The 115,343-nt window shown below is 60.7% G+C and carries 91 protein-coding genes (2 of these 91 running past the window's edge); 57 read left to right on the top strand and 34 right to left on the bottom strand.

The genetic code is table 11. The features are described 5' to 3' along the window. The 4 genes from SH292x_RS10575 to SH292x_RS10560 form a co-directional block, all read right to left on the bottom strand. Positions 1 to 95, bottom strand: partial view of a CpsD/CapB family tyrosine-protein kinase gene (locus SH292x_RS10575; RefSeq protein ID WP_442485578.1) — the beginning only. It extends 634 nt beyond the left edge of the window; the window shows 95 of its 729 coding nt (coding positions 1-95); it begins with the start codon at positions 93 to 95; its stop codon lies off the left edge, out of view. A gap of 60 nt (positions 96 to 155) precedes the next feature. Further along, positions 156 to 1,709, bottom strand: coding sequence for a GumC family protein (locus SH292x_RS10570; RefSeq protein WP_442485577.1), 1,554 nt, complete (start codon positions 1,707 to 1,709; stop codon positions 156 to 158). A gap of 57 nt (positions 1,710 to 1,766) precedes the next feature. Then, on the bottom strand, positions 1,767 to 3,137 hold the full coding sequence (locus tag SH292x_RS10565; RefSeq protein ID WP_442485576.1) for a glycosyltransferase family 4 protein: 1,371 nt from the start codon (positions 3,135 to 3,137) through the stop codon (positions 1,767 to 1,769). A 76-nt stretch (positions 3,138 to 3,213) separates the two neighbouring features. Then, positions 3,214 to 4,293 (bottom strand): sugar transferase, encoded by a 1,080-nt coding sequence (locus SH292x_RS10560; RefSeq protein ID WP_442485575.1) that lies wholly within the window; start codon positions 4,291 to 4,293, stop codon positions 3,214 to 3,216. 392 nt (positions 4,294 to 4,685) lie between these two features. On the opposite strand from SH292x_RS10560, the gene SH292x_RS10555 reads away from it, so the two are divergent. Together SH292x_RS10555 and SH292x_RS10550 are read left to right on the top strand one after the other, a co-directional pair. Further along, positions 4,686 to 5,549, top strand: a complete 864-nt coding sequence (locus tag SH292x_RS10555) for a GGDEF domain-containing protein (protein ID WP_442485574.1) — start codon at positions 4,686 to 4,688, stop codon at positions 5,547 to 5,549. Between the two features lie 41 nt (positions 5,550 to 5,590). Beyond that, the gene (locus SH292x_RS10550; RefSeq protein ID WP_442485573.1) at positions 5,591 to 6,316 is read left to right on the top strand and encodes a 3-keto-disaccharide hydrolase; all 726 of its coding nucleotides are present in this window, start codon (positions 5,591 to 5,593) and stop codon (positions 6,314 to 6,316) included. Positions 6,317 to 6,319: 3 nt separating this feature from the next. Here the strand turns inward: SH292x_RS10550 and SH292x_RS10545 are convergent, their stop codons facing one another. After that, positions 6,320 to 7,300 carry a glycoside hydrolase family 43 protein gene (locus tag SH292x_RS10545; protein WP_442485572.1) on the bottom strand — a complete coding sequence of 327 codons (981 nt, stop codon included), beginning with the start codon at positions 7,298 to 7,300 and terminating at the stop codon, positions 6,320 to 6,322. 314 nt (positions 7,301 to 7,614) lie between these two features. Between SH292x_RS10545 and SH292x_RS10540 the strand changes: the two genes are divergently transcribed. Beyond that, on the top strand, positions 7,615 to 8,838 hold the full coding sequence (locus SH292x_RS10540) for a substrate-binding domain-containing protein (protein WP_442485571.1): 1,224 nt from the start codon (positions 7,615 to 7,617) through the stop codon (positions 8,836 to 8,838). Here the strand turns inward: SH292x_RS10540 and SH292x_RS10535 are convergent. After that, positions 8,835 to 10,100 (bottom strand): aldose 1-epimerase family protein, encoded by a 1,266-nt coding sequence (locus tag SH292x_RS10535; protein ID WP_442485570.1) that lies wholly within the window; start codon positions 10,098 to 10,100, stop codon positions 8,835 to 8,837. The two genes, SH292x_RS10540 and SH292x_RS10535, sit on opposite strands and share 4 nt — an antisense overlap. A gap of 492 nt (positions 10,101 to 10,592) precedes the next feature. On the opposite strand from SH292x_RS10535, the gene SH292x_RS10530 reads away from it, so the two are divergent. Beyond that, positions 10,593 to 11,546, top strand: a complete 954-nt coding sequence (locus SH292x_RS10530) for a dockerin type I domain-containing protein (RefSeq protein ID WP_442485569.1) — start codon at positions 10,593 to 10,595, stop codon at positions 11,544 to 11,546. A 54-nt stretch (positions 11,547 to 11,600) separates the two neighbouring features. Here the strand turns inward: SH292x_RS10530 and SH292x_RS10525 are convergent, their stop codons facing one another. Next, positions 11,601 to 11,933 (bottom strand): HU family DNA-binding protein, encoded by a 333-nt coding sequence (locus SH292x_RS10525; RefSeq protein WP_442485568.1) that lies wholly within the window; start codon positions 11,931 to 11,933, stop codon positions 11,601 to 11,603. 666 nt (positions 11,934 to 12,599) lie between these two features. Between SH292x_RS10525 and SH292x_RS10520 the strand changes: the two genes are divergently transcribed. The 13 genes from SH292x_RS10520 (at position 12,600) to SH292x_RS10460 (ending at position 35,754) form a co-directional block, all read left to right on the top strand. Then, positions 12,600 to 17,303, top strand: a complete 4,704-nt coding sequence (locus SH292x_RS10520; RefSeq protein ID WP_442485567.1) for an outer membrane protein assembly factor BamB family protein — start codon at positions 12,600 to 12,602, stop codon at positions 17,301 to 17,303. 113 nt (positions 17,304 to 17,416) lie between these two features. Next, complete coding sequence (locus tag SH292x_RS10515) at positions 17,417 to 18,451, top strand: prenyltransferase/squalene oxidase repeat-containing protein (protein WP_442485566.1); 1,035 nt, start codon at positions 17,417 to 17,419, stop codon at positions 18,449 to 18,451. A 102-nt stretch (positions 18,452 to 18,553) separates the two neighbouring features. Continuing rightward, complete coding sequence (locus SH292x_RS10510) at positions 18,554 to 19,597, top strand: AAA family ATPase (RefSeq protein ID WP_442485565.1); 1,044 nt, start codon at positions 18,554 to 18,556, stop codon at positions 19,595 to 19,597. After that, a complete protein-coding gene (locus tag SH292x_RS10505) occupies positions 19,587 to 20,471 on the top strand; it encodes a DUF58 domain-containing protein (protein ID WP_442485564.1) in 885 nt (294 codons plus the stop codon). Before SH292x_RS10510 ends, SH292x_RS10505 begins: the two co-directional genes overlap by 11 nt. Positions 20,472 to 20,506: 35 nt before the next feature. Beyond that, entirely contained in the window at positions 20,507 to 22,720 is a 2,214-nt protein-coding gene (locus tag SH292x_RS10500) for a BatA domain-containing protein (RefSeq protein ID WP_442485563.1), read from the top strand. Positions 22,721 to 22,747: 27 nt separating this feature from the next. Beyond that, positions 22,748 to 25,240, top strand: coding sequence for a hypothetical protein (locus SH292x_RS10495; protein WP_442485562.1), 2,493 nt, complete (start codon positions 22,748 to 22,750; stop codon positions 25,238 to 25,240). A gap of 15 nt (positions 25,241 to 25,255) precedes the next feature. Then, complete coding sequence (locus SH292x_RS10490; protein ID WP_442485561.1) at positions 25,256 to 27,532, top strand: hypothetical protein; 2,277 nt, start codon at positions 25,256 to 25,258, stop codon at positions 27,530 to 27,532. 13 nt (positions 27,533 to 27,545) lie between these two features. Further along, the gene (locus tag SH292x_RS10485; RefSeq protein ID WP_442485560.1) at positions 27,546 to 29,243 is read left to right on the top strand and encodes a hypothetical protein; all 1,698 of its coding nucleotides are present in this window, start codon (positions 27,546 to 27,548) and stop codon (positions 29,241 to 29,243) included. Between the two features lie 113 nt (positions 29,244 to 29,356). Beyond that, a complete protein-coding gene (locus SH292x_RS10480; RefSeq protein ID WP_442485559.1) occupies positions 29,357 to 30,448 on the top strand; it encodes a hypothetical protein in 1,092 nt (363 codons plus the stop codon). A gap of 45 nt (positions 30,449 to 30,493) precedes the next feature. Continuing rightward, a complete protein-coding gene (locus tag SH292x_RS10475) occupies positions 30,494 to 31,777 on the top strand; it encodes an NPCBM/NEW2 domain-containing protein (RefSeq protein ID WP_442485558.1) in 1,284 nt (427 codons plus the stop codon). Beyond that, positions 31,774 to 33,600: a S1C family serine protease gene (locus SH292x_RS10470; RefSeq protein WP_442485557.1), complete on the top strand. Its 1,827-nt coding sequence runs from the start codon at positions 31,774 to 31,776 to the stop codon at positions 33,598 to 33,600. The genes SH292x_RS10475 and SH292x_RS10470 overlap by 4 nt, the downstream gene beginning before the upstream one ends. Continuing rightward, positions 33,593 to 34,621 (top strand): S1C family serine protease, encoded by a 1,029-nt coding sequence (locus SH292x_RS10465; RefSeq protein ID WP_442485556.1) that lies wholly within the window; start codon positions 33,593 to 33,595, stop codon positions 34,619 to 34,621. The genes SH292x_RS10470 and SH292x_RS10465 overlap by 8 nt, the downstream gene beginning before the upstream one ends. A gap of 26 nt (positions 34,622 to 34,647) precedes the next feature. Further along, on the top strand, positions 34,648 to 35,754 hold the full coding sequence (locus SH292x_RS10460) for a S1C family serine protease (RefSeq protein ID WP_442485555.1): 1,107 nt from the start codon (positions 34,648 to 34,650) through the stop codon (positions 35,752 to 35,754). 54 nt (positions 35,755 to 35,808) lie between these two features. Here SH292x_RS10460 and SH292x_RS10455 read toward each other — a convergent pair whose 3' ends face one another. Continuing rightward, positions 35,809 to 38,202 (bottom strand): sodium-translocating pyrophosphatase, encoded by a 2,394-nt coding sequence (locus SH292x_RS10455; protein WP_442485554.1) that lies wholly within the window; start codon positions 38,200 to 38,202, stop codon positions 35,809 to 35,811. Between the two features lie 433 nt (positions 38,203 to 38,635). Here SH292x_RS10455 and SH292x_RS10450 point away from each other — a divergent pair, with 433 nt between their 5' ends. Continuing rightward, positions 38,636 to 40,324 carry an FAD-dependent oxidoreductase gene (locus SH292x_RS10450; RefSeq protein WP_442485553.1) on the top strand — a complete coding sequence of 563 codons (1,689 nt, stop codon included), beginning with the start codon at positions 38,636 to 38,638 and terminating at the stop codon, positions 40,322 to 40,324. Here the strand turns inward: SH292x_RS10450 and SH292x_RS10445 are convergent, their stop codons facing one another. Beyond that, a complete protein-coding gene (locus SH292x_RS10445) occupies positions 40,325 to 40,789 on the bottom strand; it encodes a DinB family protein (RefSeq protein WP_442485552.1) in 465 nt (154 codons plus the stop codon). Between the two features lie 157 nt (positions 40,790 to 40,946). Here SH292x_RS10445 and SH292x_RS10440 point away from each other — a divergent pair, with 157 nt between their 5' ends. From SH292x_RS10440 to SH292x_RS10430, 3 genes are all read left to right on the top strand, one after another. Next, on the top strand, positions 40,947 to 42,377 hold the full coding sequence (locus tag SH292x_RS10440; protein ID WP_442485551.1) for a glycoside hydrolase family 27 protein: 1,431 nt from the start codon (positions 40,947 to 40,949) through the stop codon (positions 42,375 to 42,377). Between the two features lie 161 nt (positions 42,378 to 42,538). After that, entirely contained in the window at positions 42,539 to 44,278 is a 1,740-nt protein-coding gene (locus SH292x_RS10435) for a carbon starvation CstA family protein (RefSeq protein ID WP_442485550.1), read from the top strand. Between the two features lie 419 nt (positions 44,279 to 44,697). Next, complete coding sequence (locus SH292x_RS10430) at positions 44,698 to 45,132, top strand: Imm7 family immunity protein (protein WP_442485549.1); 435 nt, start codon at positions 44,698 to 44,700, stop codon at positions 45,130 to 45,132. Positions 45,133 to 45,349: 217 nt separating this feature from the next. Here the strand turns inward: SH292x_RS10430 and SH292x_RS10425 are convergent, their stop codons facing one another. Beyond that, complete coding sequence (locus tag SH292x_RS10425) at positions 45,350 to 46,801, bottom strand: hypothetical protein (protein WP_442485548.1); 1,452 nt, start codon at positions 46,799 to 46,801, stop codon at positions 45,350 to 45,352. A 1,157-nt stretch (positions 46,802 to 47,958) separates the two neighbouring features. Here SH292x_RS10425 and sucC point away from each other — a divergent pair. Together sucC and sucD are read left to right on the top strand one after the other, a co-directional pair. Beyond that, positions 47,959 to 49,149 carry an ADP-forming succinate--CoA ligase subunit beta gene (gene sucC, locus SH292x_RS10420; RefSeq protein ID WP_442485547.1) on the top strand — a complete coding sequence of 397 codons (1,191 nt, stop codon included), beginning with the start codon at positions 47,959 to 47,961 and terminating at the stop codon, positions 49,147 to 49,149. Positions 49,150 to 49,302: 153 nt separating this feature from the next. Continuing rightward, entirely contained in the window at positions 49,303 to 50,184 is an 882-nt protein-coding gene (gene sucD / locus SH292x_RS10415) for a succinate--CoA ligase subunit alpha (protein ID WP_442485546.1), read from the top strand. A gap of 23 nt (positions 50,185 to 50,207) precedes the next feature. Here sucD and SH292x_RS10410 read toward each other — a convergent pair whose 3' ends face one another. Further along, positions 50,208 to 52,508 carry a serine hydrolase gene (locus SH292x_RS10410; RefSeq protein ID WP_442485545.1) on the bottom strand — a complete coding sequence of 767 codons (2,301 nt, stop codon included), beginning with the start codon at positions 52,506 to 52,508 and terminating at the stop codon, positions 50,208 to 50,210. Between the two features lie 394 nt (positions 52,509 to 52,902). Here SH292x_RS10410 and SH292x_RS10405 point away from each other — a divergent pair, with 394 nt between their 5' ends. The 7 genes from SH292x_RS10405 to SH292x_RS10375 all read left to right on the top strand — a co-directional run bounded on the left by SH292x_RS10405 (position 52,903) and on the right by SH292x_RS10375 (position 60,440). Then, entirely contained in the window at positions 52,903 to 54,150 is a 1,248-nt protein-coding gene (locus tag SH292x_RS10405) for a DUF6268 family outer membrane beta-barrel protein (protein ID WP_442485544.1), read from the top strand. A 35-nt stretch (positions 54,151 to 54,185) separates the two neighbouring features. After that, positions 54,186 to 55,331 (top strand): DUF6268 family outer membrane beta-barrel protein, encoded by a 1,146-nt coding sequence (locus SH292x_RS10400; RefSeq protein ID WP_442485543.1) that lies wholly within the window; start codon positions 54,186 to 54,188, stop codon positions 55,329 to 55,331. A gap of 118 nt (positions 55,332 to 55,449) precedes the next feature. Continuing rightward, positions 55,450 to 56,682, top strand: coding sequence for an SAM-dependent methyltransferase (locus SH292x_RS10395; RefSeq protein WP_442485542.1), 1,233 nt, complete (start codon positions 55,450 to 55,452; stop codon positions 56,680 to 56,682). 20 nt (positions 56,683 to 56,702) lie between these two features. Continuing rightward, on the top strand, positions 56,703 to 58,055 hold the full coding sequence (locus SH292x_RS10390) for a hypothetical protein (protein WP_442485541.1): 1,353 nt from the start codon (positions 56,703 to 56,705) through the stop codon (positions 58,053 to 58,055). Next, positions 58,052 to 58,489, top strand: a complete 438-nt coding sequence (locus SH292x_RS10385; RefSeq protein WP_442485540.1) for a hypothetical protein — start codon at positions 58,052 to 58,054, stop codon at positions 58,487 to 58,489. Before SH292x_RS10390 ends, SH292x_RS10385 begins: the two co-directional genes overlap by 4 nt. Next, the gene (locus SH292x_RS10380; protein WP_442485539.1) at positions 58,490 to 59,176 is read left to right on the top strand and encodes a hypothetical protein; all 687 of its coding nucleotides are present in this window, start codon (positions 58,490 to 58,492) and stop codon (positions 59,174 to 59,176) included. A gap of 334 nt (positions 59,177 to 59,510) precedes the next feature. Beyond that, positions 59,511 to 60,440, top strand: a complete 930-nt coding sequence (locus SH292x_RS10375; protein ID WP_442485538.1) for a hypothetical protein — start codon at positions 59,511 to 59,513, stop codon at positions 60,438 to 60,440. 113 nt (positions 60,441 to 60,553) lie between these two features. Here the strand turns inward: SH292x_RS10375 and ispG are convergent, their stop codons facing one another. The 3 genes from ispG to SH292x_RS10360 form a co-directional block, all read right to left on the bottom strand. Beyond that, complete coding sequence (gene ispG, locus SH292x_RS10370; protein ID WP_442485537.1) at positions 60,554 to 61,702, bottom strand: (E)-4-hydroxy-3-methylbut-2-enyl-diphosphate synthase; 1,149 nt, start codon at positions 61,700 to 61,702, stop codon at positions 60,554 to 60,556. Between the two features lie 69 nt (positions 61,703 to 61,771). Next, positions 61,772 to 62,461 carry a YggS family pyridoxal phosphate-dependent enzyme gene (locus SH292x_RS10365; RefSeq protein ID WP_442485536.1) on the bottom strand — a complete coding sequence of 230 codons (690 nt, stop codon included), beginning with the start codon at positions 62,459 to 62,461 and terminating at the stop codon, positions 61,772 to 61,774. A gap of 23 nt (positions 62,462 to 62,484) precedes the next feature. Then, positions 62,485 to 64,326, bottom strand: a complete 1,842-nt coding sequence (locus SH292x_RS10360; RefSeq protein ID WP_442485535.1) for a hypothetical protein — start codon at positions 64,324 to 64,326, stop codon at positions 62,485 to 62,487. A gap of 185 nt (positions 64,327 to 64,511) precedes the next feature. Here SH292x_RS10360 and SH292x_RS10355 point away from each other — a divergent pair, with 185 nt between their 5' ends. Both SH292x_RS10355 and SH292x_RS10350 read left to right on the top strand, forming a co-directional pair. Continuing rightward, positions 64,512 to 65,519 carry a YdjY domain-containing protein gene (locus tag SH292x_RS10355; RefSeq protein WP_442485534.1) on the top strand — a complete coding sequence of 336 codons (1,008 nt, stop codon included), beginning with the start codon at positions 64,512 to 64,514 and terminating at the stop codon, positions 65,517 to 65,519. A gap of 72 nt (positions 65,520 to 65,591) precedes the next feature. After that, positions 65,592 to 66,845: a PQQ-binding-like beta-propeller repeat protein gene (locus SH292x_RS10350; protein WP_442485533.1), complete on the top strand. Its 1,254-nt coding sequence runs from the start codon at positions 65,592 to 65,594 to the stop codon at positions 66,843 to 66,845. Positions 66,846 to 66,941: 96 nt separating this feature from the next. Here the strand turns inward: SH292x_RS10350 and SH292x_RS10345 are convergent, their stop codons facing one another. After that, entirely contained in the window at positions 66,942 to 69,248 is a 2,307-nt protein-coding gene (locus SH292x_RS10345) for an ATP-dependent helicase (RefSeq protein WP_442485532.1), read from the bottom strand. 287 nt (positions 69,249 to 69,535) lie between these two features. Here SH292x_RS10345 and SH292x_RS10340 point away from each other — a divergent pair, with 287 nt between their 5' ends. Beyond that, a complete protein-coding gene (locus SH292x_RS10340) occupies positions 69,536 to 69,796 on the top strand; it encodes a DNA-directed RNA polymerase subunit alpha C-terminal domain-containing protein (RefSeq protein WP_442485531.1) in 261 nt (86 codons plus the stop codon). Positions 69,797 to 70,273: 477 nt separating this feature from the next. On the opposite strand, the gene SH292x_RS10335 is transcribed toward SH292x_RS10340, so the two are convergent. From SH292x_RS10335 to SH292x_RS10320, 4 genes are all read right to left on the bottom strand, one after another. Further along, entirely contained in the window at positions 70,274 to 71,230 is a 957-nt protein-coding gene (locus SH292x_RS10335) for a GNAT family N-acetyltransferase (protein WP_442485530.1), read from the bottom strand. Positions 71,231 to 71,271: 41 nt separating this feature from the next. Further along, on the bottom strand, positions 71,272 to 71,586 hold the full coding sequence (locus SH292x_RS10330; RefSeq protein ID WP_442485529.1) for a Rieske (2Fe-2S) protein: 315 nt from the start codon (positions 71,584 to 71,586) through the stop codon (positions 71,272 to 71,274). 185 nt (positions 71,587 to 71,771) lie between these two features. Continuing rightward, a complete protein-coding gene (locus SH292x_RS10325; protein ID WP_442485528.1) occupies positions 71,772 to 72,710 on the bottom strand; it encodes a lysophospholipid acyltransferase family protein in 939 nt (312 codons plus the stop codon). A gap of 125 nt (positions 72,711 to 72,835) precedes the next feature. Continuing rightward, positions 72,836 to 73,963 carry a Gfo/Idh/MocA family protein gene (locus SH292x_RS10320; RefSeq protein WP_442485527.1) on the bottom strand — a complete coding sequence of 376 codons (1,128 nt, stop codon included), beginning with the start codon at positions 73,961 to 73,963 and terminating at the stop codon, positions 72,836 to 72,838. Positions 73,964 to 74,141: 178 nt separating this feature from the next. Here SH292x_RS10320 and SH292x_RS10315 point away from each other — a divergent pair, with 178 nt between their 5' ends. The 3 genes from SH292x_RS10315 to SH292x_RS10305 all read left to right on the top strand — a co-directional run bounded on the left by SH292x_RS10315 (position 74,142) and on the right by SH292x_RS10305 (position 76,571). Beyond that, positions 74,142 to 74,642 (top strand): tRNA (cytidine(34)-2'-O)-methyltransferase, encoded by a 501-nt coding sequence (locus tag SH292x_RS10315; RefSeq protein WP_442485526.1) that lies wholly within the window; start codon positions 74,142 to 74,144, stop codon positions 74,640 to 74,642. 64 nt (positions 74,643 to 74,706) lie between these two features. Further along, entirely contained in the window at positions 74,707 to 75,585 is an 879-nt protein-coding gene (gene murB, locus SH292x_RS10310; RefSeq protein WP_442485525.1) for a UDP-N-acetylmuramate dehydrogenase, read from the top strand. A gap of 59 nt (positions 75,586 to 75,644) precedes the next feature. Then, positions 75,645 to 76,571 carry a cell division protein FtsQ/DivIB gene (locus SH292x_RS10305; protein ID WP_442485524.1) on the top strand — a complete coding sequence of 309 codons (927 nt, stop codon included), beginning with the start codon at positions 75,645 to 75,647 and terminating at the stop codon, positions 76,569 to 76,571. Here the strand turns inward: SH292x_RS10305 and SH292x_RS10300 are convergent. Both SH292x_RS10300 and SH292x_RS10295 read right to left on the bottom strand, forming a co-directional pair. Further along, entirely contained in the window at positions 76,568 to 76,801 is a 234-nt protein-coding gene (locus tag SH292x_RS10300; protein WP_442485523.1) for a carbon storage regulator, read from the bottom strand. The two genes, SH292x_RS10305 and SH292x_RS10300, sit on opposite strands and share 4 nt — an antisense overlap. Positions 76,802 to 77,015: 214 nt before the next feature. Continuing rightward, entirely contained in the window at positions 77,016 to 77,636 is a 621-nt protein-coding gene (locus SH292x_RS10295; protein ID WP_442485522.1) for an isochorismatase family protein, read from the bottom strand. 104 nt (positions 77,637 to 77,740) lie between these two features. On the opposite strand from SH292x_RS10295, the gene SH292x_RS10290 reads away from it, so the two are divergent. The 3 genes from SH292x_RS10290 (at position 77,741) to hslU (ending at position 79,915) form a co-directional block, all read left to right on the top strand. Further along, the gene (locus tag SH292x_RS10290) at positions 77,741 to 77,938 is read left to right on the top strand and encodes a hypothetical protein (RefSeq protein ID WP_442485521.1); all 198 of its coding nucleotides are present in this window, start codon (positions 77,741 to 77,743) and stop codon (positions 77,936 to 77,938) included. Between the two features lie 100 nt (positions 77,939 to 78,038). Continuing rightward, on the top strand, positions 78,039 to 78,581 hold the full coding sequence (gene hslV, locus SH292x_RS10285) for an ATP-dependent protease subunit HslV (protein ID WP_442485520.1): 543 nt from the start codon (positions 78,039 to 78,041) through the stop codon (positions 78,579 to 78,581). Continuing rightward, a complete protein-coding gene (gene hslU, locus SH292x_RS10280) occupies positions 78,569 to 79,915 on the top strand; it encodes an ATP-dependent protease ATPase subunit HslU (RefSeq protein ID WP_442485519.1) in 1,347 nt (448 codons plus the stop codon). The genes hslV and hslU overlap by 13 nt, the downstream gene beginning before the upstream one ends. Here hslU and tsaE read toward each other — a convergent pair. After that, positions 79,905 to 80,369: a tRNA (adenosine(37)-N6)-threonylcarbamoyltransferase complex ATPase subunit type 1 TsaE gene (gene tsaE / locus SH292x_RS10275; RefSeq protein ID WP_442485518.1), complete on the bottom strand. Its 465-nt coding sequence runs from the start codon at positions 80,367 to 80,369 to the stop codon at positions 79,905 to 79,907. The two genes, hslU and tsaE, sit on opposite strands and share 11 nt — an antisense overlap. Beyond that, the gene (locus tag SH292x_RS10270; RefSeq protein WP_442485517.1) at positions 80,366 to 80,947 is read right to left on the bottom strand and encodes a hypothetical protein; all 582 of its coding nucleotides are present in this window, start codon (positions 80,945 to 80,947) and stop codon (positions 80,366 to 80,368) included. Before SH292x_RS10270 ends, tsaE begins: the two co-directional genes overlap by 4 nt. Before the next feature lie 112 nt (positions 80,948 to 81,059). Here SH292x_RS10270 and SH292x_RS10265 point away from each other — a divergent pair, with 112 nt between their 5' ends. The 4 genes from SH292x_RS10265 (at position 81,060) to SH292x_RS10250 (ending at position 84,565) form a co-directional block, all read left to right on the top strand. Further along, positions 81,060 to 81,557 carry a peptide chain release factor family protein gene (locus SH292x_RS10265; RefSeq protein WP_442485516.1) on the top strand — a complete coding sequence of 166 codons (498 nt, stop codon included), beginning with the start codon at positions 81,060 to 81,062 and terminating at the stop codon, positions 81,555 to 81,557. 43 nt (positions 81,558 to 81,600) lie between these two features. After that, complete coding sequence (locus SH292x_RS10260; RefSeq protein ID WP_442485515.1) at positions 81,601 to 82,281, top strand: HAD family hydrolase; 681 nt, start codon at positions 81,601 to 81,603, stop codon at positions 82,279 to 82,281. 20 nt (positions 82,282 to 82,301) lie between these two features. Further along, positions 82,302 to 84,050 carry a DNA polymerase/3'-5' exonuclease PolX gene (gene polX, locus SH292x_RS10255; RefSeq protein ID WP_442485514.1) on the top strand — a complete coding sequence of 583 codons (1,749 nt, stop codon included), beginning with the start codon at positions 82,302 to 82,304 and terminating at the stop codon, positions 84,048 to 84,050. 107 nt (positions 84,051 to 84,157) lie between these two features. Next, positions 84,158 to 84,565, top strand: coding sequence for a hypothetical protein (locus SH292x_RS10250; protein WP_442485513.1), 408 nt, complete (start codon positions 84,158 to 84,160; stop codon positions 84,563 to 84,565). Positions 84,566 to 84,619: 54 nt separating this feature from the next. Here the strand turns inward: SH292x_RS10250 and SH292x_RS10245 are convergent, their stop codons facing one another. Then, positions 84,620 to 85,636, bottom strand: coding sequence for a PDZ domain-containing protein (locus SH292x_RS10245; protein WP_442485512.1), 1,017 nt, complete (start codon positions 85,634 to 85,636; stop codon positions 84,620 to 84,622). Positions 85,637 to 85,868: 232 nt separating this feature from the next. On the opposite strand from SH292x_RS10245, the gene SH292x_RS10240 reads away from it, so the two are divergent. The 3 genes from SH292x_RS10240 (at position 85,869) to SH292x_RS10230 (ending at position 89,067) form a co-directional block, all read left to right on the top strand. Then, a complete protein-coding gene (locus tag SH292x_RS10240; protein WP_442485511.1) occupies positions 85,869 to 86,453 on the top strand; it encodes a hypothetical protein in 585 nt (194 codons plus the stop codon). A 199-nt stretch (positions 86,454 to 86,652) separates the two neighbouring features. Then, complete coding sequence (locus SH292x_RS10235) at positions 86,653 to 88,038, top strand: trypsin-like peptidase domain-containing protein (RefSeq protein WP_442485510.1); 1,386 nt, start codon at positions 86,653 to 86,655, stop codon at positions 88,036 to 88,038. 111 nt (positions 88,039 to 88,149) lie between these two features. Next, positions 88,150 to 89,067, top strand: coding sequence for a thiamine-phosphate kinase (locus SH292x_RS10230; RefSeq protein ID WP_442485509.1), 918 nt, complete (start codon positions 88,150 to 88,152; stop codon positions 89,065 to 89,067). Positions 89,068 to 89,144: 77 nt separating this feature from the next. Here SH292x_RS10230 and hemB read toward each other — a convergent pair whose 3' ends face one another. Next, a complete protein-coding gene (hemB, locus tag SH292x_RS10225; protein ID WP_442485508.1) occupies positions 89,145 to 90,167 on the bottom strand; it encodes a porphobilinogen synthase in 1,023 nt (340 codons plus the stop codon). 127 nt (positions 90,168 to 90,294) lie between these two features. On the opposite strand from hemB, the gene SH292x_RS10220 reads away from it, so the two are divergent. Continuing rightward, entirely contained in the window at positions 90,295 to 90,717 is a 423-nt protein-coding gene (locus SH292x_RS10220; RefSeq protein ID WP_442485507.1) for a hypothetical protein, read from the top strand. 103 nt (positions 90,718 to 90,820) lie between these two features. Here SH292x_RS10220 and SH292x_RS10215 read toward each other — a convergent pair whose 3' ends face one another. Continuing rightward, positions 90,821 to 91,867 (bottom strand): serine/threonine-protein kinase, encoded by a 1,047-nt coding sequence (locus SH292x_RS10215; RefSeq protein ID WP_442485506.1) that lies wholly within the window; start codon positions 91,865 to 91,867, stop codon positions 90,821 to 90,823. 75 nt (positions 91,868 to 91,942) lie between these two features. Further along, entirely contained in the window at positions 91,943 to 93,652 is a 1,710-nt protein-coding gene (locus tag SH292x_RS10210) for an adenine deaminase (RefSeq protein WP_442485505.1), read from the bottom strand. A gap of 335 nt (positions 93,653 to 93,987) precedes the next feature. Here SH292x_RS10210 and SH292x_RS10205 point away from each other — a divergent pair, with 335 nt between their 5' ends. Both SH292x_RS10205 and SH292x_RS10200 read left to right on the top strand, forming a co-directional pair. Next, complete coding sequence (locus SH292x_RS10205) at positions 93,988 to 95,517, top strand: DUF6666 family protein (RefSeq protein ID WP_442485504.1); 1,530 nt, start codon at positions 93,988 to 93,990, stop codon at positions 95,515 to 95,517. A gap of 92 nt (positions 95,518 to 95,609) precedes the next feature. Continuing rightward, entirely contained in the window at positions 95,610 to 96,080 is a 471-nt protein-coding gene (locus SH292x_RS10200; protein ID WP_442485503.1) for a TraR/DksA C4-type zinc finger protein, read from the top strand. Positions 96,081 to 96,227: 147 nt separating this feature from the next. Here the strand turns inward: SH292x_RS10200 and SH292x_RS10195 are convergent, their stop codons facing one another. Next, complete coding sequence (locus tag SH292x_RS10195; protein ID WP_442485502.1) at positions 96,228 to 96,677, bottom strand: nucleoside deaminase; 450 nt, start codon at positions 96,675 to 96,677, stop codon at positions 96,228 to 96,230. Between the two features lie 96 nt (positions 96,678 to 96,773). Here SH292x_RS10195 and SH292x_RS10190 point away from each other — a divergent pair, with 96 nt between their 5' ends. Together SH292x_RS10190 and SH292x_RS10185 are read left to right on the top strand one after the other, a co-directional pair. Further along, complete coding sequence (locus tag SH292x_RS10190) at positions 96,774 to 97,745, top strand: DUF2608 domain-containing protein (protein WP_442485501.1); 972 nt, start codon at positions 96,774 to 96,776, stop codon at positions 97,743 to 97,745. 787 nt (positions 97,746 to 98,532) lie between these two features. Beyond that, entirely contained in the window at positions 98,533 to 98,742 is a 210-nt protein-coding gene (locus SH292x_RS10185; protein WP_442485500.1) for a type II toxin-antitoxin system RelE/ParE family toxin, read from the top strand. Between the two features lie 450 nt (positions 98,743 to 99,192). Here the strand turns inward: SH292x_RS10185 and SH292x_RS10180 are convergent, their stop codons facing one another. Beyond that, positions 99,193 to 100,251: a hypothetical protein gene (locus tag SH292x_RS10180; protein ID WP_442485499.1), complete on the bottom strand. Its 1,059-nt coding sequence runs from the start codon at positions 100,249 to 100,251 to the stop codon at positions 99,193 to 99,195. Positions 100,252 to 100,646: 395 nt separating this feature from the next. Continuing rightward, positions 100,647 to 102,710: a glycogen debranching protein GlgX gene (gene glgX, locus SH292x_RS10175; RefSeq protein ID WP_442485498.1), complete on the bottom strand. Its 2,064-nt coding sequence runs from the start codon at positions 102,708 to 102,710 to the stop codon at positions 100,647 to 100,649. A 271-nt stretch (positions 102,711 to 102,981) separates the two neighbouring features. Between glgX and SH292x_RS10170 the strand changes: the two genes are divergently transcribed. Next, on the top strand, positions 102,982 to 103,215 hold the full coding sequence (locus SH292x_RS10170; RefSeq protein WP_442485497.1) for a hypothetical protein: 234 nt from the start codon (positions 102,982 to 102,984) through the stop codon (positions 103,213 to 103,215). A gap of 122 nt (positions 103,216 to 103,337) precedes the next feature. Here SH292x_RS10170 and SH292x_RS10165 read toward each other — a convergent pair whose 3' ends face one another. From SH292x_RS10165 to SH292x_RS10155, 3 genes are all read right to left on the bottom strand, one after another. Next, positions 103,338 to 104,189, bottom strand: coding sequence for a dimethylarginine dimethylaminohydrolase family protein (locus tag SH292x_RS10165; protein WP_442485496.1), 852 nt, complete (start codon positions 104,187 to 104,189; stop codon positions 103,338 to 103,340). Between the two features lie 101 nt (positions 104,190 to 104,290). Next, complete coding sequence (locus tag SH292x_RS10160) at positions 104,291 to 104,890, bottom strand: imm11 family protein (protein WP_442485495.1); 600 nt, start codon at positions 104,888 to 104,890, stop codon at positions 104,291 to 104,293. Positions 104,891 to 104,977: 87 nt separating this feature from the next. Further along, positions 104,978 to 106,240 (bottom strand): ornithine cyclodeaminase, encoded by a 1,263-nt coding sequence (locus tag SH292x_RS10155; protein WP_442485494.1) that lies wholly within the window; start codon positions 106,238 to 106,240, stop codon positions 104,978 to 104,980. Between the two features lie 271 nt (positions 106,241 to 106,511). Here SH292x_RS10155 and SH292x_RS10150 point away from each other — a divergent pair, with 271 nt between their 5' ends. The 5 genes from SH292x_RS10150 (at position 106,512) to SH292x_RS10130 (ending at position 114,731) form a co-directional block, all read left to right on the top strand. Then, positions 106,512 to 107,663 (top strand): hypothetical protein, encoded by a 1,152-nt coding sequence (locus SH292x_RS10150; protein WP_442485493.1) that lies wholly within the window; start codon positions 106,512 to 106,514, stop codon positions 107,661 to 107,663. A 768-nt stretch (positions 107,664 to 108,431) separates the two neighbouring features. After that, a complete protein-coding gene (locus SH292x_RS10145) occupies positions 108,432 to 110,489 on the top strand; it encodes a PrkA family serine protein kinase (RefSeq protein WP_442485492.1) in 2,058 nt (685 codons plus the stop codon). Positions 110,490 to 110,888: 399 nt separating this feature from the next. After that, on the top strand, positions 110,889 to 112,004 hold the full coding sequence (locus SH292x_RS10140; protein WP_442485491.1) for a DUF444 family protein: 1,116 nt from the start codon (positions 110,889 to 110,891) through the stop codon (positions 112,002 to 112,004). A gap of 653 nt (positions 112,005 to 112,657) precedes the next feature. Then, positions 112,658 to 114,193 (top strand): SpoVR family protein, encoded by a 1,536-nt coding sequence (locus SH292x_RS10135; protein WP_442485490.1) that lies wholly within the window; start codon positions 112,658 to 112,660, stop codon positions 114,191 to 114,193. A gap of 64 nt (positions 114,194 to 114,257) precedes the next feature. Beyond that, the gene (locus SH292x_RS10130) at positions 114,258 to 114,731 is read left to right on the top strand and encodes a hypothetical protein (RefSeq protein WP_442485489.1); all 474 of its coding nucleotides are present in this window, start codon (positions 114,258 to 114,260) and stop codon (positions 114,729 to 114,731) included. An 8-nt stretch (positions 114,732 to 114,739) separates the two neighbouring features. Here the strand turns inward: SH292x_RS10130 and SH292x_RS10125 are convergent, their stop codons facing one another. After that, positions 114,740 to 115,343, bottom strand: the final stretch of a protein-coding gene (locus SH292x_RS10125; RefSeq protein WP_442485488.1) for a cryptochrome/photolyase family protein. 950 nt of this gene lie beyond the right edge of the window; 604 of the gene's 1,554 nt are visible here — the last part of the coding sequence; its start codon lies off the right edge, out of view; the stop codon is at positions 114,740 to 114,742.

Here is a 115,343-nt window from a genome sequence, read left to right as displayed (position 1 = left end):
CGACGTAAAGAGCGGCGCGCGGGGCTGAACTGCTCCAGCGACGCACGATCGTCGACACTCGTTACGGCCATCGACTGTTCGGTAGAGGTGGACATCAGGAGGATACTCTAGAAGGTAGCGGTAGTCGGAGTGTTCGTCTTGGTAGCGGCATCGAGTCAGGTCGCCAGGGCAGCGGTGGCACGCGACGACTCGCGAATCGTGGCGAGCACCGGCACACCGGTTAGCTCCGCCAGTTCGGTCTCGTTGTGCAAGCGGTTGTTGAGTCGCTCGCTGGCAACGACGACTGCCCCCGTACCCGCAGTGGCTAGGAACAACGAAGCGAGCAGCACCAATCCCTTGGACGGGCTCACCGGCTTTTCCAAGAGCAGTGGCTCCTGCGAAATGCTGATGTTTGAGATGCGCTGATCTTCGAGGGCTTGATCTATGCGAGCCTGCTCCAGATTCTCGGCGTATTGATAAAACTCACGCTCGCGTAGCGTCACTTCCCGCTCCAGCTCTTCAATGCGAAGTTCATTCGCATTGAGGGTCTTCAGGTCCTGGAGCACCAACTGCAGTTGAGCGTTGAGCGTTTCGAGCCGCGACTCGTGCCCCGCGATGGCAGTTTGCTGTTCGCGAAGCTCTAGCGACAACTGCTGGTGGATGGGATTGATGTCGTCGACGGTCTCCTGTCGCTGGCTCTGCTGCTGGTCCAACACCTTCTTGGCGTCTTCGAGCTGCCGGCTGACGGCAACCACGCGCGGATGTTCGTCGCTGTAGCGCGACGAGAGCTCGGCCTTCAGCACTTGCAGGGAGTAAAACTCTTGGTTCAGCAGGTCGGCGCCTTCGTTTGGCTTGGTGGTTCGCGAGGTGGCGACGCGTTCGGGCAAGTCGTCCAGTTGCTGACGAAGGTCAGCGGCACGGGCCTGGGCACCAGAAAGTGCTTGCTCGGTACCGAACTTCTCGCCCTCAATCGATTGCACCTGTTCTTCCAGCGTGCCACGCCGACCGGCGATCGACGCGATGCCCATTTCGTCCTTGGCCTCGCGGACCGCCAAGGTGGCGGCGTCGAGCTGTTGGCGGAGACTATCGCGCTGCTCTAAGAAGAACGCCTGCGAGCTCTGATTCCGATGAACGCGGGCGTGCTCTTCACGATAGACTTCAATCAACTCCGTGAGAATTGTCTGCGCCAGGTGCGGCGAATCGGCCTCGATCTCGACTTCGATCGCGGTCGAACCTCGCTCAGTCTCGACAACAAGCGAGTTCTCTAGCTCGATGATCGCCTCTTCTCGCTTCGTAATCGGATCGAGATCCTTGATGGCTCCAGCAAGTTGGCCGACGGTGGCGCCCATCAGTTGCCCGAATAGGCTCGGCTCGCTGGACGTTTCGTCGCCCTCGCCGAGCACCAATTCGGGGGTCAGGCGATCCACTGTCTTACCCAGAACGCCGCGGCTCGTCAGCACGTCGAGCGCAGATTTCACTTCGTCGTCACGACCGCTCTGCTGCAGGGCGATGGTCTTTCCGGTGGTTGCCGTGGGATCGATGCCCACCGACTCGCGCCCCACCTGCAGGAACATGATTGCTTCGGAGTGGTAGGTCCGCGGAAAGAACATAATCACCGTGACCGCCGCCGCGAGCGCGAAGAGCGGGATGAGGACCACCTTCCAACGATGGCGAAACACGGTTTCGACGATCGTGCGTGGCAGGCTATGGCTGGTGGAGTAGTGCGACATGGTTCGCTCGGAAGGGAGGACGCGTGAGCGGCAGGTGGGGGGTAGCGCCCGAATACGTTATCGGGTGGTGGAGGCGAGCAAATGGCTCGTCAACGACTCGACGGCGTGCTTCGTGGCAGGTTGGACAAGGGGAACGGTGTCGTGTGCAGGGACGGTGGCGAGAACGCGCTGGTACTCTTTCTCCATCCGGGCTGCGAGCACACTCCACTGAAATTGATTGGCTCGCTCTTGCGATGCCAAGCTCTTCTGGATCCATAACCCGGGATCCGACCCAAGGGTGACAATCGCAGCGGCCATGTCCTCGGCGACTTGGGCGGGCGAGCGGACGGCGATCTGCATTGCGGAGTCCGGCGACATGATATCGGCGGCCCCTTGATGGTCGAGTCCTATGATCGGCGTGCCAGCGGCGAGGGATTCTAAGAGCCCCGTCCCCGAAGTATCACGTAGGCTGGTGAACATGAACGCGTCGGCCCACGAGTAGTAGGGCAGGGTGTCGGCGTACTCAGGCCAACCAACCCAGCGAATGCGATCGGCCACTCCAAGCCGCTCGGCTTGACGACGCCAACCATCGTGACTTTGGCCAACGCCGAGTACCGTGAGTTCGTAATTGAAATCTTTGGGCAACTTGGCGATCGCCCGAGTAAGGAGCGGAAGGCCCTTCCAGGTGCGTTGACGTCCCGCCCACAACAACCGCATCGGTCGGTCGCCTGTTGGCGGCTCGCGCCGCTCGGCGAGCGGAGCGCCGATGCCCGTCTCGAGCATCACCTTCGCTTCGATGCCCAAATGCCGAGAGAGATCCCGCTGCGCGGCGTGGCTAGCGGCGAACACCGTAGTCGCCGAGCTGGCAGCGCGGCGAATGCGGCGGCTAATGTTCAGTTGCCACCAATTGACAACGGCCCGCGTGACTTCGCGCGTTCCGCCCATCAGATCGCACTGCGAAAGAAACCTCGCGGGCAGGTTGTGCGTGCCACCGATGGGACCCCAAACGAACGGAATCCCAAGCCGCCAGGTTTCGCCCGGTTCGCGGAAGCTGCAGAAGTTAATCTGGTGCACTAAGTGGAAATGGTGCTTGCGATGTAGTTGCCGCGCGACGCGAAGAGCTTGCCGCTGCCACAAACGGTAGCGTTGCCAAAACAGGTCGAACGTCTCGTCGCAAGCCGACCCCAACCAGCAGTTGGGCACCGCGACGAAGTGAATTCGGGACTGCGGCTGCTCGTCGGCAGCGTACTTCGTCAAAGTCTCAGACGGAGTGCGACCGCTGTGCAGCACCCACACTTGGTGATTCCGCGCGGCCTGCATCACCCGTTGCCAACCAACGCGCGACTCCATCGACTGATAGGGATCGCAGCAGTACGCCACCGCCAACAGCCTTCCCGATCGGGGAGCTGCTTTCGGAGCGTCTTGGTTGATAGTGAGAGAAGGCTGCATCAAGAACACTACGGAAATTCAGTATCGAGCTTGCATGGCACCGGCGGCCCAACGATGGTGCCGGAGGCTGCCGAGGCTAACGTGGTCCCTTGCCGAAGGCGATCGAAGGGACCGTCTGGGCAATCAGCACCAAGTCGTACCAAAGGGAGCGACGTCGGATGTACTGAAGATCCATTCTGATCCACTCGTCGAACGGCACAACATTTCGCCCACGAATTTGCCAAATGCACGTTAAACCCGGCATAACCTGCAAACGCCGTCGCTGCCAAGCGGCGCACTGGAGCGACTCGGCGGTGGGAAGGGGTCGAGGGCCAACCAGGGACATTTCGCCCTGCAAAACGTTCCATAGCTGGGGCAATTCGTCGATGCTGAGCTTTCTCAACCACCGTCCGACCCACGTGACGCGTGGGTCGTTGGCCAGCTTGAAGGCCGGGCCGTCTTGCTCGCTACGGTCCCGAAGCTCCCCTTGGAAATCGTGGGCCCCCACGCGCATGGTCCGCAATTTCAACATCATGAACCGCTTACCGCCTAGCCCTTCCCGCTCCTGCCAATAGAGCACGGGACCACGCGAAGTGCACTTAATAGCAAGCGCCGCGAGCAGCAGCGTGGGCATCGCCAAGAACAGACCAAACGATGCTCCCACAATATCGATCACCCTTTTGAGCGGGGACGATTTCAGCGCGAAAAACGCCTCGCTGGGGCTGGTAGTGGGAACACCGGAGCCCGAATCGCCGACGGGAGCGAGATCCGATTCATCTCCCTCGTGATTCGGATACAGCAAGACCTCGCAGCGGGGTCGATCGCTTCCCGGCACGTACGGCTCGCACAAATCGGCCGCAACTTTCCAGGCCCCCGACTCGGGTGTATCTGGTAACAGGATGCCGAACCGTCCGTCTTGCAATCGTCCGGCAGAGTCAGTAAGTCGCAGTCGCTCCTCAATGGACGAGGCAAATCGAGCACTCCCATCGCCAGCGGCTAACCGCGGCGGCAGATCGATGACGAGAACAGACAAGATCGACCCGTTGCGATCGACCCGCATCCGCTCGCAAAGCGCGGCCTGCTGAAACTCGTCGGGCGAAAGCAAAGTTCGCGCTGGTATACGGCTGGAGCTCGACATTCGCTTCGAGACACCATCTAGCCATGCAACCAAGCCCATAGTGGGAATCCTGTAAGCCTGTAGTCGAAAGATCGGATAGTCGGGAATGCTCAGGCGATTACGCTTCGGACATCCTCTCTGCGCACCGCATTCGCGAATGCACACCGGGTGGATGGCTGAGACTGTGGTAAACTGTAAGCAAGCGCACGGCGGGTGTTCGCCCTTAGGGACGAACGCAGTAGTTGGCGCCTGAAGAGCGGACTCGTCGGCAAGCGGCCTGGTAGGCAGGGCCCCCAATCAGGCCATTTGTGCTTGCTAGGATCGGCAGTCCGTTCGAGCCGATTATAATTCCTAGTAAAGATGTGTCGATTAGGCAGTTTAAGAAAAACGCACATATTCAAGACATCGGGGTCTTCTATCTGCCCCATCGCCGGTAAGGCACCCCCTCTTCCATGTATCTTCCGCTTCCCAACTCTACGGCATTTGCCCTCCTCGAAGGGGTGACCGACGCCTGCGCCGTGCTCCAACAGAAGGATGGCTTGTTGGTTTGGCAGAACTCGGCCTGGAGAGCCTGGGCAAGGTCGCTGGAGGAGCTCGAATCAGTCGCGAAAGGTACTCCGCAAACCTTTCTACAGAAACAACTTAGGGAGTTCGTGGAGCAGTCCGCGATGGTACCGTGCCGGAGGGTTTTCCGATGGCGGAGCGACGGTGCCGGCGCCTTCGAAACACCGCTACTGCTGCATCCCTACGAGGCCGATGGCCAGCAATTGGTTGCAGTCCTGGCATCGACGCCTCGCCCGCTTCTGAGTCTCGAAACGGATCGCGAACACCTCGTCCATCTCGACCCGCTGACGGGTTTGCCCGGTCGCGAGGCCATTGAAGCCCGCTTGCGGCAATTTACCCAGTCGCCGAGTTCCGCCCCTCCGTTTGCCCTGTTGTTCATTGATCTCGATGGGTTCAAGTCGGTGAACGATCGCTGGGGGCATACTGCGGGTGACCGCGTTCTGGCAGATGTTGCTTCCCGTCTCGCGGGAGCGCTCCGCGACCGCGACCTCATCGCCCGGTACGGCGGCGACGAGTTCGTTGCCCTGATCAACGAGATTGAGCGCCAAGACGAGCTCGACGCCGTGCTGGCTCGATTGCGGCACGCGGCGGAGCAGCCAGTGATTCACGACGGGAAATTGCTTCGGGTATCGGCCAGCATCGGTACGGCGCGCTCGACCGAGGGCTGGAGTTCGATCGCCGAGCTCATTAACACGGCCGACCGGCGCATGTATGCTGAGAAGCAACACGCGGCGAACGTCGCTGCGAGTTAATCGCTTCCCCGCACCATCCCGTGCCCCCGGTCGGAGTTCGCATGCGTCCTGTCAGCCTCTCATTGCCCTACCACGCGTGGTGCCTGGCGCTTTGCTTCTATGCCGTGGCTGCCCCCTCCGTCACCTTTGCTGAGGAGAAGGGATTCGTTCCCTTGTTCGACGGCAAGTCGTTCGATGGCTGGACATCCGCGCGAGGAAATCCGATCACGCGGGGATGGGAAGTGGAGGACGAGATGATCGTCTACACCGGGGGCGGCGGGTCCCTGTTTAGCGCAAAAGAGTATGGCGACTTCGAACTGCGTTTCGAATGGAAGCTCAGCAAGCGGGGCAATAGCGGCGTCAAATATCGCGTCGCGAAGTACAGCCCCGGCGTCTACGCAGACCCCGAGTGGCTCGGATATGAGTACCAAATCTGGGACGACGCCAACCGCGGTACTCCGGCCCACATGAACACGGCCTCGATCTACCTGCTGCAAGCCCCGGACGATCAAAAACCTATTAAACCCATTGGCGAATTCAACGAGTCGCGGATTGTGGCTGTCGGCTCGCGCATCGAGCACTGGCTAAACGGCGAAAAGGTACTTGAGGTCGACACGGACGATCCCATGTGGTGGGACCGCGTGGCTCAGACCAAGTTTGCTCCGGTGAAGAATGTGTTCCGCAATCCCAAGGGGCGTATCCAGTTGCAGGACCACGGCGACAAGGTCTGGTTTCGAAACCTTCGCATCCGCGAAATCGAGCCCGACAAAACCGCGGCGACACCGTAAAATCTAACGCTCAACGCGTTTCGAAAGCCGCTCGAACTCCGCCTTGCTAAGTGGCAGCACCGCGCCGTGTCGCACCGGGTGGAAGGGGAAGTTCATCGGTTCGCCTTCGACGAATTTTCCGGTGCGAAGGTCGTCGGTGTCGTACGGCTGATAGCCGCGACCTCGGGCGTAGTGGTCCAGCAGCAGCCGCCAGCGTGCGGGCTTGCCATCGCTCGCTGGCGCTACTTGGAAACAAGCCGGGCCTTCGTAGCCCGTCAGCTTCGATAACGAAAACCCTTCGATCTCCCGCCAGCCCTCCATTAACTGCGGACTGGTCTCCATCGTGATCGCCTTGTGCTTCTCGTCCTTGGTGAATCGATAGTAGGCATTGCCATCGTGAATGATCGTAGTGTCGATCACGGTGGTTGGCTTTTCGATGTAGACAAACGGCTCGCCGAACGACTTAAAGTCCTTGGTGTGAACTGCCCAGATGCGATGCTTGGCGAACTTATCCTCCGCCGTCTTCGACGCCCAGAACACCATATACTCGCCACGGTCAGCGTCCCACACCGCCTCGGGTGCCCACGCACAGCCGGCATCGTCGGGGGCCACTTTGACGAGCCGTGGCTCCGACCAGTTCACAAGATCCTCACTCTCCCAGATCAGAATCGACTGGCTGGCTTCCTCCTGCGCCCGTCGCCAGTCGTGATTGAGATGAATCGACAGGTCGGTCGCAATAACATAGACCTTGCTGCCATCCTGAGACCGGAGGAGGAACGGATCGCGAACGCCGCGCTCGCCGAGTTCGCTCACCAGGGTAGGTTCACCACCGTCGAGAGCCTGCCAATCCTGGCCATTCTCGCTTAGCAGGAAGTAAACCTGCTCGGTCATTGGCGAGCCTTCGCCGCGGAAGGTAGCAAACAAATAACCCGCCGGCGCCGAGCCGAGCGCGGGGGCCGAGAGACAGAGGACCAAGCCTAGCAGGAGTATTTTCATATTGGTCATAGTTGGTTAGCGGAGAGGTAGTTCCGTCACGGCAGGCGTTCCTATCCCAGTATATCCGTCACTCCCAAATAGCGTTTTGTGGAACGTGAAATGCCGAGAGTGATCGAAAATCGGAACTCGGCCCGCTGCTAGTGTCAACTTCTCGGAACCACGGGTTAAGATGCGAAATACCGCACGCAAGGCTGCGCGAATCCCGATCGTTTTCGCGCAACACTACTTTCTCCCGGCGTTTCTAGGACAGATCATTGGTTTTAATTGACTTCGTACCGCACTTACTACCCGCTCCGCCTTCCTCTAGCGACCCGGTTCGAACCATGATGGTTTCTGAGAGTTTACAGCGTTTAGCTGATTTACCCCGAGTAAATGGCAGCAAACAGATTGCTGTGCTCATTGAGTTCGACGACACCTGGGGGCGCAACGTCGTCGAGGCAATTGCGAAATTTGCGCACGATGCCGATTGGCAATTGCTGCTCGCTCCGCGTGATCAGGAGCGGCGGTTTCGCGTACCTCCGGGGTGGAAGGGCGACGGCGTGATCGCGAGCGTCCGAGATCCTTCGCTGAAAGACCACCTGCAAGCCGTTGGTTTGCCCACCGTCGACGTGGCGAACATGTACCCGAAGGAGAATTGGCTCGGCCGTGTTGCGACTAACGACTGCACCCGCGCGGCGATGGCCTTCGATCACTTCCGTACCCGTCAGCTGCAGCACTTCGCCATCTACTCACCAGCGATGAGTCGCTATCCGAGCGGCCGCTCCGAAGAGTTCCGTCGCACCGTCGAAGCAGCGGGCTACAAGTGCTCGACATTCCAATCAGCCCACGAGGACGAGTCGATTGTCGACCGCGAAGAAGTCGCCGCTTGGCTGTCGACGCTTCCGCGACCGGTTGGAATCTTTGCCTCGGACCCTTATCCGGCACGGCAACTCGCCGAGATTTGCGTTCGCTTTGGCTTCGACATCCCTGGCGGCATGGCAATTCTTTCGGGAGACGAGGACGAACTACTCTGCGGCGTACTGTCGCCGCGGATCTCCAGCATCGAGCTCGCCAGCCATCGCATCGGCTACGACGCCGCACGGATGCTGCACCAGATCATGACCACTGGCCAAGTTCCGAGCACGATCTCGCTACTCGACCCCCTCCGCGTGTGTGCTCGGCGCTCAACCGACCTTCTGGCGATTGACGACCCGCAGCTCCGAAACGTCGTCCAACTGATCTGGGATCGCGCCGCTGATGGCGTGCAAGTCACGGACTTGGTTCGTGCGGTGCCGATGTCGCGGCGCAAGCTGGAGCAACGCTTCCGCGAAGTCCTCGGCCGCACCCCAGCCGAGGAGATTCGCCGGGTGAAGCTCGAACGGGCACGACAAATGATCGTGACCACGACAACCAGCGTCGCCGCGATTGCCTTGTCGTGCGGCTTCTCAAGCGGACCCTACCTGACCCACGCCTTCCGCAAGCAGTTCGGCATCACACCGAGCGACCTGAGAGTGGGCCGGGAACCGGGCGCGGAAGTCGGCATGTCGGAACTCGTGAGCGCCAACTAGGCTTGAAGCTCTGACTTAAGGGATGTCGGCACTATTTTGCATTCGCAAGTTGCTTGAAGGTGTTCGATCTGTTCACGCACCTGAGCTACGGAGATGGCGCTGGGGTGCACCGTGAATCGAAGCGAGAATTCTCGCGACTCGCCTGGCATTAGCTTGGGCACTCGCCCCAACTGCCGCTCGACCTGCCGATTGTTGGGGTACCCTGTCCCGGGTTCGAGACCAACGACGTAACCATCAGCGCGGGCGACCGTGTTTTTCCAAATCGAAACGTAGGGGAGGCTGTCGGTTCGCCAACTGATGCTCGAACCAAGAGTTCCCTCGGCATTCTGCAGCAGTATCGCCGTGCGTCCTTGGCCATCGCCGACCGCTTCGGCCAGATACACTTGCTCGACAAAGTCGGCGTTGGGTGCTTCGCAGGTCTCCCAGCCTTTCAACGAGTTGGCGGCGTGGTCGGTCCAGGGCTGAAGATGCTTGAACGCGCCAACGACCTTTGCCCCTTGCTCGAGAATGGGATCGCCATAGTTGCAGTGGTAGATCAGCTGGAACTCCTGCGGTTTCGCCCCGACGTTGGTGATCACGTCTTTCACTTCTAACCACAGGCTGCCAGGTTCGGTCGAGATCTCGGTTTCCAGTCGCAGTTTCGCGCCGTGGTAGGAGTACTCGCACACGGTTCCGCGCAGCCGTAACGTATGGGGTGCCGTGTCGCCAACCGTAAACGTCACTCTCGAAGCGGGCGTGTTGCTGGTCTTACCGTGCAGCGTGCAATTGACTTTCGAAGTTCCTCCCGCGTCGGTTGTGAAGATGTCGACGCCCGGCTCGCCGGCGAACTCTAGGCCACATCGGCAGAGCCATTCTCCAAAGCCATCGAGCCAGCCAAGTCCGCCGCGGCTTTCGAGGTTCACAAAGCTGGGGTTCACCACTTCCTGGATTGGCGATTTCCAGCCAATGGGAAATGGCTCGTTGCCCTTCACCGCGAAGTACGTAATGCCCATACCGCGAGTTGGCGATACTCCGAACTGGATCGCGCCGTTATCGATGATGGCAAGCTGCGAACCCTGCTGCTTGCCGCCGTGAAGCGTAGTGAACTTCATCCACCAACCTGGGTCTTCAGCCTGCCCGAAGTCGTTGGACGACTTGTCGAACGTCGCCGATTCTACGTTCGTAGCGCTGTCGACAAGCGTAAACTCGGTGGCGTTGTGAATTGGCGCGCCGACCGCGGGCTCTAGGTGGGAGAGTTGCGTCAGATGGTGGAGATTGTTCATGGACGAGGCCGTTCACCATGCAGTGAGCGAAAGAGAAGGAGAAACCGTCGGGGCAGAGGACAGAATAGCCGTTTCCGATTGCCGTGGCGAGATGCGCGATCGCTGAGCAACCAAGTCAAAAACCGCGACCTCGCGGCTCTTCCCGCTTGGGTAAACCCTACTGATTCTAGGGAAATCCGCTCGCGAGAATCTTCGTCATTCGCGCAATAACCGCTTGCACTGCTGCTGGCAGCAACTCTAAAACGGACGTTAACTTGCAGGGCGGTACTAAATTGCTGTAATTGCCTGCGCAAGGTCCGAGATCGCCATTCCGACCATCGACCGGTCTCGCTACAGTTCGCCCCCAAATACCTTGTCTATGGCGCAACGGACGACTAGAGGAGAGCCTGTTCCGTGACATTAACCCCTTATCCGAGGCTAACAACGTACCTGCTCTATGGTGCCATGAGCTGGATCGGTCTATGGCCGTCGTTAAATGCAGCTTCTGCTCCGTTGCCTCTCGCACTCTACCACGCGGGGGATAATCCTGTCGCATGGTCACCGTCCATGTGGGCGTGGGACAATTCGTGGGGCGAGCGATGGGGCTCGGATCCGTATGCTTACAGCGTCACCGGAGCGGCCGGAGGTGGCGTTACGGCTTTACAAATTTCGGACCCGGTAACGAGCGGCGTCACGCCGTTCTATTACTTCACGCTGCCTGATGGTGAAGGTCTCAATCCGAATTACGTGAAGGCGCGTACAAACGGATGGTCGATGGAGACCCAGGCGCAGTACGTGAGCTCGACCGGCGGCGCCAACCAAGGACTGTCGGTTTTCTTCGATAATCGAGAATACTTGGTGCTTATGGACCGCGACGGCGCGGGCAACCTCCGTGGCTCGGTTCAAACTTCCCCCACCACGTACGCCAGCTACGTTCTTGCGCCCCCTGCGACAGCCAGCGATTATCACCACTACGAACTTCGCTACGATCCTGCGACGCAACTCGTGTCATTCCTGTTCGAAGGCTCCGTGAAGCACACTTGGCTAGGCATCGGAGGCAATCACGAGAATCGCTTTGCTTTCGGGTCCATCATCCCCAGTACGGGCGGGATCACCAACTTTCGCGAAACGAACACCTACATCCTCGCCCCCCCACCAACGCCGACGCAGCAAGGCGACTTCAATGGCGATGGTCTGGTGAACCTTGGCGACTACTCAATCTGGCGCGACTCGCTCGGCAGTACCACCCTGTTGAGTGCCGATGCGAATGGAAATGGCCGCGTCGATTCGCCCGACTACGCGGTGTGGAAGCAGAACTTTGGTGTGCGCCTCTCGGGAGGAGTTGCGGCGGCCACAGGAGAGTCAATACCCGAGCCAACGGCGCTTGCCCTCGTACTGCTTGCGGTAGGTGGACTGTATGCGCGTAAAAAAGGACCGGACTGCACCGATTGCAGTCCGGCCCTGTGAACGCTTGTGCGAGTTCGGTAGAAGCGCTACCGCCTTTAGAACTCGCGGGGTCGACTAACCGCCGACGATGTCCTTGAGACGCTTCAGCGGACGTACCTTCACCACGTTCTTGGCTGGCTTGGCGGCAACGTCCATGGTCTCGCCTGGCTTGAACGGATTGGGAACGTTCTTACGAGCTGGCTTGGCCGGCTTGTGCTGAACAACGACCTTGCAAATGCCGTGCAGCGTGAACGACTTCGGAGCACCGCGGCCGGTGAGGGCCTTCTCGATTTCCTCATTGAGGGCATCGAACACGGCGGCCACCTGACGCTTGGTCAGTTCGGTCTTCTCGGCAATGTTTGCAAACACTTCCGTCTTGGTAGGCGGCTTGGGAGCGGCTTTCGCCATGGGTCTTGTTCCTCCGAAAAAAGTCTGAAATACAGGGCTGGAAGGGTCGAGTAGGATCGTCCTCCGTTAACGAACGTGCTGATTAGAGCGCTCGCGTGGGAAAATTACAAGTGCGGAATGGGCCAAATACCTCGATAAAACTAGGTCTTTGTCGCACTCCCCGCCCGTATCACCCTCAATCCGAACACCCTCGAACAACGCGTCGTTGGAGGTTCATCCACCGTGACGACCTACCCATTGAACCCCTCCCACGAGGGGTGCGTGGACCGCTGCCTGTGCGGATACCTCGACTAGAGCCTAGGTCGTAAACTGCTGCGATCAAACGGCTTGGAGAAATGTCCAACGAAATTGACCACTACAATCAGCCCAATCAGAAGCACCGAAACCAGCCCGCCGGTCGAAGCGTTCGGCTGTACTACTTTTCCCGGATTTGAACGTCTCTTATCCGCGAAGCACCCTGAAATTGGCTTGCCGGGAAAGTAGGGTAGCGTTAAGCTCGCAACGGAAAATTCAAGAGAGCTTCGGGATTCGGCCCGCCCGCGATGCGATTGGAATCCGCGCCGCGAGCGAGCAAGGAAGTCGCCCAATCCTCCGTCCGTCGGTATGATGGAGCGAGGGGTGGCGATGGCCAACCTTCCACCAGTCAGGCGTGACGGGGAGTAAAGGATGATGACCCGCTGCCACCCCATTCGTCGTCATGGACGCGACCACGATCGCCCGCAGCACTTGAATCCTCCGAACTTATCCCTGCCCCCAGCATCTTTCTTGCTCCGCGCACACTCCATGAGTTGGGTGGCGATGGTCCTGGGGGCGCTGTTTGCTTTCTCTGCCGCTACACCCACACGGGCGCAGTTTGGGCTGGAAGTCCCTACGCCCGCAGAGGAAGAGGGTGAAGAAGGCGCAAGTGAATCCAGCGATCTGCACTCGCTCTACTATTCGGCTCACCTACCAACCGACCGCCGCTTGGCCCAGGACTTGGAGCAGGCGGACCAGCTTTTCCAGACAGGACGGTTTAGCGAGGGGCTGCCGCTGGTCGACCGAGTTCTAGCGGCTACCGAAGACACCTTCCAACTCGCCCACCAACGCGAGTCGAACTCCGTTGCCACGAGCCTCAAGCTCGAAGCTCGGCGGCTGCTTAAGAAACTTTCGCCGGCCGGAGTCGCCGCGCTCGAGCTCGACCAAGGCGTGAAGGCACGGCGTGCACTAGACGCTGCGACTGCCTCGGGATCGCTCCAAGCGATTGCAAACGTCGCCGAGCGCTACCCTGTGACCGAGGCCGCTTCAGAAGCATTGTTGCTTCTGGCGCAAGCGGAGCTCGATGGCGGCGATTACGCATCGGCCGCCGCGATCTACGAGGAACTGCGAACTTGGCCCAGGGCACAGGCGGACCATGGCGCGCTGCTCGCGGTGCGGCTAGTGATGTGCAACGCCGCAGTGGGAAACAGCCGAGAGTTTCAGCGAGCCTCCGAGCAACTCAAGAAGCTCACGTCTCCTTCGATGCGATCGGAAGTTCAGCGACTAATTGGGAGTAGCAGCATCCAGCAGTGGTTGACCTCAGCCGAACAAGAGTCGGGAGTGCCCACGGCATCGCTGCCTAGTGACGCGTGGTTGATGGAGGGCCGAACGGCATCTCGCAATCCCCAATATCCGAAAGGCGGCATGCCCCATGTTTGGCCAGCGTGGGACGCGCGGACCGTGAAAGACTATCAACTTGCGTCGAAGCTCGAGGCCCGCGTCGACTGGCAAAACCGTCATGGCGTGGCGTGGGGGTTGGTTTCGAGCCCCGTAGCCGTGGGCAACTACCTCATCGCGCGGACGCCCAGCAACTTGGTGGCCATCGACTTCGAGTCGGGTCGTCGCGTGTGGGAGACTCGCAACGAATCGCTCGCCGCGGACGATAACACGATCAGCCTGCCCTACGAACAGAGCAATCAACAAAATGCCGTCTCGCTCGATGCCGTCGAGCAACGGATGTGGGTGGACTCGGTTTACGGCGCACTAAGCAGCGATGGCGACCGCGTGTACGCCATTCGCAACTTGGACAGCGCCCAGATGCGAGCGAACGTCAACTTCCGCGTCCGTATCCTGGGCCAGATGGGTGAGGAAATCGAAGAGCCTGGCAACACACTCACCGCCTACGACCTGCGTACTGAAGGCAAGCGGCTTTGGGAGATCACCGGCGAGAGCAATCCGCAACTCGCCGGCTGCTTCTTTCTCGGAGCCCCCATCTCGGTCGACGGCTCGCTGTACGTCCTTGCCGAGTTCAGCAATGCGATCTATCTCGTGCAATTGAACCCGGAGACCGGGGCACTCGAATGGAAACAGCCACTCGCGAATCTTGAGCGGAGCGTGATGTTCGATGTTGGCCGTCGGCTTTCGGGCGCGACGCCCACCTACTCGAACGGCTTGATCTTTTGCCCCACGGGTGCGGGCAGCGTGGTTGCGGTCGATCCTACGAACCGATCGCTTGCCTGGGCATTTCGCTATGAGGTCGACGAATCGCTTGCCAGCCGGGCCAACTTGGGGGTGCAGTATGGTGGATTTGGTGCCTATCAGCCGGCACTCATGGATCGCTGGCAGCGGAATCGCGTGATCGCCGTCGGCTCGTCATTGCTCGTTACATCGCCTGAATGCGAGCAACTCTATTGCCTCGACGCGACGACCGGTGCCAAGCGGTGGTCGTACGATCGTGGCGATCACGACTACCTCGCCGGTGCCACAGACGACCAAGTAGTGTTGGTCGCGAGCCGACACCTTACATTGCTCAACCTTGAAACCGGTAAGCCCGTTGATGAGCAGTCGCAGATCGACCTGCCGGAAGGGACGACCGTCGCGGGTCTCGGCGTGCTCGCTGGCGATTCCTTGATGCTTCCCCTATCGGGCAATCGGATTGCGGCTGTGGACCTCGCCGAGGGTAAATTCCAACAGGTCGTTACGCTTCGCGAGGGACAGTCGGTTGGAAATCTGGTGTACCATCGCGGCGCACTCGTCTCGCAGTCGCCCACTTCGCTCACACGACTCGATGAACTTGCCACGCTCCAAGAGCGACTAGCCAAGCTCGAAGCCGCGGGTACCAAGACTGCTGAGTCGCTGCGGATCCAGGGCGAACTGGCCTGGGGCGATGGCGACCTTGATCGCGCCATTAAGCTATTGCTCGATGCCTACCGCCTATCACCCGACGACGCGATGGTGCGACTGCGGCTCAATACGGCGCTCGTGGCTGGTCTGCGTCAGGACTATGCTCGCTACCAGCCCCATGCCAACCTGCTCGCCGAGCTTGCGACCGACACGCCGCAGCGACTTGAGTTGTTCCGGTTCTACGTCGATGGCTCGATTTCCAATGATCGTCCACAAGACGCCTACAACTATTTGAAAGAGATATTCGCGCTGGATGGCGAACGCCTCGTAGCAGTCAATGCCGAACACGAAGCTCAGCCCGAACGGTGGTTCGCCGCGCGTCTCTCCCAGGTATGGCAGCAGGCCGATGCCGCGCTTCGCGAAAGCATCGCCGCCGATGTCGAGCGGATGCGATCGGAGATCATGAATAAACCTGGCCAGAGTGATCTGTCGCGACTCGTTCGCTACTTCGGCCGAATTCCAGCGGGAGAAGAAGCACGCTTGGCACTCGCGCAGCAGTGGGCACAGGCCGGCCGTCTGGCGGAAGCGGAACTTTTGTTGCTCCAATCCCTGGGCACTCGTGCCGATAAATCGACAACTCCCTCGTGGGAGGAGGTCGTGGCACTGCTCCCCGCGATTTCGACCGATGGCGAGCTCGAAGCGAGTCTCGCCGCCACGGCAACTTGGCCGGATGGCCGCGTCGAAACGGACCTCGACATGGACCGCGGGCCTTCCACCAGCCCCAACATGGGCAGCATGAACATGCGGATGCGGTCGCGGGGCAACTCGCGACTACTGCTCGAACCCCGTTACTGCGGCGTGCCATGGGCCGGCCCCTCCACGCTAACCCTGGCCTTCGGCGCGCCCAATCAGCTCGTCGGCTGGAACAGTCGAGGAGAAGTCACGCATGGCGTTCAGCTTCAATTTGCCGCGATGCAGAACGTCAATCCTAACCTCAACATGAAGTGCCTTCGCTTTGGCCACTTCGTCGTGCTCAGCATGGGTACACAGGTCGCAGTGGTTGACCTGCGTTCCGGGCAAACCGAGCGAGGCCCCATGCTGTGGGCGAGCACACCCGATTTCAACAACGGCAGTCAGCGCTTGCGTGCCGTACAGATTGGTGGTCGTACCGTCATTCAGGCCGTGACGAACAGCGGCGCCGAATCCGAAGGCCCCGCCGGCGAGTTGTGCGCCGCCGCACCACTGGGAGTTGTGCTTCGAACGGGCGACCTACTCAAGTGCTACGACCCTGTCGATGGCGACATCCTCTGGCAGCGTCGTGGCATGCCTGTTAGCGGCAACGCGTTTGGCGACGCCGATCATCTGTTCCTAATCGCCGACGGCGAGGCAGAAGGGGTCGTGCTGTCGATGCTCGATGGTTCGACCATCGGAAAATGGAGCAATCCTGAAGGCAAGATGTTGATGCAGTGTGGCCGAAATTTGGTCGTCACGCTGTTTCAAGCGGGCAAGCGAGTCATCCGCATCATCGATCCCCTTGATGGCAAAGTGCTAGTCGAACGCGGTTATGCCGGCCCGACAAAGTACACGACGCTCGCGCCATTGCTTGTCGCAGCCATGGAGCCCGATGGTAAGTTCGAAGTGCTCGACGCACAAACTGGCGAAGTACGTTTTGCTCAGCAGCTTCTTCCCGAGCAAGGCCTCGATAGCATCTACGTTTCGCAGTCCGATAACGCACTGATTCTGGCGACCAACACGCGCAGTGCCGCCCAACACAATACGTCGGGCCATCAAGCCCTCGACAACGCTCCGATCGTCACGGGACACGTCTACGCGCTCGACGCCGAAACTGGCGAGCCGCAGTGGAATCAACCGGCCACCGTCGCCGGGCAGGGCTTCTGGTTGTTGCAACCCACGGACTCGCCCGTCCTGGCGTTCGTCAGCCGCTTCGAAGACCGGCAAACCAATCGCCAAACGGGCTACATGCGGGTACTCTGTCTCGACAAACGCACCGGGCGGAGCTTGGTTCGCGAGGACCGGTTGCGGGATGTCGACAGCCTGCCTTGGGTCATGCGAATCGATCAGTCGGCGGTCCCGACGGTGACCCTGGACCTGCGTCACACCGAGATCACGATGCGATTCACCGACACGCCCCGCCCGCCGGAGCCCGTTTCCCTGGAGGAGGTCGAAGGGGTGACCAAGAGTGCCGGCGCCGGACTATTTGGTATATTTAGAAGGTTATCCAGTGGTTCGCTGCCTCCACCAGCCGCTCCGCCCTTGGACGTTGACGACTAAATTGGACGGCGGACTAGAATAGTAGATTAGAATCGAGTGGTGGCGGCCGCAGCGAAGTTTCCATCCTTGGCACCTTGTTTTCGCTCTCCTTTCGCACAATGGAGTGTCCCGCCATGTTCCGACGAATGCTTGCCTCGGTGCTCGCGTTGTCGCTTGCCTGCCCGCCGGCGCTGGCGCTTGAGCAAGACCCGGAGGTGGAACGCGTGGTCCGCGAAGGTCTCGACTGGCTCGCTTCGCGCCAGCAGCGCCTAGGCCACTGGACCGCGCAGGGGCGCTACCCGGCCGCGATGACATCGCTGTCGGGGCTCGCGATGCTTTGCGAGGGCTCCACAACCACCCAGGGGCGTTACGCCGAGAACATCAGCCGCGCGGTTGACTACTTAATTAGCCAGAGTCGGCCCAATGGGCTGATTGGCGACCCGCTGCGAGACGATCGCTATACCTACGGCCATGGGTTCGCGATGCTGTTCCTGTCACAGGTGCTGGGCGAAGAAGAAGATGCGCAGCGACGCGAGGAATTGATCAACGTCCTCACCAAAGCTGTCCGTTTCACCGGCCAAGCCCAGACCGACGCCGGAGGTTGGGGATACGTCAGTGCGAAGGATGGCAACGGCTTTGATGAAGGATCCACCACCATCACCCAGGTGCAAGGGCTGCGAAGTTGCCGCAACGCCGGGATTCCGGTCCCCAAAGAGGTGATCGATAAGGCGGTGAAGTACATTAAAGATTGCACGCTTCGCGACGGTGGCGTGCAGTACAGCAGCAAGGGGGGAGGTGGCCGGCCCGCCATCACCGCCGCGGCGGTCGCCTGCCTGTTCAATGCGGGGGAGTACGACGAAGAGTACGTGCCGCGCATGCTGAAGTACTGCGAGCAGCACCTGAGCGGCGGACGTCAAAACAATTACGGCCACTGGCACTACGCCCACTTTTACTACTCACAGGTTCAGTACCGCGAAGCGGGCGAGACATGGGATAGCTACCGCGATTCGACGTACGCCAAGATCGTTCGTGAAGCAAAACCTGTGACCCTGGAGAGTGGCAAAGGAGTGATGTGGGACCAGGGCTATATCGGCACCGTCTACACCACGGCTTTGAATTTGATCATTTTGCAACTCGACAACGCTACCCTTCCGATTTACCAGCGTTAAAGTACGGACATGGTGTTGTGCCACATGGTGTACAACCACGGCCCTTACGGGCCCCGCTCGCCTGAGTTTTGATTTCATTACCTATTGATAGTTGCTTTCACGATGCACGACGAACACCAAGCTTCTGCGGTCGATCGATTGAACGCCGCCGCCAATCGAATCCGCACCCAACTTTCGCACGTGATCGTTGGTCAGGGCGAAGTGATTGATCAGCTGCTGATCACCCTCTTCTGCCGGGGCCATTGCTTGCTCGAAGGTGTACCTGGGCTGGCGAAGACGTTGCTGATTAGCACGCTGGCCCGGTCGCTCAACTTGACCTTCAATCGAATTCAGTTCACGCCCGACTTGATGCCTGCTGACATTATCGGCACCGACATCATCGAAGAGAATCGCACCACCGGTCAGCGGGAAATGCGGTTCCTGGGCGGCCCCATCTTTGCTCATGTGATTCTGGCCGACGAAATCAATCGTACGCCGCCGAAGACACAAGCCGCGCTACTCGAAGCAATGCAGGAACGTCAGGTGTCGGTCGGCATGACGCGACATCAGATTGGCGACCCGTTCTTTGTGCTCGCCACGCAAAACCCCATTGAGCAAGAAGGAACCTATCCGCTGCCCGAGGCACAGCAAGATCGTTTCATGCTCAAGGTGCTAGTACGTTACCCGACGCTCGAAGACGAAGTCGAAATCGCTCGCCGCACGACTGGCGTCGAAGTTCCACAAGTCGAAACGGTCCTCGCGCCCGAAGAAGTGCTGGAGATTCAGCACTTAGTTCGCTTGGTGCCCGTCAGCGAGCATCTCATCCGCTACGCGGTGGCCCTCGTGCGATCGACTCGCATCGGCGAGCCCGAAGCCCATCCGTACGCCATCGAAAACCTGTCGTGGGGTGCCGGTCCGCGTGCCGTGCAGTTCCTGCTGATGGGTGCGAAGGCTCGCAGCCTGATGATGGGCCGGCCCCATGTGGCGCTCGAAGACATTCAGGCGCTCGCAGCGCCCGTGCTGCGTCACCGTTTACTCGTGAACTATACCGCCGAGAGCGAAGGCATTACGTCCGACGATGTGGTCCGCCGCTTGATCGAAACTTTACCCGCCCGCGAGGACCAACTGAGTGGTGACCCCCGCTTCCAAAAAGTCTTTGCTACCTGAGGTCGTCCGCCGCATTGGCCGGCTCGAACTTCGGGCTCGGTATATTGTGGAAGGCCTGCTCTCCGGCATGCATCGCAGCCCGTACTTCGGGCAGTCCGTTGAATTCCGCGAACACCGCGAGTACACGCGCGGTGATGACTTGCGCCACATCGATTGGAAGGTGTGGGGCAAGCAAGACCGTTTATACATCAAGCGGTACGAGGAAGACACCAACCTGCGGTGCACGCTGGTGGTCGACGGATCGAAGAGCATGCAATATGGCTCGGCCGACATGACCAAGCACGACTATGCCTCGACCGCCGCTGCGGCGTTCGCCTACCTGCTCTTGAAGCAGAGCGACTCGGTGGGGGTGACCGTTTTCGACGAGCAGATCCGCCATGAGATTCCTCTGCGGACGCAGCGAAACCACCTGACTCGAATCGCTCGAGCGCTTGAAGCCGTTCAGCCACGCGACAAAACGGACATCGGCGCGGTCCTTGCTCACGTAGCCAAGGCAAATCCGCGGAAGGGCATGATCGTTCTGGTGTCCGACCTGCTATGCGACACCGATCAATTGATACAGGGCCTCGCGACCCTACGGCGCATCGGTCACGACGTCGTCGTGCTGCACGTGATGGACGACGAAGAGCTTGATTTCACGTTCCGCGGCCCGGTCCGTTTTGAAGGGATGGAAGTCGAGCAAACCATCGACTGCAACCCGCGAGCGCTCCGCAAGGGGTATCTCGAAGCGGTCGAGCGATTCCTCACCCGCGTCCGCAAAGCATGTGCGGCCAACGCCGTTGACTACTCACTCATTCGCACCAGCGAGAGCCTCGATGCGGCGCTCATGGCGATCATCGCTCGGCGTACGCAGTTGCAGCGTTCCAAGATTTAACCCTTCCCACCCCCTCCGTTTTCAAGCCCTCCATCGTGTCGTTCCTGTTTCCCACCGTGTTCTGGATCGGATTGCCTCTAGTGGCATTGCCACTTGTGATTCATCTATTGAACCTCCGCCGGCAGAAGCGGGTACCGTGGGCAGCGATGCAGTTTCTGCTCGAAAGCCAAGAGCGGAGCAAAACGTGGATCAGCCTGCAGGAACTGTTACTCCTGCTACTGCGGACGGCAGCCATCGCGCTCTTGGTCGTGATGCTCGCCCGCCCTACCGCGCGAAGTGGTTGGATCGGACGATTGCTGAATCGGCCGGTGCACCACTTGGTGCTGCTCGACGACAGCTATTCGACCACCGATCGTTGGGCGGAGACTTCGGCTTGGAAAGAAAGCCTCGGTGCGGTGGCCGACATCACGCAGGCCGCCGCCGATCAATCGACAGCCAGCGTGGTGAGCGTGCTGCGGTTCAGCGAGGCAGACAACGACGCCGAAGACCCGCGGCCCGCTATTTTCCGCCAAGAACTAGACGACAAGTCCCGGCAGGAGTTTCTGTCGCGCATCGAAACGGCTCAACCGTCCGACACAGCCAGCCAGTTGCTCCCCGCGCTTCGCTCGGCGATTGAACTCGCCAACTTGCAGCCTCCAGAGCAGGACTTAGTAATTCACGTTGTCTCCGACTTTCGCCAGCGCAACATTGACGAGATCGACGCCATCCAGCAAGCGGTCGACTCCCTGAAGCAACAGGCGACCGAGCTGCAATTCGTTCGCACCGTAAGGCAGCCACATGACAACCTCGCTCTGGTCGACCTCGCCCCCGAGTCCGGCGTGCGGGCGGCGGGCGTGGAGATGTGGATGAGGCTGGCCGTGGAAAACTATGGAACCTCGACCGCCCGCGACGTGGTGGTCGAACTCGAACAAGATGGCAGCCCACTGGTCGCTGTGCCGGTGGGCGATGTGCCTGCTGGCGAGACGGTAACTCGGCGATTTCGCGCGACGTTTGTCGGTGCGGGGCCTCACTGGATCGCCGGCACGATCGACGCCGATGCCGTGGATGTCGACAACCGCCGCGTGTTTGCGACCGAAGTTCCCGAAGCACAGAGAGTGCTACTGGTGGATGGGTCGCCCGAGAAGTGGGAGTCGTACTTCGTCGCCACAGCCCTAGCGCCGGGCGGGCCTGTGAAGAGTGGTTGGCAGCCGGTGATCGTGACGCCGCAGGATCTATCGAAAGCTGGCGCCCTCGATCAGTACGTCGCGATCGCGCTGCTCGATGTCCCACGCATTGGCGATGAACAGGTAGCCGCGCTCAAAACGTTCGTCGAAGCGGGTGGTGGGCTCTTCATCACGCTCGGCGAGTCGATCCGTCGCGAATTCTACGCGGGCGAACTGTTCGCCGAGGGCGAAGGCCTGCTCCCCGCGCCACCGGACCTTCCGACGCAGTGGGTCCCCCAGCGTGACATGGACGAGAACTCGGCACCCGACCTACGTGTGAGCGAGCATCCGGTATTTGGTGTATTCCGGGGCGAACGCAATAGCATGCTTGGGCTAATGCGTGTGAATTACTACTACTCGCTCGCCCGAGCTTGGGAGAACGACAAGACAACCGGCGTGAAGACCATTGCCACGCTGGGCAACGACACGCCGCTTGTGATGGAGAAGCAGCTCGGACGCGGGAAGGTGGTCATGCAGCTCACCAAAGTCTCGCCCGCCGAGGGCGAGCTGGGAAGCTGGTCGAACCTCGGACCCAACCCTGCGTTCGTAGTGCTGGCGAACGAGCTGTTCGGCTACTTGGCCTTCCACCAAACCGCCGACCAGGTGCTTACCGTCGACGACACGGCCCGGTTGCCTGTCGAACGAACTTTGTTTGCAGGCTCAGGATCGATCGAGCGCGTCGGCAAGGGCTTGCCCTATCAATCAACGCTAGCCGGTGACCCCGCTGCCGAGCAGTTGGTCGTTCTCTCCGAGCCCCTCGAACGCGCTGGGCTGTATCGAGCGAGCCTCGATCGAGTTTCAGGGGGGTCCGAACACCGCTTTGTCGCGGTCAATCCCGCGATAGGTGAAGGCAACCTCGCGCTCGCTGCCGACACCGCGCTTCGTCAACGGTTCGCCGGCGAGCAGTTCGCGTTGCGCTACGCTGACGAACTGTCCGTTGAATCCAACCCCAGCGAGTCGAGTTGGACCGAAGTGCTATTGGCCTCTCTGGTGCTGGTGCTGGTCGCCGAGCAAGCGATGGCCTACGTTTGCAGTTTCCACGAATAGTCCCGACGAGATTTACCCGAACACATAATGCCGATCGACGCCCTCCAATTTGTTCGCTTGCCGCTGGCCGCCGCTGAGGTTGCCAGTGCGTCGGTGTACGAGTTCGCGCGAGTCAAGTCGCTCGGTGACGAATGGTGGGTACTGCCAGCGCTCGGGCTTGGGCTCCTTGCACTGCTGGCTTACGTGTGGTGGATGTATCGCCGCGAATCGCGCACCATCTCGCCCACCAAGGCCATCGTGCTCGGACTACTTCGCACGATTGCGATTGCGGGGCTCGTGATGTTCTTTCTCGATTTCGAGAAGCGAAGCAGCACCGATCTTGTCGAGCCATCGCGAGTGGTGATACTCGCGGATACCAGCCTGAGCATGAACCTGCCGGACGCCGAACCCACATCCAGCGACCGTGCAACGCGAGGCGAGAAGCTCCAAGCGCTGATCAAGGACTCGCCACTCATCGAGAACTTGAACCGCGATCACGATGTCGACATCGTCGCGATGGGCGACACGACGCGGCCACTCGCTTACCTGCCGCGGAAGGACGAGACCGCTACGGAACCCGCTGTCGAACCAGAGGCAGAAGGGACGGGCGATTTCAGTCTCCCCCAACTCGCTGAGGCGATGACACCGGTGGGCCACGAAACACGCATTGGCGACGCCATCGCCGCATCGCTCGAGCGCTACCAAGGGTTGCCGCTCGCAGGAGTGGTACTGCTTACCGATGGCGGACAAAACCGTGGTCTCGAGCTGCAAGCCGCGGCCGAAGCCGCGATCGGCGCGAAGGTGAAAGTCCATTCGATTGGCTTTGGCCCGACCACCACGCCAGCGAACATCGTGGTTCGCGAGCTGATCGCCCCCGAGCGGGCCTATCCTGGTGACAAGTTGACGGTCCAGGTGATCGTCCACGTCCAGCACCTCGCGGGACAGCAGTTTGAGCTTCAACTATCCCGCCGCCCGGCGGGCGATCCCAACGCCACTCCCGCCGCTGCCGACTGGGAAGTGATCGACACGCGAACGCTTTCCATCGCCTCAGACGACGCCCTCGAAACGGTTCGTATCGAATCCGATCCCCCGGCTCCCGGTGAGTACGTTTACGAAATCCGCGCGCTCCCCGCACCTCGCGAAACGATGATCGACGACAATGCCCAGCAGGCGGAGATCGCGGTGATTGATCGCGAGACCCGCGTGCTGCTCTTCGCTGGTGGGCCAACACGCGATTACCACTTCCTCCGCAATCAACTGAAGCGCGACAAAGGCTTCGTGGTCGACGTCCTGCTGGCGAGCGCGGGCCCTGGCATCTCGCAAGACGCCAACGAGATTCTCACCGAGTTTCCAACCACGGCCGAGCAACTTTCCAAGTATGATGCCATTGTCGCGTTCGACCCCGACTGGTCGACGCTCTCCGCGGAGCAAGTCCGCTGGCTTGACCAGTGGGTATCGCGGCAGGCGGGTGGGTTGATCGTGATCCCCGGACGGGTCAATACGCCGCGGTGGGGCATCGACGCTCGCATGCGTACCATTCGCGGACTTTACCCCGTCCGGATGCCCGAGCAACTACTCGACCTTCGCAGCGAAGAGTCCGGCGACGACGTGGCTCGTCCCTTGCGCTTCACACGCGAAGGCCAGGAAGCCGAGTTCCTGTGGCTGGCGGACAATGCTGCCGAGAACGCGGCGGAATGGGAAGAGTTCGAAGGCATGTTCAGTGCCCTTGAACACAACGGCCCCAAGCCGGGAGCCACGGTCTACGCCTTCCTTGGTGATGCTGCGGAAGCAGGAGCCGAGGCCGAAGCGGGGACCGAGTACATCGTCGGCCATTATTACGGAGCCGGTCAGGTGCTGTTCATCGGCAGTGGCGAATTGTGGCGACTACGGAAGCTCGATCCAAGTTTCTACGACCGCCTGTGGACATCGCTACTCCGGCACACCAGTCAGGCCCGTCTGCTGCAAGGCTCGCCGCGTGGGAAACTTTTGCTCGCCCAGGATCGTTACGAGCTCGGCGCGACCGTGCCGGTGCGGGCAATGCTGAGCGATCTACAACTCGAACCGCTGGTCGCCGAGAACGTCACACTCGACATCGAGATGCCCGGCGGCCGAATCGATCGCCTTTCATTGCCGGCCGACGAAGCCAGGCCCGGGAACTTTGCTAGCGAGTTTCGCGTCGTACTTCCTGGCACCTATCGTTTAACGCTCGCCATCCCCGACTCGACCGATGAACTAAGCCGCACGATTCGCGTGACCACGCCACAGCTGGAAGTCGGGCAGACCACTCGCAATGCCGAAGCCCTAGAGCAACTCGCCCGCGCAACCGGCGGTACCTACTATCCCACGCCGCCACTTGCCATCGACGGCAGCGAAACCGTTGAGAGCCTGGCGGCCGCCACGCCCAGCCAGTCGCGGAGCAAGCGCGTGATTGGCGCTATCGATAAAACGTTCGCCCGCGATCAGTCGTTCTGGTTGCTGGCCCTAGTTGCCGGGGCTTTGAGCCTCGAATGGATAATCCGCCGACTCAGTTACCTCGCCTAACCCACGCCTTTCTACATGTCCGTCCCGAGCGCCACCTCCGACTTCCAGGCCGTCAGCGATTTGCTGGCTGGCATCCGGCGGCGCATTCGCACCTTTGTCTGGGCCGAGGCGGTGCTGCTGGCGCTCGCGCTAGTGGGCGTGGTGTTCTGGGGAGGCCTCGCACTCGACTGGATGTTTGAGCCCTCGCCTCGGGTTCGCTTGGCGGCGCATGTCGCGCTCATCATGGCGGTACTCGTGATTCTCATCTGGTGGGGGCTACGCCGTTGGATGGTTTCGCTCACCGACCGCAGTTTGGCCCTGCTCGTTGAACGCAAGCATCCCGAACTTCAAGACGCACTAAGCGTTGCCGTCGATCTACACGCGACGGCGCCGCACTACGAAGGTGTTCATCCTGAGCTCGCGGAACGGACTATCCGTCAAGCCAATCAAGTTGCGGCGAACCTCGACACCGAGGACCTACTCAATCAACTTCGCATCAACCGATTCGCGTTGCTGGTAGGTGCGCTCGCCCTGTCGGTTGTGGTACTCGCATTTGCCAAGCCGAAGGTTTGGGAAACTTACACCGAGCGGCTAGCGCTATCGCCCGACGATTGGCCGCGGTCAGTTGCTCTGTCGATCGACGGCTTCGAGCCCGATGGCCAAGGGGGCTACGTTCGCAAGGTGGCCCGCAATTCGGACGTCCCCATCGTGGTCGGCGCATCGCTCGTCGATGGCCTGAAGTCGCCCGAGCGAGTGACGATTCGCTATCGATGGCGAGAAGGACGGCGTGGAAAGGACGACTTGATTCGCATCGGCGATTCTGAAGCCGGACGGGACAAGGTTCAGCGTTTCGAATACCTGTTTGAGCGGATCGCCGGCGACGTGGAGTTCGAAGTCCGCGGTGGTGACGATCGCCTGCGGAATCTGCGGCTCGAAGTCGTGGAACGGCCCAAGGTTACCAAGCTCGAATTCAACTGCGTCTATCCCGACTACCTGGAGCGGGCGAATCGCACGCTGGCGGCAGGACCTCGTGTCGAACTTCCCGAGGGAACCAAGATCGTCGCCGTGGGGGAAGCGAACAAACCGCTTGCCGAAGTCCGTTGGCGGCAAATCGTTCAGCAGCAGGAGGGTCCCGAGCGGGTCGCTAGCACCACCCCTGCATTTGAATCGCAACTCGCAGTGGGTTCGCACGACGTGGAACTTGAAGTCGAGCTATTGGACAAGGACGGCATTGCCTCTGCCGAGCCGTTCCGCGTAACCCTGGTGGCCCGCAAAGACGAAATGCCCCAGGTGCTCGCCAATCGCCGGGGCATTGGCACCTCGGTGACCGCGGGGGCAATGCTACCGGTGGAACTGGAACTACTGGACGACAACGCTATCGAGTCGGCGTGGCTCGACATGAAGCATGGCGAAGTGGTACTGCCGAAAGTGGAAGTGCCGCTTGCTGCCAGCACGCGCGGCGAAGCCATCGCCGTGGCAACGGTGGATTTGCGAGAGCTGACAAAGGCTCACCCGAACGAACCTATGTACGCGTTCGCACCGGGAGGCCAAGTGACAATTCTCGCGAGCGCAAACGACAAGTTCGACCTGGCCGAGTCATCGCGTACCACCACGGCCCGTCCGCTCACGTTCCAGATCGTCACCGAAGACGAACTAATGGCCCAGCTCGCAGGAAACGAACAGAATCTGCGGCAGACCTTCGAAGCGGTCGCCGACAAACTATTGCTGCTTTACGATTCGCTGGAGAAGTTGGAGCAAGAAGTCGGCACCGGGACTGCCGCGAAGGTTCGCGACGACGACCTTTTGGTGGTGGATACGCCGGGCGAAGAAGTGGCGGAGGAAGCGACGACCGAAGAGCCCGAAGACGATGCGAACGACGCAGGCCGCGTAGCTCGTGATGCGGTGCGACTTGCTGAGACGGCCAGGCAGATTGGCGACGAAGTGCTGGGTGTCGCCGGGGGCTTCGAGGACATCCATGTCCAGCTGTTCAACAATCGGATTGAAAACTCGGAACTGTCCGACCGCATCGGCAATCGAATCGCGGCTCCGCTCAGACGACTGGGCGACGAGCGCATGGGCGCTGTGGCGAACGCCCTCACCGCTATTTCGACGGGCCAGACAACTGCGCTGGCAAAGGCCGAGATGCGACAAGCCATCCTCGAAGTCGAAGGGTTGCTGCGCGAAATGCAAGGGCTCGAGAATTATAATGAAGTGATTGCGATGCTCCGCGAAATTATCCGCCAGCAGGAGCAGATCAACACCAAGACCCAAGACCAGCAGAAGAGCGAGCTCAAGAATCTGCTTTTGGACTGACGGACCGCGCACGATGCTACGCGGCATCACCCCACGGGAGACGGACATGAACCAGCACACGCCATTTAGCCCCCTGCGAATCGGGAGCCTTTGCCTGCTCATCGTGTTGGCGTCGAATAATGTCCGCGGTCAGGACGTACCCACCGGCGATGTGGCCGGCGATGCGCCGACCGGCCTAAGTCTGGAGCAACAGCGTCTCAGTAGCCGGTTCGAGCGATTGGAAGCCGTGGCCGCGCGGCTTGCGGAGCTTGCCGAAACCAGCGAACCGGAGCGAGCCGAACAGCTGCGGCGCACGATCAAGACTAGCCGGGAAAAAGGCATTGCCGAACGATTCAGCTCGATCGTCGCGCTTCTAGAGACCGAACGCTTATCAGCGGCAGCCGCCGATCAGAAGGAACTTCAGGCCGAACTGGAGCTGTTGCTAAAAGTCTTGCTCGAAGATCCCGGCGACAGCGAGCGCGACGCGCAGAAGAAGTTCCTGAAAGCCCAGATCCGCGAGCTCAACAAGCTAATCCGCCAAGAGCGGTCGCTACGCAGCCAAAGCGAGCAAGGTGGCGATCCCAAGCAGCTAGCCGACAAACAGGGCGACGTGAACGACGCGGCCGAGAAGGTCGAACGAGCTCTGGAGCAGAATAGCGAGAGCGAATCCGAGCCCAGCGAGTCCAAAGAGGGTCAACCTCAAGAGGGTCAACCTCAAGAAGGTCAACCTCAAGAGGGACAACCTCAAGAGGGACAACCTCAAGAAGGACAACCTCAAGAAGGACAACCTCAAGAAGGACAACCTCAAGAAGGACAACCTCAAGAAGGACAACCTCAAGAGGGACAACCTCAAGAGGGACAACCTCAGGAGGGTCAGTCAAGTGAGACTGAGCAAGAAAGCGCCGACCCGATTCAGAACGCCGCCAACCGAGTGAAGAAGGCGCGAGAGAAGATGGAGCAGGCGGAGAAGAAACTCCGCGATGCCGAGCGACGCCAAGCCGAGGGGGATCAGCGCGAGGCCCAGCGTGAGCTTGAAGCCGCGCGGGCGGAATTGGAGCGAATCCTTCGTCAGCTTCGCGAAGAGGAAATGGAACAATTGCTCACCAGGCTGGCCGCGCGGTTCCGAGAGATGCTCGCTGCGCAGCAAAGCATCTACGACGAGACGACTACGATTTCAAAAGCGGCAAGTGATGGCACCTCGCGAAATTTAATGCTCCAGTCGATTCGGCTGTCGCGCCGCGAGTCGGAATTGATCCGCGAAGCGGAGAAGGCGCTCGCCATGCTCCGCGAAGATGGGACGTCAGTTGCCTTTCCCGAAACGGCCGAACAGATCGCCGACGACATGCGTTCGGTCGCGACTCGCCTCGCTGCTGCGGACGTCGGACCTATCACTCAGACGGTGGAGCTGGACATCATCGCTGGCATTAAGGACATGATCGAAGCGCTCGATCAAGCCCGCGACGAACTCGCCCAGCAGCAGGGCAGCCCGCCCCCACCCGGAGGCGGAGGTGGCGAGCCAGGAGAGTCGCCGCTGGTAACTCAAATCGCCGAGCTAAAGATGATCCGTACTCTACAAGCCCGCGTTTACAAACGGACGCAAGACCTCGGCTCGCTTGCGGACAACCCGCAGGTCGATCGGCAGGAGTTACAGGGCGAACTGTCGAAACTGGCGGAGCGGCAGGATCGGATTTTTAAGGCAACCCACGACCTAGAAACCGAGGCCAACCGGTAAACTAGCGCAGTTTTCGGGCTTTGCCTTAAACTTGAATGTTGTCCAATCCGTCCGAATCGCCGATACTATTCAAGCAGGGACACAGGCGTCCGTATTTAGAAGGGTGTGTTAACGTGCTCTACCCAGCATTCCTGCGCTCGATTTCAGGGCCGGCGATCACCGGCGTCCTGCTACTGATGGTGTTGGCGCTTTCTCCCGCCCACATGTCGTCGGCCGCGGCGACCGACGCCGTCGAAAATCCCACCGCCGAGCCGGTGAAATGGACGACCCCCGCTGCAGAGGATGTCGAAGCGACCCTCGTTGAATGGATTGCTGAATCGTCCGCGACGCCCGAAGAAGCGTCCAGGCGAGAGCTGGCGATTCGGCCAAAGCTCGATATGCTCTTCACCCCCACCGACCGGCTCGACGCCGTGATGGCCTGCTTGGCCGACGAAATGCCCGCCGTGGCGCAACTGGTCGAAGCGTGCCGCAACTCGCCGATCGAGGCGACCTCGCTCGACTGGCTCGACTCGGCGGACATTGATTATTGGGTTCGAAACAATGTGCGGCTCTACGTGGGCCGAGCGCTGGTTCGGCACCACTACTACGAGCAGGCCTTGAGCGTAATGAATGGACTCGCGCCCGACGATGTCTTCGATCCCGCGTCGTTATTGTTCTACCGATCGGTGGCCGAGCACCAGTTGGTTCGCATTGACGAAGCAAATATAACGCTCGCCTCGCTGCTCGACGCCGAACAGGAAATGCCAGAACGATTCGCCCAGGTCGCGCGCCTGATGCGAGCTGATATTACGAAGGTGAAAGTCGACTCGCTCAATCACATTGCTAGACGGATGTCGGATGTCGAGCGGCGATTGTCGCTGTCCGAGGCGGACGAAAAGACGCAAGAAGTCGAGCGGGGCATTCTTGCATCGCTTGACAAGGTGATTGAGCAACTCGAACAACAGCAGCAACAACAGCAACAGCAACAACAGGCGGGCAGCCAACCCTCGGGCGAGCCGATGGACGACAGCAAGATCGCCGAACAACGTGGCGAAGGCAAAGTCGACCCGAAGGATATCGGCGATGGCTCCGGGTGGGGCAACATGCCTCCTCGCGAGCGCGAACGAGTGCTCCAGCAAATCGGTCGCGACTTCCCAGGTCACTACCGCGACTTGATGGAAGAATACCTCAAGCGGCTGGCCACCGACGAGCGCGACGAAGAGTAATCCGTCGATCGCTCGCCCCCTCCCTCCTTTTCCGGTACCTTCGCCTTGTATTCGCTTCTTCTTTTATTCGCTGTTGCGCTCTCGGCCGCCGCCGAAGTGCGTGTCATCACGGTCGATGAGCAGGCACTAGCCGGTGAAATCGATTCGCTCGATGCGCGCACGCTTGCGCTCGCTACTGCGAACGAGAAGCCCGAGCTCCTGCCGATCGATCGAGTACTCCGCATCGAAACGACGCGGCCGGCCACTGCGGCCACCTCTGTCCCACGGGGCGAGGTTCTGTTCGTCGATGGCACACGAATTTCTGTTAGCGACTTCGCCACGGAGGGTGCCGAGGCGATTCTTCTCGGGACTACGTTAACATCGAGCGGCAACGCATCGATTAACGTGAAGCTCGATCAGGTCCGCGCGGTACGAATGATGCCGCTCGAACCAAGCGTGCCAACTCTCGAGATCGAGTGGAAGGACTTGTTAGCCGGCGATGCAGCGGGAGACTTAATTGTCATTCGCAAGGCGGGGGCAGCCAACCTGAACTTCGTCGAAGGGACACTCGGCGACGCTCGCGCCGCGGCGGTGTCGTTCACGCTAGACGGCGAAACGATGGAAGTGAATCGAAATAAGGTGTTCGGCGTGCTCTATTTTCGGCAGACAGCCCGGAATAGCTCGCCCACTGCAGCCGTGATCACGGGCGCCGGATTTCGCATTCTCGCTTCGACAATCAGCTACTCAGACGGTCAGTTCGTCGTCGACAACGTGGCCCTCGGCCGCATCACGTTGCCAGCCACGGCGATCGACACCATCGACTACTCGATGGATCGACTGCAGTACCTTAGCGATCTCGATCCGGTGCGCCATACTTGGTCTCCTTCGCCTACCGAGGCGATCGCCAAGTCCATGCTGGGTAGCGTCGTTCGCGACCGAGCGTTCTACGCTCCCGATCTCTCGCTTGAGTATCCCTACGCAAGCCTAACCGAGGAAGAAGCAAGCTCCGCGGGATTGGCCGAGATCAAGGTATTTAAAAAGGGCCTTGCGATTCGTAGCCGTACCGAAGTGGTCTACCGCGTGCCGGCTGGGTTTGAGTCGTTCCGCGCTACCGCCGGCATCGACCCTCGCACCCGCGCCACTGGCAACGTGGTACTCACGCTCGTTGGCGACGGCCAGACGCTCGTCGAGCAACCAATTCGTGGGCAAGATGCCCCCGTGGAACTAGAATGCAACGTGGCTGGCATCAAGCAACTCGGAATCGTGGTCGACTTCGGCGACGCCAAAAGCTGGAACCGAGGCACGGGCGACAACTTACATCTCGGCGGGGCGAGGTTCATTAAACAATGAAGTTTATGCCGCTACTGCTGATCGCGATTCTTGCCGTATCTTCGAACACTCGGGCGGAAGTGCCCCCCGAGGTGCTCGAGGCCGAAGCCGCGCGCGTGGCCGTAGTCGAGAAGATTTCGCGCTCGACGGTCGCCATTTTCGATAGCAAAGGGCAGGGGGGTGGCTCGGGGGTCATCATCTCTCCCGATGGCTATGCCTTGACCAACTTTCACGTCACCGCGCCCTGTGGCCCGGCCATGAAGGTGGGCCTCAATGATGGCAAGCTTTACGACGCGGTGCTGGTGGGACTCGATCCACCCGGCGACGTCGCACTTATCAAACTATTGGGCCGCGATGATTTTCCAACGGCGGAACTCGGCGACAGCGACACCGCACAGGTGGGCGACTCGGTGATTGTCGCGGGCAACCCTTTCTTGCTTGCTGAAGATTACCATCCGACCATCACCTTCGGCATTCTTTCAGGCACGCATCGCTACCAATACCCCGCCGGGACGCTCTTGGAATACGCCGACTGCTTGCAGACCGATGCCTCGATCAACCCGGGCAATTCGGGTGGCCCTTTGTGGGACGCGGAGGGGCGACTTATTGGTATCAACGGTCGTGGCTCGTTCGAGAAGCGCGGTCGCGTGAACGTGGGTGTTGGCTACGCTATCTCCATCAACCAGATCAAGCATTTCCTCAGCCACCTCAAGTCGGGACGGGTGGTCGATCACGCGACGCTTGGCGCAACCGTCGCGTCGGCCGGCGAGGGACGTGTGGCCATCGACGACCTGTTGGATGACAGCGACGCCTACCGCCGTGGCATCCGCTACGGCGACTATCTGAGTAGCTTTGCGGGAAGGGACATCACCACCGCCAACGTGCTGAAGAACGTTCTCGGAATCTACCCAGCAGGCTGGCGCGTGCCGGTCGAGTTCGTCCGCGACGGGCAGGTCTTCGAAGCCAACGTTCGCCTCGCTTCGCTGCATGGCGAGGGAGAACTCGAAACGTTGATCGAGCAAGAAGCCCAAAACCCACCCGACATTCAACCCCCGGCTCCACCGGAAGAGAAACCGGAAGGAGATGAGGACAAGAGCGAAGACGCCGACAAACCGAAGCTTCCACGCATCGGTTTACCGGAAGCATTGGCAGGAGTTGCCGAGCCCAAACTTCCTCCGGAAGTCGAGAAGCTGTACGAAAAGCGGAGTGGCTTTGCCAACTACTACTTCAATCGGCAGGCCCAAGAGCAACTCGCCGCCGATTGTCCGGAATGGGGTGCGTTTGATGCCACCAAGCAGCTCGTGATCACGGGCGTCGATTCGCTTGAGCATGAAGTTCTGGCGGAGTCGAGCGCGAAGGCCGGTAGCTTGCGATCGGTCCGCGGTCAGTTCTTCGCCGACTTCACGACACTCGCCGCCGCTGGCGACGGCCCACCGGGTTCGGGTGGCATGATGGCAGCCGTGCATCAGTGGCACAAACTGCTCGGCGAAGGGAGCAAAGGTTTTGACGAGGCGTTCTACCTCGGGCAACTGCCCTTCGGCGCGGGGCTGCGACTGCATGACTGCTTGGTGACGATCGACGAAGGTTACACCACGCACTTTTACTTCGATCCGGACACGAAGCACCTGGTTGGCATGGAGCATTTCACCGCCGACGATCTTGATCCGTGCACCATCCAGTTCTCTCGTTTCGAGAAATGGCAGGGTGCGGAGCTCCCCAAGTTGTGGGTGATTCGTTTTGGCGACAATGCCTTTATGGAATTTGAAGTCACCAGTTACGAAGAGCGCGACGCTGCTGCTGCGGCGCCGGAAGCCGTGGATGGCAAGGAGGCTACGGATGACTAAGTCGCTTACCGTGCTTGCAACACTTCTATTTCTGGCTTCTTGCGTCTTCGCCTCGGCGCAGGAACCACCCGAACGCGGAACGTTCGCCGACGTGAACCGTTACGCCCAGCAACGGTCGGTGAAGATCTACGGCGCTGGCGGCTTGAAGCAACTCGAAGCCTATCAGTCGGGCTTCCTCGTGTCCGCCGAGGGCCATATCGCAACCGTCGCCAGCTTGGTGCTCGATCAAGACCGCGTCACCGTACTGCTTTCGACCGGCCAGCGTCTTGAAGCCCGCGTGGTGGGCATCGATCCCTTGATGGACATCGCGGTGCTGAAACTCGATACCGACGAAACTGACCTGCCCCACTTCGAACTCCACGGGTCGCCTATGGTGTTCGAGGGAATGCAGGTGCTCGCGTTCTCGAATCTGTACAACGTCGCGACCGGCGACGAACCGGTGAGCGTGCTGCATGGCGTGGTATCCGTGGTCGCGCCGCTCGAAGCGCGTCGCGGAGCCTTCAGCACGCGCTATCGCGGGGAAGTCTATATCGTCGACGCCGCGACCAACAACCCAGGGGCTCCAGGTGGCGTGCTGGTGGACCTGGGTGGCCAGCCCCTCGGCATGCTGGGCAAAGAGCTCAAGAGCGAACTCACCGGCACTTGGCTTAACTACGTGCTACCTCTTGATAAAGTCGCCGGGAGCGTCGACCGTGTCCTTAGCGGCGAGCTCGGCACCGCCCCCGGTGCCGGCAGCGAACTCCCCGAATCACCCGCCACTTTCGCCGCGCTCGGAATTCGTTTAGTCCCGAGCGTCGTTCAGCGGACTCCACCGTACATTGACGCCGTGCTCTCCGGTTCGCCGGCGGCTTCGGCGGGACTGATGCCTGACGACCTGGTGATCTCGCTGGGGGGCATTCGCACTGGCACTTACCGCGATGTCGAAACGGCACTTGCGCAAACTCCCATCGACCAGCCGGTGCGAGTCACCGTGCTTCGCGGCAATTTGTTGGTGGATGTCGAACTTCTACCGATGCCCTAAACTCCATTCGCCCCGCGGATTCGTCGATGAACCTCCATATGCACACCCGCGCGCGTCGACTCGCAGCCATCATCGTTTACTTCACGATTTGCTTGGCCAGTAGCGAACGGGTGCTATCCCAGTCGCTGGCGCAGCTTGAGCAACAGGCGATTCGCGAAGCGATCGAGCGCGTCAGCCCGTCGGTGGTGCAGCTTCAGATCATTGGCGGTGCCGATCGAGTGGAGGACGTTACGCTTGCAAGTGGCCCTTCGACCGGACTCATCGTTTCTCCTGACGGCTATGTCGTTACGAGCCGCTACCGATTCGATCCCGCACCAGCGACCGTCGTGGCCCTCTTGGCCGACGGCCGGCAGTTCGCGACAGAGATCGTCGCCACCGACCAAAGCCGGAAGTTGGTGCTGCTGAAGCTTGTGAACGCGTCCGACCTTCCCACCGCCGAGATCGCGCCGGCCGACAGCTACCGCATTGGCCAGTGGGCCATCGCGCTCGGGCGGACGTTCCGTGTTGATCGGCCGAATGTCTCGGTGGGAATCGTCAGTGCGCTCGATCGCATTCAGGGTCGGGCGATGCAGACCGACGCCGCGGCGTCGGCTGCCAACTATGGCGGACCGGTGGTCGACATTGAGGGTCGAGTGCTGGGCATCCTCTCGCCGATGTCACCGGCGAGCGAAGGCTCCATCGCTGGCGTCGAATGGTACGATTCGGGCATTGCGTTCGCCGTGCCGCTGGCTCCGTGGCTCACCAATCTCGATCGCATGAAGTCAGGCGAGAACCTCGAGCTCGGGTTCTTGGGTGTTAACCTTGCACAAGGCTCGCCACGCGAGACGCCCCCCAAGCTCGAAGCCGTCACCCCTGCCGGCCCTGCCGAAGCAGCCGGCCTGGCGAAGGACGACCTGATCACGGCGATCAACGATCAGCAGGTCACCACGCAGATGCAGTTGCAGTACGCGGTGAAGCCTTTCTACGCTGGTGACACCGTGAAGGTTACTTACCAGCGGGGCGACGAAACCCTCACGGCCGACGTGAAGCTCGAGACGGTCGCCAAGATTCGCGAAGCGGCCGAAGCAGCAGAAGCTGACAAGCCGGCCGAGGATGCGGCGGACGAGGAACAAAAAAACGAGAGTGAAGAGTAGCCCGAGGCCAGCTCTCCACTCTCGTTCGAGTTTCATCGAATCGATCAGCTCGCCTTACCGCGAAATCTGCATGCGGTAGAAGCTTCGCCAAGCGAAGAACAAACCAACGGCAAGTAGCCCGCCGCCCAGCAGCACGGTGTGCGTCACGCCCAGTTCGAGTTCGACCGCCAGCTCCACGGCCAAAAGGCCGAACAGCGTGGTGAACTTGATCACGGGGTTGAGCGCCACGCTGCTGGTATCCTTGAACGGATCGCCCACGGTATCGCCCACCACGGTCGCATCGTGCAGCGGAGTGCCCTTCTGCCGCAGTTCGACCTCGACGATCTTCTTGGCGTTGTCCCAAGCGCCACCAGCGTTGGCCATAAAGATGGCCTGGTACAAACCGAAGATGGCGATCGAAATCAGGTAGCCAATAAAGAAGTACTCGTCGATAAAGGCGAATGCGAGTGTCAAAAAGAATAGAGCCAAGAAGATGTTAAACATGCCCTTCTGCGCGTACTGCGTGCAGATAGCCACCACCTTCTTGCTATCCTCCAGGCTCGCCTTCTTGGCACCCGAGTCGAGGCGAATGTTCTTCTTGATAAACTCCACCGCGCGGTACGCGCCGGCTGTCACCGCCTGGGTCGAAGCGCCGGTGAACCAGTAGATGACCGCTCCGCCGGAAATGAGACCGAGCATAAATGGCGGATGTAGAATCGATAGGTACTGGGTAAGTTCTGGCTGCAAGCCCTTGGTCAGCATGAAAATGATCGAGAAGATAAGCGTCGTCGCCCCCACCACAGCGGTGCCAATGAGCACCGGCTTGGCCGTGGCTTTGAACGTATTGCCGGCGCCATCGTTCTCTTCGAGAAACAGCTTTCCCTTCTCGAAATTAGGACGGAACCCGAAGTCACGCTCGATCTCTCCTTCGATGCCCGGAATCGACGTAATGGTCGACAGCTCGAACACACTCTGCGCGTTATCCGCGACAGGGCCATACGAGTCGACCGCGATCGTCACCGGACCCATGCCGAGGAAGCCGAACGCCACCAAACCAAACGCGAACACGGACGGAGCCTGCATGATCGCTCCCAGGCCCTGCTCGGCCACCAGATAGCTAATCGCCATCAGGCCAACGATCGCAAGTCCCATCCAGAAGCCGCTGAAATTACCAGCGGTGAGGCCTGACAGGATGTTGAGCGACGCGCCGCCTTCCTTGCTACACGCCACGACTTCGCGGACATGCTGCGAACTGGTGGAGGTAAAGATCTTCACCAGCTCAGGAATGATCGCCCCGGCGAGCGTGCCGCAGGTGATGATGGTCGACAGCTTCCACCACAGCGTACCGTCGCCCATTTCGGGGATCAGCAGGTAGGACATTAAATACGTGACGGCGACCGAAATGAGCGACGTGATCCACACCACCGAGGTCAGCGGGCGCTCGAAATCGAATTGGTCGGCGTTCTCGTACTTGGTGCGGGCTAGGGATTGGTTCAGCGCGTAGGCACCAATGCTCGCGATGATCATCGCCACCCGCATTACGAACAGCCAGACCAACAGCGCGACTTGATTGCCAGTATCCGGTACGGCCAACAAAATGAACGTGATTAGCGCTACGCCCGTCACGCCGTAGGTTTCGAAACCGTCGGCCGTCGGACCAACCGAGTCGCCGGCGTTGTCGCCCGTGCAGTCGGCGATCACGCCCGGGTTGCGGGCGTCGTCTTCGTCGATCTTGAACACGATTTTCATCAAGTCGGCACCGATGTCGGCGATCTTGGTGAAGATACCGCCCGCGATACGCAGGGCCGACGCGGCGAGTGATTCGCCAATCGCGAAACCGATGAAGCACGCCCCCGCGTAGCTCGCCGGGACAAACAGCAGAATGCCCAGCATCATCGCGAGCTCGACGCTGATCAGGAGCGCCCCGATGCTGATACCGGCTTGCAGCGGAATCGCGTACACGGGGTAGGGCTTGCCTTTGAGGCTCGCAAACGCCGCGCGGCTATTGGCGAACGTATTGACTCGAATGCCAAACCACGCGACGCCATAACTCCCCGCGATGCCAATCAGGCTGAAAATGAGAATCGTGATGACCTGTGTCCAGCCCATGTTGCTCAGGAACCGGAAATACCACACCATCACCGCGCCAATGAAGAGCTGCAGGAGCAGAATGAACTTGCCCTGGCTAAATAAGTACGTCTTGCAGGTGGCATAGATCAGTTCGCTCACTTCGAGCATCGAACTGTGGACGGGAAGCGCCTTTAGCTTGGCGTAGTTCACCAAACCAAACGCCATGCCCAAGGCACAGACCACCAGGCCGCCCATAAGCCAGACGCGGCCATTCACTCCCATGAAATCCTGCTGGCTCATGTCTGGCATCACCAGATCGGCCTCGCTCGCCCAAGCGGACGACGCGCTTGCCAGGACCACACACGCAACTAGTAGACGCGAAGCCCAACGAATCATCATCCCTCCCTCGGAATGTCAGCATGACGAATAGGAACGACCCCCGCCTGTGGACCCTAAAGACCAGGGGGCCTCTACAATCTCGGTCGCCGGCCCGATGCCGTGCGTTGCTCGAAGCTCGCGGGCCCCCGCCTCGCGGGGGCCTATGCCAGCATATCTTACCCCGCAAACCAATGGAGCCATAGCCGGACTTGCGCGGCCGACCCTTGTTTTTGCGAACCCTCGGCAGAGGGCGTACAACAGCCATAGCCGGCCCGTTCGGTCCATTGAAGTCGGTTCGTCATCCGCGCCGCGGCGCCAGATGTTTGTCCCCGCAAAAGCAGCGAGTTCTGCGTCATATGGCCGCGGTAGGGGTTGAAAGAAGTGCCACAACGCTTGTTCGATCCTCTCCGAAGATCGGTGGCATCTCATGCGGTACTTTTTAGCAGGCGGTCTCATGGATACGCTCGTTCGCGTCGGTCTGGCGTTTGTTTTACTGGCACTCGGCGTCAACGCCTGTGCCGCTGAGGTCACGCCACGCCGCGATGCCGATCTGGTCGTTTACGGCGCATCGGCCAGCGGCGTGATGGCCGCCATTCAGGCATCGCGGATGGGTCGCACTGCGATCGTCCTTGAGCCCAGCCAGCACATCGGCGGTCTGACCACTGGAGGCCTCGGAGCCACGGACGCCGGCATGCGCTACGCGGTGGGTGGCATCGCCCGGGAGTTCTATCGCCGCGTTTATGACCACTATGAGAACCCCGAGACCTGGACCCGCGAAACCCGCGAAGGCTACTTCCCCAAGCACTTCCTCAGCGTCACGCCCGAGCTGAAACTCCAGTGGTACTTCGAGCCCCATGTCGCCTCGGCGATTCTCCACCAGATGCTCAAGGAAGCTGGCGTGCAAGTCGTGCTCGGGGCGGCGCTCGATCGCGAGCGGGGCGTGGCGAAGGACGGGACGCAGATCGCTTCGATTACTACCATCGATGGCCAGCGTTACACGGGTCGAGTCTTCATTGATGCCACTTACGAGGGCGATCTGCTCGCCGCGGCCGGGGCTTCGTATGTTATCGGGCGCGAAGGAAACGGCGTGCATGGCGAAACACTCAACGGCGTCCGGCTGGCCTCGCCCAAGACGACGCAGAAGATCAGCCCCTTCGTCATCGCCGGCGATCCCACCAGCGGCCTCCTTCCTCGATTGGTTCGAGTGGACGATGCGATGGAGGGCGAAGGGGACCAGCAAACGCAGGCGTACAACTTTCGCCTCTGCCTGACCAACGATCCCGACAACCGCGTCACGATCGAGAAGCCGAAGAGCTACAACCCACTGAATTACGAGATCCTGCTCCGCAACCTACAAGCCGCGAAAGAGCCCACCCTCAACCGCTCGGTGTTCTCTCTGACGCCGATGCCGAACCTCAAGACCGACACCAATAATCGCCGGTTTTATTCAACCGACTACGTTGGCGGCAGCCACCGCTGGCCCGAGGGGACGTACGACGAGCGCGCGAAGTTGTGGCAGGAGCACAAAGACTACCAGCAAGGGCTTCTGTGGTTCGTGGCGAACGACCCCCTAGTGCCGGCTTCCGTCCGCAACGAGGCGAAGAACTGGGGCCTCGCCCGCGACGAGTTCACCGCGACCGACCACTGGCCTCCCGCACTCTACGTCCGCGAAGCCCGGCGACTGGTGAGCGACTACGTGATGACCGAGCACGATTGCAGCGGCGCCCGCGTCGCCGACGATGGTCTGACGCTTGGCACTTACGCCATGGATTCGCACCTCGTGAACTACGGCATCGACAGCCAGAATCGCTTCCGCGTGGATGGCTGGTTCGAAAAGCGGCCGGCAGCCTACCCGATCAGTTACCGCGCAACGCTGCCACGGGCCAACGAAGTCAGCAACCTATTGGTAAGCGTTTGCATCTCGTCGAGCCACGTGGCGTACGGTTCGATACGCATGGAGCCCGTGTTCATGAACCTCGGCCAAGCCACGGCAACCGCCGCCGTGCTGGCGTTGGATCGTAGCGAATCGCTCCATGAGCTTCCTTACAAAGCACTCCGCGCGCGACTCGAAGCCGACGGACAAATTTTCGACGCAGCCGCAGCGAAAGAGCAACTCATCGCGCTCCGCAAGAAACAGAAGTAGCTACGGCCCCACCCGCTCCGCCAGAATGCGCAGGTGATGATTCATGTGATCCAAGTAGTCCGTCACCAGAAACTCCAGCGTGCACGGATCGTAGTTCCCGATGGTACAAGGGACCGCGAGACTCGATTCTGGAATGTTGCGAATCACTACGGCAAGCAAGCGGTTGTAGTGGTACCAGAGCTCCACCAGCGAAGTCCACTCCAACTCGCGGTAGTTGGCCTCCGCCACCCAAGCGTTCTGGTCGTATTTCGGAAACTGGAGGCTGTCCGCGGCTTGCGCCCGTACGAACCGCTGATGATTGTTGCAGGCCGAATCGACGAGATGCCCCATCACTTCGGAGATCGACCAACGCTCAGGCGACGGCTTCACGTGGGCGTCAGCGGGCGAGACGTCGAGCAGCCGCCCTCGCCACTCGTTGATGGTTTGCTCCAATTGGTCGGCGGTGCTCGTTACGGAGTTCGACATAAAAGCTACCTTTCGTATTTTGGAGGACTTGTTGGCCGGAAGCCCGCTACACGATCTGCTAGGCCTGGCTCCGCTTGGCTGGTAAGCTGGGTATTATCTTATTTTGCTGGAAGTCGCTCGGCTTCGGTCACGTTCAAGTTCAAAGGTGGAGATGGCATTGAACACGATTCTCAACTCGCCGTTAAGTTGGGCGGCCAAGGCGCCAAGGCGCACGCTCTCGCTGCTCGTAGCTTTCGCGATTGCCATCCTCGCGGCTCCGGCAATGCACTCGGCCGCCGAGGACCAGGACAGCCAAGCCTTCCGCAAGTTCGCGCCCACGCCCCCCATGGGCTGGAATAGCTGGGACATCTACGGCACCACCGTCACCGAGCAGCAGACCAAGCAGCAAGCCGACGCCATGGCCAAGCACCTGCTGCCGGCGGGCTACGACGTGCTGACCGTCGACATCCAGTGGTACGAACCGAACGCCACGGGTCACAACTATAAGCCCGGCGCGCCGCTCGAAATGGACGAGTACAGCCGGCTGCTACCCGCGGTGAAGAAGTTCCCCTCGTCGGCGGATGGCCAGGGCTTCAAGCCACTCGCCGACTACGTCCACCAAAAGGGCTTGCGTTTTGGCATCCACATCATGCGTGGCATCGCCCGCCAAGCGGTGAAAGAGAACACGGGGCTGCTCGGCACCGACGCCCGCGCCGCCGACATCGCCAACACCAATTCGACGTGCAGTTGGAATCCCGACATGTACGGCGTCGACATGTCGAAACCCGGCGCGCAGGAGTACTACGATTCGCTCTTCAAGCTCTACGCCTCGTGGGGCGTCGATTACGTGAAGGTCGACGACATCTCGCGACCGTACGATGCAACGCAGCAAGCGGAGATCGAAGCCATCCGCCGCGCGATCGACAAAACGGGGCGGCCCATTGCGCTGAGCCTCTCGCCAGGAGCAACGCCCCTCACCGCCGGGCCACACGTTCAGAACCACGCCAACCTGTGGCGCATCTCGGACGATTTCTGGGACCGCTGGGAACTACTCCATCCGATGTTTGAACGCCTCGATCATTGGACCCCATTCCGGCGCGAGGGCAACTGGCCCGATGCCGACATGCTGCCGCTGGGGATCATCGAATTCAATCGCCCCTCTAAATTCACGCCGGACGAAGGACAGACGCTGATGACGTTGTGGTCCATCGCACGTTCGCCGCTTATCTTCGGCGGCGATATGACTCGCCTCGACGACCGGGCGCTCAAGCTGCTCACCAACCCCAAGGTACTGAAGGTCAACCAGCACAGTACGAACAATCGCCAGCTCTCGCGCGACGACGATCTCATCGTCTGGGCCGCCGAGGTGCCCGACAGCGATCACCAGTATCTGGCCCTGTTCAACGCCCAAAGCAACGACAACAACTCTCAAGCTAAGGATACCAAGCCCGTTGGCGTCGATTTCGCGAAGCTCGGCCTCACCGGCAAGACTCGCGTCCTCGATCTATGGTCGGGCGAGGACCTCGGCGTGTTCGAAGGCCGATTCGAGCGTCAACTTCCGTTCCACGGTTCGGGCCTCTATCGACTCGAACCAGCTGCTTCGCCATGAACTTTTTCCCCGCGAATTGTGCCGTTGCGTTCTCCAACACGTTGGGTCATCCTATTCCGTACCGCGCTCCCTAAAGCGCTCCCCATTCGCTTTGCCACTCGCCTTCAGGACGTAGCTTCCCTGAACGCGGGGCTCTTGCTTCTCGGTCAGGCTTCCCCCTCATGAATTTGCTTTGGATAGTCCTTCCCAGTGCCGTCGTGCTTGGCGTCGCCTACCTTACCTACGGGCGATTGCTCGCGCGGCTGCTCCGGCTTGACGCCAAGGCCCCCGTGCCCGCGGTCGAGAAGCGCGACGGAATCGACTTCGAGCCAATCGCTGCCAGCGAACTCCTGCCGCAGCACTTCTCCGCCATCGCCGCGGCGGGGCCGATCGTGGGGCCAATCCTCGCGGGGCTCCTCTTCGGTTGGCTGCCGGCGCTTATTTGGATTCTGGTCGGCTCGATCTTCATCGGCGGCGTGCAGGACATCACCTCGCTGGTCGCCTCGATCCGTCATCGCGCGACCTCCATCGCCGAGGTGGTACGGCTCTACATGTCGCGGCGGTCCTACCTGATGTTTCTCACGTTCATTTGGATCGCCCTGGTCTACATCATCGTCGCGTTCACCGGCGTCACCGCGGCGTCGTTCGTCGGCGCACCGCTTGCCGAGAACGGTGGCATCGGCGGCGGCGCGATTGCCTCGTCGTCGCTCATCTACTTGGCGATCACGCTGGTCATGGGCCTGGTGATGCGCTACGCCGGCATGCCTTCGTGGATGGCGCTTTGCGTCTTCCTCCCCATGGTCGCCGCGGCGATTGTTTGGGGGCCCAACGTCCCGTTCGACCTCGCCGCGATCACCGGCTGGAGCGATGGCTCGGCCGTTAAACTCTGGAGCGCCATCCTGCTCGCCTACTGCCTGATCGCCGGCGTGCTTCCGGTGTGGCTACTCTTGCAACCACGTGGCCAACTCGGTGGGTACTTTCTCTACGCCGCGCTCGGCGCGGGAGCCGTCGGCCTTGCGTTTGGCAACGTTAACATCGAGTACCCTGCCTTCCGTGGTTGGGAAGTCGCCACCGCCACGGGCGGCACGGCGTCGCTCTTCCCGCTGCTGTTCATTACCATCGCCTGTGGTGCCTGCTCGGGTTTTCACTCGCTCATCGCCAGCGGCACGACCTCCAAACAGCTTCGCAACGAAAAGGACGCCAAGCCCGTGGCCTATGGGTCGATGCTGCTCGAAGGGATGGTCGCCGTGGTGTCGCTATGCTGCGTGATGATGTTCGCTGAGGGTTCGTCCGAACTCGCCGGCAAGCCCAACCAAATCTACGCCCACGGCATCGGCAAGTTCCTCGACGTAATCAACGTCTCCAAAGCCATTGGCGTCACGTTCGCCCTCATGGCCTTCACCACGTTCGTGTACGACACGCTTGATGTCTGCACGCGTCTGGGCCGATTCGTTATTCAGGAACTCACCGGTTGGAAAGGGCAGGGGGGTCGCATCTTCGGCACCGCGATCACCGCGGGCGTGCCGCTGTTCTTCATGCTCCGCCACCCGTCCGACGCGAAGACTCCCGTATGGCAACTCTTCTGGAACCTGTTCGGCGCCAGCAACCAACTGCTCGCCGCCCTCACGCTACTGGGCGTCACCGTATGGCTGTGGCGCACTCGCCGCGCGATGTGGGTCTGGTTCGTCACCGGCATCCCGACTGTGATCATGTACGTGATGAGCACCTGGGCCCTGATCGCCATGACCATCCCCGCCTTCCGCACCGGCGAAGGCAACTGGCAAGCCCCCAGCGACCCCGTCCCCTGGATCGGCCTCGTGCTACTAGGCCTCGCCGCCCTGATGCTGGTCGAAGCCATCCGAGTCCTCGCCGGCTCGAACGAACCGCCGCAGGCGAGTGACTTAGCGGCGGTGCCGGCGTGAGCGGCGAGCGCCCTTCCGCTAGCGAATATCCGAGGTGCTCATATGATTCCAACCAGAGTAGCCGTCGGGGTGTATCTCGCGCTGGCGCTGAACGTCATCTACTTACTACTCTCGCTAGGGGTCAGTATCGCACGTCCAGCGGCGATGGCCTCTGATCTTGGGAACGCACTCCGAGAAGAAGGTCACGAAGTGCCCTACACGCTGATTTACGAGCAGTTAAATGCGAGTCAGTCGTCACAGAATCAATTGGTTTACCGCCTCATCGTGCCGTCGATAGCCGTTCTCGCCGTTTGCGCTTTCTACGTTAATTCGAGGTCAGGGAAATGATACCACGTTAGTGAAGAAGTTCGTAAACTTGCAGCCAAAGAGTAAGGACAGCTAAGAGGCCAAGCGGTACCACAAATCTGGAACTTCGCACCATGTACGAATGCCACATCTGGCTGAATATACTGCCAAGCCCCAATGACCGCGCCCTCGGAAGCTTCGAGCGTTTTCAAGATGGCGTAAAGTCCCTCAAGAAACGACTTCAGACCTGGGATCAGTGGGATGCTGGACTCGATGCAGCATGCATAACCAAGACATCACGTGGTGACGATCAACTCGTATATAATTCGTACGTAAAGCGTAGTAGCGAGCTCCATGGGGCTATCGTCATGCTCATCAGTTCCATCGCACATGAATTCCCGGGGAGTTTTGGAATCATGTATTCCATGGAAGATGATATCGAGAATATGTGCTCTGTGGGCTACACAGTTCACGTAGTCCGCAGGGGGATAGTTGAAGAGCGAAAGGACACTTTCCTCTCCCCATACTGGGGAATGATAGAAGACCCGCCGGTCGAAGGCGTGGGCTGAGCGTTGGAAAATGTCGTATCCTGCCGCAGAGCTTTCGCGGCAGCCGGCATTGCCACCTCGTCAAGTGCCAAGCGTCGGACGGGACCTGACCACGCCGACCTCCAAACGTGGCAACGGTATCCCTCGTCGGCCGGGACGACCGACCTACAAAATCCGCGCAAATCCTGCCAAATCCGCGTTCGTCCGCGTCCCATTCTTCAATAGCACCAGATCGCGATCACGCCGCTAATCCCGGCTTACGCTCCACCGGCATCCCATTCTCAGAACTCCCTCGCGTCGGCGCCGCACGCAGTTGGCTTCGGCTGTCGGCGAGGATCGATAGCACGCTCAAGAGCACCATTTCGCCTTGCACGCGGTTGCAGCAGTAGTCGTGAATGATCCGCTCTTTGAGCTGCGTCAGTCGCAGGTCGAGCTCTGCGGCCGAGAGTGTTTGCGCCGCGTCGGGCCGCTGGCCGGAGACCAGGGCGTCGATTTCTCGAATCTCGTCGAGGTACTCGCCGGGCCGGCGAATGTTGCGGCGGCGCAGGTAGCCGTAGATACTCAGTGCACCTGCGCCGAAGGCTCCAACAATGCTGAATAGCTCGCTAGCCGCATCGCAGACCGAACTGGTAATTAGCGGCTCGTCGCGGTCGAGGTACGCCTCGGCTTCGGGATGAATCTTGTAGGCCGCCGCAATCTCACGCGGCGACTTCGGGCTCACGCGCCGCGCAAAGTCGGTCTCGAAAATCGTCTCCATCACCCGGCGGGCGCTCGCCGCCGGGAAGTCCGCACGCGCCACCAGCAGCGTCCTTAAACCAAGCGTGGGGCAGTCCCACGCCGGCATGGGCGACTCGCCCAAATACATGCCGCCGCCAATCGTCGCCCGCTCGACCAGCAAGCGATCGACCCGGTCGCCATCCTCGGCCCCTTCGGGCAGATTCGACATCAAATAGGGCTCGACGTAAGGAAATGGCACCAGCTCGTACTCCTCCGTGTCGAGCAGCGACTGCGCGAGAACGCTCGGCTGCGACACCACCGTCAGAATCACGTCGGGCATCGTTTGCAGTCGCGTCGCTCGCTGCACGCCCGTCTCGGTACGGACATCGTGCGCGAGCGAGGCGAGTTCTTCCTTTGTGAAATTCAGCTCGGTGAAATCTCCTTTGCCCGAAGCGTCCTTGGCGTGCAAACGCAGAAAATGAAGCACATCGCTCGCCAGCATGTAGTCGTTGGTCCCTTCGTGCCCCAGGTTGATCCGCCGCCCGCGAAGCATATCAAACAGCGACGCGTGCTTCTCTGCGATCGAACGCCGCACGAGGATATGGAGCTCGTCGACCTCGAATCCCGCGAGCAGCTGAACGTCCTTCGCCGCGTCCGATCGCAAGCCCGACGAAACGATGGCGAGGTCCGTTTTCCCTTCGGCGACGTGTTCGATAGAGTCTTCGAACCCCTGAGTCGGCACCACCTCGACGTACAGGTCGCGGGCACGTGCCTCGCGGTCGAAGCTTTCCAGAATATGGTAGCGGCGCGTCATCGCGGAGCCCGCTCCCAGTCGAACGAACACGTCCGACTCGGCGGAAAGCGATCGGTAGGCCGCGTAGATGCCCCAACCAAAGCACACCGCAGCGATCAGGAGCGGCACGCCCATCCACGCGCGATTCGCCACGAATCGAGTCACCGGCAAACTCAACATCTGGACTTCCTGTCGCGAGATGGAATGACGAGCCAATAGGTAGCGACCCAACGCTAGCTTGGTTCCTCGCGGCTTATAGCATTCGCAAAACCGAGGCTCAATCCCAACCTGACCGCCGCGCGACCAATGACGACGACAGCATTGCCAGCGGACGGCATTTTCGACGCAAGGCAGTAGTAGGCCGTTCGTCCCGGCCGGCAGCTGACGTTGCCACGTCGTCAACTGTCCGGGGTCGGACGGGACCTGACCCTGCCGACCTCCAGAAGTGGCTATGTTGTCCCACGTCGGCCGAGACGACCGACCTACTTGGATGAACGTCGGTGCCACCTACCCCGAAGCGGTTCCGTCTGTCAGCCCAGGGTTGTCCGGGTGCGAGGTAAACGAGCTCACGGACTACCCTGGGATTGTGTGGAGGCTCTCGGTCGCTGTCGATCGAACGACTCATCATCTGCCGGAGCGCCGCGTCGACCGCCATTCAACCGAGCTGCGTCATCTCCCCCGAACGCGCAAATAACGAAGTGAATTCCGTTGGACAAAGACCACCAAACTATTTCGACTTTCTTTCCAAAGGGTACTAGAAAGCTCGCGTCGAATGTGCTATTATGTACACTCTCTCCTTTTGTGGTTGAGAGAGGGGGGATCCGGTCATGGAAGGTGGATGGGAACACCAACGGGGGTTGCGTGGAAGGCGCCGTAACTTCGCGGAGCTCGTTAGGGCCTACGCGCTTCCGGGAGCATTACTCCCGTCAGAATGACAAGGCCGCAGTAGCCGCCCAAGAGGGTAATGTCGCACCTGCGGTTTTCACTGCGACATTACTCTTGAAGACCTCGAAACAACCGAACTCCTAAACTCAATCACGACAACACCTTGCAAGCCCATCGCCGAAAGGACCGCCGAGAATAAAGTCGCACCCAATGAAATAATGGTGAAAGTGCGACACAACTCGCCGACTCATTGCCTTCAATCAATAGCCCACCCATCCTGACTTACATGCGAAAGCGAAAGCGACCTGCGCACGTTCATTCGCCCCACAGTCTCTAGCCTGCCATTTTTACCGGCTCGCGTGCCAAGTTCGGCCCGTTGAAGCTCACGCCCGGCAGCCCTATACTCCACGTTTTGGCCAATTTCCGCCCCCCTCGCTCAGGATAGGCGATCGATGAAGATTCACGAATTCCAAGCCAAGCAGCTCTTCCGCGAAGCCGGCATTGCCGTGCCGCGAGGCATCGTCGCCGAGACTCCCGAAGCAGCCGCCGCCGCGTTTAAGGAACTGGGTGGCCCGCTCGCCGTGGTGAAGGCCCAGATTCACGCCGGCGGACGTGGCAAGGGAACCATCGCCACCAACCCCGCGCAGCGTGGCGTCGAGCTGGTGAAGAGTGCCGAAGCCGCTCAAAAGGCCGCCGCTGGAATGCTCGGCCACCCCTTGGTGACCATTCAGACGGGTGCCGGTGGTCAAACCGTTCGCCGCATCTACGTCGAAGAAGGTTGCGACATCGCCCGCGAGCTGTACCTGGGCATTGTGGTCGATCGAGCGAGTGCCTCGCCCGTGCTGATGGTCTCGACCGAAGGTGGCATGAACATCGAGGAAGTCGCCGAGAAGACCCCCGAGCTGATCTTCAAAGCCGCGTTCGATCCCGATAGCGGACTCCAGCCCTACCAGTGCCGCGTGCTCGCCCAGAAGCTTGGCCTCACCGGCGCGAGCGTCCGCAGTGCGGAGAAGATGTTCCGCTCGATCTGCAAGCTGTTCGTCGACCTCGATTGCAGCCTCGCCGAGATTAACCCCCTAGTGGTCACCGGAAGTGGCGACCTGATCGCGCTCGACGGCAAAGTGACGTTTGACGACAACGCGATGTTCCGTCACCCGAACCTAATGGAATTCCGCGACACGGCGGAAGAAGACCCCAACGAACTGCGTGCCGGCAAGGCGGGTTTGAGCTACGTGCAGCTCGAAGGCAACATTGGCTGCCTAGTGAATGGTGCCGGTCTTGCGATGAGCACCATGGACTTAATCAAGCTCCACGGTGGTCAGCCGGCGAACTTCCTCGACGTCGGCGGCGGTGCGAAGACCGACCAAGTGACCGAGGCGTTCCGCATCCTGCTGGGCGACCCCAACGTGAAGGCCGTGCTGGTCAACATCTTCGGTGGCATCATGCAGTGCACCACCATCGCCAGCGCCATCCTCGAATCGTACAAGTCGGTGGGCTTTAACGTCCCGCTGGTCGTAAGGCTCGAAGGCACGGAAGTCGAACAGGGCCGCAAAATGCTCGCCGAAAGCGGCGTGAACATCATCTCCGCCGAAGGCCTGACGGACGCCGCGAAGAAAGTCGTCGCCGCCGCCGGTGCTGCTTAAACGAATTAACCACAGAGTACACAGAGAAGCACGGAGATTGATGAGGAAACGGGTAGATTGCACGAGTTGGACAATCCTTTCATTGGTCATTGTTAATTCGTCATTGGTCATTCCACTCGCACTCTCCGAAGCCAGCCACCTCCAGGAATCAACATGTCCATCCTGATCAATAAAGACACTCGCGTTATTTGCCAAGGCATTACCGGTAACGCGGGCGAGTTTCATTCGCGGAACTGCATCGAGTACGGCACCAAGCTCGTCGGCGGCGTCACGCCCGGCAAGGGTGGCCAGACGGTGCTCGATCGTCCCGTGTTCGACACGGTGGTCGAAGCCGTGGAGAAGGAAGGCGCGAACGCGACGATGATCTTCGTCCCGCCCGCCTTCACCGCCGACGCCATCCTCGAAGCGGCCGACGCCGGCATCGCGGTGGTCATCGCCATTACCGAGGGCGTCCCCGTGCTCGATATGGCCCGCGTGTACAAGAAGCTCAAGAGCGACTACCCGAACGTCCGCCTGATCGGCCCCAACTGCCCTGGTGTGATCACACCAGGCGAGTGCAAGATCGGCATCATGCCCGGCTACATCCACACCCCGGGTCCCGTGGGCGTGATGAGCCGTAGCGGAACGCTGACCTACGAAGCCGTTTGGCAGCTTACGAACCTCGGCCTCGGCCAGAGCACCTGCGTTGGTTTGGGTGGCGATCCGATCGTCGGCACGAGCTTCATCGACCTTCTGGAGATGTTCCAGAACGATCCGAAGACCGAGGCCATCATGATGATGGGCGAAATCGGCGGCACCGCCGAAGAGGAAGCTGCGGCTTACGTGAAGCAGAACGTCACGAAGCCCGTCGCCGCCTTCATTGCTGGCCGCACGGCTCCTCCCGGCAAGCGAATGGGTCACGCGGGTGCGATCATCTCAGGCGGTATGGGTACCGCCGAGGACAAGATCGCCGCCCTGCAAGACGCCGGCATCGAAGTCGCCGAAAGCCCCGCGGACATGGGCACCGCCCTCAAGCGGGCGATTGACCGCAAGTAACAAGTAATCCCCACCAACGGTGGTTACTTCGCTGGCTCTAGGAGTTGCTCGAAGGTCTTGTTACCAATCGGGTACTCTTGCCAATCGTCGAAGTCGAAGTGCCACCACTCGAATTCGTACACGGTAAACCCTTCGTCTTCCATGGCGGTGCGAAGTAGTTGGCGATGCCAACGCTCGCGACTATCGCCGCCTGGATAGAGTGGGAACGAACGTGGCGAGAACTCGTCGTACGACGCGACCATTTTGATCGGCTCGCCCGACTCCTTGTCGCACAGCGTCAGATCGATTGCGCAACCACGATTGTGCCGCGAACCCTTTTCGGGATCGGCGACAAAGTCGTGGAACTTCGCGGGCGTGCAGTCCCAGAACATCTTGGTCACGTACCAAGGTCGGTAGCCATCGTGCACGAGAAGTCCGTAGCCACGGTCGGCAAGGTTCTTCTGCACCCGCGCCACCGCTTCAGCCGCTGGACGCTGCATGAATGCGTGGGGGGACGAGTAGAACGGAGTCTGCATGAAGTTCCGCTTACCAGCGTAACGCACGTCGAGGCGGATCGAAGGATCGAGCGACGTTAGCTCGACCAAGTCGAGGGGACGCGTGGGGCGAGTCTCCACCGGGGGTTTGGCGGCGAGTGCGACGTCGCGAAGTTCGTCCACGGGACGCGTGGGTTCGACCGTAAACACGTCGCCCACGTCGCCGACGGGTCGGCGTTTGAGAACGACGTTCCCGGCGTTGGCTTCGGTCGCCACGCCGTTTTCGTCACGTTTGAAGACGATGAACTCGCTCTCGTACATGCCACCCTTGGTAGGAAACGCGAATGTGTTCTCGTCGACTTCCACCAGTGGATACGGAAACAACCACTCAATCTGACACCAGAGCTGACCACCATCCTCGTACACGTACATGATGATATGATCCGGGCCGTACTCACCAACGAGACCTTTCCACTTCTCCGGCGCCGCGGGAGGGCACACGTCGGGCTGGCGGATCCACGCCTTGCCATCGATCACCAGCGTTCCGGCTTTCGGGTCGCACTCGAATTTCGTGCCGTACTTCTGCACGTCATCGATGACGAGGTCGTCTCCCTCAGCGCGAAGCACGTATCGTCCGAAGCCAAACCGCGTGTAAAGCGTGCCCCCGAACTCGAAGATGTCGAGCGATTCGTCACCCGACTTGTAAGTCCCCACGTACTGCTTGGGGTTCTCGATGGACTTGGTCGAGTTCCATTCCGGAAGTGGCTTCCCCTCGCGCTTCGCGAGCAACAGGCGAGTCGCGTAGTCACCCAGGCGAGTCGTGAACCCGTTGGAGCAATCTCGGGACGTGGCCACCGCGACGCCGATTTTCTCTTCGGGAAGTCCGAAGAACTGCGTCGAAAAACCATACACGGCACCGCCGTGCCCGAAGGTCGAGTGGCCATCGATCTTGCCAAGCCGAAAACCGATGCCATACATCGGATCGTCCTCGCCGGCGGCTTTGCTGCCATCGAGCATCGTGGCGAGCGTATCACTCGAAAGCACTTCGGCCCCTTCGTAACTACCGCCGCTGAAGATCGTCACCAAGAAGTTACCCAGATCGTCAACGGTGGCGTACAGATTGCCAGCGGGCGCGGTGCCGAGTTCGAACACCGGGGCAGGGAAGGGGGCTTGATGGTGGTTCCACATGAGTGCCTCCGCGAGCTGCTCCTTGGTCTTTCCTTCGTGCACCATCGAACTGTTGGTCATCTGCATTGGCTCGAGGATGTGCTCGCGCATGTAGTCGTTGTACGACTGCCCGCTCACCTTCTCGATCGCGTACCCTACCACGGCAATCGCCGCGTTCGAGTACTTGGTTCGCTCGCCCGGCTTGTACACCAGCTTCAGGCCATTGAGCGACAGCACCGTCTCTTCGAGTGTCGGTTCGTTGGCGTCGAAATAGTTGCCCACCGGGGGTTCGCGGACCAACCCCGATTGGTGCGACATCAACATCCGCAGCGTGATCGGAATCCCAAACTGGTTGTCGGGCTTGAACTCAGGAATGTAGGTCTGGATCGGGGCGTCGAGGTCGATCTTCCCCGCCGCGACGAGTTGCATGATAGCAAGGTCGGTGAACAGCTTCGAAACCGAACCAATGCGGTACATCGTCTCGGCGTTTGCCGGCTTCGAATTCGCGAGATCCGCGGATCCGTACGCCCGCGAACCAACGATCCGACCCTCGTCCACCAAACAAATGGAAAGCGACGGCAGCCCCTTAGCCTTCAGCTCTTCGGCCATCACCGCGTCGAGCTTGCCGAAGACTTCGTCGTAGGCGGGGTCGACATCGGCCGCTTGAGTCGTGAGTGCTGTCATGCTCATGACCGCACCGAGACAGTAAGCGTATCGCCAAAGTCGCGGCGACGTGAAAATGCGGAGACAATCTCGCACCATGGGTTCCTCATAGTTGGCAGTGACGCGGTGGTTCGCGCTGGAGAGCTAGGGAAGTCACTCTGCCAACGTAGCCTGCTAGCAGGCGGGTCGCAACACTCGTTTTCGGCGAACCGATTATTCTTGTTTCGAGAGAGGCACGAACAATCGAACCAGCGCACGTTGTCGTCGAATTCGCCGCTTAATAGCGACCAAAACGGCTGCAAGCAGTCGCTCTCCACGTGGCCTGCGACGCGGCATGGGATTGGGTCGACCTTGACCTCGAACAGATGCCCTTGTATTTCCGGGTCTCTCGTCAAACCGCGTGAGGAATGAGGCCGTGCGACTCCGCGCGAAAGCATCCACCATCTTGAGCCTGCTACTTACCACATCGAGTGTGGCATGGGGGCAGTACGTGCAGATTCCCTCCACGCCTGGTGGGTTTCCGGCACAACCTTCGTACGTCACGCCAACGCCCGGGACGTTCGCCGCTCCGAGCCTGAATCCGGCCCCGTCTCTTGGACCGCCTCCTGCATTCGATGCCTACGCTTCGCCCGGGGTGAGTGGCACGATGAGCGCACCTCCAGCGAACGTGCCTTACGGCATGACTCCTGGTGCACCGGCAAACGCGTTTCCGCAGCAGCCGGGTGCCTGGCAGGGTTATCCTACGACCCCAGGCGGATATGGCGCTCCGATGCCGCAGAGCACTTCCCCTTCGTCGCTTCCCTACCAGTGGCAACAAGGTAGTTACAGCTATCAGGGTGCTGACGGCAGCCTCGTGAAGTTTCAAAGGTTCCTGCAACGCATCGGCGTTGAGAATACTTGGCTGGCCGATGTCGGCGGGGCCGACGCGTTCGGCATGAACCGGCTGGAGCTCGCCGCGACGTTCGGCATTCCGGTGATGCACAACATTGAAACTCCGCTGCTGCTCACGCCCGGCTTCGCGTTCAACTGGCTAGATGGTCCTCAAGGCGATCCGAATGCCATACCGCGCGGGCCCGACTTGCCTGCACGCGTTTACGATGCCTACCTCGACTTGTCTTGGTATCCGCAGCCCTTTGAGTGGCTCGGGGCGGAGCTCGGTGTTCGCACGGGTGTCTGGACTGACTTCGAGGCAGTGAATGACGACTCGATTCGCATCCTTGGGCGCGGCGTCGGTGTGATTTCGGTTAATCCGAACATGGACTTCCTGATTGGCGTCGCGTACCTCGATCGGCTCCACATCAAGTTGCTGCCGGTTGTTGGTGTGCACTGGCGCCCGAGCACCGAGTGGGATCTTTACATTGTGTTCCCCAATCCGAAGCTTCGCAAACGAATGCGCTCGATGGGTAACACCGACTGGTGGTGGTACGTCGCCGGCGAATACGGTGGTGGATCGTGGACCGTCGACCGCGTCGGGCTGAGCGACCGGTTCGATTACAACGACATCCGCGTCTCGCTGGGCGTCGAGTACGAGAGCCCCACCATGGCACGAGGCCACTTTGAAGTCGGCTACGTCTTTGATCGCGAGATACTGTTCAACAGCGGCATGCCCGGGCGGTTCGACCCGGCGGATACCGTGATGGTTCGTGCTGGTTTCGATTTCTAACAGGTTGCCCCCAGCCGATCTCGCATCGCCTCCCTATGAAACACGTAGTCTTGCCGCTGCTACTTTTGCTCGCACTCGCTGCGAACGCGGCTGCGCAGTTTCAACAACCCTACCTTCCTCAGTACGGGCAGCAGTACGTCCAGCAGGAGCAGTACGTCGATCCAACGGCCCCCGTTTACGTTGAGTCGGCAGACACCGCGCCCGTTTACGTCGAGCCCTACCAAGTCGATCCATGGGCGACCGCGGCACCGAGTGACGTGGTGATCGTCGACCAGCCCATGATGCAAATGCAGATGCCCACCATGCAGATGGACGGGCAGCAGTGGTCCCCTGAGGCGTACCCCGAACCCTCGGCGGCGCAGCAAGACCTCGGCAATCTGATTCCTTCGGGCTCGCGAAAGAGTTTCTTCCAACGAGTCAATTTCAGCGCTGCGTGGATGCCACAGCTTGAAAGCGATGGCATCGGCGTAACGTCGCTCAACACGAGCATTGTCACGGCGCTACCGTTCTTTCGCATGAACCAGCCGCTCACGATCACGCCCCGTTACGGCGTGCAGTTCCTCGAGGGCCCCGACTTCATTGATGTCCCCGCGCGACTGCACGATGCGGACGTCAACTTCACGCACATTCGAAGGCTGAGCGACCGGTGGGTATTCAATGGCTCGGTCACGGTCGGAGCTTACGCGGACGATTACAGTTTCCGTGACGCCGACGCCATTCGCTGGTCCGGCTACGCCTTTGGCATCTACGAAGCTTCCGAGGCCGCTCGCTGGATCGTTGGCGTGGCGTACCTCAATCGTGCGAACTTGACGGTCGTGCCCGCCGCCGGCTTCCTGTACTGGACCGACGACTTGAAGATCGACGTCGTGCTTCCTCAACCACGAATCGCCTGGCGAACGTGGACCGACGTCGGGCCCCCAGGTCTCAACGAGCGGTGGTTCTACTTTCAGGGCGATCTCGGCGGCGGCATCTGGGCTGTCCAGCGCGACGATGGCTCGCCCGATACGCTCAGCTATAGCGACCTTCGCGTGATCTTCGGCACCGAACGCAAGCAATACCGTGGCATTACGCGGAAATGGGAAGTTGGCTACGTGTTCGCCCGGGATCTTGAATACTCGTCCATGGGCACCGACTTCGCGATCGACGACACGCTGTTCGTCCGCGGGGCATTTACGTACTAGTTCGCGCGGTGCGATCAGGGGTGTTCTCGCACTTAGGCCTGTTTTTAGGGCTCGCGACGATCGGACCGCGGTAGTGTAGAATGGGACGGTTCACGCCTCCCTCCTTCATTGTCTCGCCATGTCCGCCGCGCCCGCCACGTTTGTCTTCTGCACCTGCCAACCTGGAGCAGAACAGCCCCTAAAAACCGAAGTGGCCGCTCGCCGCACGGAATGGCGGCTCGCGTTCTCGCGGCCCGGCTTCGTGAGTTTCAAGAGCTCGCAATCGGTCGGCGCGATCTTGGATGGATCGCCGCCCGTGTTTGCTCGCACGCGTTCGGTGTCGCTGGGTCGCGTGAAGAACGACTCTCTCGCCGCGGCGGCCAAAGCGGTGTGGGAGATCGAAGGGGTGCAGTCACTGCTTGCAGTCGCCGAGGTTGCTGCTCTTCATGTGTGGCAACGCGACTCGCTGCTGCCGGGTGAGGATGGATTCGAGCCGACGGTCACGGCCATGGCTCAAGAGATCAAGCGGGCGTTACTGGTAGCGGCGAAGGAGGCGGGTCTCGAATCGCGTCTGCCTCTGTTCGAAGCCACGGTCGCGCCCAAGGACGCCGTGGTGCTGGACGTGGTAGCAGTGGAGCCGGATGAGTGGTACATCGGTTGGCACTTCGCGAGTTCGCGGATCGAGCGCTGGCCAGGCGGCATGCTGCCGGTCGCCGCGCCGAGTGACATGGTTTCGCGCGCGTACTTGAAACTCGAAGAAGCCCTGAAGTGGTCGGCACTGCCAGCCGCACGAGGCGACGTGTGGGTCGAACTTGGTTGTGCCCCCGGTGGTGCGAGCCAGGCCCTGCTCAACCGTGGGTTCCATGTACTTGGTGTTGACCCGGCCGAAGTCGACGAGCCGGTTGCCAGCCATCCTCGCTTCGCCCACATCCGCCGGCGTTCGTCCGAAGTGCGGCGTATCGATTTCGGCCCCGCGCAATGGCTCGCGGCCGACCTCAATGTAACTCCGCAATACACGCTCGACGCGGTGGGCGATGTGGTGACGCATCCGGCAACTTCGATTCGCGGACTGGTGCTGACGCTCAAGCTTGCCAACTGGGACGTCGCCAGTCCGCAGAATCTTGAAGCGTATTTGGAACGCGTTCGCTCGTGGGGCTATCGCGATGTGCGACTTCGGCAGCTGGTTCACAATCGTCATGAGATCTGCTTGGTGGCACTCCATAGTCGAAGCCAGCGGCGGATGAAGCGATCCCGCGGCCGCACGACCAATCGCCCCGATGACTCCGCCGACACTTCCGAATCGAGCAATGACACCGAACCCGTCCGCTTCGACGCCCCCACCGCGATTATCCCTCCGCATCATTTCCGTTAGCACGGCCTGAGACTGCCACGATGCCTTGGCGCAATCCCCTATTCTTCAAGAAGCGAGGTCGCCGCAGCACCGGCATGCGGAGCGTGGGGCATTGGAGCGAACTTCTACTGAGTGTGTCGCTACTGGTGATGGGTGGAGTGACGCTTTGTCTTCATGTGTTCCAGGTCCTGGTGCCCGACTGGAACGAGTCGCGGGCTCCACGTGGATGGGAACCTGGAATGTGCCGGGTGACGGAGCTGGAGATTCGCGAGAAGGAGAACCCGCTGAGCGTCGGCGAGTTCAGCATTGCGATACAAGCCGCGAGAATCACCGACACGGGAACACTCCTGCCACCAGTGTGGCTCGACCGCGAGATTGGCAACTTCTCGCCCACGCGGAACGACGCCCTGCACATGGCCGAACCTTACAAGCCGGGGACGGAGCATGCTTGTTGGTTCGATCCTTCGGCGCCGAATCATCTAATCCTTCGCCGACCGATGCGCTGGTGGGTGTGGCCGGTGACGCTGATACCTGCGTCGCTCTTTGCCGTTGGCATTTTTGGTATTGTTGCCTCGTTGATGCAAGTATCGACCTCCGCCGAACGCCGGAGCTTGGTGAGTGTCAAAGCGATGCGTCTCGATGCGTCACGAGAATCGAGTTCCGACTCGCGGCATCTCACGCTACCACCGATTGACGACGAGAGTCCAGGCGTTCGCTTCGCGCATCGCTTGCCCGCGCTGGGCACGGCGGGGTGGCGGATGGCGGGGCTGATGATCGCCTGTGCGTTCTGGAACGTGCTGCTCGCTTACTTTGTTTACGTCGCGTCGCTCGAGTACTTGCGTGGCAACTCTCCCTGGTTGGTGCTGGGGCTAGTCGTGATGCTGGGGCTAGTGGGCGTGTGGTTGGCGTTCAATCTGATCCGCGAGTTCTGGCATCGACGCGGTATCGGGCAGACCCACGTCGAAGTCTCCGAGCATCCGCTCACGCTGGGCAGTAAGTACAGCGGCTACCTGATGCAAACGGGGCGGATGACGGTGCGGAGTCTCGCCATTGAACTGGTGTGCGAAGAGGTCGCCATCTACCAGCAAGGGACCGACACCCGCACCAGCGTCGAAGTCGTCTGCCGGCAGGGTGTTCAAAAGTGGCGACACATCGAGGTCGATCCGACGGGATTGTTTGAATCAGAATTTGAGTTCACGATTCCCGCCGACGGAATGCATTCATTCCGCACGCCGCACAACGAGATTCGTTGGATGCTGTTGGTGCGCGGCGACACCATGAAGGGCCAGCCGATCTTCCGGCAATTCTTGCTCAACGTCCGCCCGGTCGCGATCCATAACGAAGATCGAGTGCTGGCGGCCAGCGAAACGGCAGGATCGGGAGCAATCTCATGAGAGTGACTTCCACGAATCAATCACCGCTGGCCGATCTGCGAATCGAAGACGCGGGTTCGCCATTCGCCCCAGGCGACGTGGTGCGAGGCAGTTTCGCCGTGAGCGCCCAGCACACAGGCGAAGTTCGCGTGGTCGAGCTTTCCGTACTCTGGTACACCGCAGGTAAGGGGGACGAGGACTTTGGCGTCCACTTCTTCCAGCGATACACGGCCGAAGGCCCCGAAGGGGTCGAACTGTCGCGCCGCCGCGAGTTTCGCACGATGCTCCCCGAGCAACCTTTGAGCTACGATGGCTTGATCGTCAAAGTTTGCTGGTGCGCGCGGTTGCGAATGTTCCTACCGCGAGGTCGCCAGCAGGTGCTCGAAGCACCGTTCTCGCTCGGGGACGTGGCCCCTGCGCGTCTGCCGAAGCTGGTGTCGGCGGAGGAGGGTTAGATGATCCCTCCAACACGCGACACCAATCCGTTTTCAAGTTGCTGGCTCGGCCCTGCTGGCATCGACTATGTCGCCAGCGATGGCAACACGCCCGCCGTGGTCACCGAGCTGCTCGCCGCGCACCAGTGGCGAGGGCAGATCGTAGGAAACCATGGGGTTGGCAAGTCGACGCTGCTGGGGTCGATGAAGCACTGCGTCCAAGCACGCGGGCGCGAGTGGGTCGAGTTTCGTTTTTATTCGGACTGGAAGCTAGCGACCGCTTGGGATCTATGGCGAACAGAGCTCCACAACAACTCGCTCCTGGTGATCGATGGTTACGAGCAGCTCGGCAGCGTGGCCCGCGCGATTGTTCGCTGGCGTTGCTGGCGCTCGGGGGCGGGGCTGTTGATTACCACGCACGCGGCGGTCGACCTTCCCCTGCTGGTGGAGGTTCGCCCCAACGAGCAGACCGCGCTCGCGGTGTTTCGCGCGGTGGTTGGTGGCCGAACGACCCCCGTTACCGAGGACGATGCCTTACAGGCGTTCCATGCATGCAAGCGTGACATTCGTCAGATGCTGGACAAGCTGTACGACCAGCACGAGCGTCATGAACGTGCTGAGCGGGAAGCGAAGCGGCAGGCCAAGCGGGCGAACAGCAAGCGTCCAAGCTACGTACCTACTCCCGACCCGCCAGTACTTTTGGACTGATAAAACCAGTTGTCCGCTGCTGGCAGGGCCCTTGTCGGTGCGTTTCGTGGCGATTGCAACTCCTATGGCGTGAACACTTTACGCATCATCGCCCGGTGAGAGTTGATTCTTCGCAACACAGCCAGCCTACCGCTGGGTGTTAGACTACACTGAAGTGATGAGTGTCGAGAGAGGGACCTAACGCGCTCGCATAGAGTTTTGCTAATCGGCAAGGTTTGCCCACGAGTAAGTTGCTTCCAAATTCCACTTTCGGCTCAAGTGACGCTTGCAGCGCGCTCGCGAAGTGGATCAGATGGGGGTGGGGTGTTTCGTCTCTTCCAACATGAGTAGGGTGATGAGAACAATTAACACGAAAGTCGCGATCGCCGGTGCCTTGATGGCCTCGTTTGCCATCACTGGCGTAGCGAGCGCACAGTGCGCCACTTGTGCGGTGCCACAAACCGTTTGGTCGCCCGTCGTCACGCCCGCTCCGGTGGTCGTTAACAACGTGACCGTCGACGATCGCTGGTACCTGGGTAAGAACCTCGGTCGCTGGAATCGCCGCGTGTGGGGTTCTGCCCCAGCGCAAGCGCAAGTAGTTGGCATGCCCGTTGTTGCCGCGCCGGCAACGACTTGGGCCGTCGGTTACGCTCCTGCCACCACTTGGTCGGCCGCCTATGCTCCCGCCTCGACGTACTCGGTGGGTTACGCTCCCGCTACCACCTGGTCGGCCGGCTACGCACCGGCTTGCTCGACTTGCGGCGTTTCGGACTGCGGCTGTGCTACTACCGCGTTCCGCCCCGTGATCATGCAGCCTGCCGCCGAGTGCAGTACATGTAACGCGTGCAACGTTGCCGCTCCTTGCAGCAGTTGCGCAAGCGGCGTGGTCACCACTTCGTACGACGCTCCCGTGAACACCGGCTGCTCGACTTGTGCGGGTGGTGGTTCGAGCGTCACGTCCAGCTACGTTCAACAAGCGCCGACCCAGGCCGCTCCCGCCCCTTCGCTGCCGACCAACGCTCCGGCTCCGCCGCAGACGTTCCGCGAGACTGACCGTCTGGATCCGATTCCCGCTGAAGCCGCCGCTCCTGCGGATCAGGCTTCGGACTTGAGCGCTCCTTTGCTGCTCGACGCCAATGGCGACAAGATGACCAAGCGTCCGACGGCTCCGGTTTGGACCGCCGTCTACAAGCACCCTGCCAAGATCACCGCGGTGAGCGCGGCTGGTGCTGACGAGGCAAAGCCCGCTGCAAAGCAGACCATCGGCTGGACCTCGGGCCGCTAAGCTCCTGTGGTTCACGAGCCGAACAGACGAAACCCAATGCGCGCTGCCGTGCCCGGTCTTGTGGACTGGGCGCGGCAGCGTTTTTTTTGTGCGCTGAGCTTATCGCCCGATTATTAGGCGGTCGTCGACTTCGTGGCGATGATCTTGTCGAGCTCGCTCTTCAGTCGTGGCAAGATTTGATCGTACGGGTACTGGCCGAGCGACTCTTCGCCCTTCTTCAGGTTCACGAAGTTCGGGCCGCACCACAAACCGAGGTCCGCGTCGTCCGTCTCGCCTGGACCATTCACTCGGCACCCCATCACGGCGATGGTGATCGCGTACTCCGCGGCGTACCGCGTCATTTCTTTCACGTCCTGCGCCAGTTCGACAAAGGCTTCGTTCTCCACGCGGCTGCAACTGGGGCAACTGATGATGTTGAGCGTATCGAGCCCGTAGTCGACTACCGAGCGGACACGCCCCGCGCGAATGTCGTCCAAAATCGCGCGGCCGGCGGCGATTTCTTCGTGCTTGCGATCGTTCGGCACGGTGAGCGAAACGCGAATCGTATCCCCAATGCCCCGGCTTACCAATTGCTCGAACGCAATGCGTGTTTTGATAATCCCGTCCGGTGGCAGCCCCGCTTCGGTTACACCGAGGTGCAGTGGCACGTCGGGGCGTGCGTTCGCGAATCGGCTGTTGACCTCGATGACTTTTCGCGGGTCGGAGTCTTTCAGCGACACGCAGTACCGCGTGAAGCCCAGGTCGTCGAGTGCCCGGCAGTGCTCCACCGCGCTTTCGATCATCGGCGAAATTGAGTCGTCGGACGCGTACTTGTCCCGCTTCTCGGGGTCGACGCTACCGCAATTCACCCCGATGCGAATCGCGCAGTCGTTGTCCCGGGCAACGGCCGCAATGTAAGCCACCTTTTCGATCCAGGGCTTCTGCCGTTCGTGGTGGTATAGATGCCCGGGGTTGTAGCGAAGCTTGTCGACGTAGGGAGCAACCTTCTCGGCGAGTCGGTAGTTCTCTTGCAGGTCGATCGCCAGGTTCGCCTTGGTCTGGCGACGAATCTCGGCCACCGCTTCGGCGTCCTTGTTGCTATCGACCGCGATGCGAATGACGTCCGCACCCGCTTGTTCCAGATCGCGAATCTGCGCCAGCGTGGCGTCGATGTCCTGCGTTTGCGTGGCAGTCATACTTTGCACGGCGATCGGGTGCTCGGCACCGATGGTCACCGAGCCAATGCGAACGCTACGCGTTGGATTGCGGAGAATCTCGATCATCTGGTCGTCTCAACCATCTGGGCATCTCAACGGGGGAGGGCGGGAGCCTTCATTTTACTCAAGCCGGGCTCAAGCGATACCTTCCCACAAGGCCGACCCAACGCGGACAATCGTCGCTCCCTCGGCGATGGCCACTTCGAAATCGCCCGACATGCCCATCGATAGGTGGGGAAGCGAGACGCCGGTGGTCGCCAGTTCGTCGCGGAGTACCCGTAGCGAGCGAAAGTTGCTGGCGGCCGTCGCGAGGTTGCCATCCCCCGCCGCCATGGTCATCAATCCGCACACTTCGGTCGCCGGATAGTCGCTCAGCTTGGCAACCAACTGCCGGAGTTCCTCGGCGGTGAGCCCCGACTTGGCGGGTTCGCCGGAGCAGTTCACTTCGAGGAGGACGCGCTGCCGTTTGCCCACCTGCGCCGCCGCATCGTTAATCGCCTGGAGCAAGCGTGGTGAGTCGACGCTATGGATGACCTCGGCAATCGGCACCGTGCGATTCACTTTGTTGCGCTGCAAGTGGCCAATCATGTGCCACCGAACGGGGAGACCTGCCATCACTGTAGACGCTGCCTTGTCCCACATTTGCTGGGGACGACTCTCGCCGAGGTCCACGCAATCCGCGCGAACGAGTTCCGCAGAGACTTCCGCAGAGACGTACTTGCTGACACCAACGAGCTGGACATCCGACGGATCACGACCAGCACGTCGGGCGGCATCGGCGATGCGCTGGCGGACGCGAGCCAAATTGTCGATGATCGCCTGCATGGGATTGCCGATTACACGCTGGGTCAGTCGGGATCGACGGCCAGCAGTTCGTCGAACTCGCCCGTGCGATAGAAGCGGCCGATGAACATCTCGGCAGCCGTGTTTTGACCGAGTACTGTGCGATTGGCGGGCGCCGAGAGCGAACGGTAAACGAGCCACTGCAGGTCGCCGACTTGCACCCGATAGCCGACCGCCTTGTCGCTGGGGGCCACTTTCAGCGACTCGGCGATCGTGAGCCGTCGCCAGGTGCGAGGCTTGGCCGTGCGGCGAGGGCGTAGGTCGATCCATAGGGGGCAGCTCATCCGCTCGCCGCGCGAGGTCTGAACGAGTTGTAGCTTGCCATCGGTCATGGTAAGTTCGCCACCACGCGGATCGGTCCGCCACTCGGCGAGCGCCAGCGGCAAAACGGTCGCCCGCGGCGTGCCCTTCGCATCGACGAGGATTCCATCGCGAGTTTCTTTTTCGGCGGCGAACTTGTTGCCACCCGCGAATGGCAACTGCATGGTGTGCCGCCACTCGCCGGCCGGACTGCCGGGGCCGTGCAAGATATCGTGCGTCATTAGAAAGCCATCTTCCTTGCCAAGGAAGATCTGCCGTTCGAGCCGCGCACCGCCCGAGAGTTCGAGCATAAGGTCGAAGTACTCGAGATCATCGTCGCTGTACCAGCATTGCTGTTCCCAATCTTCGATCGGTTCGAGTTGCTTGCCGGCGTACCAAGTTTCGGTACCCCAATCGCCCGAGAACAACGTGCGGCCTTCGCTCTCGACTTCGAGACGCAGGGTTCGCTTGGAGTAATCCACGAGTACACGCGAGGCGCTCTTACCCCAACCATTGGCCAGCAGCGCGAGCGTCGACCACTCGGATTCGACACTGGCTTCGGGAAGTTCGTAGTCGTCAAAGTCGCCACGAATGGCGAGCAGCGATTTTGGCAGGTGAGCCACCGCGGCGGCAGAGTCGTGCTCGTCGCCCGCCAGCGAGAGTGCCGTGTCGAGCACACCACCTGGCCACGCCGTAATGGGTTCGGTCGATAACATCGGCGTGCCATCGGGACGCTGTAAACGAAGCGTTTGACGCACCAGCCACTCGAACTGCGTTTCGGCGGACGACGACCAACAGCCTTTTTTGAGGTGCTCGCCAATCGCGCGGGCGCGGGTCCAACTCGAAAACAGCGCCGGCAGCACGGGCAGCAGCACCGAGTCGACGAGCCCTTCGCCATCGGTCGCCGCGAGCAGTGATTCGCCCAGCGATTTGCGGGCTTCGGCGCGGAGAGTACGCAGCGGCGTCAGTTCGGAGAGCACCACGCTCAGCACCAGTGGCAGCTCGCCACCCATGAGCACGGCGACCAACATCGGTTCGGCCTTCAGCGGATCGAGCGAAACCTTCTGGGCTTCGTCCGCCGCCTGCTTGAGCGCGAGCACCACTCGCCACCACGCCGACGATGTCAGGCAGCCGGCGAGTTCGGCCAGACGATACGCTACGGCAACGGCTTGGTAGGCCATCGCGGCGGTTGGAGGATTGTTTTCGAGCCCGTGCACCAACTCGGCCAGCAGCGCTTCGATTTGCGTCGCCGCTGCGGGCGTCGTGGTTTTGCGAAGCTGACGGTCAAAATCGGTCCGCCAACGCCCCGCATCGGCGAGTGCCGACTTGCCCGCAGGCATACCCCAATCGAGTGGATCGGTCTTGGTCGACGCGTCGGCCGGACGACTTACTGGCTTGCGCTTGGCGATGTACTGTGTCCAACGCTTCCACGCCGAGTCGGCGTCGAGGGCGGTCCAGTTCTTGCGCAGGTCCTTGGGGGCCTCTTCGTGCCAAATCTTGCCCGCGCACCAAGCGTCCAGGTGCTTGGCGAATTCCTTGTCGTTCATACCGTGGAAAAACCCGTTCGCATCGGCATGAGAATCACACGGAACCGCAGTCGTCGTCGCCATCACTTCCCTGCTACAATGCTTGGTGAGAGGATGAAGGTAGTCGAGCCGAGTTTCCACTCGCCACTCGCCGTACCGCCTGCATCGAATTCGACCCAATGGAAAACAGTCGCAAAGGACCTGTCATGCCAGCGCTAGCATCGTACCCCAAGCCCCCTGGTTCTGCTAGTCGTCGGGGACGGCACGTGCTTGCCCTGTTGCTCGCCAGTTGGTTGCTGTTGCCGGGCGTGGTGTTGGCTCAAACCACGGCTACGCCCGCGCCGCAAGGCGATGCCCTCGACAAGGCCTTGGAAGCCGAACCCGCGGCGGATGAGCCCGCTGCCGACGAGGACTCGAGCCTCAGCCGGCGCGAGCAAGAAGAACAGGCTAAGAACACGCCCTACCTACCCGCCCCTGAGAATGGCAAGCGACTGAGCGAAAAGGGCCGTGCGTGGATCGATCGCGACAAGGGCGAGGTGTACGTCGATGGGCGGATTTCGCTCCGCAAGGGTTTGCTCGAGATGTTCGCCTGCCCCCCCAACACCAAAGAGCACGAGTCGATCGTGTCGGTGCAGAGCGAGGCATTCGTGATCCACGCGGGGCTCCTGGCAGTAGGTGCCGAGACCGGTACGCCTGTGGTCTTCACCCCCGAGTACAAACCACCGACGGGGACCAAGGTGGAGATCGACGTCATCTGGAAGGATAAAGATGGCAAAGAACAAAAGGTCCGCGCTCAGGACTGGATTCGGGACGCCAGGACCAAGAAAGCGATGAACTTGCCGTGGGTGTTCGCGGGCAGTGGTTTCTGGAAAAACGAAGAGCTCGGCACCAGTGGCTACCTGGCGGAAGATGGCGATTTGGTGTGCGTGGCGAACTTCAGCACGGCGATGCTCGACGTCCCCGCCGAGATGACCAACGACAACTCAGGCCTGCTGTTCGAAGCGTGGACCGACCGCATCCCGCCACTTGGCTGGCCCGTGCGATTGGTGTTCCGCCCCGTGCTAGACGACGATTCGAAAAAGGACAACGCGAAGACGGGCGAGCCGGCCAAAACCGACGCCGCCGCCAAACCAGAGACCAAGCCCGAAGCGAAGCCTGCCACTCCGCCCGCGGGAAACCCTATCCCCAAACCAGGTGCTGCTGGCCAACAATAGACGACATTCGTCGCCCAGTTTGCTACCATCAAGCCACCAAGTTGGCTTACGATTCAATCAAGGACACTCCTTATGCTCCACGTTCGCGCCCTTCTGGCCCACGCTGCGATTGCACTATGCATTTCGTCCACAACGTTCGCCGGTGAGTACGACTGGCCCCAATGGCTTGGTCCCGATCGGGATAACCTCAGCAAGGAAACCGGCCTGCTGCAGGAGTGGCCCGAAGGGGGCCCGCCGGTCGAGTGGATGGTGAAGACAGTCGGCTTTGGTTACGCCGGTCCGTCGATTGCCGATGGCAAGGTGTTCGTACTCGGCTCGATCGAAGGCATCACCTACTTAATGGCCCTCGACGAAGCGACCGGCAACGAGCTGTGGAAGTCGAAGATCGGCGAAGATTTCAAGAATGGCTGGGGCGATGGTCCGCGCAGCACACCCACGGTCGATGGCGACCGTGTGTACGCGATGGACGCCACCGGCACGCTGGTGGCGTTCCAAACCGCAGACGGCAAAGAACTGTGGCGGATCACCATGCAGGAACTCGGCGGCAAGATTCCCGAATGGGGTTACGCCGAATCGCCCTTGGTGGATGGCGACAACGTGATTTGCACTCCGGGTGGCGAGAAGGGGGCGATGGCCTCGCTCGACAAAATGACCGGCAAGGTGAACTGGCAAAGCGAAGGCGTCACGGCCGGACCGCAGTACTCGTCGGTGGTGATTTCCGAGGCCGGCGGTAACAAGCAGTACGTGCAACTGTTGCAGCCCAAGGTGTTCGGTGTGAATCCTGAAGATGGCTCGGTGGCGTGGCAACAAGACTGGCCCGGTCAGGTGGCCGTGATTCCGACACCAATCGTCAAAGACAATTCGGTCTACATCTCCAGCGGCTACGGCGTTGGTTGCCGGCTGATCGATCTGGGTAGCTCGGGCACCGAACCGACCACCGAGTACGACAGCAAGGTGATGAAGAGCAAGCACGATGGTTTGGTGCTGCTCGACAATCATGTTTACGGCTACTCGGACGGCGGTGGTTGGACTTGCCAGGAACTCGAAACCGGCAAGCGTGTGTGGAGCGAGCGCGGCAAGCTGAGCAAAGGCTCGATTGGATACGCCGACGGACGCTTCTACCTGCTGAGCGAGCGCGAGGGCGAAGTCGTGTTGATCGCCGCCACGCCCGAGGGCTGGGAAGAGCACGGCCGTTTCACGCTCACGCCGCAGACCGAGTTCCGCAACCCACGCGGCGGCATCTGGTGCCACCCGGTGATCGCCAACGGCAAGCTCTACCTCCGCGACCAGGAACTGTTCTTTGCGTTCGACGTGAAGAAGAAGTAGCAGTCAAATGGTAGCCGGACTCGCAAGAGTCCGGGCACTACTTGAAGGCGGCCCGAGCTCTTGCGAGCCCGGCTACCACCGATTCTCCCGCGACATTCAACCGCCCGCTGGTCGTAGCGCACTGTGCGCGAGAATGAACTTCCGCTCCCCGGCGGTAGCGAACTGCACGGTTGCCTTGCGCGCCGTACCCGATCCGCCGAGCGCCGTGATTTTGCCGGGGCCAAACTCCGGATGGATTACCGTCATCCCGAGCGCAAACACGTCGGGCGAAACTTTCGGATGGACCGCTGGCTTTAATCCACCGGCAAGCTGCGCCGCAGTAGTAATCGCCCCGGCAATTTCCGCCGGGAGCTTTGGTTGCTTCTTCGCGGGCTCGGGTAGGGGGACATCGTCAATCGGTATGCTCGGTTCGACGTACTCGTCGTGGGCGTCGTAGCTCTCGTACTCGTCAACGAAGAACTCGATGTCCTCGTTGCGGGCATCGGTCATTTCGAGTTCGTGCCGTGGCATCTCCATCAGAAAGCTGCTCGGGATCGCCACGCGTCGTTGGCCACGGAAGTCACGCAGCCGGACGTAGCTCATTTGCAGCTCGTCCTCGGCGCGGGTGATGCCGACGAACGCGAGGCGACGTTCCTCTTCCAGTTGGTCGAGCTCGTCGCGAGATCGTTCGTGAGGCAGCAGTCCGTCTTCGATGGCAATCAAAAACACCACTGGGAACTCCAGGCCCTTGGTGGCGTGGAGCGTCATCAGCGTCACTTTGTCAGCGTCGGTTTCGAGGTCGTCGGTCTCGTTCACTAGCCAGGTCCGTTCGAGATACGCCTCGAGCCCCGCACCCGATTGCTCGTCCGCCTGTTCGTCAAACTGACGGGCGTCAGTGAGTAGTTCTTCGATGTTCTCGAGCCGCGACTGGTCCTCGGGATCGTCGCTCTGCCGAAGTGCGACGGCGTAACCACTCTCTTCGATCACGGTGCCGACGACTTCTTCGACCGACCCAATGGCGATGGCCGCCACTTTGTCGATGAGCGCGACGAACGACAAGAGTGCCACGGTGGCTCGTTTCGGCAAGCCATCGATCAGCTTGGCCTCGCGGGCCGCTTCGAGCATCGATGTGCCGTAGCGGTAGGCATGCTCGTTGAGTCGCTCGATCGACTTCTTGCCAATGCCGCGGGTGGGCGAATTGACGGCCCGCTCAAATGCCACGTCGTCTTGCGGATTGTTGGCTAGCTGGCAGTACGCGAGGATGTCTTTGACTTCTTTACGCCCATAAAACTCCTGCCCGCGAACCATCTGGTACGGCACGCCCGCCTTGCGCAGGGCCCGCTCCACCGAACGCGACAACGCGTTTACGCGGTAGAACACCGCGAAGTCCCGCGCGCGACGTTCGCCGCGCTCGATCGCGCCGCGAATCTGCTCGGCAATGCCCGCCGCTTCGAGATCCTGATCGGCGTAGGCGACCAACTTCACAGGGCGGCCTTCTTCGTTGTCCGTGAACAGCGACTTCTTTTTGCGCCGCGTGTTGTGGGCGATCAGTTCGTCGGCGATGCGGAGAATGGCCTTGGTGCTGCGATAGTTTTGCTCCAGCCGAACGACGCGAACCTGCGGAAAGTCTCGCTCGAATTCGAGGATGTTCGAGATGTCCGCGCCACGCCAACCGTAGATCGACTGATCGGGATCGCCTGTCGCCGCGAGGTTCGGATGGTCGAGCGACAAGGCTTTGAGGATCACGTACTGGGCCTTGTTCGTATCTTGATACTCGTCGACCAGCACGTAACGGAATCGCTCGTCGAGCTGCGCGCGGACTTCGGGATTGTGGTACAGCAGCGTCGCCACGTGCACGAGCAGATCGTCAAAGTCCACCGCCGCCGATTGCAGCATTCGCTGCTGGTACGCGGGATAGACCTTAGCGACGATCTCCGAAAGTGGCGAACCACGCCGGGCTTGGTAGTCGTCGGCGGTAATCAGTTTGTTCTTCGCCGCACTGATCGCGCCCGCGATGCGGTCAGGCGAGTAGCCCACCGTAGCGATCTTCTCGGCTTCGAGCACTCGCTTGAGCACCTGCCGGCTGTCGGACGTGTCGTAGATGGTGAAGTTCGGGGCCAGCCCCACCAGACCGCCAAACTCCCGCAGCATCCGAGCGCCAAAGCGGTGGAACGTACTCACCCACACCGGTTGGCCTGGTACGAGCGACTGGATGCGATTCCGCATCTCGCTGGCTGCTTTGTTGGTAAACGTCAGCGCCAAGATCTGCCGGGCATGGATACCCTGCTCGAGCATGTGCGCGACGCGATGCGTCACCACGCGGGTCTTTCCGCTCCCCGGTCCGGCAAGAATGAGCAGTGGCCCGTCGATGTGGAGCACCGCCTCGCGCTGGGCTTCGTTTAGGTTTTCGAGCAACGAAGTCATGCCAGTCCTGGGGTGAATCGACGTGTGGTTCCGTCCGAAACCTTCAATATAGGAAAACTGCGGCGGCAACTCCATGAGTCGCCTTCGAGCTATCGCTAGCGTTGCGAGGAGATTCCTTAAAATTTTTCGCCAACCCGAAGTTTCAAGCCGCGGCAATCTGCTATACTTCCGCCTTGTGATAGCGACAGGCCCAGGGAAGTGCCGGTTAGCACTTCGTAGGTCGATCGCGAAGCGCAGCGAACTCGTAGGGAGTTCGCCACCATTCAACCAGGGAGGGAAAACCCGCCATGACTCGCATTCCTCTGAATCGCGCGGAGACCGACAGCCAAGACATGCAGACTCGTCTGGAAATGAGTACCGCCGAAATCGGCCTCGCCGTTCGTACGACCAACTGCCTCGAGGAAAAGGGCGTGTTCACGGTTCACGACCTGCTCAACTGCACTCGCGACGACCTGCTGTCGATCTCGAACTTCGGCGAGAAGACCCTCGAAGAAGTCTACAAAGCCCTCGAAACTCACGGCTTCTACCGCCCCGGCCACGCCAAGTAGGACACTCGCGCGTCGGCCGGGTCAAGCTCCGCGCCGACTCGGCGCTCGCGGTGTTGAATGTGTGAAACCTCTCCAATGGTTGACCCATTGGCAGAGTTCTGTTGTCTAACGCAAAGACGCGAAGAAGTTCGCTATTTAGGAGCGCGCACGCATACGCCAGGACACAATCCTGGTTGGGGTGACGTTTTAGTGTGGCTCCGCCACCGACGACCCTCGTCCTCACCTGTTCTGAGATTCTCTGCACAGACTATTGCTCTTGCGTACAGTATTCGTTAGACTACTACTATCCCGTCGGGCGGATAGGCGAGGAGGCGAGCGAGCGATCAGTTACACAAGTGTCAGATCGCTTGCAGACCCTCCTCGCCGTTTTTTATGCGCGGCGTTCAAGTGCGAGCCGGGAGCGTGAGCGACCGGAGAAGAAAACGCGTCAATCAATCCGCTCCGGTCGCTTACGCTTCCGGCTCGCCGTGAAAAACACTACCTGGCTTCGCGGCGGTAGACGAGGCCGTGGTCGATGGGGGCGAAACCTAGCTTCTGGTAGAACTCGATGGCGGGGGCGTTGGTGAGCATGGTCTGGGCTTCGATCATCGAGATGCCCCGCTTGTGCAGTTCCTTGAACGCCTCGGAAAGAAGATAAGTCCCGAAGCCCTGCCGGCGGTGGGTGTCTTCCACCCACAGGTCGTAGAGGCCGGCGACGCGAAGGCCCCAACTGCTCGCCAGGGGTTCAATGTCCCAGAACGTGGCGCTGGCAATGACTTTGTCTTGGCGACGGCCACGCAACAGGAAGCGAATTCGTTCGAGGCTGCCGTAGACGCTGGTACTCCACCAGTCTTTGGTCGGCGGAGCGTACTGCGTCTCGAAGTTCACCTCGCGCGCGACGCGTCGTTGTTCGCGATTGACCATCGGGCGGAAGCGGACGAGGTCGCGCTGCATGATGGTGACGCGTCCGCGCTCGCGATACGAGTTGCGGGCGAACACCTCGCGGCGATGGGCGTCGGAGAGCAGGATGCCGGGAAGCTCGCTGCCGCCATAGAGCCCAAGATAGAACCCGTTGAGCGGACTAATGCCACCGCCGTAAAGCACCTTCGCCCCGCGACTGCGGAGGTAGGCCTCGCTGCGGGCGAGCAGCTGATCGGCCAGATCGGTGCCCCAGAATTCCTCGCGGATCATCACCATGTAGGTGGTGCCCATCGAAGTATCGAGGCCGGTGCGCGCGTCGTTGGGGCCAAAGCCGGCGTGCGCGAAGCCAACCATGTCGTTGTCCTTCTCGGCAACGATGAAGCCCTGGGGGTCGAAGTAGTGCTTCGAAAACAAGCACATCTCCAGCACGCCCGTCGACATCGGCAACGCCAGGCCGCGCTGGGGCGGTTGGCACGACCACAGGTGGGCGATGCGCGGAGGGTCGGAGTTGCGGAACGGGCGGAAGGAAAACACGCGGCAGGCGATCCACGGCCGGCATTTCGGCACTGGCAGGACTACGGGTCGGGTACCTCAACCTGTATGGTACCTAGCGATTCGCGGGCCCGGTAGACGGTCTGGCGAATGGAATTGCTCAATAACTGCCTGCCGGAGCGGACATCGTACTGCCAGCCATGCCAGGGACAGGTGAGCGTGCAGCCCTCAAGCCGGCCTGCGGCGAGCGGTCCTCCTTGGTGCGCACAAATGCCATCCATCGCGTGAAACTCGCCATCCACGTTGGCAATCACCACAATTGCATCGCCAACGACCACCTCGATGCATGACCCCGGAGGGCAATCATGGGCGTCGGCAACTTCGACCCAGTGGGGCATGGTGCGGGGTTCCTGCGAACTTGCAGCCGGATTCGCAAGAATTCGGCACGCTGAACAAAAAGGCGAGCCGGAAGCGTGAACGACCGGAGTATTACCTCGATTTCAACCTTCACCTCCGGGTGCTTACGCTTCCGGCTCGCCCGCAGCAGCCCGAGCTCTGCCGAGCTCGGCTACGAGAGAGATTTTTACGCCGCTTGTTGTTTGCGTTCCAGTCGTTTGAGCAACTTCTCGGGTGGATTTCCTTTCCAGCGTTTATGAATCCACCAGTACTGCTCGGGGCCGGCGACGATCAGGCGTTCGAGGCAGGCCGTGTACCATTCGGTCATCGGCTGCACGCCAGCGTAGGGGAAATCGGGGGCCGCCGGGTCAACGTAATCGGCAACGTCGATGTAGTAGTCGAGCATCCGTCGCTTGCGGCGGACGCCGACCACGATCGTGGGTGCTTTGAACGTCAGCGAGAACAGGGCGACCGCTTTGTGCGTCGACGCTGGTTTTCCAAAGAACGAGACCCAACACCCCTTGGGTCCCGCCGATTGATCGCCAAGCAACGTCAGCGCGCCGCCACTGGCTAGCAGGGCCTCGACTTGTTCGCCACTGCCATTCTTCGGCAGCATGTGCTGACCGGTGCGACCACGGAAGTCGTTGATGAACTGGTCGACGAATCGGTTGTCGAGCGCGCGGGCGACGGTGTGTGTGGGGAATCCAAACAGCCCCATCAAGTAACCGCCGAGCTCGAAGTTGCCGTAGTGACCCGAGATCACGACGCTCGGCCGCGTTGTGTACATGGTGCGGATGATCGTTTCGACCTGCGGGATGTCGACCAATTGCCGCCAGTTGGTGCGATGCACACGCCGGGGCGTGTGGGCGATCTCCATGACCATCAGGAACAAGTGCCGCCACATGCCAAGCGACATGGTTTGGATCTGCTCGTCGGTGATCGCCGGGAAGGCAATCCGCAGGTTCTCGGCGAGCACCCGCTTTCGCATCGGCACGACGTAGGTAAACAGCGCGGCCAGCAACTCGGCGATTCGCTCGCAGGCGCGCGGCGGCATCGCTTGCACCGCGGCGATCAGCACGCGCAGCACCAAGTAAGCCGAGTAGTCCGTCACGTCGCGAAGCTTCACGCGGCATTCCTTTGTCGCGGGAGTCGATGTTGCCGTAGTCGGCAGGGGTTGCCCTATTTGCCAGGGCATTTTCGCAGATTGGGCAAAATGCGTGGAGGGCAGTTTGGAATCGTGTTTTGCGAGGCTTACTTGGCCTTCTTCCCCTTTTTGGCGGGCTTCGCTGACTTCTCGCCGGTGGAAGTCAACGACTTCATCACAGGATCGCTCTTCAGGGGCAACTTCACCGGCTTGCCGCTTTGGGCCGACTTGTAGATCGCCAGGATGATTTCGACCGCCTTGCGGCCTTCGTGGCCGTCGACAATCGGGGTGCCGTCTTTTTGAATGGCTTTGACGAAATCGGCGAACTGCATGGCGTGGCCGTGGTGGCCGATGGCCGAGGGGTCGCTGGCTCCTCCGCCGCCGCTCTTACGACTCTGCATCGCGGCGTGGATGGCGTCGTCTGTGGCCTTGGCCTTGGCGAAGTCCCAGCTTTTGATGTCCTCTTCCTCGATCGAAGCCGAACCCTGCGAGCCGTGCACTTCGACGCGCTTCAGATAACCTGGGTACGCTGCCGTGGTAGCTTCGATCACGCCAAGCGCGCCCGACTTGAACCGCAGCGATGCCACCGCGACGTCTTCCACTTCAATCCGCTCGTGGGCCAGCGTATCGATCAGGGCGGTGATCTCCGTCACTTCACCCATGAGCCATTGCAAGAGGTCGACGGTATGAATGGCTTGATTCATCAGCGCGCCGCCCCCGTCGAGCTTCCAAGTGCCACGCCACGCGCCGCTGTCGTAGTACTCCTGCGTCCGGTACCACTTGATGTAGGCATCGCCGAGCGTGACGCGGCCGAACCGGCCTTGGTCCATCGCCTTTTTCAGTGTCTTCGGGGCGTCGTGGAATCGCGAAGGGAAGATCGTGGCAAGCTTAACCCCCGCCTTCTCGCAGGCATTGATGATGGCGTCGCACCGCTTGAGCGTCACTTCCAGCGGCTTTTCGACCATCACGTGCTTGCCAGCCTTCGCCGCCGCAACGGCGGGCTCCATGTGGGCTCCGCTCGGCGTGCCAATCGACACGGCGTCGATCTCGTCGTCGGCGAGCATTTCCTCGAGCGTCTCGTAAGCCTTGATGCCGGCTTCTTCGGCGAACCGCTTGGCGGATTCGAAATTGCGGTCGTAGCAGCCCACGAGTTTCGTGCCGCGAACATCCGCCAGGGCCCGCTGGTGAAAGCGACTGATCATGCCGCAACCGATGATACCGAATCCGAGAGCCATGAACGTGCCGCGTGGTTGGATGTGCTGGTGCTCAGTGAGAGGCGTCTGCCCGTCGAGGGCCGAGTATTATAAGATGGCAGCCACGCGTCCACTACCAACCGGATGCCGGAATTTCGGACAAGAATACCACGCATTCGGCACGGTGGTGGATCCCCAAGACGCTCTCGCCCTTCGACGTATGTCCACCGAACCGTACACGCCGCTGCTACACATCGTGCTCTACCAGCCCGAAATCCCCTACAACACGGGGAGCGTCGGCCGGACATGCGTGGCGGTAGGGGCGAAGCTGTGGCTGGTGCGGCCATTGGGGTTCAAAGTGGACGACTACCATCTGCGGCGGGCCGGCCTCGACTACTGGCAGTACCTGAATTGGCAGGTGGTCGACGACTGGCAGCAGCTCCTTGAGCACCTGCCCCGCGAGCGATTCTGGTACTTCACGAAGTTCGCCACCCGGGCCGTATCCGACGCCGAATTCGCGCCGGGCGACGTGCTGGTGTTCGGGCGTGAATCGCAGGGTCTTCCCGAGGCCATCCGCAACTCGGCCCCCGAGCGGTGCCTGCGATTGGCGTGTCGACCCCAAGTTCGTAGCCTGAATTTGTCGAACAGCGTGGCGGTGGCGTGCTACGAAGCAATGGGCCAGTGGCGGCGGGGCGGTGTGGACGTGCCGCTTCCCGATTAAGGTCCGGATTGACGCGAGTAGGCTGAAACATCACGATGCGAAGGACGCCCAAGGAATCAAAGACATGGCCATTGCAAGCAAATTCGAGAGCATCGTCCGCACAAAGGAGCCGTTGGCTCCCAAGACCTGGCTGGAGCTAGGTGGCAGCGCCGAGTACTTCGCCGCCCCGCGGACCGTCGAGGAGCTGGTAGCACTCGTCGAATGGTGTGGCAGCGAGGGGATCCCCGCGCGGCTACTGGGTGGTGGCTCGAACATCCTGGTGCGGGAAGAAGGAGTCGCCGGCATGGTGATTAGCCTCGCCGACCCAGTGTTCGCCGCAACGGCCGTGGATGCCAACAAGCTAAAAGTCGGCGGTGGTGCGTCGCTCGCCCACGTCATTAATGAATCGGTGCGGGCGGGCCTCGCGGGCTTGGAGCCGCTCGTTGGCATTCCGGGCACCGTGGGTGGTGCACTGCATGGCAACGCGGGAAGCCGCGGTGGCGATGTCGGACAGTGGGCGCACAGCGCTACGGTTCTCACACGTCGCGGCGAAGTGCTGGTGCGGAAGCGCGACGAGCTGGTGTTCGCCTACCGCGAGAGCAGCCTCGACGAGCTAGTAATCCTCGACGTGACCTTCACCCTTGAGCAGGAAGATGCCGAGCAGCTCACCAAGCGGATGCAAAAGCAGTGGATCGTCAAGAAGGCTGGTCAGCCGATGTCGCACCAACGAACAGCGTGCCTGTTCAAGAATCCTCGCGGCATGAGTGCTAGCATGCTGATCGAGCAAGCCGGCCTAGCTGGCACCAGCGTCGAAGGGGCCGAGCTAAGTAGCCGGCACTCGAATTTCGTGGTCGTCAACGAAAAGGCCAAGAGCAGCCACGTCCTGAAGCTTATCGACCAGATTCGCAGCCGCGTTGCCGAGCGGCTGGGTGTTGAACTGGAAACCCAGCTCGAAATCTGGTAATCCTTGGGCAGTCGAACCGGGTTCCTTCCTCGGGCCCAGTGGCACTACAAGGACGTAGGATGGCCAAGAAGCAAGAGAATCTCGCGTCGAAGGCGCGGCACGCAGTCCGGAAGCACGCGCGGTGGGTCGTCCTCGGCGTCATGCTGGTGGTATGCGGCATCGCTTCGCGCCGCGTGTGGGAAAGCCTACACGAAGAGCTTATCAACTCGCCCCGCTATAAGATCACCGCCGATACGCTTCACTTCACACCCGAAGTGCAGCCTCCATGGATTCGCAGTGATGTCAAAGCGCAAGTGCTGCGAGACACAGGCATCACCAACTCGCTGACACTGCTCGATCCCCCTGTGATGATTCAGCAACGGCTGGTCGACGCGTTCGAGCTTCACCCGTGGGTTCGCAAGGTCGAGTCGGTCGATCTCGTAGGGCCAGGACGCGTGGAGATCACCGTCACTTATCGCGAACCGGTAGCGGTGGCCGAGGTGCAGACGGACCAAGACCGCGAGCTGCTGCCCGTCGATGCGTTTGCAGTGCGTCTGCCCGACAACGAACTGACGGATGTCGAGAAGTCGTACTTGCCGAGGATCACGACCATCGAAGACCGCCCGCTGGTAGGCCAAGCTTGGAGCGACACTCGCATGCAGGGTGCCGCGCAACTCGCCGATCGCCTACGCCCGGTGTGGGAGCGGTTCAGCCTGCTGGACATCGTCCCGTCGACGTACCCCGAAGTGCAGCGCTCGCATCGGTTCTACACGTATGAAATTCGCTCGAGCGGCGGCACGGTGATCCGCTGGGGAGCCGCGCCGGGCTTCAGCCCGCCGGGCGAGAGCACGTTCGAGGACAAGCTCGCGAGAATCACCGGTTGGTTCAACACCAATGGCGGATTGGACTCGATCAACGCGCCCGAGTCGATCGACGTTCGCGATTCACTGCACGTCAGTAAGCAAATGGCGAAGAAAGAATCTTCCGACGGCGAAAAGGTTCGCTAGCGCGAGGCCGATTCTTGCTCTTCGGCGTCGGCTTGGAAGATCTTCAGCGCGTCGACCTGCGCTTGGACCTCGGCCTGCATTTGCACGACGAGTTCACCACGAACCACGGCAAGTTCGGGTGGCGCTTCGATGCCAAGGCGGACTCCACCAGAGTGGAGCTTGACGACCGTAACGGCGATATCGGGGCCGATTTGAATCCGCTGGCCCGCTTTTCGAGAGAGCACTAACACGCTGTCGTTCCTTCTGATGCGTGACAGATTGCGAATCGATACAGAAAAAAACCGCAAGGACTTACGGACTGGTATTGACTCCGTAAGCGAACCATACCGGTACGCCACTGGCATTGCAAGCGGCCGGACGCAAGAAGTGATCGCCTAGCTTGAAGATTGTTTTTCCAGCACCCCGCAGAGCGCCCAAACTAACGTCGAGTGCTAGCTAAACGCCTTAGCTAAGTGGCTCGCTTTCGCGAACCCAAGCGCTAATTTGTTTGAATTCGGGTGTCCCCGCTTGCCGGCACCATTCGAGGAGCGCGGCTTCGGTGGTCGTTAGCACCACGCCCGCGGAATCGAGCCGGCGCAAAGCGGTTTCGTAATCCACAGCGTGGCGAGTTCCGGTAGCATCAACCGCGACAAAGACTTGAAAGCCAGCGGCCAACAGGTCGTACGCTGTTTGGGCGACGCACACATGCGTTTCGATGCCCGCCAGCAGTACGCGATGGCGCCCGCCAGAGTGCCATTGTTCGAGCTGCTGCGAAAACACGTCGGTGCAACCCGCCGAGCTGAAGGCCAGCTTGCTGGACGGCGGTGAGGTTAGCCGGCTGGCGAGCGGCTCCACCGTGGGGCCGAGCTTCTCGGGGTATTGCTCGGTGGCGACGACCTCGACGCCAAGGAGATTGGCACCGTCGAGCAACCGTCGGGTGTTCCATACAATCCGCTCAAACCGACCCACCACCGGTACCAGTCGCTCCTGCAGGTCCACCAAACAGAGCAGGGTGTCGTGGGCGTTCATCAATTCGGGGCTGCGTGGCAAGGGCTCCCGAAAGTTTGTCGCTTCATTGGCGTTCATGGCTGACTAAAATAGCAGTTCACGGCCCCGTCGCCCAGCCAAAGCTGACGCGAGCCAAAACCTCTCCGGCAAACTCGCCGGTTGCTCCAACTCGAAGCGCTTCCTTGTCCAAGCCCAAGACACTATGCGACTGGTCGAAGTTCGAGATCACCAAGCGGTCCGACGAGCTAGCGGCACTGGTGGATGGGGCCAACCACTTTTGCACCAAGTGCGCCCGCGTGGCGAACGATAAACGAGTGTTGTGCAAGCCAAAGAAGCTGCCGGCGATCAAGAAATCGTCGCATCCGCCGAATTCCAAGTAGACGCCTACAGCGCTCGCGTGGGGTTCTGACCCCTGTCCCCGGCGGTTCGTTCTGCGACAATGAGAGGCGAATCCCGTTTCGCACCCGGAGGCTCGCGCCGATGAAGTTTCGCTCTACCACCATTCTCACCGTCCGCAAGGACGGCATGGTTGCCATGGGTGGCGATGGCCAGGTTAGCCTCGGCCAGACCATCATGAAGGGGGACGCCCGCAAGGTGCGGCGGTTGCTCGACGGGAAAGTGCTCGCCGGCTTCGCGGGTGCGGCAGCCGATGCATTCGCGCTGCTCGAACGCTTCGAGGCGAAGCTTCGCGACTATCCATCGAATATGCCCCGCGCCGCAACCGAGCTCGCTAAAGAATGGCGAACCGACCGCGCGCTGAGGCGCCTTGAGGCGCTGATCGCGGTGGCCGATGCTTCCGACACGCTGCTCGTGTCGGGCACGGGTGATGTGATTCAACCAACCGATGGCATCTTGGGAATTGGCTCGGGAGGCAACTACGCGCTAGCCGCCGCGCGGGCGCTGGCCGAACATTCCAATTTGTCGGCGGCCGAGATTGTTCGCAGTGGGCTGAACATCGCTGGCGACATCTGCGTTTATTCCAATCACAACATCGTGGTCGAGGAACTCGAGTGCACGACCTAACCCCCCGTCAAATTGTCGAACAACTCGACCGTCATATCGTTGGCCAGGCCGACGCCAAGCGCGCCGTAGCCATCGCCATCCGCAATCGCTGGCGCCGGCAGCAACTGGACGACGACCTGCGCAAGGAAGTCGCCCCCAAGAACATCCTGATGATGGGCCCTACCGGCGTTGGCAAGACCGAAATCGCTCGCCGCCTAGCGACGCTGACCGGAGCGCCGTTCATCAAAGTCGAAGCCACCAAGTACACCGAAGTGGGCTACTACGGCCGCGATGTGGAGAGCATGATCCGCGAGCTGGTCGAGAACGCCATCGGCCTCGTCCGGCAGGACGAACTGGCGAAGGTCGAAGAGGAAGCCAAACGCCGCGTCGATAATCGATTGATCGATCTCTTAGTCCCCGCGCCGCACAGTTACGACGTTGGCGTCGACTCCGAGAACTCGCCCGAACGCTACGAGCGGACCCGCGAGAAGATGCGGGCGATGCTCGTTGCAGGCGAGATGGAACAGCGGATGGTCGAGATCAAGATTGAGCAAAAGGCTCAAGCGATGATGATCCCGGGCATGGGTGGCCCCGGTGGGGATTCGATGGATTTCGATTTCCAGGGAATGCTCGACAAGATCCTGCCGAAGAACGTGCTCCGCCGGCAAATGACGGTCGCCGAGGCCCGCCGGGTGCTGTTCGAGCAAGAATGCGAAGCGCTGATCAACCAAGAGACCGTAAATGCCAAGGCGGTGGAACTCGCCGAGAACTTGGGCATCATCTTCCTCGACGAGATCGACAAAGTCGTAGCCACCGAAGGAGGCCGCGGCGCGGACGTCTCGCGGCAAGGCGTACAGCGTGATCTGCTTCCAATCGTCGAAGGAACCACCGTCCAAACTCGCTACGGCTACGTTCGGACCGATCACATTCTGTTCGTGGCGGCCGGAGCGTTTCATCGCGCGAAGCCCAGCGATCTAATGCCCGAGCTCCAAGGCCGGTTCCCGATTCGTGTCGAGCTCAACGATCTGGTGAAGGACGATTTTGTTCGCATTCTCACCGAGCCGAAGAGCGCGCTCACCAAACAGTACTCGGCGCTGATGAAGACCGAGGGGGTCGAGGTCGAATTCCTGCCCGACGCCATCGACGCGCTCGCCGACTTCGCGTTCAAAGTGAATCAATCGACGCAAAACATTGGTGCGCGGCGACTCTACACGATCATGGAACGGTTGCTCGAAGAACTCAGCTTCGAGGCCCCCGACATGAAGATGGGCAAAGTGCAGATCAACGCCGCCTACGTCCGCGAACGCCTCGAAGCGGTGGCGAAGGATGAGGATTTGAGCAAGTTCATTCTGTAACCGCCGACGCCCCTAATCGTTCCGCCAACGTCCCCACGATTCGCACGAGGCGATTCCCGCCCTCGTCGAACTCAATCGTCACCACGCTCGCGCGCGGTGGAAGCAGGTGCTCCACGCGGTCGCCCCATTCGATGAGCGTCACGCCTGAGCGGTCGAAATACTCTTCGGCACCAAGCTCGAGGAACTCATCGTCGTCCTTCAGGCGATAGACGTCGAAGTGGTACAGCGGCAGGCGGCCCGCCGTGTACTCGTTGACTAGGACAAACGTGGGGCTCGTCACGCCGGCGCGATCGTTCCCCAACGCGGCGGCGATCGCTTGCACCAAGCGTGTCTTTCCCGCGCCAAGAGTCCCGACCAGCGCGACGACGTCACCCGGTGCGAGCACCTTCGCGATTCGCGCACCCAGCTCGTCGGTGTCCTCGAGACTACGGCTCGTGAAATCGAACGCCGTCATGCTTCGACCTTGGCCACCGGGATGGGCGAAGCGGCGGGATCGACGTTCTTACGCATGCCGATCAATGCCAGCCGTGTCTTGAGGCACGTCTGGCGAAACGATTCGCCGTTGGGCACCGCAATCAAGCGCATAACTTCGATGCCGTCTCGCGTGAAAACGAGATCCGACGCACGATACCACTCGTAACCGGGAAGCACTTGGCATTCGATGGCGTCGTAAGCGGTGTGATCGAGCGATTGATGAATCGCATTCTTCGCACGCTGACGCGATCGAGCATCGAACGGGTGATCGGCTACTACGCGTTCGGTCGTCAGCCGGTACCGGCGGCAGTTCGGATTACTCGGCCCCGCAATCACCAAGAGCCGCGGAGCAATCTTCGCCACGTACAGCAAAACACCAATTGGCAGCGTCGCCACCGCAATCACCCAGCCCGGTCGCGCCGGGATGCCGGCGATGGAGATTCGCGGACCAAGGTTGTAGGCACGCCCCAGCATGCGCCCTACTCTAAACGACGCGATCGATGGCCACACGGACATGACGTTGGCTTCGCGGGCGTGACTGGCGGTGGTGGAATCCATGGCGTTGCAACCTCGGTAGCGATGAAATCGGACGGCATGATGATACCCCACAAGCCGCACTTTCGCCACGCGGGCTTGGACCGGCCACCCCCGTGCGAATAAGCTGAAGCGAATGCCGACGCACCCTGCCACGCTCCCGATCGACGACTTGCTCGCCCAATGTTCGGCTACCACCACACGGCGATCGGGACCAGGGGGACAGCATCGCAACAAGGTCGAAACCGCCGTGATACTCACGCACGCGCCGACCGGTATTTCTGCCGAGGCCAATGAGCGTCGCAGCCAGGACGCCAACCGCCAGGAAGCCCTCGCACGCCTCCGCGTTCGGCTGGCCATCGAGATTCGCACTCCCGCAAACGAACCAACCGAGCTCTGGAAGCAGCGGACCGCTGGCGGTCGTATTGTCGTCAGCTCGACGCACGACGACTTCGCCCCGCTGCTGGCCGAAGCACTTAATCACCTCGCGGCGATGGACTTCGAAACCTCGGCAGCTGCCGACCAGTTGGGCGTCTCTCCAACGCAGCTTGTAAACCTCGTGCGCAAATCGCCTGCGGCCTTTACGAGGCTGAACGCCGAGCGCGAGAATCGAGGTCTTCGCCCGCTGAAGTAACCGGACCTTCTCCGATTGCCCCCACGCGCCCTACAATCGGGGCATGAAAGTATGCTTCTTTGATATCGATGGCACCCTGATCGCCAGTGGCGGGGCAGGGCAGCGCGCATTCGCCCAGGTGTTCCGCGACCGTTTCGGCGTGGAACAGATTTCCAAAGCCATCGGCTTCGCCGGGCGGAGCGATCGCGCGATCGCACTCGATCTGATGGCCGCGCACGACATCGAGCCCTCGGACGAAAACTGGCACGCGTTTCAGGACGACTATCTGAAGGCCCTCCCCATCTCGCTGGCCGAATGCGAAGGCTGCGTGCTGCCCGGCGTCGAGGCAACCATCGCCCGCTTTGCAGAGACCAATCACATCGGGATGGGATTGCTCACCGGCAACGTGGTTCGCGGAGCCCAGGCGAAGCTCACGCACTACAACTTGTGGCATCACTTCGCGTTTGGCGGCTACGGCGATCACCACAGCAGCCGCGACGACATCGCCCGCTCGGCCGTAGTGGCGGCAGGCGAGTACCTGAAACTCTCGCCCAACGGCGACTCGAAGTTTGCCGTGATTGGCGACACCGTACACGACATCACTTGCGCCCGCGCGATTGGTGCCTATGCCGTCGCCGTGCCGACAGGTTTCACATCGATGGACGAACTGCGGGCGGCGAAGCCCGACCTGGCGGTCGAAACGCTCGAAGACATCGACGCGTTGTTCGAGTGGTTTGAATCTTAAACTTGGAGAAGACGCTGGTCATGGAAAACCGCGAGATCGCCGCCGTATTCGATAAGATGGCCGACCTCTTGGAGTTCCAAGGGGCCAACCCCTTCCGCGTTCGGGCCTATCGCAACGGATCGCGGCGACTCCAGGACCTGCCCGACTCGGTGAGCGGGCTGGTCGAAGCGGGCGAAGACCTCACCAAGATCGACGGCATCGGCAAAGATCTGGCCGACAAGATCGCGGTACTCGTGAAGACGGGCGAACTACCGCAGCTCAATGAATTGCTCGCCGAGATTCCGGTCGGAGTCCTGACACTGCTTCGCATTCCAGGACTGGGTCCGAAAAAAGCCGCGGCGATCTACAAAGAGCTCGGCATCGAAACCCTCGCCGACCTGCGAGCTGCTTGCGAAGCGAAGAAGATTCGCGACCTTAAGGGCTTCGGCGCGAAGACCGAGGAGTCGATCCTCGCCGGCATCGGCCTCGCTGAGCACGCGGGCGATCGGATCTACTGGGCGACCGCCGACGAGATCGTACAGTCGCTTGTCGCGTACCTCAAGCAGTCCAAGGCCGTCAAGCAAATCGAAGCCGCCGGCAGTTACCGCCGTGGCCGCGAGACAGTGGGCGATCTAGACATCTTGGTCGACGCCAAGGACGCGTCGGCAGTGATGGACCATTTCGCCAAGTTTCCCGAAGTCGCCGAGACCATCGCGCGAGGCGACACGAAGATGTCGGTGCGGCTGCATTCGGGTCTGCAAGTGGATCTTCGCGTGGTCCCCACCGAGTCATTCGGAGCGGCGCTCCAGTACTTCACCGGTTCGAAGGAGCACAACATCGTGCTGCGGGGGCTGGCGAAAGATCGTGGGCTGAAGATTAGCGAGTGGGGCATCTTCCGCGTGGAGAAGGATGGCCCTGGTAAAGAAGAAACCGAAGAGTATCTCGCCGGCAAGACCGAAGCCGATCTGTACGCGGTGCTCGACCTGCCCGTGTGCCCCCCCGAGCTTCGCGAAAACCGCGGCGAGTTTGCCTACAAGAAAAAGAGCGACATCCCCAAACTGGTCGAACTTGCCGACATCGAGGGCGACTTGCACATGCACACCTCGGCGACCGACGGCAAGGAGACCATCCGCGCGATGGCCGCCGCCGCCCAGGAACGCGGTCTTAAGTACATCGCCATCACCGATCACTCCAAACGCGTGAGCATGGCCCGTGGCCTCGACGCAGCTCGACTCCGCGAGCAGTGGGACGAGGTGGATCGCGTGAACAAGGAGCTCGATGGCTTTACCGTGCTCAAGGGGATCGAATGCGATATCCTTGAACGCGGCGGCATGGATCTCGACGACGACGTGCTCGCCGAGGCCGATTGGGTGATCGCAAGCGTTCACTACGGTCAGAACCAGGATCGCGCGCAGATTACCGAACGGATCCTTGGCGCGATTGAGAATCCCTGGGTCTCTGTGATCGCCCACCCCACTGGCCGGCTGATCAACAAGCGCGACCGCTACGCCGTGGACCTCGAAGCGGTCATGAAAGCCGCGGCGGCAAATGGCAAGCTGCTAGAACTAAACGCCAACCCCGCGCGGCTCGACCTCGACGACATCCAGTGTGCCCGCGCCAAGCAGCTTGGCATTCCGATCGTCATTAGCAGCGACGCCCACAGCATCGGTGGCCTCGACGTCCTGCGCTACGGCGTAAAACAAGCCCGCCGCGCGGGACTCACCGCCAAAGACGTGGCGAACACGCGAAGCTGGGCGTCGCTAAAGAAACTGGTTCGCCGGGGCGAGTGATCTCGGCCTGACTCAGAGGGGGCATTAGAATGCCACCTTGAAATGTCCCCCAATTGATCCTCGTTTAGTCTCAACATCGCCCTCTTACTCTTGTACGGACAATTCAGATGAGCCATCAAACGGTCGAGGCATCGAGCTTTGAAGAATACCTTGCCAGCGATGACGATTCGCTTGAGGATCGTGCCGCTCAAGAAGTCGACCGCAACGAACGGCTTTCCCGCTTTCCGTACAGCGTCATGCTGAAGGTGGCGTTTCCCGAACGCGATTTTGCGAACCGTTGGTGCTGGCAACACTTCGGACCATGCGATGGGGAATGTACACAACAGTACTCCGAATACCGCGCATGCCACCGGAACGAGTCTCATTCGCATGTCGGCAATTGGACATCGCATTGGTTCGTCAAGACCGACTACAATTTCGGCTTCAGCGAATGGTATTTCGCGGAGAGTGTGGATCGCGACAGGTTCGTCGCGAATGTTGATAGCGTTAATTGGGGCGAACACTTCCCCAAGTAGTTCCCGGGGGCGAACACGGCACCGTAACTCGAGCCCCGTTAGGGCAATCGTGCCCTACCGCTCGTTCAGCGGCGTATCGGACATCCAGTCGGCGTCGGTCAGTTTGGCGGATAGCTCGACTTCTTCCTCGCCCCGCTGGACGACGATCTTCACCGTGTCGCCGGGGTCATGCTGGCCGATGTGATTGGTGAGCGTGTCGAAGCTGTCCACTTCCGCCCCCTCGAACTTCAAGATCGCATCTCCTTCGCGAAAGCCAGCGAAGGCGGCGGGCGTGTTGACGTGCACTTGGCTAACCGTTGGCGGACTGCCATCCATAAGCCCAACGCCAAGCATCGCGCGACTCTTGAGCCGCACTCGCAGTTCGGGTCGCGCCTTGCGTAGCTCGTCGACGAGCTCCATGTTGGCATCGGTTTCGATGAGTTCGAGGACTTGTAGGCCTGGAATCTCTGCCAGCTTGCGGGCCACCTTGTTGTCGAGCCCGTGCGCCGCAACCTTCAGCGCGGCAATCTGCCGCAGCTTGGTTAGTTCCAACAGATCGCTCGGTTTGCCCAGCCACTCTTCGCGGTTGATGCTCACCTTTACTTCGACCCCGATGGTAAGCGCAGTGATGGATTCGGAAGAGACTTCAAACGCGGCACCAAGTACTTCCAGCTTTTGCCGGCAGAGCTCTTCGTAGATGTCCGCGAGGGACACTTCCGCATCGCGGACCATCGCCGGGAAGCGCTTGTTTCCTGCCAAGAGTTCGAGCGCGGCGATTTGCAGCTCACTGTCCTTCGACAACGACATCTGCTTGAGTACCCATGCCGCTCGGTCGGCCACTTCGAGCGACTCGCTATCGAGCGAGGTCGCCAGGTAGGGCAGGGCCACCGGACCCGCGGCCAGTAAGTGATCGGTGGCCGCTTCGCGGATGGCGAACTTCCGCGAGTCGAGATCGCGCGACCACGCGGCGAGGTGCTCGGCGTCGACAACGGCGAGAGCGGTCGCCGGCGCAGCCTCTTCGCCACGCGACACGGTCGTGAAAATCGCGAGCGCGGCTAGGCCGACGCCAAGTTGAAACGCTGCCAACTTCACCGAGAACTCCCAAGGTTTCAAAGGTGCTGAACTCTAATCGAACCCTCTCCGGCCGGCTACACCGCTCGCTGCAAGCAACGCTGGCATCCAGGCCCGCAGTGAAGATAGCCAATGTACGTCGTCGCTGCGGGTTATGCAAAAGTTGCGTCCCACGTCCAGCCGATCTAACCGGCAGAGATGGCACGAACGGCTGCTGTCATTTTACCCTTCAGGCCCTTGGCGTCGACGAATCGTGCTCGGTTCCCTCGATAACTTCCGCCGGCAATCCGCAGCTTTCGGGCTCGTGTGCGCGCTGTGGTTGGTGGGAGGCTGCGCGGCGGTCCAACGGGAGCCGGGCTGCGGCTGCCCCGACTGCCAAACCGGGCAGGGCTATGCCGGTCGAACCGGCGACATCAACGTCGTGGGCAAGTTCACCAACGACTTCCACAACCTGGTCATTGGTTCCGAAGACGAAGCAGAAGCACCAGAAACCGGGCCCGAGCCCGTCACTTCGCGGCCGAAACGCCAAGTTGCGTCGAGCAAGCCTTCGAGCAAATCGTCAAGCAAACCCAAGCCTCGCGTCGTCGAGGCCGAGCAAGTGGCCATGACCACCGGCCCGACCACGAGCGAAGTAGTCGGTGCCCCGGAAGCAGTGATGGCCGCGCCCGCTGCCCCGTCCTCCGAGCCGTGCATGACGGTCGACAACGGCGGCTGCGCGCCAGGGCCGCTCGTCTCTGGTCCCGCGGGGCGATTCTTTCCGGTGCCCGCGTGGCCCGTCTTTTCGCCACCGTATGGGCCCCCATACGGGCCACAGTCTGGTGGGTGCGAGCTTCGCTAGCACTTGAGGCTCGGCGCGTGTCAAGCTGCGTCGAGTATGCCGCCGCCGGCCTGTACGTTTTAAGCCGGTCGTAGGGCCAGGTCGATTTCACCCAAGCACGCCCAGCTTTGGTTCGGGCAGGCACCCGCATCGATCATCACCCGCCACGCGTGGACCCGCCCCGCGTGTCGAGCTCGCCCCCTTCGACCCAGTGCCCACCATGCCCGATACCTGCCAAGCCCGCCAAGTAGGGCGAATGATTTCGTTGGCTCTTGTTGTCAGTGGTTGCTTCACGGCAATTACTGCCCATGCCAAAGAGGTCTCGCCCGAACGTTTAACTCCACTCGTGCGGGCGGTGCAGAAGGCAAGTCCTTCGGTCGTCAACATCCAAGGTCAAAAGACCGTCAGCGATTCGGCTACTGGTCCCGCGGACGCAACGCGCCAAGTCAACGGCATGGGCACCGGCGTGGTGATTGATCCGCGTGGTTACATTCTCACCAACCACCACGTCGTCGATGGCGTGAAGCAGATCAACGTCACGTTCGCCGATCGCCGCAAGTACGTGGCAAAGGTCGTGGCGTTCGATCCCCGTACCGACCTCGCGATCATTCGTGTTCGCACTTCACACTTGCTGCCTGTCGTCACGGTTGGAACTTCGTCGGACCTCATGCCCGCCGAAACCGTGGTCGCCGTGGGCAATGCGTTTGGTTACGAGCACACCGTCACCGTCGGCATCGTCTCCGCGCTTCACCGCGATGTGCAGGTAAGCGAGACGCAATCGTACGACGACCTGATCCAGACCGACGCCAGCATCAATCCGGGCAATTCCGGTGGTCCGCTCTTGAACATCGACGGCGAGATGATCGGCGTCAACGTCGCGGTGCGTGCGGGTGCTCAGGGTATTGGGTTCGCCATCCCCGTCGACTCGGCGATGGAAGTGGCCGCGCGGCTGATCAGCACCGAAGAGGGCGAGAATCGCTGGCACGGCCTGACACTGCGTTCGGAGCCGGCTATGCAGCAAGTAGTGGTCGATCACGTCGCCCCCGGTAGCCCCGCCGATCAGTACGGCTTCCGCCCGGGTGACATCATCACCCAAGTCGGCGAACTCAAGACCGAGCGCCGCCTCGATGTCGAACGTGCCCTGCTCGGCACCAGCAACCCGCTTGCGGCAGAGGTGAACCGCAACGGCCAACAAGTGTCGCTGCAAATCGCGGCGACTCCCGTCCAGTCTCGCCGTGGCATGGCTTCGGCCTCCTCGACTGCTAAACGCTCAGCCTCATGGGAAACGTTGGGTGTCGAGCTGACCCCCGAGCCCGCGAGCACCTTCGCCGGCAAGAAGTCGCAGTACCGCGGTGGCCTACGAATCGTCGAGGTCCGTCCCAATAGCCCGGCCGAACGCGAAGGCCTGACACCAGGCGACATCCTTGTCGGCATGCACAAGTGGCAGACCTCGACGATGGAAGACGTCGACTACATCCTGTCGAAGTCGGGCGTGCCACAGATGGACGAAGTTCGCTTCTACATCGTACGGAACAACGAGACGCTCTACACCGACATCAACGTTGCCGCGGCGGCGACCACCGCGCCAGCCACGCTGCGTCGCTAACCGCCGCGTGAACAGGTTCGAGGCGAAATTCGGCCCTTGCGTCGAGCCGTGAAACCTGCCCCAATGGCTTGAGTTCCCCCCGCTCAAGCATTGCACGCAGGATCCACCGCCATGGAACTCGAGTTCGTCCGCTGGCTCACCGAGCAGATGGCCACGCGGCCGCAGGTGGTGCTTGGCATCGGCGACGACGCGGCGGTGGTCGAGCTGCCGGCCGCGACTCAGTTAGTTGTCGCGGCCGATATGCTCACGGATGGCGTCCACTTCGAAGTCGGTAAGCACTCGCCCGAGCGGATTGGCCGTAAATCGCTCGCCGTGAACTTGAGCGACCTCGCCGCGATGGCCGCCACGCCACTGGCGTGCGTGGTGTCGCTCAACGTGCCTCGTGAGCACGCCAAAACCACGCTGCCGCAGCAGTTGATGCGGGGCATCGCTGAACTCGCCGACGAGTTTGCGTGCCCCATCGTGGGTGGCGATACGAACGTCACCTCGGGACCGCTGGTGGTTAGCGTCACCGTGCTGGGTTCCGTGGCGACTCAGAAGTTCTGGACACGTAGCGGCGCGCAGGTGGGCGATCGACTGCTGGTTACCGGTTCGCTCGGCGGTAGCATCGCGGGGCATCATTTCGATTTCACGCCGCGAGTGACCGAGGCTCTCGCGCTCGCCGCGATGTTCGACATCCACGCCGCGATGGACATCAGCGACGGGCTCTCACTCGATCTCTCGCGCATGCTCGAAGCTAGTGGCGTCGGCGCGATCGTCGACCCACCACGCGTGCCGATCACTAGCGCCGCCCGCGAGCTCACCAAAACCAGCGGCAAAACGCCCCTCGACCACGCCCTCAACGACGGCGAAGACTTCGAACTCTTGCTGGCTGTATCGCCGCAAGTTGCCAAGCAACTACTTCAAGAGCAACCCTTAAGCTGCGGACTCTCCGACGTGGGCGAAATCACCGCGGAGAAACAACTCTGCCAGCGCGACAGCGAGGGAAACGTCACTCCACTCCAAGCCCGCGGGTTCGAGCACAAGTAGCCGAGTGGGTTCACTGTGGGAGGACTCTCCGAGTCCGAAAGCGAAGTTCGGGGTCGGAGACCCCTCCCACAGCACACTCAGTCCCGCAGCATCTCCGCCGCTTCGAGCGCGAAATACGTCAGCACGCCGTCAGCCCCCGCGCGCTTGAACGACAACAGACTCTCCATCATGACTTTGCGGAGATCGAGCCAACCTCGCTCCCCCGCGGCGCACAGCATGGCATACTCGCCACTCACCTGATAGGCGAACGTCGGTGCGGCGAACGCTTGCTTCACCCGCGACACCACGTCGAGGTACGGCATGCCGGGCTTCACCATCACCATGTCGGCCCCTTCGGCCAGATCGAGAGCCACTTCGCGGAGCGCCTCGTCCGTGTTCGCGGGGTCCATCTGGTAGGTTCGCTTGTCCCCTTTGCCGAGGTTGCCCGCTGAGCCCACCGCGTCGCGAAACGGCCCGTAGAATGCCGATGCGTACTTCGCGGCGTAGGCCATCAACTGCACTTGCTCGTATCCCGCCGCGTCGAGCCCGCGGCGAATCGCGCCGATGCGACCGTCCAGCATGTCCGACGGCGCGATGACGTCGCACCCCGCGGCGGCTTGCACCTTGGCTTGTTCGACGAGCACTTCGATGCTCTCGTCGTTCACCACGTAGCCATCGCGGACCAACCCGTCTTGCCCGTGGCTCGTGTAAGGATCAAGTGCTACGTCGGCGAGCACACCAATTGCGTCGCCATACGCCAGTTTCACGGCGCGAATCGCACGGCACATTAGGTTCTCGGGATTGAGTGCCTCACGGGCGTCTTCGGTCTTCAAGTTGGGAGGTGTCGCCGGAAACAGTGCCACGACCGGAATGCCTAAATCCACCGCACGCCCCACCGCCTCGACCGCCATGTCGATCGACAGACGCGACACACCGGGCATCGACGCAATGGGGGTCGAAACCCCGTGGCCTTCCTGCACGAACAGCGGCCAGATCAGATCGCTTGGCGACAACGAGTTCTCGGCCACCAGTCGCCGCGACCACTCATGCCGACGGTTGCGGCGCAGGCGTGTTTCGGGATACTGTCCCCATGGACCGGTGGATTGGGAGGAACTCGACATAGCAGGCGAAACGATCGAAAGAGGACATTCGGCGAAACTGCCCTCCATTATCCTCACGCGAATCCCTAAAATCTAGCGACACCATTCTGAGACCGCTCCGCTTGCCGATGCACGCTGCTCACTGAACATGACACAACGCCCCAAAATCTCCGTCGGACCCTTCCACTTCTTCTCGACCGGCATTCGCATCTCCGGACGGCCGACGATGGAGGAATGGAATGGCCCGCTGCAGTTCGCCATCTGGTGCCAGCGGGCGGGCCCGTGGTGGATCGGTGATCTGATCAACGCGGGCGAGGATGGATTCGGCGAATCCTTCTCTCAGATGTGCGAGGGCTTGGTCTCCACCGAAATGCTAAGCCGCTACGCCTCGGTCGCTCGCCGTGTGCCGTTCGAGAATCGCCACCCCGATCTTTCATGGTCCGCCCACGCCGCGGTTGCACGGCTGAGCGTCAAAGACCAGAAGCAAGCACTCGCTATGGCGCTTCGCGAAGGTTGGACTAGCGAGGAGCTTCGGGTGAAGGCTCGCGAGTGGAAGTCGGAACCCCGGTAGGGGAGAAAGTGGAGCAAGCTGTAGGAGAGCTCACTCAACCCAACAAGCTGTGGGAGGGCTCTCCGAGCCCGATGATCGAAAGGGACCAAAACCGCCACCGAGATCACCGATTCTGTGCGATCGCCACGATCACGCCCACCAGCGCTACGAGTCCGATGACGATCGCCAGTAGCTTGACGTTCATCGGGCGCGCTTCGCCACCTCCGCTTCCCTGAACCAATCGCTCGGTGAGATTCTTCGCGGGCTCGGCGGGTGTGGTTGCGATCGCGGCTTCGGTCGGCGCCTTCGCCTGCGCAACTACCGACGTGAAGTCGCTCTTTACCTGGCCACCTTCCAGAATCGATTCCAGTGCTTCGCGCACTTCACACGCCTTGCCGGGACGATCTGCCGCGCTCTTGGTTAAAAGCCGCTTGATTAGATCGTCGAGCGCCTGCGGGCGATCGTGCCGCGGTCCATCGATCACCGGAATTTCCGTGAACAGGTGGTGCTCGAAGATCTCAATGATCGTCGCACCGTCGTAGGGCACATGACCGGTGAGCATCCGGAAAAGCAGGCAACCCAGCGCATACGTATCCACCGCACCGGTGAGGGCTTCTTCGCCGCGCACTTGCTCGGGAGCCATGTAACGGCACGATCCGACCGTGTTACCACTCATCGTGAGTTTGTGCAGCTCGGGATCGCGCGCAAGGCCGAAGTCGCCGAGCTTGACGTGGCCATCCGAGGCAAGGAACAAGTTCGCTGGCTTCAAATCGCGATGGATGATGCCGCGCTCGTGCGCGTGTTCGAGTCCCTTACAAATCTGAATCGCCACTTCCACCGCTTCGCGCCACGGCAGCACGGCCCGGCGCTTGAGCACTTCGTCGAGCGTGCCACACTCGACCCACTCCATCGCAAGGTAAATCTTGTCTCCATCCAATCCGCAGTCGACGTAGCGAACCACGTTGGGGTGATCGAGCTTTTGCAGCACCGACACCTCGCGGACGAAACGGTTCTGGATATCGGGGTCGCCCGCCACCCGCTCGTGCATTAACTTCACGGCCACGAGCTCGCCCGTCTCTCGGTGGCGAGCTTTGTACGCCGCCCCCGCGGCACCCGAACCGAGGGTCTCCATTACTTCGTAATCACCGACTAGTTGCACCACGCTACCCATTACAGAGACCTTTGTGCCGCCTGGCAGAGAAGGAATGGGAGTGAGAATACCACCCGTCCGAGCGGGACGCAACTTTCACTCGACCAGGTCCGTAAACTCGAACTTCCCGCCATCAAATAAACCCAGATCACTCAGCTTGAGGGCCGGAATGACAAGCAGTGCCATGAACGACAGGGTCATGTACGGCGCACGCAGCGGCGAACCCCATGCTTTGACCAGCCGGTCAAGCTTCCCGTACGCGGTGCCGACCTCTTCGCAGGTCCCCGTCGCCATCAGTCCGGCAACCGGCAGAGGTAGTACCTCGGCGGCCCCCTCGCTCACGCACGCCGCACTCAATCCACCACCGCTGTCCATTACCAGATTGATTGCCGCCACGAGGTCGGCATCGTCCACACCCACGGCAATCACATTGTGCGAGTCATGAGCAACGCTCGAGGCGAGAGCCCCCCGCTCGAGTCCAAAGTTCTTGATGAACGCGACGGCCGCCGGCGCAGCGCGGTAGCGATTCACTACTACTAATTTCAAGATGTCGCGCCCGGTGTCGGAAACAATGGATTTAAGATCGACAGCAGGTAGTGGGTCCTCAGTGATCTGGGCAGGAAGCACCGAAACAGTTTTTGCGCCCTCACTATTAACGATGCGCGCGGACAGCTCTAGGCAATTGGTAACGAGTTGACCATCAACTGCTTCGATCACCCGTATCATCTGCTCGTCGCGAATCGAGACGACGTCGAGCTCGGAGAGCCCGACATGCCGTGGTTGAAACTGATTCACGACCTTCGGCTCGATGCGGGGCAGGGTGGTCATGCCGCGCTCGGCGACACACTCGCCATCGATCCAGGTCCGCAGGACGTTGAACTCTTCGAGCGAGTCGACCTCAATGAAGTCGGCCGCATCACCCTCGCGAAGCTGCCCCACCGGTAGCGAGTAGTGCTCGACCGGTGTCACGCACGCTGCGCGGAGCACCTCGAACAAATCCACCCCGCCAGCGACAGCACGGCGCACGAGTGCGTTGATGTGCGCGACTAGCAGCTCGTCGGGGTGCTTGTCGTCGCTGCACAACATCGTCATTCCCGGATGCTCGCCGATCAGCGTGTAGAGCGCGTCGAAGTTCCGCGCTGCGGAACCTTCGCGAATCGAAATCTTGCAGCCCACCGCGAGCTTGTCGATCGCTTCGTCCTTGGTGAAGCACTCGTGGTCGGTCGTGATCCCTGCCCCGAAATACTCGGCGGCTTGCTCTCCCCGCAAACCGGGCGCATGGCCATCGACTGGCTTGCCGATCTTCTTCGCCGCGGCCACTTTCGCCAGGCACTCGGGATCACCATGCAGGATGCCGGGGAAGTTCATCATCTCGCTCAAGTAACCAATCCGCGGATTGGCGAGCAGCTGCTCGACCTCGGCCACGGTGATCGTTGCCCCGGCGGTCTCGAACGTCGTCGCGGGGACGCACGAAGGGGCGCCAAAGCAGAACTTGAACGGAGTCTGCGCGGCGTTTTCGAGCATGTACTCCACCCCCGCCACGCCGAGCACGTTGCCAATCTCGTGCGGGTCGCTCACTGTCGCCACCGTGCCATGCACCACCGCCGCCCGCGCGAACTCCGTTGGCACGAGCATCGAACTCTCGACATGCACATGGGCGTCCACAAACCCTGGCAATAGGTAAGTAGTGGGCGTCTCATCGGGCGTGGGCGTAATGCGGACGATCTGCCCCTGCTCCCACACAACCTCCGCCGGAGTGATGGTGCGCTGGGCGATGTCGACAACGTTGGCAACTAGGCGAGGCATACTGAGTATTTGATGATTTAGCGTTGGAAGGAAAAAGGCGAGCGGACGCCGTAAGGCGTCTGGTGGTTCCGCGGCTGATTATCACTCTCTTGATCAGTTCGTTGAGTCAGTCAGTTCCGCAGTGACAGCACAGGCTAACCGCATTTGCCCCCGCGCTCCAGCACTGCTAGCAGGGGCCTGCGAAATTTAGTGAAACTTTTCCGAAAGTAACGGTCGTGCGGTGGCCGATAGTTTCTTCCAGGTACGAAATCCTGGGGGGCCCAGGCGAACTGGAAGCAAATCTGCGCTACCGGTGTTGCCTTACACCCTGATTGCCCCCCGAAAGGATTGGACCGATGCAACGCCTCCCGAAGTGCATCTCGTCGACTGCTATCGCGTTTGCCGCCGTTCTTGTGCTCAGCCAAGCCCACGCCGAAGAGCTGCAGTGGGTTCACAGCTCGCAGCAGAAGGCCGCCGCCAAGCCCGTCGTTTCGCCTCGCACCGCTACGAAAGTTGGCGGTCGCTCGCAGGCCCAGGCTCCGACGCTGCCAGCCAAGCAGCCCACGTTCCGCCAGCCCGAACCGCTGCGTTCCACCGCGAACGCCAAGCCGCTCGCAGCGAAGCAAGTGGGTGCTCCTGAAGTAGGACCCAACCCCGCGCCACGTTTGGCGTCGGCCCCGATGCGGAACCCTCGACAGCCTCAAGGCCGCGGTGTGGTTCGCACGCAGCACGCCGAATACGAAGAAATTGCTGCTCCGCAAGGAATGCACTCGGGTGCTTCGATGCACGAAGGCCCTGTGATGGAGTTCCACGAAGGAGAGGTGGGTGGCTACGAACTGGGCGACTCCATGTACTACGGTGGCGAAGTGGGCTGTGCGTGCCCCGAGTCGACCTGTGGTTGCTCGGGTCCCTGCAGCTGCGGCGGCTGTGTCGTCGGTGAAACCGGCTGCGGATTTGCTGGCCCCACGTGCTCCTCGCCTTGCTGCGGCGACTGCGTCGAGGGTGGCTGCACCTGCGGCGATGCTTGCGGATGCGGCGACGCTTGCTGCGACGAAAGCTGCAAGCCCTGGCCGCAAGCCTTGTTCGGCTGCGACGATCGCGGCTGCGTTCCCATCTTGTGGGCTCCTCCCGTGAAGGAGTTCGTGCTGTTCGCTGGTGTTCATGGCTTCAAGAATCCCCTGGACGGCAATCGCGACGGTGGTAACTTCGGCTTTCAAGAAGGTTTCAATCTCGGCGGCAAAATGGCGTGGCTCCCGTGGCCCGGACTCGGATATCAGTTCGGTTATCAAGCCGCCCAGAGCCAATTGAGCGGCGATAGCAACTCGGGCAGCAACGGCGCTCACTCGCAGCACTTCGCGACCATTGGGGTGTTCGAACGCAATCCGATGGGCCTCCAGTGGGGCGTGGTGTGGGACTTCCTGCACGACGAACGTCAGGGAGCCAACGACTACGGCCAGGTCCGTGGCGAAATCGGTTTTAAGAACTGCACCAGCCGCGAATTCGGTTTCATGTTCGCTGTGAACAGCAACAAGAATCAAATTAATGACAGCAACTACCGCGTCGCCGACCAGTTCCTGCTCTACTACCGCCTCTACGGTCATCAAGGTGGCGACCTGCGTGCGTATGCCGGTCTGTCGGACGATGGCAACGGCATCTTCGGCAGCGAGTTCCAACTGCCGCTGAACGATCGTTGGTCGCTGCAAGGCAACTGGCGTTACTTGATTCCCAAGGAAGGCGAAAACGGCAGCGGTGCCGAAGACGAAGCTTGGAATCTCGGCATGAACCTGGTCTGGCACTACGGTTGCCGCGCCAAGTCGTGGAACTCGCGTCCCTACCGCCCGATGTTCAACGTGGCCGACAATGGCAGCCTGATTGTGGTGGATTAGTCTTGATTGTGATGGATCAGTAAAGGCCTCCTCGATTCGAAACACGTGGACTGTTGCGTAGCACGGACGAACTGGCGACAATCGTCCGTGCTATGCTCCGTAAAACGCTTCACTGCCGAAAATGTGGCTTTCGAACCATCGCCGGGACCGACGATCTCGTTGCGAGGCTTCGGCTGGTGGGACAGTTCCGGCGGGACAAGGAGCCGGACGAGGCGATCGTCGAAGCACTGCTCCCCGAGTACACCCCGCTAATGACTTGCCCCATGTGCAAGTCGATTGGCCTGGTGGCCGAGGACGCGGATACCGAATGGGACGATACGGACGACTGGCAAGCCGCGGTGCTTTGCGAGATCTGTCGCAAGCCAATCGATCCCGAGCGACTGGAGTACCTTCCCGACACCCGGTGTTGCACCGACTGTCAGCAGAAGAGCGAATCGGGCACGCTGCCCGATGATGACCCGGACTTCTGCCCGCGCTGCGGAGCTCTCGTCGAACTCCGAGTCAGCCGCGGCAGCGGAATCACACGCTACCGCCGCTTCTGCACTGGCGGATGCCGGTTGTGAATGCCCAATGTCGAAATACCCAATGACCAGCTGGGCTTGTGGGAGGGCTCTCCGAGCCCGAAGTCCTGCGATTGAACTTTGCTTCCAATCGGCCTCAGAGAGCCCTCCCACAGAAGCTTGCATTGGTCATTGGTGCTTCGTCATTGGTCATTTAATTTCGCCGATGTCTTCGTTCCACAGTTCCGGATAGTGAGCGATGAAGTCCCGCATCAGGGCGATGCACTCCTCGTCGCTGACGATCTCAAGCTCCACGCCGCGGCTGCGGACGTAGTCTTCAGGTCCTTGGAACGTTACGTTCTCTCCGACCACGATTTTCGGAATCTTGTACAAGAGCGCCGCACCACTGCACATGTCGCAGGGACTCAGCGTCGAGTACAGTACCGAACGCCGGTAGTCCGCGGGGCTCAGGCGGCCGGCGTTTTCGAGGCAGTCCATTTCTGCGTGCAGGATCGCGCTAAACCGCTGCTCGCGGCGATTGTGCCCCCGGCCGATGATTTCGCCATCGATTACCAGCACCGAACCGATGGGAATTCCCCCTTCTTCGGCCCCCATTTTCGCTTCGGCGATCGCGGCGGCCATGAATTCGTCGTGGGGCATGGTGGCACCTTAGGTAAATGGGGCGGAGTATCGTGGTAAGTTGGGCCGGGGCAACGTATGCTAGAGAGGCATTTTCACCTCAGGCAACCATAGCCCATGATCCGCCGCCAAGTCCATTGCTGCTTTCCGCTGGTTTGCTGCTTCGCCGTTTTCGCCTCGATTGCCCCGGCGTCCGAGTACCGCGAATGCGACACCTTCGAGCCCGTCGTCGAGCGAGTCATCGAGTATTCCAAGGAGTTCGGCGGCGATCGCGTGCTGGTGGTGATGGACATCGACAACACGCTGCTTGCGATGGACCGTGATCTTGGCAGCGACCAGTGGTTCGAGTGGCAGGAATATCTGCTCGACGCCCAGCCCGACTCGCCGCAGCTCGTAGCGAAGGACTTCCCCAAGCTACTCGAAGCCCAGGGCCTGCTGTTCGCTGCCTATCCGATGCATCCCCCCGAACCCGGCCTCCCCGCCCAGGTCGCGGCGATGCAACTCCTCGACGTCGACACGCTGGTGCTCACGTCGCGGGGCGACGACTATCGCGCGTCGACGCTGCGTGAACTCAAGCGAGCTGGTTACGACTTTTCGAAGTCGTCGCCCGCCATTCGGTTGTTCGAGCAGCACGGCGACAAGCGTTACGAAACCGGCGCCAGGTTCGTGCCGTACGTGTTCGACTCGCTCGAAGACTTCGGCCTCACCAAACACGACGCCAAGCTCTACTCGCTTCCTGTAGAGCCCCGCGATGTTAGCTACGCGGATGGCGTGCTAATGACTTCGGGGCAGCACAAGGGAGCGATGATGCTGATGTTCCTGCACCTCGCGCCGCAGGACTACGACGCCGTGGTGTACGTCGACGATCACGTCCGCCACGTGAGCCGGGTGTACGACGCCCTGGTGCGGCGTGGCGTGGAAGTCACCACGTTCCGCTACAGCCACGAGGACGACCGCGTGAAGCAGTTCGCGTATGGCGACAAGCAGGAAGTCACCCGCCAGTGGCAAGCGATTGAGGATTTGCTCGAAGGCCAACCGGAATCGTCCGTTCCCGCTGCCCAGGAAAGCGACGCCGCAGAGCCGAAGTAAAGTCGCAATTCTGCCACTTTTTCATTGGGTGCGACTTTACTCGTTTTCGGCCTCGTGGAAGTTTCGACGCAAGTCATCGCGCCGCAACGCTTTGCAATCACGCTGTGAAAGCTACCTCCAAGAGTAAAGTCGCAGGGGCAACCCGCAGGTGCGACTTTACTCCCCTCGTGCGTTCTTTCGATCCATCCATGGTGTCATCCTGAAGCAGCCTCAGCGACGGAAGGATCTACTCTGCCATACGGTTGCGCCGAGATCTTTCTCACGCCAAGGCGCAAAGACGCGGAGGAAAATGCGGCTCGGACGTGATTTAGCGCCCCCGTCGATTCCGCGTTCCTTCGGCGCGCGCTCCTAGCCCTCGCCAAGGCTAAGGTTGCCGATCTTTTGCTCTAGTTAAATTGTCAAAAGAACATCCGTCCACCCACAGGGTGGGCGTGTACATGAGAGCATATGTAGAGCGCGCTTTCTAGTCGCTTTTTTGAAAAAAGTGGAAATAGTTGGGGTGGAAAAGTAGGGAGAACCGGGAACCCGAGGACTTCTGGGGGAAGCGAGCGAGGAGCCCAAAAATGCACGACCTCCCGAGGAAACACCTATCGCTTACCGGCTAATAACAGCATATAGCCCATAGGCGATCCTTCTAATATTTGCGCTGTCTCGACTGTGTTGAAGTCGATGAGTGGTTTGCAAATATCGGCGAATATTCGCAGGCAGACACTGTTGCCAAAGTCAATTTACAGAAGTTGCTCGGACCTCAGCTCCCGAGAGCTCATGCGGAATCGCCGAAGGCTCAATGCTCTCCAACATTAAGGAGTTGCCGGTAAGCCCTTCAGAGCAAGTGCTGCGGGTGGCATTTGCATTCGATCCTACTCAGACCGCGATTCTCCTGCTAGGAGGCAGTAAGGCTGGCAAGAATCGGCAACGGTTCTACAAACAATTGATCGCCAAGGCCGACGAGGTCTATGACGCACACCTTGCGTCGCTCAAGAAGAAGGAGAACTAGTACGGCCAAGTCATACGACGCCTTCGTAAAGGGGAGTACCACCAAAGTAACCCGTGAGAAGGCGTTGGGTCGCACCAAGGGGTTGCTCGGTGACTTGCTAGTGGGCGAGCTTCGGCGTGCAGCAGGTAAGAGTCAGCGCGAGCTCGCCAGCTTGCTGGGTAGTAAGCAGCCATGCCTCTCCAAATTGGAGAACCGGACCGACATCAGAGTTTCGGCCCTATAAAGACAATCGTGGAAGCACTCGGAGGCGAACTCGACGTAGTGGCACGCTTTCCGAAAGGACAAGTGAAGCTCCGCCAATTCACCCAACCGGCGAACCGGAATCGAAAGTCGTCAGTGACAATCGATGAAGTAAAGCTGTTTTGACGATGTTGCTGGGGCTGAGGTGCAGAGTTACTTAGGGCGACAACATCCTCGAACTGCTCTCGCGGATAACGTCTCGCGGAGCTTTCAGTCCGGAAGCTTGAAATCCACTTCTACCAACCCCGCCTCGGTGAGGACTTCGTAGCGATACTGTATGTGGAGGGGCTTTTCGATTCTCAACATCACAGTCAGTCCCTCCGACGGAAGTGGTTGAAGTTCGGACGGGCCTACGAAAGAGCCAATAGAAGACACGCGGACCCTTCGAAACTCTCCCTCCGCCGCGGCTCCCGAGAGAATTCCTGCTACCATCGGAGTGCGCTTGCCCGGAGTAACCACGACGTCCGGATTCTGCGCTCCGATCGAATGAAGGGTCATGGCGACATCGACTTTGTTCCCCCATTCGCCAACGGTCTTCACTTCATCGATCGAAAGCTTGATATCCTTTCGGTTTTGACCTGACTCCTCCAAGTCTTCCAGTTGAAACCAAGTTGCGGCGTCCTCTATTCCGTTGCGTCCGCGAAGACTGAGCTTAAACTCTGCCCCATCGGACTTCGCAATGGGCTCGGCAATCACTGGGAAGCTCTGGCCGGGCGCAATTCGTATCCCGCAACCGCTAGGTAGCACCCCTTCGCTACTGATTGGCGAGCCACCGTAACCCGCCCCCCATCCGAGAAAGGAGGCTGCGTGATTCACGCTCAATTGCTTGTTTGTATAGCCAGGAAAAAGCGACTCTCGCACTTTCTTCGGTTGGTCCTGGGACGGATAGCTCCCAATCAACGTCAGGTCCGGTAAACGAACGATGATAGGCTTTCGGCCCCGGTTGGTCATCAATACCGTCACCTCCAACCATCGGGGAAGAATGCGAGAGGGCCTGGCACTCACCTCCATGTGAACGGGTATCGTCGGAGCCGCGACGATGTGAGTGATCTCCTGGATGAAAGCCGGCCCCGGGTTAATCGGCTGAACGATGCGCCGCGCTTCGATACGCACGCGGCGTCCCTCGAAATCGCGGAGACGCTCGTGAAGCTCCGGTGATACCAAGAAATCCCCGAAGTGACCCACGCCCCAACGATCTTGATGGTAGATGCCCGTAAGGATGCCGGAATCTGGCGCAAGCGCGCCATGCGCGGGTGCGCTGGAGGACAACAAGAACGCAATAAGCAGCCAGCTTGCCGTTCGCCTTAGTCTCCTCGAAACCCCTAGCATGGTGCGCCCCATAAGGTTCGTTTGGCGTATGACAATCGAAGCCCTATCGATTCCCATCCATCATATAGTACCTTCGCGAAATGGTGAGTGCGATGCTGGTGGGCGTGGCATCGATCGCGGGGATCTGATTCGGCGGACGGGAAGAAAAAGAAAGAACTAGTCGCGGATGAACGCGGATGGGGCAGGATTTCCGCGGATAAGAAGGAATTCTTTGAGGGCGATAACCATTCGCGGGCGTGTGCTTGCTCGTTCAGACAAATCCGCGTGCATCCTGCCCTATCCGCGACAATCCCCGTTCCATTCTTCCGGGCGCTTCGTTCCAGCTCGCCATCATTCTACGTCAGTCGCGCGTAGAGCATCGCGACCGACCTTGGCCCGCAGCGGTAGGTGGTGCCTTCGATCGTGGGGGCTTCGTTCCATTCCATGATGTCGTCGGGGGAGGGGAGGGAGGTGTCGAGCCAGCGGTGCCAGGGTTGGCCGGGGAGCACCGGCAGTTCGAATTCCAGTGGCTCGGTGTGGCCGTTCAGGATTAGGTGAAACTCGAGACCTTCTTGCTTCAGCACGGCACCGAAGGCGATGCTGTGCGAGTTCTCGCTCCAGTCGGGCTGGTTGAGCTTCACGCCGTGCCACGCTTGGTTGGCGTTGTTGATAAGCTGGGCGAGGCTTACGCGCTGTTCTTCGTGCCGAGTGTCGCGGAGCAAACGGCGTTCGAGCAAGAGTCGCGTGAACCGGTGGACGTCGGCGTACTTTTCGACCAGCGACCAATCGAACCAAGTCGTCTCGTCGTCGAGGCAGTAGGCGTTGTTGTTGCCGCGCTGCGTGCGGCGGACTTCGTCCCCCATGACGAACATTGGCACGCCGAGCGCTAAGATCGTCACCGAAAGAAAGTTCTTCACTTGCCGGGTGCGGAGCTCTTCGATCGCCGTGTCGTCCGTGGGGCCTTCGACGCCGCAGTTCCAGCTTCGGTTGTCGTTCGCGCCGTCGCGATTGTTTTCGCCATTGGCTTCGTTATGTTTTTCGTTGTACGACACGAGGTCGTTGAGCGTGAAACCATCGTGGCAGGTGACGAAGTTCACGCTCTGCTCGGGTTCGCGATTCTTGTGGCAGTAGATGTCGCAGCTTCCGACCATGCGGTCCGCGAGCCGGCCGACCGAGCCGGGGGCACCGCGGAAGAAGTCGCGAGCGTCGTCGCGGAACCGGCCGTTCCACTCCTTCCACGCATCGCCGACGAAGCTGCCGACTTGATAGAGCCCGCCTGCGTCCCACGCCTCGGCGATGAGTTTCGTGCCCGCGAGCGCGGGGTCGGACTCGATGTCCCACAGCACGGGAGGATTCGGCAGGACGTGGCCGGAAGAGTCGCGCGAGAGGATCGATGCGAGGTCGAAGCGAAAGCCATCGACGTGCATCTCGGTCACCCAGTACCGTAAGCTGTCGACGATCATCCGCCGCACGACCGGATGGTTGGCGTTGAGCGTGTTACCACACCCCGAGTAGTCGGCGTAGCGCTCGCCGCCGGCTTCGAGGATGTAGTACGTCGGGTTGTCGATGCCGCGGAAGGAGAGCATCGGCCCGCCCGCGCCCCCTTCGGCCGTGTGGTTGAACACGACGTCGAGGATGACTTCGATTCCCGCTCGGTGCAATGCTTTCACCATGTCGCGAAACTCGTCGGCGGGACCATGCGGTTCGTGCCGCGAACTGTACGCCGGATGCGGAGCGAAGAACGAGACGGGTTGGTAGCCCCAGTAGTTGACGAGTCCCGGCGGGCAGGCATAGGGATCGAACGCGAACACGGGGAGCAGCTCGACCGCGGTGATGCCAAGCTCTTGGAGATAGGGAATCTTCTCGATCAAACCGGCAAACGTGCCGCGGGTCGCCTCCGGAACACCCGACGACGGGTGGCGCGTGAAGCCGCGGACGTGCATCTCGTAGATGGTGGTCCGCGACGACGGCCGGCGAAGCGGAGTGTCCCCCTCCCAGTCGTAGGTGGAAGTGTCGACGACTACGCTCTTCATCGCGGTGGCCGCGTTGTCGCCGGGCAGTTCGGCAGCTCGCGGGCGATAGCTCTGGGGAATGACCATGCCACGCGCGTAAGGATCGAGCAGGATCTTGGCGGGATCGAATCGCCAGCCAATGGCTGGTGTATTGGGCCCTCGCACGCGGTAACCGTAAAGTTGCCCCGACTCGATGCCCGACACGCGCGTGTACCAATAGTGGTACGCGCGGTTCTTCACCGGATCGAGCGGGATGACGTGCGACGGCGTGGCGTCCTCCGCGTGGTCGAACAGCACGAGGTCGACACCCGTTGCCGTACGCGAGTAGAGCGAGAAGTTGACGCCCTCGGGTGTGATGCTCGGCCCGAGGGGCGATGGCTGACCGCACTGGTTCGGCTCGGTATTCATGACAACCGCCTTGCAGGATGGGCGGCGGAGCTTCCGCCGTTACCTCCATTGGACCACGCGGCCGACGAGTTGCAAGCGGGCAGATCAGTTCGGTGAGTGTTTTCGGGGTAGGGGACGCCCCGGCTCGCTGCGGCGCTGATAGAAGGATCGATCAATGGGTTGATAACTGGATCGATGGGTATTTAATCGCCTAAGAAATGTTCGACTTTGCGAAGCGGAGGCGATATCCTTGAGGGTAGTGACGCACCCTTCGCCAACGCTGGCCCGCACGATGACGTTTCCCACTCAGCCACGACTCTCCGCCGAAGCCCAGCGGCTGTTCGCCGAGATCGCTGAACGTCGGCGCGCGCGGGAGGTACGACTGGCGGACGACCTGCGGCGGATCAATGCGGAGTACGACGCCGAGGTGCGAGGAGTACGCGGCCACATCGACTGGCAGCTTCGCTTACACGCGCTGTTTTGGGTGCTGTGCGCGGCGGGGGTGGTGATGGTGAGTTTTTGGTGAGAGGGTGCATGGGGGACGCAGTCGACGAAGTGGCGAAGGAGATCCTTCAGTCGCTTAGGCTCCCTCAGAATGACATAAGCGCCGGCTCCCGCAGAAAGACACGGGGCGGGGATCGCTCAGGGTCACACTACTTTCTTCCACGACGCCGCTTCTTCGCCGTCGAGTCTGAGTGTCAGGCATTTCGCGCTGCCGCCGGCTTTGACGAATTCGTCGAGCGGGGTGGCGGTGGGGGTGTAGCCTCGTTCGCGTAGTTCGTCGTGTAGTCTCGGGCAGCCGATGTTGGTGAAGACGTTTCGGCCAACCACCACGGCGTTGCAGGCGAAACGCTCGGCTTCGGACTGCTCGGCTTCGATCAGCTTGGGGATGGTCGCCTCGATGGCGCGGCGGCCGTAGTCGTCGAACGCCGGGGGGTACCAGATGGCTTCGTCCTCGGCCAGCGGGCAGAAACAGGTGTCGATGTGGTAGTAACGCGGGTCGACGAGCTCTACAGGAATCACACGAACACCCAGGATCTTGCCGATCTGCTGGTGGCAGGTGGCGTCGCTCCGCATGCGATAGCCGGCAAACAGGGTGTCGCCACAGAACAGGGCGTCGCCGGCTCCTTCGAAGTCGTAGCCGCCACCTTGGTCAGGGGGTGCGAACTCGACGACTTCGAACCCGTGCGATTCGAACCATTCGCGGAACAGTGGCGATTCGCCCTGACGCTGCGGATGGCGAAATCGCGAGACCAACACGCGGTTGTGATAAACCATGCCGGCATTGGCCGTGAACACGATGTCGGGGAGCCCCTTCACCGGCTCAATGAGCTCGATGGTGATACCGGTGGCCTTGAGGTGCTCGTAAAGCGCGTGCCACTGCCGCTGGGCCTCGGCATTGTCGGCCGCCACCTCGACGCGCATCCAAGGATTGATCTCGTACTCAATGCCGAAATGCGTCGGCGGGCACATGAGCAGGGTAGGGGGGCGAGTGGTCATGGCGGGACTGCGGAAGGAATTCGTCGCGGATAGCCGCGGATCCGGGCGGATAAACGCGGATCAGAGCTGCACCAGTATCATCCCGGAGAATGCGAGGTTCCTCAATCATCGGAAACCGGCATTTCCCTGACAAACACAACGCCACGAAAATCGCCCGCCTCGATTTGTTCCTTGATGTCCTCACGCACGATCATTGGCGTGAAATAGCCGTTTACTCGGAAGAATCTGCGGCCGCTCATTGCACTGCGCTTCAACCAAATGGGATAGCGAACCTGAATGGTGCCATTCGGCCGTGGAGTCCAGTCATCGTTGCGGACCTTGGTGCGTACTCGATCGATGCAGTCAACGATAGTGGTGACGTTTCCAAGATACATCGTACGATTCGCGATCTTGGGTTTACCAGGATCGTTTACGAGACAGAAAGGCAAATACTGAATGTCTCCGGGGCAAATAGACTCCATCACACGCTTCATCCTCGGGGAGAAAATAGGCCATGACCGACCGCTCGCCACGGTGAAATCGACTGAGAACGATGCATCGGGGCACTTGCCTTGTGTTCGAGGATTCCAATCGTTCAACTCCTTGCCCTTCCGAAGTTTGACCATACTTTCTACGTCAGGCGGGTCAAATTCCACGTTCCACGGGCGGCCCCATTCTGGTTGCTCGGGTGGAAAACCATGCCACAGGTGGAAGTACTTCATTTGATACGTGATTCGGAGAGGTTACGATTGGCAAGGTAGATCCTTCAGTCGCTTAGGCTCCATCAGGATGACGTGGACCATCCGAGACTAATTCTTCTCCAGCTCATCCAGTTCCGCCAATAGTGACCTAAAGAAGGGTTCGACGTCGGTTACCAATCCAACGGTTTGAAAACTGCCTCGGTCGGAGAGTTTAATGACGGTCGAGGGGTTGATGTCGACGCAGACTACTTTCACCCACGCGGGGAGCAGGTTGCCGACGGCGACCGAGTGCAGCATCGTCGCGACCATTAGGCAGAACGTCACACCTTTGATCTCCTCGCGCATGCGGCGCTGGGCGTCGAGGGCGCCGGTGATGACGTCGGGCAGGGGGCCGTCGTCGCGGATCGAGCCGGCGAGGACGTAGTCGACGTTGTGCTTCACGCAGTCGTACATGATGCCACTGGTGAGAATGCCCGACTCCACCGCAGTGGCGATGGAGCCAGCGCGGCGGATGCGATTGATCGATCGCAGGTGGTGCTCATGGCCTGCTTCAGCAATCTGGGCGTCAAGGACGTTCACGCCGAGGCTAGTGCCGTAGAGCGATTGCTCGATGTCGTGCGTCGCCAAGGCGTTGCCGGCGAATAGTTTCTGCAGGTAGCCACGCCGGATGAGTTCGCTGACCAACGGTCCGCTACCGGTGTGTATGATGGCCGGGCCGCCGACGAGCAGCGACTTGCCGGGGCCCCCCTTTCCAGCCACGCTGCGATTTGCGAACAAGTTCTGGGCGATCTCGCGGACCACCACGCGTTTGGGCTTTTCCGTGCTGACCGAGCTGTTCATGAACGAGAAGGCGTGCCCCGCGTCCTGGCGTTCCAGCGGAAACACCCGGACACCGGCGTGGCCGACCACCACCTGCATGCCGCGGCGGACGTCGGTCATCGGGATGCAGCGCGGCCGACCAGTCTGGGTGTCGAGCACCACGCCGCAGTCCATTTCCTGATCGTCGACCGGCGTCCAGTGGCCGGCTATACGGAGTTCGGTCCGCTGGTTGGTTGAGCTATAGAAACCCTCAGGGAGAGCGCCGTCGATATCGGCCTCCACCAAGCGGCAGTCTTGGCCGGCCGTGGGAACGGCTCCGTGGTCGGAAATCTGGGCGAGAATCTCGTCGAGAAGCTCCTGGGTGTCGGCGTATACGCCGAGCACCGCGTGGCTGGGATCGTGCCGGCCGGTGCCGATGGCAATTTGGCGAATCTCGAACGTCCCGCCCCGCGTGGTGATGGTGTCGAGCACCTTGGGGAGGAGCAAACTGTCGATGATGTGGCCCCGGAGCTCAACTTCTTCCACAAATGGAGGTTTCGGTTCGCTGGTCATAGACGTGTTTGCGGGGGCTGGGAAGGGTTTGCGGCGGAGACGGAAGGGCTGCGAGCGAGGGGCGGACGGCTTTCGGGAATGCGCGTAACTTCTTATATTGTCACGTATTGGGCCGATGTTGGAAGCGGTCGGCCAGGAGCGTTCTGCTTCGGCCGCTGCCCTCTAACCGCTGTTCGCGACGCGCGGACAGCTAGCTCGGCCAACCCTACGTGTTGTACGTATACCGAACAACGAAGTCTTTGTTACTTCCAACGCAGAAAAAACGTTATCCATGGATTCCGGCCAGCCAGAGGACAAGTGGGCAGCTTTAACCAGTAGCCTGGGTATTGAGAGCAAGGAAGCAGCGGCCCCCACTCCGCCTCCCGCTCCCCCGGCACCTGCGCCGACTCCCGTTGCCAAGCGCAATGTGGAAAAGCCCGCCCCCCCGCGTCCAAAGAGTGCCTGGGGCGATCTCGCCAGCCAGTTGGGCCTCGAAGTCGAGCCCGAACCGACGCCGGCACCCGCGCCGAAGGCCGTCGCTGCGCCCGTAGAGAAGCCGAAGCCAGCAGAAAAGGCGAAGGCCACGGAGAAACCCAAGCCGGCCGAAAAGCCCGAGCGCCGCGAAAGGGCGAAGCAGGAAGAGAAGCCCGCGCGCGAACCGAAGTCGGAGTCGGAGTCCGAAGAAAGCGAAAAGCCGAAGCGCGAGCGGAGTCGACGCGGCGGACGTGGTCGTGGGCGTGGTCGCAAGAGCGAGCAGCCGAGCGAAGAAGTGACCGACGTGGTCGCTGAGGAGGCGGTTGAAGAGCAATTCACCGACAGCGTGGAAGTCGCCGAGGCCCCTGCGCCGGAACCCGAGAAACGCCCGGCCCCCACCGGATTCGCGGGGACTGGTTTGACGCTGCCGGATTGGTTCCCGTTTGGTGGTCGCAAGAAAACGCCGCCCCCCGCCCCCGTGGTGGAAGAAGAAGAGTTGGCCGGTGACGAATCGGCGGAAGTCGACGAAGCCGCTGAGGACCAAGCCGAAACTACCGAAGCCGCGGAAGGTGAAGAGGGCGAAGGGGAGAAGCGGCGTGGGCGTCGTCGCCGTGGTCGTCGGCGTGGACGTGGTCGCAAGCGCGACGGCGAGGGTGAGGGCGAGGGCGAGGGTGAAGAATCTTCGGAAGCCGGTTCCGAAGAAGAGGACGACGACGATACCAGCGACGACGTGTCGGCCGTCAAGTACGCGTCGAAAGACGACGACGATGACGATGACGACGACGATCGGCCGGCCCGCGCGATCTCTCACAAGAACATTCCCGCTTGGCAAGAAGCCATTGGCGTGGTGGTCGACGCCAACATCGCCGCACGTGGCGAACGCAAGCGCAGCAGTCCCCGCGGACGTGGTGGATCGTCGCGCGGAGGGCGCGGCCGCCGTCGTGGCGGTGGCGACAGGCAAGACAGTTAGCTGGACCACGGGTAGCCTGCTTTGCGCAGGTTACCCGGGTGACCAGTTGCCGAAGCGAGCGTGCCGGTAGAGTGCCGCTACGTCTTTGGCCGCACAAACGGCGCTCGTTTTGCGGATTTCATGGACTTTCTGTCCCGCTGCGTGCTTCTATTACTTCGCGGATTCTGCCGGTTCCACCAAATATCAGTGTTGCCGCGGTGGAAGATGCGAACAATACTTGAGGTAGACAAAGAGGTGCGATCCATTGCCGCAGGGAGCCTGCGAGCAACGAAATCGCGGTCGTGAGCGAACCTCCGGCCGACACACCCCCACCTACCTTCCGCCGATCTTTGCCAACTCGCCCTCGGCAGGCGATTTCGAGACGCGCTCCCGCGCGTGGTTTTGTGACACTAGTCACGGACTGGTCGGGAACGCCATCGCGAAGTCGCATGTAAGAGGTTCTATCGGGTGTTCGCGGCGAGCAGCATTCTCTCGCGGGGTCGAAAGTCACTCCCCCGCCACGCTCCCTCAGCCGCACCCAACCGCATTGGAAGTGCGTTGGCTCACCGCCCGATTGGTCCCGTGATGTGCCACCCAAGCATTCGCGAGGCCAGAGGAACGGGGCGACGCTGGCACACGATTAGCAACTTGGCATGTTGATTCCTCAGGCGCAACCCCGAACCGGTCGCGTTTTATTACTACCGCCGTATTCCTAGCTTGCTGCGTACTAATTACTACCTACTCGACTCGCACGACAGCGAGCCGCCATACCTTCCGGAGTGCTGAGAGATGAGCGAAGGACGCACGATTATCGACCTGGTCGCCCAGCGCCAGGACCGCGAACAGTTCCGCCGCAAGAACTGGATCGGTACGTTTCAGGAATACCTGGACTTGGTGCGCGACAACCCCAAGGTCACGCGAACCGCGTATCAAAGGTTGTACGACATGATCCTGTCGTACGGCGTCGACACCATCGAGTCGGGCCGGGAGAAGCGAAAGCATTACCGCTTCTTCGACGATCCGCAGAACGATGGCAAAGACGCTGTGTTTGGGCTGCGTGGTTCGCTCGACCATCTGGTGAACGCCCTGGAGAGTGCGGCAAATGGTTATGGCATCGAGCGGCGTGTGCTACTGCTCCACGGCCCCGTAGGTAGCAGTAAGAGCACCATCGCCCGCCTGCTCAAGGCAGGGCTCGAACGTTACTCGGCGACCGACGACGGTGCGCTTTACACGCTGGGCTGGGTGAGCGAAGACGAGCCCGACAATCCCGACGCGATTGATTGGTGCCCGATGAACGAGGAACCGCTGCACCTGATCCCGCAGCGTTTCCGCAGCGAGGTTGAGGCCCGCCTCAACGCAGGACGCGGCGAACACGACTACCAAGTCCGCATTACGGGCGAGCTCGATCCGTTCTGCCGGTTCGTCTACCAGCAGAGACTCAAGAAATACGACGGCGACTGGACCCGCGTGATTCAGGATATCCGCGTCAAACGCCTGATCCTGAGCGAAAAGGACCGCATCGGCATTGGAACGTTCCAGCCGAAGGACGAAAAGAACCAGGACGCCACCGAACTAACTGGCGATATCAACTACCGCAAGATTGCCCAGTACGGCAGCGATAGCGACCCGCGGGCGTTCAACTTCGACGGCGAGTTCAACATCGCCAATCGAGGCATCATCGAGTTCGTCGAGGTGCTGAAGCTCGACGTGGCGTTCCTGTACGACCTCCTAGGCGCAAGCCAGGAACACCGCATCAAGCCGAAGAAGTTCGCTCAGACCGACATCGACGAAGTGATCATCGGTCACACCAACGAGCCCGAGTACAAGCGGCTGCAGAATAACGAATTCATGGAAGCCCTCCGCGACCGCACGGTGAAGATCGACGTTCCGTACGTGACGATCCTTAAGAACGAAATCAAAATCTACGAGAAGGACTACAACAGCAAGACGGTAAAAGGCAAGCACATCGCGCCGCATACCATCGAGATGGCGGCCATGTGGGCGATCCTCACCCGGCTTGAAGAGCCCAAGCACGCGGGGCTCACCCGCTTGCAGAAGCTCAAGCTCTACAACGGCAAGACCCTGCCGGGCTTCACCGAGGACAACATCAAGGAGCTCCGCGATCAGGCGACCAACGAAGGCATGGTCGGCATCAGCCCCCGGTACGTGCAGGACAAGATCTCGAACGCACTAGTGGCCCATCCCGAGTCGAAGAGCATCAATCCGTTCATGGTGCTCAACGAACTGGAAAGCGGCCTCAAGCACCATAGCTTGATCAACAGCGAGGAGACCAAGCAGGAGTACCGCGAACTGCTATCGGTGGTGAAGGAGGAGTACGAGAACATCGTGAAGAACGAAGTGCAGCGTGCCATCGCCGCCGACGAGGACGCCCTCGCCCGACTGTGTGGCAACTACATCGACAACGTCCGGGCGTACACTCAGAAGGAAAAAGTGAAGAACGCCTTCACCGGTCAGTACGAAGAACCGGACGAGCGGCTCATGCGGTCGATCGAAGAGAAGATCGACATCCCCGACAGCCGCAAGGACGACTTCCGCCGAGAGATCATGAACTACATCGCCGCCCTGATGATGGACGGCAAGCGATTCGACTACAAGTCGAACGAGCGGCTCTACAAGGCGCTCGAGCTCAAGCTATTCGAAGACCAAAAAGACACCATCAAGCTCACGAGCCTGGTGTCGAACGTGGTCGACGCCGACACGCAAAAGAAGATCGACGTGGTCAAAGACCGCCTGATCCGCAACTACGGCTACGACGACGAAAGCGCGACGGATGTCTTGAATTACGTGGCAAGCATCTTCGCGCGAGGAGATAGCAAGAGAGATTAGAAATCATGTCATTCTGAGGGAGCCTAAGTGACCGAAGAATCTCGCCTGACAAATGACTTAGCCACGGATGCACACCTATGAACCACGGATTATGAACAGAAGTAGGCCGTAACAAGCAACGCGCAGTTACGGCAGTAGGTGCCTTTGCCACTTGTTGAATTAGCGATTCACCGACAATCTGCTTAAATACCTGTAATGAGACTATCCACTTATTGCGACTGCTTGCCGTAACTGCGCGTCGCTTGTTACGGCCTACGAAGATACCCTCACCAATCCGTGTTTCATCGGTGTTCATCCGTGGCTAACTAATTACAAACAGAGATCCTTCAGTCGCTAAGGCTCTATCAGGATGACAGGCATACCGTTCACAACTGCTGTTTGAAACCCACTCATTCGCCCATGTCTCTTAAAATCGAACGCGATCAACGACGCTTTCGCCAGATTGTTCGTGGCAAGGTCCGCGACAATTTGCGGAAGTACATTTCGCATGGCGAGATGATTGGTCGTAAGAACAAGGACCTCGTGAGCATTCCGGTGCCGCAACTGGACGTGCCTCGGTTTCGGTTTGGCGACAATGGCAACGGTGGCGTTGGGCAGGGCGAGGGGGAAGATGGTACTCCGGTTGGTAAGGGCGGCCAGCAGCGACCGGGCGGGCCGGGCGACGCTGGGAGCGATCCTGGCGGTGGTCATCTGTTAGAAGTCGACATGACGCTTGACGAACTCGCCGACATCCTGGGCGACCAGCTTGAGCTCCCCAACATCCAGCCAAAGGGCAACGCGTCGATCACGCAGGAGAAATCGAAGTACAACAGCATCCGCGCCACCGGCCCCGAATCGCTCCGCCACAAGCGGCGGACCTACATGAAGGCCCTCAAACGGCAAATCTCCACCGGCAGCTACGAGCCAAACGAACCGAAGGTCGTGCCGATCAAGGGCGACCAGCAGTATCGCAGTTGGAACACGGTCAACAAACCCGAAGTGAACGCGGCGGTCATCTACATGATGGACGTCTCGGGCTCGATGACCGACGAGCAGAAGCAAATCGTTCGCATCGCCGCGTTCTGGATCGACACTTGGCTCGCACGCCAATACGGCGGCATCGAAACGCGTTACATCATCCACGACGCGGTCGCGAAATGCGTCGACGAACACACCTTCTACCACACCCGCGAAAGCGGAGGCACGCGGATCTCGAGCGCCTACAAAACGTGCGCCGAGATTCTCGAAACCGAACTCCCCCCGTCAGAGTGGAATCTCTACTGCTTCCAGTTCTCCGACGGCGACAACTGGGGCGAGGACAACGAGCGGGCCTTCGAGATCCTCCGCGATAGAATCCTGCCCCACGTCAACCTGTACTGCTACGGTCAAGTCGAAAGCCCCTACGGCAGCGGCGAGTACCTGGGCCACCTTGAAGGCCGCTTCGGGGACAAATACGACACGCTGGTCACCGCAGAGATGGAAGACCGGGATGCGATTTACGAGGCGATTAAAGTGTTCTTAGGGACGGGGAAGTAGGGGGTGGATCGCGAATGAGGACTATTAGACCTCGATTTACGTTGCGAGTGCTACTTATTACCACTGCACTAATTGCTGTGGGTACTTGGTGGTCCACTCGACAACTGAGAGTCGCGAATGCGCTTCGCGCTCAAGGTGCCTCGCTTAACTACAAGTATGAGTACGATAAATGGGAAGACGTAGAACACTATACCCACAATCCACCAACCCACCCACCACTACTAGTTCGACTCTTAGGGCCCGATATAGGTTCAACAATCGTAAAGGTAAGGAGCGCGCCGGAGAGCGACCCGAGCATGGTTGCTGAACTTGCTGCAAGACTTCCCGAATTGCGGTTGCTATCGATTCAAGACTGCGACCTTCGCGACAAGGATCTCGAACCTCTGGTCCGACTTACCAAGCTAAGGGGTCTGTACCTCCACGGTACAGCAATCACAGACGGAGCAGTTTCTACCTTCGTGCAACTGAAGCCACTTCACGTACTAAACATTACTAACACCAACCTATCCGATAACGCAGTTCAAGAGCTCAAACTACAATTGCCGGGAAAAACGATACATGCCAATAATTACGCCCTCAACAACCCTTCTTGGTAGCAGAGTGACTGAATCCCACGACTTTTCCCATCCGCCGAAATTTTCGCGGCCATAAGCATGTCCACGCCTAATTCCAATCTGACACCCGAGTTGGCTGCCGTTCAGGCGGAGATGCAGCAGCATGCGCGGAACTATGGGCTCGATTTCTTTCCGACGATCTTCGAGCTCATTGACGCCGATCAGCTGAACGCCATCGCTGCGCGCGGTGGGTTCCCCGTGCGGTACCCACACTGGCGGTTTGGGATGGAATACGAGTCGCTCGCAAAAGGATATCACCATGGCTTGCAGAAGATCTACGAGCTGGTGATCAACAACGATCCCTGCTACGCCTACCTCATGCGGTCGAACGAGTTTGTCGACCAGAAGCTGGTGATGGCTCACGTTTATGGGCACTGCGATTTCTTCAAGAACAACTACTGGTTCAGCAAGACCAATCGTAAGATGATGGACGAGATGGCCAATCACGGCACGCGCATTCGTCGGTACATGGACGAGGTGGGGGTCGACGTGGTCGAGGAGTTCATCGACGCCTGCCAGTCGATTGATGATCTGATCGATATTCATTCGCCCTTCATCAAGCGGCGGGCCGACCGCGATCGCTATCGCTTTGGCGAGAAGCCCGCGGAAGTCGACGAGCCCAAGGATCACAAATTTCCGGCGAAGGACTACATGGATGCGTATATCAATCCCAAGCACCGCGCGGGAATGATGGACGACGAGGACGAGCCGACTCCCGCTCGGCGATTCCCCGAACATCCCGAGCAGGACGTGATGCTGTTCCTGCTCGAACACGCCCCGCTCAACGGTTGGCAGGCCGATGTGATGACCATCATGCGGGACGAAGCGTACTACTTCGCGCCGCAGGGGCAAACCAAAATCATGAACGAAGGTTGGGCCAGCTACTGGCACTCTACGATCATGACCCGCCAAGGCCTTACGGCGGGCGACGTGGTGAATTACTGCGACCACCACAGTGGCACGCTGGCGTCGAGTCCGACGCGGCTCAACCCTTACAAGGTTGGCATCGAGTTGTTCCGCGATATCGAAGATCGTTGGAACCGCGGGGCGTATGGTAAAGAGTACGAAGAGTGCGACGACCACGACACCCGCCGGCGTTGGGACAAGCAGCTTGGTCTCGGCCGCGAGAAGATTTTCGAGGTCCGCAAGGTGCACAACGACCTGACGTTCATCGACGAGTTCCTGACCCTCGATTTCGTCCGCGAGCACAAGCTATTTCGCTTCGGCTACAACGAACACAGCGAGCAGTACGAAATCGAAAGCCGGGCGTTCCCCAAAGTGAAACAGCAGTTGCTCGGCAGCCTGACGAACATGGGGCGGCCAAAGATCGTCGTCGAAGACGGCAACTACCGCAATCGCGGCGAGCTCTACCTGAAGCACTATTTCACGGGCGTCGAACTCGACCTGAACTACGCCCGCGACACGCTGGTGAACCTCGAACGCATCTGGAGCCGTCCTGTCCATATCGAGACGGCGCTCGAGGGCCGGCAGGCGATCGTGTCGTTCGACGGCAGCGAGCATGAGATCGAGTGGCGCGACGAATCGCCAGAGATGGAACACTACGAGACACAATAAGGCATCGGGCTCGGAGAGCCCTCCCACAGGCTTACGAGAGTTAGCAGACAGTGATTAGGCAACCATGAGTCTTACCCGACAACTTGAGCAAGAACTGCGAACCGCAGGTACCGGGCCGGCGTGTGTGGTGGTGCGAGAAGGGGATCACTCGCTGTTGTGCGAACTCGTCGCGATCGATGGCGTCGGCGTAACGGCGACGATCGTCGAACTCAAGTCGAAGAAGCTCGAAGGCGTGCCGCCCGAGAAGCTCCGCGCGATCGCCGACAAACTGGCCGCGAAGGTGGGTTACCTGCTCGAAGCGATCGCCCCCCTCGAGATCGACAACGAGGCGTGCGCGATCCAAATGCGAAGCACGCCACCCTACCGCGCTGAGAACGCCACGAGCTATTACGAAGTCTTGGTAACGGCAGGTAAGATATCGCTGCGACGGTTCAGCAAGCAGAAGCGCGCCGTCCGCGAGGCAGAGCCCTTCGACATAACGCGGCAAGTGCTGTCGCGATTGGCAGAAGACTTCGCAGGGGCAGCGGAGGGAAGCTAGTCGGCTAGTTAGCCTTTCGCGAAGCCTCTCTTTAATTGCTCTGCTTGCTCTCGAATCTCTACAAGTTCGCTTTCGCTCTTGCGCTCCAGGTTCTTCAGCTGCATCGCCATGCGATTGTTACCCTTGAGTCGCTGCTCGTTGCGGTCGAGAAAGTCCCAGTACAGCGTGGTGAAGGGGCAGGCGTCTGCGCCCGTTGCTTTCGCCGGGTTGTAGCGGCAGCCCGTGCAGTAGTTGCTCATCCGCTGGATGTAGTTGCCACTCGCCGAGTACGGTTTGCTGGCCATCACCCCGCCGTCGGCGTATTGCGACATGCCAAGCGTGTTGGGTAGCTCGACCCACTCCACCGCGTCGACGTACACCGCGAGGTACCACTCGTGGACCTGCTTAGGATCGACACCCAAGAGCATCGCGAACAGCCCCGTAACCATCAGCCGCTGGATATGATGGGCGTAGCCGTATTCCAACGTCTGGCCGATGACCTGCTGCAAGCAGTGCATGTCGGTTCCGCCGGTCCAGTAGAAGTCGGGCAGCGGCGCGGTCGCACCGAGGGCGTTGCGATCCAAGTAATCGGGCATGAAGTGCCAGTAAATGCCGCGAACGTACTCCCGCCAG

Source organism: Aeoliella fuhlenseeensis (assembly GCF_052161615.1).
Lineage (GTDB): Bacteria > Planctomycetota > Planctomycetia > Pirellulales > Lacipirellulaceae > Aeoliella.
The sequence above is the reverse complement of the archived record's forward strand: the minus strand, read 5'-3'. Positions and strand labels throughout refer to the sequence as shown.

Coding starts and splice junctions, on each gene's coding strand:
- hslV (WP_442485520.1), top strand. CDS start 78,039: ATGAAGTTTCGCTCTACCACCATTCTCACCGTCCGCAAGGACGGCATG.
- SH292x_RS10150 (WP_442485493.1), top strand. CDS start 106,512: ATGGATTCCGGCCAGCCAGAGGACAAGTGGGCAGCTTTAACCAGTAGC.
- SH292x_RS10490 (WP_442485561.1), top strand. CDS start 25,256: ATGTCCGTCCCGAGCGCCACCTCCGACTTCCAGGCCGTCAGCGATTTG.
- SH292x_RS10295 (WP_442485522.1), bottom strand. CDS start 77,636: ATGAACGCCAATGAAGCGACAAACTTTCGGGAGCCCTTGCCACGCAGC.
- SH292x_RS10425 (WP_442485548.1), bottom strand. CDS start 46,801: ATGTTGAGTTTGCCGGTGACTCGATTCGTGGCGAATCGCGCGTGGATG.
- SH292x_RS10250 (WP_442485513.1), top strand. CDS start 84,158: ATGAGCCATCAAACGGTCGAGGCATCGAGCTTTGAAGAATACCTTGCC.
- SH292x_RS10190 (WP_442485501.1), top strand. CDS start 96,774: ATGATCCGCCGCCAAGTCCATTGCTGCTTTCCGCTGGTTTGCTGCTTC.
- SH292x_RS10520 (WP_442485567.1), top strand. CDS start 12,600: ATGATGACCCGCTGCCACCCCATTCGTCGTCATGGACGCGACCACGAT.
- SH292x_RS10515 (WP_442485566.1), top strand. CDS start 17,417: ATGTTCCGACGAATGCTTGCCTCGGTGCTCGCGTTGTCGCTTGCCTGC.
- SH292x_RS10535 (WP_442485570.1), bottom strand. CDS start 10,100: ATGAACAATCTCCACCATCTGACGCAACTCTCCCACCTAGAGCCCGCG.
- SH292x_RS10195 (WP_442485502.1), bottom strand. CDS start 96,677: ATGCCCCACGACGAATTCATGGCCGCCGCGATCGCCGAAGCGAAAATG.
- SH292x_RS10185 (WP_442485500.1), top strand. CDS start 98,533: ATGCTCTCCAACATTAAGGAGTTGCCGGTAAGCCCTTCAGAGCAAGTG.
- SH292x_RS10450 (WP_442485553.1), top strand. CDS start 38,636: ATGGATACGCTCGTTCGCGTCGGTCTGGCGTTTGTTTTACTGGCACTC.
- SH292x_RS10360 (WP_442485535.1), bottom strand. CDS start 64,326: ATGAACGACAAGGAATTCGCCAAGCACCTGGACGCTTGGTGCGCGGGC.
- SH292x_RS10570 (WP_442485577.1), bottom strand. CDS start 1,709: ATGTCGCACTACTCCACCAGCCATAGCCTGCCACGCACGATCGTCGAA.
- SH292x_RS10265 (WP_442485516.1), top strand. CDS start 81,060: ATGCCGACGCACCCTGCCACGCTCCCGATCGACGACTTGCTCGCCCAA.
- SH292x_RS10460 (WP_442485555.1), top strand. CDS start 34,648: ATGAACCTCCATATGCACACCCGCGCGCGTCGACTCGCAGCCATCATC.
- SH292x_RS10160 (WP_442485495.1), bottom strand. CDS start 104,890: ATGAAGTACTTCCACCTGTGGCATGGTTTTCCACCCGAGCAACCAGAA.
- SH292x_RS10390 (WP_442485541.1), top strand. CDS start 56,703: ATGCCTTGGCGCAATCCCCTATTCTTCAAGAAGCGAGGTCGCCGCAGC.
- SH292x_RS10435 (WP_442485550.1), top strand. CDS start 42,539: ATGAATTTGCTTTGGATAGTCCTTCCCAGTGCCGTCGTGCTTGGCGTC.
- SH292x_RS10155 (WP_442485494.1), bottom strand. CDS start 106,240: ATGACCAGCGAACCGAAACCTCCATTTGTGGAAGAAGTTGAGCTCCGG.
- SH292x_RS10200 (WP_442485503.1), top strand. CDS start 95,610: ATGCTCCGTAAAACGCTTCACTGCCGAAAATGTGGCTTTCGAACCATC.
- SH292x_RS10445 (WP_442485552.1), bottom strand. CDS start 40,789: ATGTCGAACTCCGTAACGAGCACCGCCGACCAATTGGAGCAAACCATC.
- SH292x_RS10375 (WP_442485538.1), top strand. CDS start 59,511: ATGAGAACAATTAACACGAAAGTCGCGATCGCCGGTGCCTTGATGGCC.
- SH292x_RS10130 (WP_442485489.1), top strand. CDS start 114,258: ATGAGTCTTACCCGACAACTTGAGCAAGAACTGCGAACCGCAGGTACC.
- SH292x_RS10430 (WP_442485549.1), top strand. CDS start 44,698: ATGTACGAATGCCACATCTGGCTGAATATACTGCCAAGCCCCAATGAC.
- SH292x_RS10135 (WP_442485490.1), top strand. CDS start 112,658: ATGTCCACGCCTAATTCCAATCTGACACCCGAGTTGGCTGCCGTTCAG.
- murB (WP_442485525.1), top strand. CDS start 74,707: ATGGCCATTGCAAGCAAATTCGAGAGCATCGTCCGCACAAAGGAGCCG.
- SH292x_RS10560 (WP_442485575.1), bottom strand. CDS start 4,293: ATGGGCTTGGTTGCATGGCTAGATGGTGTCTCGAAGCGAATGTCGAGC.
- SH292x_RS10525 (WP_442485568.1), bottom strand. CDS start 11,933: ATGGCGAAAGCCGCTCCCAAGCCGCCTACCAAGACGGAAGTGTTTGCA.
- SH292x_RS10565 (WP_442485576.1), bottom strand. CDS start 3,137: ATGCAGCCTTCTCTCACTATCAACCAAGACGCTCCGAAAGCAGCTCCC.
- SH292x_RS10550 (WP_442485573.1), top strand. CDS start 5,591: ATGCGTCCTGTCAGCCTCTCATTGCCCTACCACGCGTGGTGCCTGGCG.
- SH292x_RS10410 (WP_442485545.1), bottom strand. CDS start 52,508: ATGACAGCACTCACGACTCAAGCGGCCGATGTCGACCCCGCCTACGAC.
- SH292x_RS10340 (WP_442485531.1), top strand. CDS start 69,536: ATGACTCGCATTCCTCTGAATCGCGCGGAGACCGACAGCCAAGACATG.
- SH292x_RS10385 (WP_442485540.1), top strand. CDS start 58,052: ATGAGAGTGACTTCCACGAATCAATCACCGCTGGCCGATCTGCGAATC.
- SH292x_RS10355 (WP_442485534.1), top strand. CDS start 64,512: ATGCCAGCGCTAGCATCGTACCCCAAGCCCCCTGGTTCTGCTAGTCGT.
- SH292x_RS10455 (WP_442485554.1), bottom strand. CDS start 38,202: ATGATGATTCGTTGGGCTTCGCGTCTACTAGTTGCGTGTGTGGTCCTG.
- SH292x_RS10305 (WP_442485524.1), top strand. CDS start 75,645: ATGGCCAAGAAGCAAGAGAATCTCGCGTCGAAGGCGCGGCACGCAGTC.
- SH292x_RS10540 (WP_442485571.1), top strand. CDS start 7,615: ATGATGGTTTCTGAGAGTTTACAGCGTTTAGCTGATTTACCCCGAGTA.
- SH292x_RS10230 (WP_442485509.1), top strand. CDS start 88,150: ATGGAACTCGAGTTCGTCCGCTGGCTCACCGAGCAGATGGCCACGCGG.
- SH292x_RS10320 (WP_442485527.1), bottom strand. CDS start 73,963: ATGGCTCTCGGATTCGGTATCATCGGTTGCGGCATGATCAGTCGCTTT.
- SH292x_RS10215 (WP_442485506.1), bottom strand. CDS start 91,867: ATGGGTAGCGTGGTGCAACTAGTCGGTGATTACGAAGTAATGGAGACC.
- SH292x_RS10380 (WP_442485539.1), top strand. CDS start 58,490: ATGATCCCTCCAACACGCGACACCAATCCGTTTTCAAGTTGCTGGCTC.
- SH292x_RS10165 (WP_442485496.1), bottom strand. CDS start 104,189: ATGACCACTCGCCCCCCTACCCTGCTCATGTGCCCGCCGACGCATTTC.
- SH292x_RS10235 (WP_442485510.1), top strand. CDS start 86,653: ATGCCCGATACCTGCCAAGCCCGCCAAGTAGGGCGAATGATTTCGTTG.
- SH292x_RS10470 (WP_442485557.1), top strand. CDS start 31,774: ATGAAGTTTATGCCGCTACTGCTGATCGCGATTCTTGCCGTATCTTCG.
- SH292x_RS10140 (WP_442485491.1), top strand. CDS start 110,889: ATGTCTCTTAAAATCGAACGCGATCAACGACGCTTTCGCCAGATTGTT.
- SH292x_RS10485 (WP_442485560.1), top strand. CDS start 27,546: ATGCTACGCGGCATCACCCCACGGGAGACGGACATGAACCAGCACACG.
- SH292x_RS10170 (WP_442485497.1), top strand. CDS start 102,982: ATGACGTTTCCCACTCAGCCACGACTCTCCGCCGAAGCCCAGCGGCTG.
- SH292x_RS10495 (WP_442485562.1), top strand. CDS start 22,748: ATGCCGATCGACGCCCTCCAATTTGTTCGCTTGCCGCTGGCCGCCGCT.
- sucC (WP_442485547.1), top strand. CDS start 47,959: ATGAAGATTCACGAATTCCAAGCCAAGCAGCTCTTCCGCGAAGCCGGC.
- SH292x_RS10395 (WP_442485542.1), top strand. CDS start 55,450: ATGTCCGCCGCGCCCGCCACGTTTGTCTTCTGCACCTGCCAACCTGGA.
- SH292x_RS10315 (WP_442485526.1), top strand. CDS start 74,142: ATGTCCACCGAACCGTACACGCCGCTGCTACACATCGTGCTCTACCAG.
- SH292x_RS10350 (WP_442485533.1), top strand. CDS start 65,592: ATGCTCCACGTTCGCGCCCTTCTGGCCCACGCTGCGATTGCACTATGC.
- SH292x_RS10510 (WP_442485565.1), top strand. CDS start 18,554: ATGCACGACGAACACCAAGCTTCTGCGGTCGATCGATTGAACGCCGCC.
- ispG (WP_442485537.1), bottom strand. CDS start 61,702: ATGATCGAGATTCTCCGCAATCCAACGCGTAGCGTTCGCATTGGCTCG.
- SH292x_RS10400 (WP_442485543.1), top strand. CDS start 54,186: ATGAAACACGTAGTCTTGCCGCTGCTACTTTTGCTCGCACTCGCTGCG.
- SH292x_RS10270 (WP_442485517.1), bottom strand. CDS start 80,947: ATGGATTCCACCACCGCCAGTCACGCCCGCGAAGCCAACGTCATGTCC.
- glgX (WP_442485498.1), bottom strand. CDS start 102,710: ATGAATACCGAGCCGAACCAGTGCGGTCAGCCATCGCCCCTCGGGCCG.
- SH292x_RS10365 (WP_442485536.1), bottom strand. CDS start 62,461: ATGCAGGCGATCATCGACAATTTGGCTCGCGTCCGCCAGCGCATCGCC.
- SH292x_RS10345 (WP_442485532.1), bottom strand. CDS start 69,248: ATGACTTCGTTGCTCGAAAACCTAAACGAAGCCCAGCGCGAGGCGGTG.
- SH292x_RS10260 (WP_442485515.1), top strand. CDS start 81,601: ATGAAAGTATGCTTCTTTGATATCGATGGCACCCTGATCGCCAGTGGC.
- SH292x_RS10555 (WP_442485574.1), top strand. CDS start 4,686: ATGTATCTTCCGCTTCCCAACTCTACGGCATTTGCCCTCCTCGAAGGG.
- SH292x_RS10465 (WP_442485556.1), top strand. CDS start 33,593: ATGACTAAGTCGCTTACCGTGCTTGCAACACTTCTATTTCTGGCTTCT.
- SH292x_RS10205 (WP_442485504.1), top strand. CDS start 93,988: ATGCAACGCCTCCCGAAGTGCATCTCGTCGACTGCTATCGCGTTTGCC.
- SH292x_RS10220 (WP_442485507.1), top strand. CDS start 90,295: ATGACACAACGCCCCAAAATCTCCGTCGGACCCTTCCACTTCTTCTCG.
- SH292x_RS10545 (WP_442485572.1), bottom strand. CDS start 7,300: ATGACCAATATGAAAATACTCCTGCTAGGCTTGGTCCTCTGTCTCTCG.
- SH292x_RS10145 (WP_442485492.1), top strand. CDS start 108,432: ATGAGCGAAGGACGCACGATTATCGACCTGGTCGCCCAGCGCCAGGAC.
- SH292x_RS10210 (WP_442485505.1), bottom strand. CDS start 93,652: ATGCCTCGCCTAGTTGCCAACGTTGTCGACATCGCCCAGCGCACCATC.
- tsaE (WP_442485518.1), bottom strand. CDS start 80,369: ATGACGGCGTTCGATTTCACGAGCCGTAGTCTCGAGGACACCGACGAG.
- SH292x_RS10330 (WP_442485529.1), bottom strand. CDS start 71,586: ATGCCCCACTGGGTCGAAGTTGCCGACGCCCATGATTGCCCTCCGGGG.
- sucD (WP_442485546.1), top strand. CDS start 49,303: ATGTCCATCCTGATCAATAAAGACACTCGCGTTATTTGCCAAGGCATT.
- hemB (WP_442485508.1), bottom strand. CDS start 90,167: ATGTCGAGTTCCTCCCAATCCACCGGTCCATGGGGACAGTATCCCGAA.
- polX (WP_442485514.1), top strand. CDS start 82,302: ATGGAAAACCGCGAGATCGCCGCCGTATTCGATAAGATGGCCGACCTC.